The 101617-nt window shown below is 66.7% G+C and carries 87 protein-coding genes, 7 tRNA genes, 1 other RNA gene, 1 pseudogene and 1 riboswitch (1 of these 97 cut by a window edge); of the genes and pseudogenes, 45 read left to right on the forward strand and 51 right to left on the reverse strand.

What is annotated here, in order from left to right:
- From RZR99_RS03905 to RZR99_RS03915, 3 genes are all read left to right on the forward strand, one after another.
- On the forward strand, positions 1-672 hold the 3' portion of the coding sequence (locus tag RZR99_RS03905) for a carbohydrate ABC transporter permease (RefSeq protein ID WP_323118432.1). Its footprint begins 270 nt before the window's first position; 672 of the gene's 942 nt are visible here — the last part of the coding sequence; its start codon lies off the left edge, out of view; the stop codon is at positions 670-672.
- Positions 662-1519: a carbohydrate ABC transporter permease gene (locus RZR99_RS03910; RefSeq protein WP_323118433.1), complete on the forward strand. Its 858-nt coding sequence runs from the start codon at positions 662-664 to the stop codon at positions 1517-1519. Before RZR99_RS03905 ends, RZR99_RS03910 begins: the two co-directional genes overlap by 11 nt.
- A gap of 102 nt (positions 1520-1621) precedes the next feature.
- Positions 1622-2740, forward strand: coding sequence for an ABC transporter ATP-binding protein (locus tag RZR99_RS03915; protein WP_323118434.1), 1119 nt, complete (start codon positions 1622-1624; stop codon positions 2738-2740).
- 82 nt (positions 2741-2822) lie between these two features.
- Here RZR99_RS03915 and RZR99_RS03920 read toward each other — a convergent pair whose 3' ends face one another.
- From RZR99_RS03920 to trxB, 3 genes are all read right to left on the reverse strand, one after another.
- Positions 2823-3446: a trimeric intracellular cation channel family protein gene (locus tag RZR99_RS03920; protein WP_323118435.1), complete on the reverse strand. Its 624-nt coding sequence runs from the start codon at positions 3444-3446 to the stop codon at positions 2823-2825.
- Positions 3433-4212, reverse strand: a complete 780-nt coding sequence (locus tag RZR99_RS03925) for a Smr/MutS family protein (RefSeq protein ID WP_323118436.1) — start codon at positions 4210-4212, stop codon at positions 3433-3435. Before RZR99_RS03925 ends, RZR99_RS03920 begins: the two co-directional genes overlap by 14 nt.
- Before the next feature lie 159 nt (positions 4213-4371).
- Positions 4372-5334, reverse strand: a complete 963-nt coding sequence (gene trxB / locus RZR99_RS03930) for a thioredoxin-disulfide reductase (RefSeq protein ID WP_323118437.1) — start codon at positions 5332-5334, stop codon at positions 4372-4374.
- Between the two features lie 279 nt (positions 5335-5613).
- Between trxB and RZR99_RS03935 the strand changes: the two genes are divergently transcribed.
- The 3 genes from RZR99_RS03935 to RZR99_RS03945 all read left to right on the forward strand — a co-directional run bounded on the left by RZR99_RS03935 (position 5614) and on the right by RZR99_RS03945 (position 10242).
- Entirely contained in the window at positions 5614-7917 is a 2304-nt protein-coding gene (locus tag RZR99_RS03935) for a DNA translocase FtsK (protein WP_323118438.1), read from the forward strand.
- Between the two features lie 59 nt (positions 7918-7976).
- Positions 7977-8681, forward strand: a complete 705-nt coding sequence (gene lolA / locus RZR99_RS03940; RefSeq protein WP_323118439.1) for an outer membrane lipoprotein chaperone LolA — start codon at positions 7977-7979, stop codon at positions 8679-8681.
- A gap of 250 nt (positions 8682-8931) precedes the next feature.
- On the forward strand, positions 8932-10242 hold the full coding sequence (locus tag RZR99_RS03945; protein ID WP_323118440.1) for a replication-associated recombination protein A: 1311 nt from the start codon (positions 8932-8934) through the stop codon (positions 10240-10242).
- Here the strand turns inward: RZR99_RS03945 and RZR99_RS03950 are convergent.
- A complete protein-coding gene (locus RZR99_RS03950; RefSeq protein WP_323118441.1) occupies positions 10239-10502 on the reverse strand; it encodes a DUF2164 domain-containing protein in 264 nt (87 codons plus the stop codon). The two genes, RZR99_RS03945 and RZR99_RS03950, sit on opposite strands and share 4 nt — an antisense overlap.
- Before the next feature lie 189 nt (positions 10503-10691).
- Between RZR99_RS03950 and serS the strand changes: the two genes are divergently transcribed.
- From serS to RZR99_RS03965, 3 genes are all read left to right on the forward strand, one after another.
- The gene (gene serS / locus RZR99_RS03955; protein WP_323118442.1) at positions 10692-11993 is read left to right on the forward strand and encodes a serine--tRNA ligase; all 1302 of its coding nucleotides are present in this window, start codon (positions 10692-10694) and stop codon (positions 11991-11993) included.
- A 123-nt stretch (positions 11994-12116) separates the two neighbouring features.
- A tRNA-Ser gene (locus tag RZR99_RS03960) sits at positions 12117-12207 on the forward strand.
- Between the two features lie 242 nt (positions 12208-12449).
- Positions 12450-13421: a bifunctional helix-turn-helix transcriptional regulator/GNAT family N-acetyltransferase gene (locus RZR99_RS03965; protein WP_323118631.1), complete on the forward strand. Its 972-nt coding sequence runs from the start codon at positions 12450-12452 to the stop codon at positions 13419-13421.
- Between the two features lie 298 nt (positions 13422-13719).
- Here the strand turns inward: RZR99_RS03965 and RZR99_RS03970 are convergent, their stop codons facing one another.
- Positions 13720-14931, reverse strand: a complete 1212-nt coding sequence (locus tag RZR99_RS03970; RefSeq protein WP_323118443.1) for an alpha/beta hydrolase family protein — start codon at positions 14929-14931, stop codon at positions 13720-13722.
- Between the two features lie 186 nt (positions 14932-15117).
- On the opposite strand from RZR99_RS03970, the gene RZR99_RS03975 reads away from it, so the two are divergent.
- Entirely contained in the window at positions 15118-15918 is an 801-nt protein-coding gene (locus RZR99_RS03975) for a helix-turn-helix domain-containing protein (protein WP_323118444.1), read from the forward strand.
- A gap of 585 nt (positions 15919-16503) precedes the next feature.
- Here the strand turns inward: RZR99_RS03975 and RZR99_RS03980 are convergent.
- Positions 16504-17163, reverse strand: coding sequence for a TetR/AcrR family transcriptional regulator (locus RZR99_RS03980; RefSeq protein WP_323118445.1), 660 nt, complete (start codon positions 17161-17163; stop codon positions 16504-16506).
- Between the two features lie 312 nt (positions 17164-17475).
- Between RZR99_RS03980 and RZR99_RS03985 the strand changes: the two genes are divergently transcribed.
- The 10 genes from RZR99_RS03985 to RZR99_RS04030 all read left to right on the forward strand — a co-directional run bounded on the left by RZR99_RS03985 (position 17476) and on the right by RZR99_RS04030 (position 26794).
- Complete coding sequence (locus tag RZR99_RS03985; protein ID WP_323118446.1) at positions 17476-18279, forward strand: SDR family NAD(P)-dependent oxidoreductase; 804 nt, start codon at positions 17476-17478, stop codon at positions 18277-18279.
- A gap of 45 nt (positions 18280-18324) precedes the next feature.
- A complete protein-coding gene (locus RZR99_RS03990) occupies positions 18325-19446 on the forward strand; it encodes a DUF5938 domain-containing protein (RefSeq protein WP_323118447.1) in 1122 nt (373 codons plus the stop codon).
- Between the two features lie 45 nt (positions 19447-19491).
- Positions 19492-21033, forward strand: a complete 1542-nt coding sequence (locus RZR99_RS03995; RefSeq protein ID WP_323118448.1) for an AMP-binding protein — start codon at positions 19492-19494, stop codon at positions 21031-21033.
- Positions 21034-21110: 77 nt separating this feature from the next.
- Entirely contained in the window at positions 21111-21986 is an 876-nt protein-coding gene (locus RZR99_RS04000) for a transporter (protein WP_323118449.1), read from the forward strand.
- A gap of 16 nt (positions 21987-22002) precedes the next feature.
- Complete coding sequence (locus tag RZR99_RS04005; protein WP_323118450.1) at positions 22003-23184, forward strand: lipid-transfer protein; 1182 nt, start codon at positions 22003-22005, stop codon at positions 23182-23184.
- Positions 23185-23586: 402 nt separating this feature from the next.
- Entirely contained in the window at positions 23587-24234 is a 648-nt protein-coding gene (locus RZR99_RS04010) for a GNAT family N-acetyltransferase (RefSeq protein ID WP_323118451.1), read from the forward strand.
- Between the two features lie 127 nt (positions 24235-24361).
- Entirely contained in the window at positions 24362-25156 is a 795-nt protein-coding gene (gene minC / locus RZR99_RS04015; RefSeq protein ID WP_323118632.1) for a septum site-determining protein MinC, read from the forward strand.
- 59 nt (positions 25157-25215) lie between these two features.
- Positions 25216-26031, forward strand: coding sequence for a septum site-determining protein MinD (gene minD / locus RZR99_RS04020; RefSeq protein WP_323118452.1), 816 nt, complete (start codon positions 25216-25218; stop codon positions 26029-26031).
- 13 nt (positions 26032-26044) lie between these two features.
- Entirely contained in the window at positions 26045-26299 is a 255-nt protein-coding gene (minE, locus tag RZR99_RS04025) for a cell division topological specificity factor MinE (RefSeq protein WP_038714060.1), read from the forward strand.
- Between the two features lie 225 nt (positions 26300-26524).
- The gene (locus RZR99_RS04030; RefSeq protein WP_407655402.1) at positions 26525-26794 is read left to right on the forward strand and encodes a hypothetical protein; all 270 of its coding nucleotides are present in this window, start codon (positions 26525-26527) and stop codon (positions 26792-26794) included.
- 123 nt (positions 26795-26917) lie between these two features.
- Here RZR99_RS04030 and RZR99_RS04035 read toward each other — a convergent pair whose 3' ends face one another.
- Positions 26918-28450, reverse strand: coding sequence for a chloride channel protein (locus RZR99_RS04035; RefSeq protein WP_323118453.1), 1533 nt, complete (start codon positions 28448-28450; stop codon positions 26918-26920).
- Positions 28451-28627: 177 nt separating this feature from the next.
- Here RZR99_RS04035 and waaC point away from each other — a divergent pair, with 177 nt between their 5' ends.
- On the forward strand, positions 28628-29644 hold the full coding sequence (gene waaC, locus RZR99_RS04040; protein ID WP_323118454.1) for a lipopolysaccharide heptosyltransferase I: 1017 nt from the start codon (positions 28628-28630) through the stop codon (positions 29642-29644).
- 52 nt (positions 29645-29696) lie between these two features.
- Here waaC and RZR99_RS04045 read toward each other — a convergent pair whose 3' ends face one another.
- The 8 genes from RZR99_RS04045 to rph form a co-directional block, all read right to left on the reverse strand.
- Positions 29697-29876, reverse strand: coding sequence for a hypothetical protein (locus RZR99_RS04045; RefSeq protein ID WP_323118455.1), 180 nt, complete (start codon positions 29874-29876; stop codon positions 29697-29699).
- A 119-nt stretch (positions 29877-29995) separates the two neighbouring features.
- Positions 29996-31306 (reverse strand): MFS transporter, encoded by a 1311-nt coding sequence (locus tag RZR99_RS04050; RefSeq protein ID WP_323118456.1) that lies wholly within the window; start codon positions 31304-31306, stop codon positions 29996-29998.
- Positions 31307-31663: 357 nt separating this feature from the next.
- Positions 31664-32143: an energy transducer TonB family protein gene (locus RZR99_RS04055; protein WP_323118457.1), complete on the reverse strand. Its 480-nt coding sequence runs from the start codon at positions 32141-32143 to the stop codon at positions 31664-31666.
- Between the two features lie 183 nt (positions 32144-32326).
- Positions 32327-32791 (reverse strand): GNAT family N-acetyltransferase, encoded by a 465-nt coding sequence (locus tag RZR99_RS04060; protein WP_323118458.1) that lies wholly within the window; start codon positions 32789-32791, stop codon positions 32327-32329.
- 186 nt (positions 32792-32977) lie between these two features.
- A tRNA-Ser gene (locus tag RZR99_RS04065) sits at positions 32978-33065 on the reverse strand.
- Positions 33066-33114: 49 nt separating this feature from the next.
- Positions 33115-34329: a radical SAM family heme chaperone HemW gene (gene hemW / locus RZR99_RS04070; protein ID WP_323118459.1), complete on the reverse strand. Its 1215-nt coding sequence runs from the start codon at positions 34327-34329 to the stop codon at positions 33115-33117.
- Positions 34326-34952, reverse strand: coding sequence for an RdgB/HAM1 family non-canonical purine NTP pyrophosphatase (gene rdgB / locus RZR99_RS04075; protein WP_323118633.1), 627 nt, complete (start codon positions 34950-34952; stop codon positions 34326-34328). The genes hemW and rdgB overlap by 4 nt, the downstream gene beginning before the upstream one ends.
- Before the next feature lies 1 nt (position 34953).
- Positions 34954-35685 carry a ribonuclease PH gene (gene rph / locus RZR99_RS04080; RefSeq protein ID WP_323118460.1) on the reverse strand — a complete coding sequence of 244 codons (732 nt, stop codon included), beginning with the start codon at positions 35683-35685 and terminating at the stop codon, positions 34954-34956.
- A gap of 173 nt (positions 35686-35858) precedes the next feature.
- Between rph and RZR99_RS04085 the strand changes: the two genes are divergently transcribed.
- The 4 genes from RZR99_RS04085 (at position 35859) to RZR99_RS04100 (ending at position 40164) form a co-directional block, all read left to right on the forward strand.
- The gene (locus RZR99_RS04085) at positions 35859-36782 is read left to right on the forward strand and encodes a YicC/YloC family endoribonuclease (RefSeq protein WP_323118461.1); all 924 of its coding nucleotides are present in this window, start codon (positions 35859-35861) and stop codon (positions 36780-36782) included.
- 6 nt (positions 36783-36788) lie between these two features.
- A complete protein-coding gene (gene gmk / locus RZR99_RS04090) occupies positions 36789-37469 on the forward strand; it encodes a guanylate kinase (RefSeq protein ID WP_323118462.1) in 681 nt (226 codons plus the stop codon).
- Positions 37470-37528: 59 nt separating this feature from the next.
- The gene (gene rpoZ / locus RZR99_RS04095) at positions 37529-37732 is read left to right on the forward strand and encodes a DNA-directed RNA polymerase subunit omega (protein ID WP_006025620.1); all 204 of its coding nucleotides are present in this window, start codon (positions 37529-37531) and stop codon (positions 37730-37732) included.
- Between the two features lie 68 nt (positions 37733-37800).
- Entirely contained in the window at positions 37801-40164 is a 2364-nt protein-coding gene (locus tag RZR99_RS04100; protein ID WP_323118463.1) for a RelA/SpoT family protein, read from the forward strand.
- 154 nt (positions 40165-40318) lie between these two features.
- On the opposite strand, the gene RZR99_RS04105 is transcribed toward RZR99_RS04100, so the two are convergent.
- From RZR99_RS04105 to RZR99_RS04120, 4 genes are all read right to left on the reverse strand, one after another.
- A tRNA-Arg gene (locus RZR99_RS04105) sits at positions 40319-40395 on the reverse strand.
- A gap of 59 nt (positions 40396-40454) precedes the next feature.
- A tRNA-Arg gene (locus RZR99_RS04110) sits at positions 40455-40531 on the reverse strand.
- Between the two features lie 59 nt (positions 40532-40590).
- Positions 40591-40667 (reverse strand) — tRNA-Arg (locus tag RZR99_RS04115).
- A 59-nt stretch (positions 40668-40726) separates the two neighbouring features.
- A tRNA-Arg gene (locus RZR99_RS04120) sits at positions 40727-40803 on the reverse strand.
- Positions 40804-40918: 115 nt separating this feature from the next.
- Here RZR99_RS04120 and greB point away from each other — a divergent pair.
- Complete coding sequence (gene greB / locus RZR99_RS04125) at positions 40919-41479, forward strand: transcription elongation factor GreB (RefSeq protein ID WP_323118464.1); 561 nt, start codon at positions 40919-40921, stop codon at positions 41477-41479.
- Positions 41480-41571: 92 nt separating this feature from the next.
- Here greB and RZR99_RS04130 read toward each other — a convergent pair whose 3' ends face one another.
- Positions 41572-42714 carry a porin gene (locus tag RZR99_RS04130; RefSeq protein WP_323118465.1) on the reverse strand — a complete coding sequence of 381 codons (1143 nt, stop codon included), beginning with the start codon at positions 42712-42714 and terminating at the stop codon, positions 41572-41574.
- 522 nt (positions 42715-43236) lie between these two features.
- Positions 43237-43500, reverse strand: a complete 264-nt coding sequence (locus tag RZR99_RS04135) for a hypothetical protein (RefSeq protein WP_323118466.1) — start codon at positions 43498-43500, stop codon at positions 43237-43239.
- Positions 43501-43897: 397 nt separating this feature from the next.
- Between RZR99_RS04135 and RZR99_RS04140 the strand changes: the two genes are divergently transcribed.
- Together RZR99_RS04140 and RZR99_RS04145 are read left to right on the forward strand one after the other, a co-directional pair.
- A complete protein-coding gene (locus tag RZR99_RS04140; RefSeq protein WP_010105623.1) occupies positions 43898-44101 on the forward strand; it encodes a cold-shock protein in 204 nt (67 codons plus the stop codon).
- 142 nt (positions 44102-44243) lie between these two features.
- Positions 44244-45386 (forward strand): exonuclease domain-containing protein, encoded by a 1143-nt coding sequence (locus RZR99_RS04145; protein WP_323118467.1) that lies wholly within the window; start codon positions 44244-44246, stop codon positions 45384-45386.
- An 8-nt stretch (positions 45387-45394) separates the two neighbouring features.
- Here the strand turns inward: RZR99_RS04145 and RZR99_RS04150 are convergent, their stop codons facing one another.
- Both RZR99_RS04150 and RZR99_RS04155 read right to left on the reverse strand, forming a co-directional pair.
- Complete coding sequence (locus RZR99_RS04150; RefSeq protein WP_323118468.1) at positions 45395-45988, reverse strand: chorismate mutase; 594 nt, start codon at positions 45986-45988, stop codon at positions 45395-45397.
- Positions 45989-46229: 241 nt separating this feature from the next.
- Positions 46230-46376, reverse strand: a complete 147-nt coding sequence (locus RZR99_RS04155; protein WP_323118469.1) for a hypothetical protein — start codon at positions 46374-46376, stop codon at positions 46230-46232.
- Positions 46377-46580: 204 nt separating this feature from the next.
- Here RZR99_RS04155 and RZR99_RS04160 point away from each other — a divergent pair, with 204 nt between their 5' ends.
- From RZR99_RS04160 to RZR99_RS04175, 4 genes are all read left to right on the forward strand, one after another.
- Positions 46581-46967, forward strand: a complete 387-nt coding sequence (locus RZR99_RS04160) for a DUF2946 domain-containing protein (RefSeq protein WP_323118470.1) — start codon at positions 46581-46583, stop codon at positions 46965-46967.
- Between the two features lie 140 nt (positions 46968-47107).
- Positions 47108-49447 (forward strand): TonB-dependent receptor, encoded by a 2340-nt coding sequence (locus RZR99_RS04165; protein ID WP_323118471.1) that lies wholly within the window; start codon positions 47108-47110, stop codon positions 49445-49447.
- Entirely contained in the window at positions 49435-50700 is a 1266-nt protein-coding gene (locus tag RZR99_RS04170) for a sialidase family protein (RefSeq protein ID WP_323118472.1), read from the forward strand. Before RZR99_RS04165 ends, RZR99_RS04170 begins: the two co-directional genes overlap by 13 nt.
- Positions 50697-51197, forward strand: a complete 501-nt coding sequence (locus RZR99_RS04175) for a TlpA disulfide reductase family protein (RefSeq protein ID WP_323118473.1) — start codon at positions 50697-50699, stop codon at positions 51195-51197. The genes RZR99_RS04170 and RZR99_RS04175 overlap by 4 nt, the downstream gene beginning before the upstream one ends.
- On the opposite strand, the gene RZR99_RS04180 is transcribed toward RZR99_RS04175, so the two are convergent.
- Positions 51194-52309: an aldo/keto reductase gene (locus RZR99_RS04180; protein WP_323118474.1), complete on the reverse strand. Its 1116-nt coding sequence runs from the start codon at positions 52307-52309 to the stop codon at positions 51194-51196. The two genes, RZR99_RS04175 and RZR99_RS04180, sit on opposite strands and share 4 nt — an antisense overlap.
- A gap of 122 nt (positions 52310-52431) precedes the next feature.
- Here RZR99_RS04180 and RZR99_RS04185 point away from each other — a divergent pair, with 122 nt between their 5' ends.
- Complete coding sequence (locus tag RZR99_RS04185) at positions 52432-53391, forward strand: LysR family transcriptional regulator (RefSeq protein WP_323118475.1); 960 nt, start codon at positions 52432-52434, stop codon at positions 53389-53391.
- A 4-nt stretch (positions 53392-53395) separates the two neighbouring features.
- On the opposite strand, the gene RZR99_RS04190 is transcribed toward RZR99_RS04185, so the two are convergent.
- The 6 genes and pseudogenes from RZR99_RS04190 to pepN form a co-directional block, all read right to left on the reverse strand.
- Positions 53396-53650: a GlsB/YeaQ/YmgE family stress response membrane protein gene (locus RZR99_RS04190; RefSeq protein ID WP_323118476.1), complete on the reverse strand. Its 255-nt coding sequence runs from the start codon at positions 53648-53650 to the stop codon at positions 53396-53398.
- A 317-nt stretch (positions 53651-53967) separates the two neighbouring features.
- Positions 53968-55449: a glycosyl hydrolase gene (locus tag RZR99_RS04195; protein WP_323118477.1), complete on the reverse strand. Its 1482-nt coding sequence runs from the start codon at positions 55447-55449 to the stop codon at positions 53968-53970.
- A 575-nt stretch (positions 55450-56024) separates the two neighbouring features.
- Positions 56025-56100: transfer RNA gene (locus RZR99_RS04200), tRNA-Thr, on the reverse strand.
- Between the two features lie 207 nt (positions 56101-56307).
- Positions 56308-57321 (reverse strand): class 1 fructose-bisphosphatase, encoded by a 1014-nt coding sequence (locus RZR99_RS04205; RefSeq protein WP_323118478.1) that lies wholly within the window; start codon positions 57319-57321, stop codon positions 56308-56310.
- Between the two features lie 101 nt (positions 57322-57422).
- Positions 57423-58130, reverse strand: a pseudogene (locus RZR99_RS04210) (LysR substrate-binding domain-containing protein); the annotation flags it as partial.
- 133 nt (positions 58131-58263) lie between these two features.
- The gene (gene pepN / locus RZR99_RS04215) at positions 58264-60966 is read right to left on the reverse strand and encodes an aminopeptidase N (protein ID WP_323118479.1); all 2703 of its coding nucleotides are present in this window, start codon (positions 60964-60966) and stop codon (positions 58264-58266) included.
- 204 nt (positions 60967-61170) lie between these two features.
- Between pepN and RZR99_RS04220 the strand changes: the two genes are divergently transcribed.
- Positions 61171-61866, forward strand: a complete 696-nt coding sequence (locus tag RZR99_RS04220) for a DUF4136 domain-containing protein (RefSeq protein ID WP_323118480.1) — start codon at positions 61171-61173, stop codon at positions 61864-61866.
- A gap of 87 nt (positions 61867-61953) precedes the next feature.
- Here RZR99_RS04220 and RZR99_RS04225 read toward each other — a convergent pair whose 3' ends face one another.
- The 12 genes from RZR99_RS04225 to RZR99_RS04280 form a co-directional block, all read right to left on the reverse strand.
- A complete protein-coding gene (locus tag RZR99_RS04225; protein ID WP_323118481.1) occupies positions 61954-62526 on the reverse strand; it encodes a TMEM165/GDT1 family protein in 573 nt (190 codons plus the stop codon).
- A gap of 93 nt (positions 62527-62619) precedes the next feature.
- A riboswitch (yybP-ykoY riboswitch) is annotated at positions 62620-62749 on the reverse strand.
- Positions 62750-62895: 146 nt separating this feature from the next.
- Positions 62896-64239, reverse strand: coding sequence for a guanine deaminase (gene guaD, locus RZR99_RS04230; RefSeq protein ID WP_323118482.1), 1344 nt, complete (start codon positions 64237-64239; stop codon positions 62896-62898).
- 37 nt (positions 64240-64276) lie between these two features.
- On the reverse strand, positions 64277-65653 hold the full coding sequence (locus RZR99_RS04235; protein WP_323118483.1) for an NCS2 family permease: 1377 nt from the start codon (positions 65651-65653) through the stop codon (positions 64277-64279).
- Between the two features lie 79 nt (positions 65654-65732).
- Entirely contained in the window at positions 65733-66758 is a 1026-nt protein-coding gene (locus tag RZR99_RS04240; protein WP_323118484.1) for an adenosine deaminase, read from the reverse strand.
- A gap of 19 nt (positions 66759-66777) precedes the next feature.
- Positions 66778-67791, reverse strand: a complete 1014-nt coding sequence (gene xdhC / locus RZR99_RS04245; RefSeq protein WP_323118485.1) for a xanthine dehydrogenase accessory protein XdhC — start codon at positions 67789-67791, stop codon at positions 66778-66780.
- Between the two features lie 17 nt (positions 67792-67808).
- Positions 67809-70190: a xanthine dehydrogenase molybdopterin binding subunit gene (xdhB, locus tag RZR99_RS04250; protein ID WP_323118486.1), complete on the reverse strand. Its 2382-nt coding sequence runs from the start codon at positions 70188-70190 to the stop codon at positions 67809-67811.
- Complete coding sequence (xdhA, locus tag RZR99_RS04255; protein WP_323118487.1) at positions 70187-71710, reverse strand: xanthine dehydrogenase small subunit; 1524 nt, start codon at positions 71708-71710, stop codon at positions 70187-70189. The genes xdhB and xdhA overlap by 4 nt, the downstream gene beginning before the upstream one ends.
- A gap of 340 nt (positions 71711-72050) precedes the next feature.
- Entirely contained in the window at positions 72051-72563 is a 513-nt protein-coding gene (locus RZR99_RS04260) for a disulfide bond formation protein B (RefSeq protein ID WP_323118488.1), read from the reverse strand.
- A gap of 82 nt (positions 72564-72645) precedes the next feature.
- A complete protein-coding gene (locus RZR99_RS04265) occupies positions 72646-74022 on the reverse strand; it encodes an amidase (protein WP_323118489.1) in 1377 nt (458 codons plus the stop codon).
- Positions 74023-74029: 7 nt separating this feature from the next.
- Positions 74030-74716 carry a GntR family transcriptional regulator gene (locus tag RZR99_RS04270; RefSeq protein WP_323118490.1) on the reverse strand — a complete coding sequence of 229 codons (687 nt, stop codon included), beginning with the start codon at positions 74714-74716 and terminating at the stop codon, positions 74030-74032.
- Positions 74717-74790: 74 nt separating this feature from the next.
- Positions 74791-76128, reverse strand: coding sequence for an MFS transporter (locus RZR99_RS04275; protein ID WP_323118491.1), 1338 nt, complete (start codon positions 76126-76128; stop codon positions 74791-74793).
- Positions 76129-76157: 29 nt separating this feature from the next.
- Positions 76158-76850: a DUF2848 domain-containing protein gene (locus RZR99_RS04280; protein ID WP_323118492.1), complete on the reverse strand. Its 693-nt coding sequence runs from the start codon at positions 76848-76850 to the stop codon at positions 76158-76160.
- Between the two features lie 236 nt (positions 76851-77086).
- Between RZR99_RS04280 and RZR99_RS04285 the strand changes: the two genes are divergently transcribed.
- The 3 genes from RZR99_RS04285 (at position 77087) to tcuC (ending at position 80954) form a co-directional block, all read left to right on the forward strand.
- A complete protein-coding gene (locus RZR99_RS04285; RefSeq protein ID WP_323118493.1) occupies positions 77087-78361 on the forward strand; it encodes a gamma-glutamyl-gamma-aminobutyrate hydrolase family protein in 1275 nt (424 codons plus the stop codon).
- A 129-nt stretch (positions 78362-78490) separates the two neighbouring features.
- Positions 78491-79189, forward strand: coding sequence for a DUF2968 domain-containing protein (locus RZR99_RS04290; RefSeq protein ID WP_323118494.1), 699 nt, complete (start codon positions 78491-78493; stop codon positions 79187-79189).
- 466 nt (positions 79190-79655) lie between these two features.
- Positions 79656-80954, forward strand: a complete 1299-nt coding sequence (gene tcuC, locus RZR99_RS04295; RefSeq protein ID WP_323118495.1) for an MFS transporter — start codon at positions 79656-79658, stop codon at positions 80952-80954.
- A gap of 74 nt (positions 80955-81028) precedes the next feature.
- Here tcuC and RZR99_RS04300 read toward each other — a convergent pair whose 3' ends face one another.
- On the reverse strand, positions 81029-82870 hold the full coding sequence (locus RZR99_RS04300) for a tetratricopeptide repeat protein (RefSeq protein WP_323118496.1): 1842 nt from the start codon (positions 82868-82870) through the stop codon (positions 81029-81031).
- 131 nt (positions 82871-83001) lie between these two features.
- Here RZR99_RS04300 and RZR99_RS04305 point away from each other — a divergent pair, with 131 nt between their 5' ends.
- The gene (locus tag RZR99_RS04305; protein WP_323118497.1) at positions 83002-84642 is read left to right on the forward strand and encodes an FAD-dependent monooxygenase; all 1641 of its coding nucleotides are present in this window, start codon (positions 83002-83004) and stop codon (positions 84640-84642) included.
- A 103-nt stretch (positions 84643-84745) separates the two neighbouring features.
- Here RZR99_RS04305 and RZR99_RS04310 read toward each other — a convergent pair whose 3' ends face one another.
- Genes RZR99_RS04310 through RZR99_RS04325 form a run of 4 tightly spaced genes read right to left on the reverse strand, consistent with a single transcriptional unit; the run spans position 84746 to position 90019 of the window.
- Complete coding sequence (locus RZR99_RS04310) at positions 84746-85000, reverse strand: formate dehydrogenase subunit delta (RefSeq protein WP_323118498.1); 255 nt, start codon at positions 84998-85000, stop codon at positions 84746-84748.
- A 7-nt stretch (positions 85001-85007) separates the two neighbouring features.
- A complete protein-coding gene (gene fdhF, locus RZR99_RS04315) occupies positions 85008-87953 on the reverse strand; it encodes a formate dehydrogenase subunit alpha (RefSeq protein ID WP_323118499.1) in 2946 nt (981 codons plus the stop codon).
- 15 nt (positions 87954-87968) lie between these two features.
- Entirely contained in the window at positions 87969-89537 is a 1569-nt protein-coding gene (locus RZR99_RS04320; RefSeq protein ID WP_323118500.1) for a formate dehydrogenase beta subunit, read from the reverse strand.
- Positions 89534-90019 carry an NAD(P)H-dependent oxidoreductase subunit E gene (locus RZR99_RS04325; RefSeq protein WP_323118501.1) on the reverse strand — a complete coding sequence of 162 codons (486 nt, stop codon included), beginning with the start codon at positions 90017-90019 and terminating at the stop codon, positions 89534-89536. The genes RZR99_RS04320 and RZR99_RS04325 overlap by 4 nt, the downstream gene beginning before the upstream one ends.
- A 131-nt stretch (positions 90020-90150) precedes the next feature.
- On the opposite strand from RZR99_RS04325, the gene RZR99_RS04330 reads away from it, so the two are divergent.
- From RZR99_RS04330 to RZR99_RS04340, 3 genes are all read left to right on the forward strand, one after another.
- Entirely contained in the window at positions 90151-91230 is a 1080-nt protein-coding gene (locus RZR99_RS04330) for a substrate-binding domain-containing protein (RefSeq protein WP_323118502.1), read from the forward strand.
- 136 nt (positions 91231-91366) lie between these two features.
- Positions 91367-91636, forward strand: coding sequence for a hypothetical protein (locus RZR99_RS04335; protein ID WP_323118503.1), 270 nt, complete (start codon positions 91367-91369; stop codon positions 91634-91636).
- A 341-nt stretch (positions 91637-91977) separates the two neighbouring features.
- Positions 91978-92988: a hypothetical protein gene (locus RZR99_RS04340; RefSeq protein ID WP_323118504.1), complete on the forward strand. Its 1011-nt coding sequence runs from the start codon at positions 91978-91980 to the stop codon at positions 92986-92988.
- A 130-nt stretch (positions 92989-93118) separates the two neighbouring features.
- Here the strand turns inward: RZR99_RS04340 and ssrA are convergent.
- The 4 genes from ssrA to ompA all read right to left on the reverse strand — a co-directional run bounded on the left by ssrA (position 93119) and on the right by ompA (position 95771).
- Positions 93119-93488, reverse strand: a transfer-messenger RNA (tmRNA) gene (ssrA, locus tag RZR99_RS04345).
- A 19-nt stretch (positions 93489-93507) separates the two neighbouring features.
- Complete coding sequence (locus RZR99_RS04350; protein ID WP_323118505.1) at positions 93508-94224, reverse strand: HAD-IA family hydrolase; 717 nt, start codon at positions 94222-94224, stop codon at positions 93508-93510.
- A gap of 20 nt (positions 94225-94244) precedes the next feature.
- Positions 94245-94943, reverse strand: a complete 699-nt coding sequence (ubiG, locus tag RZR99_RS04355) for a bifunctional 2-polyprenyl-6-hydroxyphenol methylase/3-demethylubiquinol 3-O-methyltransferase UbiG (RefSeq protein ID WP_323118506.1) — start codon at positions 94941-94943, stop codon at positions 94245-94247.
- Between the two features lie 159 nt (positions 94944-95102).
- Positions 95103-95771, reverse strand: a complete 669-nt coding sequence (ompA, locus tag RZR99_RS04360) for an outer membrane protein OmpA (RefSeq protein WP_323118507.1) — start codon at positions 95769-95771, stop codon at positions 95103-95105.
- A 535-nt stretch (positions 95772-96306) separates the two neighbouring features.
- Between ompA and gyrA the strand changes: the two genes are divergently transcribed.
- The 4 genes from gyrA to pheA form a co-directional block, all read left to right on the forward strand.
- On the forward strand, positions 96307-98922 hold the full coding sequence (gene gyrA, locus RZR99_RS04365; RefSeq protein WP_323118508.1) for a DNA gyrase subunit A: 2616 nt from the start codon (positions 96307-96309) through the stop codon (positions 98920-98922).
- Positions 98923-99028: 106 nt separating this feature from the next.
- Positions 99029-99631 (forward strand): DUF2059 domain-containing protein, encoded by a 603-nt coding sequence (locus tag RZR99_RS04370; RefSeq protein ID WP_323118634.1) that lies wholly within the window; start codon positions 99029-99031, stop codon positions 99629-99631.
- A gap of 161 nt (positions 99632-99792) precedes the next feature.
- Positions 99793-100875, forward strand: a complete 1083-nt coding sequence (gene serC, locus RZR99_RS04375) for a 3-phosphoserine/phosphohydroxythreonine transaminase (protein WP_323118509.1) — start codon at positions 99793-99795, stop codon at positions 100873-100875.
- A gap of 39 nt (positions 100876-100914) precedes the next feature.
- A partial coding sequence (gene pheA, locus RZR99_RS04380) for a chorismate mutase (RefSeq protein WP_323118510.1) occupies positions 100915-101617 on the forward strand: 703 nt, incomplete at its 3' end.

Genomic DNA, 101617 nt, shown 5'->3' on the forward strand with positions numbered 1-101617 from the left:
CTCGGCTGGTTCGGCATCCCGTTCATCGTGGTCTGCGTCGTGCTGGGCCTCTTTCTCGCGATCCTGCTCGACCAGCGGATCCGCAACGAAGGCGCGCTGCGCGCCGTGTTCCTGTATCCGATGGCGCTGTCGTTCATCGTGACGGGCACCGCATGGCAGTGGATCCTGAATCCCGGCCTCGGCCTCGAGAAGGTGATGCACGACTGGGGCTGGGCGAGCTTCTCGTTCGGCTGGCTCGACGATCCGGACAAGGCCATCTTCTGCGTCGTGATCGCGGCGGTGTGGCAGTCGACCGGCTTCGTGATGGCGCTGTTCCTCGCCGGCCTGCGCGGCGTGGACGCCGAAATCTTCAAGGCGGCGCAGGTGGACGGCGCGACGCTGCCCACCATCTACCGCAAGATCGTGATCCCGAGCATGCGTCCGGTGTTCTTCTCGGTGCTGCTGATCCTCTGCCACATCACGATCAAGACCTTCGACCTGGTCGTCGCGCTGACGGCGGGCGGGCCGGGCACGTCGTCGTCGCTGCCGGCGATGTTCATGTACACGTTTTCGTTCAACCGCGGGCAACTGGGCCTCGGCGCGGCATCGTCGGTGATGATGCTGGCGACCGTGGTGGCGGTGCTCGTGCCGCTGATGTATCTGGAATCGAGGAGCACGCGCAATGCAGCCTAAGATGACGATCAGCCGGGCCGTCATTTATGCGGCGCTGCTCCTGTTCGCGTTGTACTTCCTGTTTCCGATCTACGTGATGCTGTCGACGTCGTTCAAGGATCTCGACCAACTGCGCACCGGCAACCTGCTCACGCCGCCGACCCACTGGAGCTTCGATCCGTGGGTGAAGGCGTGGAGCGGCGCCTGCACGGGCGTGCGCTGCGACGGCATGAAGCCGTTCTTCTTCAATTCGATCGCGATGGTGATCCCGGCCGTGCTGATCTCGTCGATCGTCGGCGCGTTCAACGGCTACGTGCTCACGCACTGGCGCTTTCGCGGCGCGGACGCGCTGTTCACGATGCTGCTGGTCGGCTGCTTCATCCCGTTCCAGGTGATCCTGCTGCCGATGGCGCGCCTGCAGGGCATGCTGGGCCTCGCGAACACGACGACCGGCCTGGTGCTGGTGCACGTCGTGTACGGGATCGCGTTCACGACGATGTTCTTCCGCAACTTCTACGTGAGCGTGCCGGCCGAGCTGGTGAAGGCCGCGCGGATCGACGGCGCCGGCTTCTTCACGATCTTCACGAAGATCCTGCTGCCGGTGTCGCTGCCGATCTTCATGGTGTGCCTGATCTGGCAGTTCACGCAGATCTGGAACGACTTCCTGTTCGGGATCGTGTTCTCCGGCGTCGATTCGATGCCGATCACGGTGGCGCTGAACAACCTCGTCAACACGTCGACGGGCGTGAAGGAATACAACGTCGACATGGCGGGCGCGATCATCGCGGCGCTGCCGACGCTGCTCGTCTACGTGGTCGCCGGCCGCTACTTCGTGCGCGGCCTGACGGCGGGCGCGGTGAAGGGATAGGCGCGACCATCCACCCGAACCGCCGCGCGCGCCTCGCCCGCGCGGCGAACCGATAGGACATGGCGTGACGCTCACGCCGCACAGAGACAGAGGATTCACAGCATGGCAAGCCTTTCCATCCGTGACGTGTACAAGACCTACCCGAATGGGGTGCCGGTTCTGAAGGGTGTCGACATCGACATCGAGGACGGCCAGTTCCTGATTCTGGTCGGCGGCTCGGGCTGCGGGAAATCGACGCTGCTGAACATGATCGCGGGCCTCGAGACCGTGACGAGCGGCGAGATCCGCATCGACGGCAACGTCGTCAACGACCTGTCGCCGAAAGACCGCGATATCGCGATGGTGTTCCAGTCGTATGCGCTCTATCCGTCGATGACGGTGCGCGAGAACATCTCGTTCGGCCTCAATATCCGCAAGGTGCCGAAGCCGGAGCAGAAGCAGATCGTCGATCGCGTGTCGTCGATGCTGCAGATCGAGCACCTGCTCGAGCGCAAGCCGGGCCAGCTGTCGGGCGGCCAGCGCCAGCGGGTGGCGATGGGCCGCGCGCTGGCGCGCGATCCCGCGCTGTTCCTGTTCGACGAGCCGCTGTCGAACCTCGACGCGAAGCTGCGGATCGAGATGCGCTCGGAAATCAAGCTGCTGCATCAGCGTCTCGGCACGACGATCGTCTACGTGACGCACGACCAGATCGAGGCCATGACGCTCGGCGACCGCATCGCGGTGATGAAGGACGGCGTCGTCCAGCAGTTCGGCGCGCCGCAGGACATCTACGATTCGCCGTCGAACCTGTTCGTCGCGGGCTTCATCGGCGCGCCGCCGATGAACTTCATCAACGGCAAGCTGGTGGAGCAAGGCAGCGGCGTCGGGCTCGAGATCGACACCGGTCCGACGCGCGGCGTGCTCAACCTGCCGTTCGACGCGAAGCGGATGAACGGGCATGTCGGCCGCGACGTGATCCTCGGGCTGCGGCCGGAGCGCATCACCGACGCGCGCAGCGCGCACAGCGGCGAAGCGTCGGGGCTGCAGCCGATCGAAGTGACGGTCGACGTGACGGAGCCGACCGGCCCGGACACGCACGTGTTCGCGCAGGTGAACGGCAAGCGCATCGTGAGCCGCGTGCACCCGGCCGCCGACCCGCGTCCGCTGCAGAACCTGACGCTGCTGTTCGACGTGTCGAAGGCCGTGGTGTTCGACCCGGCGACGGAAGCGCGGATCGCGTGACGGCGGATGCCGCGCCCGCGCGGCGCGGCAGGCTCTGACAAGACGCGAGGCGCCCCGGTGGCCCTCGCGTTTTTTATTGCGGTCAGTGCGGCAGGCGCACGTCGAGCTTGTAGGTGACGAGGCGGGCGATCAGGATGAAGCCCGTGGCGAGCAGCACGCTGTAGACCGAATCGACCTGCAGCCAGACCAGCAGCAGATAGAACCAGCAGCCGACGAACGCGCAGGTCGCGTAGGGCCGGGAATCGCGCAGGATCAGCGGGATGTCGTTGCACAGCACGTCGCGGATGATGCCGCCGAACACCCCGGTGATGACGCCCATCATGACGGCGATGAAGTAGGGCATCTCGGCGTCGAGCGCGATCGACGTGCCGGAGATGCTGAAGATGCCCAGGCCGATCGCGTCGGCGACGAGCAGCATCCGCTCCGCGGACAGCCGCGACATCATCCTCAGTACCAGCGGCGCGAACAGCGCCAGCGCGAAGATCACGATCACGTAGTTCTGGTGCTCGACCCAGTAGAACGGGCGGCGCTCCAGCATGATGTCGCGCGCGGTGCCGCCGCCGAACGCGGTCGCCAGCGCGATGAAGAACGTGCCGACCGAATCGAGCCGGTTCTTGCGCGCCTCGACGAAGCCGGAGATCGCGAAGGCCAGCGTCGCGATCGCCTCCAGCACCGCGATCGCGAGCGTCAGTCTAGGGTGCGGCACGCGGCCCCCGTTCGCCCGGGGCGGGCGACGGCTGCAGCAGCACCAGCACCGCGCCCGCGCCGCCGTCGTGGCCGCGCGCCTGGCAGAACGCGATCACTTCTTCCTTCTGCACCAGCCATGCGCGCACCTTGCCTTTCAGCACCGGCTCCTTGCCGACCGAGCCGAGCCCCTTGCCGTGGATCACGCGCAGGCAGCGCAGCCCTTTCTTGACCGCTTCGCGGATGAATTCGGCGAGTGCCTCGCGGGCCTCGTCGCGGCGCATGCCGTGCAGGTCGAGCTGCGCCTGGACGATCCATGCGCCGCTGCGCAGCTTGCGCACCACCTCGCCGCTGATGCCGGGACGGTGGTAGTAGAGCGTTTCGTCGCTGTCGAGCAGCGTCTCCGGGTCGAACTCGTCGGAGAGCGTTTCCGACAGGACGGCTTCCTCGTCGCGCCGGGTCTGCTTGGGCACGGGCGGCGGCGGCACGCGGCCGGGCGTCGCCCGTTCGGGGGGCGTGAGCGGCGTGGTCGCGCCGATCTCGCGGCGGAACAGGTCGGCATCGGCGGCGGCTTCGCGCGCGGCCTTGCGGGTTTCGACGCGCTCGCGCTCGCGGCGCTCGGCGTCGCCCTTGAGCGCGCTGCGCAGCGCGCCGAGGCCCGCGAGGCCCTGGCCGCGCAGTTCGGTGTCGGCGGGCGCCGGCGCGGGGGCTGCTCGGGCCGGCGTGGCCGGCTGGGCGGCGGCGCGCCGCTTGGCGGGATCGCTCGGATGAGGCTGGTTTTTCGCCATGATGGTTCGGGTGCTCGAAGGCGGGCGATGCGCCGGCGCGGACCGGCGTATCGCCCGCGGACGTGAAAAGGCCGCTGCGCGAGCGGCAGCGGCCTTGTCTGGACGGCGGCGGCGTGCACGCGGCGGACGCCATTGTAGCGTCCGCTCCGCGCCCGGCGCTTACTTGCGGTCGTGCAGGCTCTCGAGGTAGCGCTGTGCGTCGAGCGCGGCCATGCAGCCCGTGCCCGCGCTGGTGATCGCCTGACGGTAGATGTGATCCTGCACGTCGCCCGCGGCGAACACGCCCGCGACGCTCGTACCGGTCGCGTTGCCCGACAGGCCGCTGTTCGTGATGATGTAGCCGTCCTTCATTTCCAACTGGCCCTTGAAGATGTCGGTGTTCGGCTTGTGGCCGATCGCGACGAACAGGCCCTGCACGGCGATGTCCTCGGTCGCGCCGGTTTGCGCGTGCTTGATGCGCAGGCCGGACACGCCGGAATCGTCGCCCGTCACTTCGTCGAGCACGTGGTTCCATTTGATCTCGACCTGCCCTTCCTTTTCCTTCTCGAGCAGGCGATCGATCAGGATCGGCTCGGCGCGGAACTTGTCGCGGCGATGGATCACCGTGACCTTCTTCGCGATGCCGGTCAGGTACAGCGCCTCTTCGACGGCCGTGTTGCCGCCGCCGACCACGGCGACGTTCTGGTTCTTGTAGAAGAAACCGTCGCAGGTCGCGCAGGCGGATACGCCCTTGCCCATGAACGCCTCTTCGGACGCCAGGCCGAGGTACTGCGCGGAGGCGCCCGTCGAGATGATCAGCGCGTCGCAGGTGTACTCGCCCGAATCGCCGATCAGGCGGATCGGCTTTTCGTTCAGCTTGGCGGTGTGGATGTGATCGAACACGATTTCGGTGTTGAAGCGCTCGGCGTGCTCGAGGAAGCGCTGCATCAGTTCGGGGCCCTGCACGCCCTTCGCGTCCGCCGGCCAGTTCTCGACGTCGGTCGTGGTCATCAGTTGCCCGCCTTGCGCGATGCCCGTGATGAGCAGCGGCGACAGGTTGGCGCGGGCGGCATAGACGGCGGCCGTATAGCCGGCGGGGCCGGAACCGAGGATCAGAACTTTGGCGTGTTTGGGCGTGGACATGGGCAAGATCCGTAAAAAACGGCCGGGCGGGGCGGGGTAGCGCAGCCGGACGGCCTGGTGCGGCCGGATCGCCGGCCGCGGAATACCGCTGTAGTTGGGTATGGAATGCGCATTATAAAGGCCCGCATGCTGCACTGCCGAACGGCAGTTTCAATCGCGGCGATAGCCTTTGGGCGGGCCGGCGTTACCGTCATTTACACTTGCCGGAGCGGCGCAGCGTTTACAATAGGCCGGATCGAACGATCGGCGGCCAGCGGGCCGCCCTATCTAAACGGATTCATGGCAAAAGCTCCTTATACCGCTCAGGCGCAGGCGTTGCCGCACCGCATGTCGCGGCTGCTCACCGAGATCCGCTGGATTCTGCAGGTCGCGGTGTTCGCGTTCCTGCTGATGGCGCTCCTGAGCTACAGCCGGCGCGACCCGAGCTGGACCCACGCCGCGCAGGTCGACCACATCTCGAACTGGGCCGGGCGCGTCGGCGCGTGGACGGCGGACATCATGCTGCTGCTGTTCGGGCTGTCCGCGTACTGGCTCGTCGTGCTGCTCGCGCGCCGGATCGCGTCGAACTACCGCCGGATCACCCGCCACGACGGACTGCCCGAAGAGCCGCGCAAGCCCGCCAGCTGGCTCGCGGAGGGCTTCGCGTTCGTGTTGGTGCTGCTGGCGAGCGACGGTATCGAGGCGCTGCGGATGTGGTCGCTGAAGGTTCAGCTGCCGCGCGCGCCGGGCGGCGTCGTCGGCGAGACGGTCGCGCGCGGCATGTCGCATGCGTTCGGCTTCACGGGCGGCACGCTCGCGCTGCTGGTCGCGTTCGCGATCGGCCTGTCGCTGTATTTCCGGTTCTCGTGGCTGTCGGTGGCGGAGCGCGTCGGCGACGGGATCATCTCCGCCGTCACGCTGGCGAAGCTGCGCCGCGAGGCCGAGCGCGACCGCAAGCTCGGCGAGGCCGCCGCGGTGCGGCGCGAGGGCAAGGTCGAGGAAGAGCGGGTCAGGATCGAGGACCACGAGCCGGTGACGATTGTGCCGCCGATCGTCACGCCGGCAAAGTCCGAGCGGGTCGAGAAGGAGCGCCAGGTGCCGCTGTTCACCGACCTGCCGGGAGACTCGACGCTGCCGGCGGTCTCGCTGCTCGATCCGGCGCCGCAGACCCAGGAATCGATTCCGGCCGACACGCTCGAATTCACGTCGCGGCTGATCGAAAAGAAATTGAAGGATTTCGGCGTCGAGGTGAGTGTCGTGGCCGCCTATCCGGGCCCCGTCGTCACGCGCTACGAGATCGAGCCCGCCACGGGCGTGAAGGGCAGCCAGATCGTCAATCTCGCGAAGGATCTGGCGCGCTCGCTGTCGCTCGTGTCGGTGCGGGTCGTCGAGACGATCCCCGGCAAGAACTACATGGCGCTCGAATTGCCGAACCAGCGCCGCCAGACGGTGCGCCTGTCCGAAATTCTCGGCTCCGAGGTGTATGCGGCCGCGTCGTCGCTGCTGACCATCGGGCTCGGCAAGGATATCGGCGGCAAGCCGGTCTGCGCCGATCTCGCGAAGATGCCCCACCTGCTGGTGGCCGGCACGACCGGCTCGGGCAAGTCGGTCGGGATCAACGCGATGATCCTGTCGCTGCTGTACAAGGCGACCGCCGAGCAGGTCCGGCTGATCCTGATCGATCCGAAGATGCTCGAAATGAGTGTCTACGAAGGCATTCCGCACCTGCTTTGCCCGGTCGTCACCGATATGCGCCAGGCGGGCCACGCGCTCAACTGGACGGTGGCGGAGATGGAGCGCCGCTACAAGCTGATGAGCAAGCTCGGCGTGCGCAACCTCGCGGGCTACAACAACAAGATCGAGGATGCGCACAAGCGCGAGGACAAGATCCCGAATCCGTTCAGCCTGACGCCGGACGATCCGGAGCCGCTCGGCCGGCTGCCGCACATCGTCGTCGTGATCGACGAGTTGGCCGACCTGATGATGGTGGTCGGCAAGAAGGTCGAGGAACTGATCGCGCGGATCGCGCAGAAGGCGCGCGCGGCGGGCATTCATCTGATTCTCGCGACGCAGCGTCCGTCGGTCGACGTGATCACCGGGCTGATCAAGGCGAACGTGCCGACCCGGATCGCGTTCCAGGTGTCGTCGAAGATCGATTCGCGCACGATTCTCGACCAGATGGGCGCGGAATCGCTGCTCGGCATGGGCGACATGCTGTACCTGCCGCCGGGCAGCGGGCTGCCGGTGCGCGTGCATGGCGCGTTCGTATCGGACGACGAGGTGCATCGCGTCGTCGAAAAACTAAAGGAACACGGCGAGCCGAACTATATCGAAGGCTTGCTCGAAGGCGGCATCGCCGACGGCGATGAAGGCTCGGCGGGCGCCGGCGAAGGCGGCGGCGAGTCCGATCCGCTGTACGACCAGGCGGTCGAGGTCGTGATCAAGAATCGCCGCGCATCCATCTCGCTCGTGCAGCGCCATCTGCGGATCGGCTACAACCGCGCGGCCCGGCTGCTGGAGCAGATGGAGCAGTCGGGGCTCGTGTCGGCGATGTCGTCGAGCGGCAACCGTGAAATTCTCGCGCCGGCGCGCGACGCGGAATGAATCCGCATCCGGCCGTGCCGCAACTGCGTTGCGCCGGCCATCCAGGGAGAAAACTCAGCATGCAGCAATCGTCGTTGGCAGTTCAGTTGAAACAGGATTCGAAGCCCGGGTTCGTGCGCCGGTTCGGCGCGGTGCTCGCGGGTGCCGCGCTGATGCTGGCCGCGTCGCATGCGTTCGCGAGCGGCACCGAGCAGTTGAAGGCATTCGTCACGCAGGTGCATGCGGCGAAGGGTGAATTCACGCAGCAGATCGTCAAGGCGCCGTCGAAGGGCGCAAGCGGCGCGTTGGCCACCCAGAAGCCGAACGACAACTCGAGCGGCAGCTTCGTGTTCGCGCGCCCAGGCAAATTCATCTGGTCGTACGAGAAGCCCTATCAGCAGGTGCTGCAGGCGGACGGCGACAAGCTCTACGTCTACGACAAGGATCTGAACCAGGTCACCGAGCGCAAGCTGGCGGGCGCGCTCGGCGCGAGCCCGGCCGCGATCCTGTTCGGCAGCAACGATCTCGACAAGAACTACACGCTGCGCGATGCGGGCGAGAAGGGCGGGATCGACTGGCTCGACATGCTGCCGAAGTCCCAGGACACGCAGTTCCAGCGGATCGGGATCGGTTTCCGGAACGGTACGCTCGCGGCGATGGAATTGCACGACGTGTTCGGCAACGTCACCTTGCTGACTTTCACCAACATCCAGACGAATCCGCCGCTCAAGGCCGATCAGTTCAGGTTCGTCGTGCCGAAGGGCGCGGACGTGATCACCGGCTGAACGCCGCCGTATCGGCCGATGGCCGGGCCCGCCAGCGATGGCGGGCCCGTTTCGTTTGGCGAACGCGATGGCCGCGAGGGGCGGGCAGGCGCAGGGCGGACACGGCGGCTTTTGCGCGTTCCCCGTGCGGACCGCCCGCATCGCCAGGGCGGCGGACGGCCTCCGCCGAGCCCGTCCGCCGTGCCGCTGTCATAATGTGCGGTCCGGCGGCGCACGATGCCGCTACCGTTTTTTGTGGGAGCCGAGGTCCATGTCCGACCTGTTTCAAGTCGAGCCGCGCCGGCCGCTCGCCGAAGCGCTGCGCCCGAAGACGCTCGCCGAGGTGATTGGCCAGACGCACCTGCTGGGCGAAGGCAAGCCGCTGAGGCTGGCGTTCGAATCGGGCAGGCCGCATTCGATGATTCTGTGGGGGCCGCCGGGCGTCGGCAAGACGACGCTCGCGCGCCTCACGGCGCTCGCCTTCGATTGTGAGTTCATCGCACTGTCGGCGGTGCTGAGCGGCGTGAAGGATATCCGCGAGTCGATGGAGCAGGCGAAGGACACGCTCAACCGCACCGGCCGCCATACGATCCTGTTCGTCGACGAGATCCACCGTTTCAACAAGGGGCAGCAGGATGCGCTGCTGCCGTTCGTCGAGTCCGGTCTCGTGACGTTCATCGGCGCGACGACCGAGAATCCGAGCTTCGAGGTGAATTCGGCGCTGTTGTCGCGCGCGCAGGTGTACGTGCTCAAGTCGCTGACCGACGACGAGATGCGCCAGTTGCTGAAGCGTGCGCAGGACGTGGCGCTCGACGGCCTCGCGTTCGACGACCTCGCGGTCGACACGCTCGTGGGCTATGCGGACGGCGACGCGCGACGTTTTCTCAACCTGCTCGAACAGGCGCAGACGGCGGCGCGCTCGGCGGGCGTCGCCGCGGTCGACGCCGCGTTCGTCAGCAATGCGATGACGCTAAACGCGCGCCGCTTCGACAAGGGCGGCGACAACTTCTACGACCAGATCTCGGCGCTGCACAAGTCCGTGCGCGGCTCCAGCCCGGACGGCGCGCTGTACTGGCTGTGCCGGATGTTCGACGGCGGCGCGGATCCGACGTATCTCTCGCGCCGCATCGTGCGGATGGCGTGGGAAGACATCGGCCTCGCCGACCCGCGCGCGATGCAGGTCGCGAACGACGCGGCTCAGACCTACGAACGGCTCGGCTCGCCCGAGGGCGAACTGGCGCTCGCGCAGGCGGTGATCTATCTCGCGTGCGCGGCGAAGAGCAACGCGGGCTACAACGCATTCAACGCGGCGATGGCGTTCGTCAGGCAGGACAAGTCGCGCGAGGTGCCGGTGCACCTGCGCAACGCGCCGACCAAGCTGATGAAGGAACTGGGCTACGGCCACGCGTACCGCTACGCGCACGACGAGCCGAATGCGTATGCGGCAGGCGAATCGTATCTGCCGGACGGCATGCGCGAGCCGCGCTGGTATCAGCCGGTGCCGCGCGGGCTCGAGACCAAGATCGCCGAGAAGCTGGCATGGCTGCGCGGGCTGGACCAGGAAGCCGGCAAACAGGACTAGCGTTTCCGGTCGAATTTCCTCCAGTAGTCGAACGGTTCCTCGTGGCATTCGATGTCGAGTTCGGCGACGCGCGCATGGAGCCGTTCCTGCGCGTCGGCGACCGCGAGGTTGTAGATCACCGGCGCGATTTCCTCGACGAAGAAATTGAGCAGCGCGCCGGCCTGGATGTTGCCGATCGGTTCGTCGAGATTGGCGGTGAAGTAGCGCTGCAGCGATGCGATCGCGCGATCGCGCACGTCCTTGTCGAGTTCGATGGTCATGGGGGCTTCCGTCAGGCTTGGATTGAATGCAGGGCGACGGCCGTGCCGGCGCCGCGAGCCGACATACTGACACGAGCCGTTCGGCATGTGTTTTCTCGATATTCCCGCGCGGCGGGGCCGGCCCGTCCACCGTGGCGGGACCGCGGTGCGTTAGAATTCCGCTTTCATACAACGATTTTCTGTCCTCCCATGCTCGACATCCAGTTGCTGCGCAAAGACCTCGACGGCGTCGCGAAGCGCCTCGCCGATCGCGGCTACATCCTCGACGTCGCCGCGTTTTCCGCGCTCGAAGCGGAACGCCGGGCGATCCAGACCCGCACCGAAGAACTGCAGGCGCGCCGCAACAGCCTGTCGAAGCAGATCGGCGCGATGAAGGGGCGGGGCGAGGACACGTCGTCGGTGATGGCGGAAGTCGGCGGCATCGGCGACGAAATGAAGGCGTCGGCCGTCAAGCTCGACGAGATCCAGGCGCGCGTGGCCGAGCTGATGCTCGGCATGCCGAATCTGGCGCACGACAGCGTGCCCGTCGGCAAGGACGAGGCGGGGAATGTCGAGCTGCACCGCTGGGGCACGCCGCGGCAGTTCGACTTCGAGGTGAAGGATCACGTCGACGTCGGCACGCCGCTCGGCCTCGACTTCGAAACGGGCGCGAAGCTGTCCGGCGCGCGCTTCACGATGCTGCGCGGCCCGATCGCCCGGCTGCACCGCGCGCTCGCGCAGCTCATGATCGATACGCATACGCAGCAGCACGGCTATACCGAGACCTACACGCCGTACATCGTGAATCCCGAGATTCTGTACGGTACGGGCCAGTTGCCGAAGTTCGCGGACGACATGTTCCGCGTGGAGAAGGGCGGCGCGGAGAATACGGTCACCCAATACCTGATCTCGACGTCGGAGATTTCGCTGACCAACACCGTGCGCGATTCGATCGTCGACGCGAGCGCACTGCCGATCAAGCTGACCGCGCATTCGCCGTGCTTCCGCTCGGAAGCGGGCTCGTACGGGCGCGATACGCGCGGGATGATCCGCCAGCATCAGTTCGACAAGGTCGAGATGGTGCAGGTGGTTGCGCCGGAAACGTCGTATGACGCGCTGAACGAGATGGTGGGGCATGCGGAGGCGATCCTGCAGAAGCTCGAACTCCCGTATCGCGTGATCACGCTGTGCACGGGTGACATGGGGTTCTCCGCCAGCAAGACGTTCGATCTCGAGGTGTGGCTGCCCGCGCAGCATACCTATCGCGAGATTTCCAGCTGCTCGAATACCGAGTCGTTTCAGGCGCGCCGGATGCAGGCGCGGTATCGCAATGCGCAGGGCAAGCCCGAACTCGTGCATACGCTGAACGGGTCGGGTCTCGCGGTGGGCCGCACGCTCGTCGCGGTGCTGGAGAACTACCAGAATGCCGACGGCTCGGTGACGGTGCCGGTGGCGCTGCGTCCGTATATGGGTGGGCTCGAACGCATCGAGCGTCCGTTGCAGGCGGGCTGATCGGACGAGCGATGGAACCCGCGCCGGCCGGCCAATCCGATGAAGAAAAAACTTGGAAGTCGGTGTCGAACTGTTCTATAATCTTTGCTTCGCCGGAAACGACCTGCCGGTGATTGAAGCGCAGGAAAGGTGGCAGAGTGGTCGAATGCGCCGGACTCGAAATCCGGTGTACGGTTATACCGTACCGTGGGTTCGAATCCCACCCTTTCCGCCAGAATCACGCAAAACCCCCGTCAAGCTAATGGCTTGCGGGGGTTTTTGTTTTGCCGCTCGAAATCGATCGTCAAACGGCAGCGGGGCTCAATGACTGCCGAGTCGCCGTCGGCGCATCGCCCGGCTGTCGACCCTCTCTTCGGCGAGAGCGGGTCCTTCATCCTCATGCCGTCAAAATCCATTTTGACTAAGTTGCGCTCCGCAACTATTGTTGGTTGCGATTCGCAACTTTTCGGTCCGATCATGGATTTCATCGACGTTCCCGCTAAAACCCGCGACGCGACCATCCTGGAGCTTCGCGATTTCTCCCGAAAACTGGTCCGCGAGCTGGGCTTCATGCGCGCCACCTTGGCCGACAGCGATCTCGCGCCGTCGGCGGTTCATGCCGTTCTTGAAATCGGCATGAAGCCGGGCAGCAGCGCGAAGGATCTGGGGTATGTGCTGCGACTGGACAAATCGAATACCAGCCGGCAAGTTGCCCGCCTCGAAGCGGCCGGATTTGTGGAGCGTCGCGTGTCCAGCGACGATGCGCGAGCGTTCGAGCTGTACTTGACCGCGGAGGGAGAAAAGCTGCGCAAGAAGATCGACCGGTTCGCAACGGATCAGGTGTCGAACGCGCTGCGGCGGATGGTGCCCGCCGATCAGCAAACCTTGCTCCGCGCGCTTGCGCTGTATGCCGGGGCATTGGCGCAGGACAACGACGCCAATGCGCCCGCTTCGAAGCCGGAAACCGCATACATCGCCGAAGGCTATCAACCCGGCTGCATCGGCGACATTGCGAGCCTGCACGCGCGCTTCTATGCGGAGCATTGGGGGTTCGGGTCGTTCTTCGAGAAGAAGGTCGCAACGGAGCTTGCGGCGTTCGCGGGCGCGCTCCCGGCCGAAGGTAAGGCTTTGTGGCGCTACGTCGAGAACGGCCGCTCTCTCGCTTCTCTCGCGATCGATGGGGACAGCGCTTCAGGGGTCGCGCATTTGCGCTGGTTCATCGTGGACGATTCATTGCGCGGCTCGGGTATCGGGCGGCACCTCATGACGCGTGCAATGCGTTTCGTCGACGATCAGCGGTTTCGGCAGACGTATCTCTGGACGTTCAAGGGCCTCGATTCAGCCCGCCATCTGTATGAATCGTTCGGCTTTGCGCTTACCGGCGAATCCGAAGGAGCGCAATGGGGTGCCAAGGTCGTCGAGCAGCGCTTCAGTCGCCTCTTGGGTTAGCCGCGGGTTGCCAAGGGGGAGGGCAGGCATGCTTCGCGCGATCCGGGGCGCGCGCTACCGGGTGTCGCGCGGCATACGTCCCGGGACGCGATAGCCCGGGCCGTGACTGCGGTCGACGTCGGGCGCATGCGGTGTCCTCGAGGATTCGATGCCGTTGCGGGCGCCGCAAGGGCGTCCCAGGCCCGGGCGGTCCGGCCGCTTCTGACTGCGCGCGTATGCCGGACCTGCGCCTCGCCATGGTTTCGCGATCGGTCGGCGGCCCTGGATGACGACGCAAGCGGACCGCCGTTCACATCATTCAAGCCAAGGCCTGCGTTCGGCGCTGCACCGCGCGCTGATCGATGCCCAACTGAATCGCAAGCCAGTCGCAGAGGTATTCCTGACCCAGCGTCGGGTTGTCGATCTGGCAATGCGCCGCCCCCGTTTCCTCCGGACGGAACAGCTTGAGCTCGGCCTTGACGCCACGCCCCTTCGCATAGTCGTAGGTATCGGTTGCCGTCTTCAGGCCGAGCCAGTCTTCCGTGCCCTGCAGCACGAGGTAGGGAACCGAGATCCCGTCGATCACGCCCGAGAGGGTGAACGCCTTGGCTTTCTCGACGACGCCCTCGAGCGTGGCACAGCCGAACACCCATTTCAGGTGCCCCCAGATGAGCTTGTCCGGGGCCCCCATCCAGGTCGCAAACAGCGACGACATGTCGAACATCACCGAGTCCGACACCACCGCGACAATGCGCTTCTCAAACGAGGCGGCGCGCGCCGCATACACGCCCCCGACGCTGGCGCCATACAGCGCAATCCTGCCCGGATCGACGTCGCCGCGAGTCAGCAGGTAATCGACGCAGGCGCCCACCGGCACTTCCGTATCGGGGCGATTGACGATCTTTTGTCGCCTCAGCGTGCCGCCCTGTCCGGGCAGGTCCACCAGCAGCAGCGACATCCCGCGCGGGAGGGCGTGCTTGGGCATCTCGTGGAGAAGTTCGTCCTTGTATTCATCCAGCCCGCCGAACGCGATCACCGCCGGCGATCGGACGTCCGCGCCGGCGCACGGAATGAAATAGGCGTCGAGGTGCGCGTCGTTCCCATACGGCACCTTGACGATCTCGCCGGCGGGCGTCAGACCCGCGAGATAGCGATGCGAGCAGCGCTCGACACGGTCGAACGTGTCGATCCGGCGCGCGTCCTCATGCCCGAGATAGAACTCCGACGAGCGATAGTAGTTCGCTGCCCGAAGCCAGTTGCTGCTGGCCGTGCGAACGCATCCGCGCTCGAACGCATCGTTCGCGCGCTGTTCGCTGGCTTTCGCCAGCGCCTGCCATTCGCGGTACCAGCTCTCGGTGTTGCCGGGCGTCATCCGCGATGCCGCGCGGAAGCACTCGCTGATCAGGCTCGCCCCCTCCTGTGCGGCGCCGAGCGTGCGCGCAAACTGGAAGCTCAGTTCCGGCTGGTCCGCCCATTGCACCCAGCCCTCGGCACGATACGCGCCCTGTGTCCGATCGTCATTCCGGTTCATTATCCAATCCTCATGAAATTACGTATCTGTAAATCGGAGGGCGTGCGGCCGCCTCGGCTTCTCTCCGATCTCTCGTGCAATGCCGCGATGCCCGACGTGTCCCGGCGTTCCGTGTCGGGTGACGCTCCGATGATTTACGGATACGTAAATTAAAGGGCATGAAAACATGCTGGCGTTCAGGGCGTCGTGCTACGTCATGTCATCGCGAAGCCAATCTACGCCTGTTGCCGTGCGTGCTCAAGGCATTTATATTTTGCGATTCAAGCAATTGTATTTGCTATATATTTGCGTTACGTATCCGTAAAAATTCATCCGAAAGCCATGAAAACGAAAAGCCGCGTCGCGTCGATCTTCTCCGCGTTGCCGATCAAGCCGTCGCGGCGCGAACGCCTGCAAACCCCTGCCGACAAGATCGGCCAGCGGCTGCGTGCGCTACGCCAGTCGCGCGAACTGACGCTTGAGGCGGCCAGCCAATTGACCGGCGTGCCCGCGGCGACGTTCTCGCGCATCGAGACCAACAAGATGTCGCCGACATTCGGCATGCTGCTCAAGATCATCGAAGGCATGGGTTTCGACTGGCGGGATGTGTTGACAAGCCTGCCGCGACGCCGCAACCGGCTGAGCGTCTGCCGCTCGGAGGAGGTCGTCACCACCCGAATTGCCGGTATCCCATACGAATATTCGTTGCTGCATCACGATAGCTCGACCGGCATGACGCCGCTGCGCATGCAGGTCGACGCGCGCACGCTTGAAGAGGCGGGGGGACTGGCAGGCCACGAAGGCGAGGAGTTCTGCTATGTGCTGTCGGGGGAGCTTGAACTGCATTTCGACCATGCGGAGCCGACCGTGCTGCGCGCGGGCGAAAGCGCGATGTTCTCGTCGTCCCGGCCGCACGCGTATGTCGCGCCGTCTCCTGCCGGTGCGACGATACTGGTCGTTCTGGCCGGTTCGAATCAAGCGCCGGCGAAGGCCGGCGCGATCTCATGACTGGAGCGCGTGGATCGGCCAACGCCATTTCCGCGGCCGCTTGTGGAGATCCGGTTGCTCCGTGCCGATGGCGCGATTCGATACGCGTCGGGCTTCCGGCAGCCTGAGGACGTTACGGGAGTTAGGAGGCGGGACACGGTCCCTTGTCGCGTCCAGTGCGCTGCTGTCTACCTGCCGTCCGGTCGCCTATGACGTTGACGCGGATCGTTTTCGTTCGACGTACGCATGGCGGGCGCCGATGGCGACCGCTGCCGGAAAAGCCGGGTTAATTGGCCCGGCAGCGAGCTGTCGCGACGACGCTGATCGGCCCTCGAGACCGAACTCCATGCGCAATTCGCCGAACCCGGCATCGATCGGCGCCGGCGTGATCGCTCGGCGTTGATCGACAGATCCCGATCGAATCGATGCGAACGGGACGCTTGCGCAATCCGGCCACGGACACGGCCACGGTCGCGTCGATCTTTCCTGTCGGTCCGATCCCGATCCCTTCGGCATCACCGCGCACAGCGGACACACGGCACATGACGAGGCCAACGCCGCGCTGCTTGCGGCACGGCGACCCGTGCGGCGAACGAACCCGCCTCGCTACCTCTGCGCGCAGTGAAGCTTCGGGAAGAGCGCTCGCACTTCGTCGAGCAGATTCGGAACTGCGTTGGGGTCGTCGGACATGTGTCGAAGCAGATGCTTCTGGAACAGGCCGTCGAACAGCGCATAGGCCGCGCCCGGCGTGATCGACGGCTGGCCGCCGCCCAGTTCCGCGTAGCGCGTGACGACCCGCCAGACCATGGCTTCGAGACTGTTGTCGATTTCGTTGACGACATCGCGGAACGCATCCTCGAACAGCGCCTGGGCGCGCAAGTCGTACCAGAGGCTGTGCATCTTCGGTTCGTCGCGGATCGTTTCCGAGAGCTTGACGAGAAAGCCCGCCAGCAATTCGTCCTGCGAGCGGGCGGAGGCGGTCACGACGTCGTAGCGCGTCGCGCACTGCGCCTTGAAGTGCCGGATGCTGCAGCGAATCAGGTCGAGCTTGTCCTCGAAGTAGTAATGCAGCACCGCATGCGTGAACTCGGACTTCTGGGCGATCTCGCGCAGGCTCGTCTTTGCGTATCCGAGTTCGCCAAGCGTCTTGAGCGCGGCCTCCGCGAGTTCGAGACGCCGCGCTTCGTATTTGTCTACCGGGTCGCGCCTCGGACGCGCGAGGCGCCGTTTCTCTGCCGCGGGCGCGGTGTCGTGCTGCCTGGTCATCCTGCTGTCGTCTCCCATCGATCGGTCGTCCCGCATGGCCCCGCGTCCGTGCGCCGGCCGCCATGCGGAAAACCCATTGTGCGAAGCAGCGAAATAGCTGTCAAGGAAAAATTGGACGTCTGTACAGAAAATTCTTGACATGTGTATAAATAAAACTAACCATTCGTAAAAAATTATCTTTCCAGTTGGTTAGCTTTTGTCGGGGCCGGCAAACCGCTCCGGGAGGCGCCCGCGTTCCGTCGTGAACGCTTGCAATCCCCGGTCGCGGCTCGCTCGGCTTGTCCGGCGCAACGTTGATGCATGGAGGGAGACATGGCGAATGGAAGGCTGGACGGGCGCAAAGCCCTGGTGACGGGCGGCGCGCGCGGTATCGGCGCGGCGGTGGCGCAAGCGCTGGCGCGAGCGGGTGCTTCGGTGGTGATCGGCGACGTGCTCGCCGATCTCGCGGAGCGCACGGCGCGGGAACTCGCGCGGCCGGGACAGCACATCGGCGCGGTCGCGCTCGACGTCAGCGACGATACGCAGTGGGAGCGAGCCGTCGGCTCGGTCGTCGCCGAACTGGGCGGCTTCGACATCCTCGTCAACAACGCGGGCATCGAGATTACGTCGCTGGTTGCGGACCTGCGAGCGGAGGACCTGCGCCGGATGTGCGACGTCAACGTCGTCGGCGTGGGTCTCGGGCTCAAGCACGCGTTTCGTGCGATGCGGCCGGGCGGCGCGGCGGGCCGCGGCGGCGCGGTCGTCAACGTGTCGTCGGTGGCCGCGACGATCGCGTTTCCGGCGATCGCCGGCTATTCCGCGACCAAATCGGCGGTCGATCGCATGACCCGCGTCGCGGCGATGGAGGCGGGCAAGCTCGGCTACGGCATTCGCGTCAATTGCGTGTACCCGGGCCTGACGCCGACCGAGATGGGGATGAAGCTCGCGACCGACATCGTCGCCAACGGGCTGGCCCCGGACGTCGACAGCGCGGTGGCGGGGGTCGTCACGCAGACGCCGATCGGCCGTCTCGCGACGGTCGACGAAATCAGCGATGCGATCGTCTTCCTCTGTTCGGACGACGCGCGTTTCATCACCGGTGCCGGCGTGCCGATCGACGGCGGCATGGGCATGTGAATGCCGCGTCGGCCGCGGTTCAATTTCCAGTAAGGGAGCGATTTCATGGGTGCGAAGAAGCCAGTCGTCGTGTACGGCGTGTCGGGATACACCGGCCGTTTGGTATGCGAATACCTGCGCGAGTACAACATTCCGTTCATCGCGGCGGGGCGTGACAGGAAGCGAGTCGAGGCGGTCGTCGAACGGATTCCCGGCATCGAAACCGCGGACTACGAGATCGTCGAGGTCGAGCATTCGGTCGGCGCGCTGACGGAGCTGTTCAAGGGCGCGAAGTTCGTCAGCAACATGGTCGGCCCGTTCATCAAGTACGGCTCGGAAGTGGTCGAGGCGTGCCTCGCGGCCGGTTGCCATTACTCGGACACGACGGGCGAGCAGGACTGGGTGTTGTTCGCGAAGGAGCGCTGGAGCGACGCGTTCGCTCAGAAGGGCCTGCTGCTCGCGCCCAACATCGCCCAGATGTACACGACGGGCGAAATCGCGGCGAACCTCTGCCTCGAGACCCCCGGGCTCGATACGCTCGACATCCTGGTGCTGTGGAAGGGGTTTCCCACCTACGCATCGACGCAGACCATCTTCACGATCCTGAAGGCCACCTGGTATTACCTGGAGCAGAACAAGTACGTCGCGTGGGAGCCGACCGCGCACGTCGAGGTGCAGGTGCCGGGGCAGCACGATACGGCGATGGCCGTGCCGTGGGGCGGGACCGCGCATCCGGTGTGGTTCAAGGACGACCCGCGCGTATCGAACTGCCGCGCGGTCGGCGGCGTCATGGCGCGCGCGGTCATGGAGGGCGTGCGGCAGACGCAGCAGATGTTCGAGGAGAAGATCCGTCCGCTGCCGCCGGATCAACAGGAGGTCGCGCTTGCCGAGATCGCCAGCAGCATGCAGGCCAACATGCCGCCGCGCGAGAATCCGCGCGTCAACACGACGGTCGATTCGGTGCATGCGTCGGGGCCGCTCGGCCGCGCGCACTGCGTGATCCATGGCGTGTGCAACTACAAGCAGACCGGGCTGCTGCAGGCCTATGCGGCGTTCTCGCTGCTCCAGGCGCCGCCGCTGCGGGTCGGCTTTGCGTCGGGGTGCCAGGCGTTCGGACATCGCGCGCTGCTCGGCCAGTTGCGCAGCTTCGGTCTCGTGATGAAGCCGGTCATCACTGTCCAGGACTGACCCGATGCGCGCCATGCGCACGCCACGTTTCGCAGGGGGATCGTCATGCGTCTGACTTATTACCTCGACAAGGGCGCGTCGCTCGGCGCGGACCGGCCGTGTCTCGTCGCGGGTGACGAAGCGCTCACCTACGCGCAGGTGCAGCGGCTCACCTACCGGGTGGCCCGCGGGCTGGCCCGCGCTGGCGTGGCCAGCGGCGAGAAGGTGGCGGTGCTGTCGGGCAACGATCCGATCGCGTTTGCCTGCGTCTTCGGCATCGCGCGAGCGGGCGACATCTGGTGCCCCATCAATCCGCGCAACGAAGCCGCGGAGAACCGGTTCGTCCTCGCCGCATTCGATTGCCGCGTGCTGTTGTTCCACAGCACGTACGCGGAGATGGTGCGAAAGATGCTGCCCGAGCTGCCGGCGCTGAGCGTGGTGGTCTGTCTGGATGCGGCCCTGCCGTTCGCGCCGCATCTCGACGACTGGCTCGACGGCCTGCCGGACACGTTCTTCGCACGCGAAGCGGTCGACGACATCGCGATGCTGCCTAGCACGGGCGGCACCACCGGCGTGCCGAAGGGCGTGATGCTGACCGGCCGCAATCTCGAGGCGATGACGGCGCTCACCCTGATCAGCTATCCGTTCGAAGGCCGTCCGGTCTATCTGGCGTTCGCGCCGCTCACGCATGCGGCGGGCGTGCTGTGCCTGCCGATCATGGCGCTCGGCGGCCGGATCGTCGTGATGCGTCACGCCGACGTCGGCGCGTTTCTTGCGACGATCGAACGGGAGCGGGTCACGCATACGTTCCTGCCGCCGACGGTCATCTACATGCTGCTGGATCACCCGCAGCTGCCGTCGACCGATCTCGGTTCGCTGCAGTGCTTCTGGTACGGCGCGGCACCGATCTCGGTCGAGCGTCTGGTCGAGGCGCTCGGGAAAATCGGCCCGATGGCGCAGCTGTTCGGCCAGACGGAGGCGCCGATGATGGTGTCGACGCTGGCGCCGAAGGATCACTACCGGCCGGACGGCTCGATCGCGATCGAGCGGCTGTCGTCCGCGGGCCGGCCGACGCCGCTCGTCGAGGTCGGCATCATGGACGCCGACGGGCGCCTGCTCGCGACCGGCGAGCGTGGCGAAATCGTGGTGCGCGGCTCGCTGGTGATGGACGGCTATTACCAGAACGCCGACGCGACGGACGCGGCTTTCGCGCATGGCTGGCACCACACGGGCGACATCGGCTACCTCGACGACGACAACTTCCTCTACATCGTCGATCGCGCGAAGGACATGATCATCACCGGCGGGTTCAACGTCTACTCGATCGAGGTCGAGCAGGCGCTGCTCGCGCACGCCGACGTGCTGGATTGCGCGGTGATCGGCCTGCCGGACGATAAGTGGGGCGAGCGCGTGGTGGCCGTCGTGCAGCCGCGGGCAGGCAAACGGATCGACGTGGCGGCGCTGGCGGCGTTCGTGAAGCAGCGGGTCGGCAGCGTCAAGACGCCGAAGCAGATCGAGGTGTGGCCCGATCTTCCGCGTTCGAAGGTGGGCAAGGTATTGAAGCCGGATGTGAAGGAACGGTTGCGGAGCGATACGGCAGCCGGATGAGGAGACGCGCCGGCTGCGAGACGATCCGGGCCGGTTCGCGCCATGAAGATAGTCATGCTAAATAAAATGATGGAGACATGATGGCGAACCTGATTCGGCCGGCCTCGGTGGCCGGCGCATTGCTCGCGATCTCGACGTGCGCGTCGGCGATCGATATCTACCCTGGCGACTATACGATCCTGCCGCCGGGTACGACGCTCGCACTCGGCTACCTGGGCTATACGCCGAGCAGCACCTTCAGGCTGGACGGCGTCGGCGAAGTGCCGAACTCGAGCCTCGACCAGACCGTCGGCATCGCGCGGGTGCTGCATTACACGCAGATCGCCGGGATGCCGGTCGCGTTCCAGGCGTACCTGCCGTTCGCGAAGCTGACGGACGTGAAGGTCGGCGGCGCTTCGCAGCCGACGAACAACGGATTGGGCGACCTGACGCTCGGCGCGACCGCGTTCCTCGTGCATCGGCCGGATCCGCTGTACGGCACGACGGTCGGCTTTACCGCCTACATGTCGGTGCCGACCGGGAAATACGATTACGGGCGCGTCGGCGCGGGCGCGGGCACCGTCACCTTCACGCCGCAGCTGGGCCTGATCCAGGGCCTCGGGCGGAACCTGTTCTTCGATGGCGCGCTGGACGTTGCCGCTCAGCTGGGGCACGACTATTCCGGGTATCGCATCTCGGTGCGGCCCTCGATCGAATTGCAGACGTATCTCCGCTATCAGTTCACGCCGGCCACGTCGGTCTCCTTCGGTTACGCCGGCTTCTTCGGCGGCAAGCAGTACGTCAACGACACCTATACCGGACAGGAAACGAACTCGAGCCAGCTGCGGTTGTTCGCCAGCCACATGCTGACGCCGACCTGGCAGATTTCAGGGATGCTGGGCAAGGCGATCGCGACCGAAGGCGGTTTCAAGAACAGCTACAGCGCCCAGTTGCGCGTCATGAAGATTTTCTGAATCTACGGAGGGAAGCATGAGTCGTCGTGTCAACGTCATCGGGGTCGGGATGATCCCGTTCACGAAACCGGGCGCGAGTCTTCAGTATCACCTGATGGCGGCGGATGCCATGCGCACGGCGCTCGGCGATGCCGGCATCCGGTATGAAGAGGTCGAGCAGGTCTACGCGGGATACGTGTACGGCGATTCGACCTGCGGGCAGCGCGCCGTCTACGAAGTCGGCATGACGGGCATACCGGTCGTCAACGTCAACAACAATTGTTCGACAGGGTCGACCGCGCTCTGGCTGGCCCGGCAGGCGGTCGCGAGCGGCGCCGTGGAGTGCGTGCTGGTGCTCGGCTTCGAACAGATGGAAAAGGGCGCGCTCACGACTCGGTTCGACGATCGCGCGTCGCCGCTCGACCTGCACATCCTGGTCGCGGACAGCTTGCAGGACAAGTCGTCCGCGCCGCTTGCCGCGCGGATGTTCGGCGGAGCGGGCCGGGAGTACATCGAACGGTACGGCGCGAAGAAGGAGACGTTCGGGATGATCTCGGTGAAGGCGCGCGAACATGCCGGCCGGAATCCCTATGCGCTGTTTCGCGAGCCGCTGGATCTCGCGCAAGTGATGGGTTCCGGCGAGGTGTTCGATCCGCTGACCCGGCTGCAGTGCTGCCCGCCGACCTGCGGCGCCGGCAGCGCGGTGCTCTGCTCGGACGATTTCGCCAGGCGCCACGGACACGCGAATGCCGTCTATATCGCCGCGCAGGCGATGACGACCGATTACCGGGAAAGCTTCGAGCCCCCGTCCATGATGAAGGTGGTCGGATACGACATGTCGGCGGCGGCGGCCCGGCAGGTTTACGAATCGGCCGGCATCGGTCCGGAGGATCTCGACGTCGTCGAATTGCACGATTGCTTCACGAGCAACGAACTGATCAGCTACGAGGCGCTCGGACTGTGTCCGGAAGGCGGCGCGGAGCGATTCGTGCACGATCGCGACAACACGTATGGCGGCCGGATCGTCACCAATCCGTCGGGCGGGCTGCTGTCGAAAGGGCATCCTCTCGGCGCGACCGGATTGGCGCAATGCGCGGAATTGACCTGGCAACTGCGCGGGACGGCGGGGCCGAGGCAGGTGGAGGCGGCGCGCGTGGCGCTCCAGCACAACATCGGGTTGGGCGGCGCGTGTGTCGTCACGCTGTATCGAAGGGACTGACGGTGCCATGTCGAGGCGGCGGCTCGGTTCGAATGGATCCATGGTGTCGAAAACGCGTGGATCTCCATCCGGTTACCTGTCGGGGGCGGTCCCGAAGTTCGCCGCTCGCAGCGGAACGCTCGGTATCGCGATACTGAAGCGGGCGGGCCATGGCATCGGCATCGGCGCAATGGCATAGGGCGTCGCGGCAGCGAATTGCCGCGACGCAGCAAATACAGGTAGCCGCCCGGGGCTGAAATTCTCGAGCGGCCGCGATTGCTGCCAGGCGCGGAAATTCGACCCGGTCTTCCGGCTCGCGGACGGGCGGTCGACCCTGCAATCCCCGGGGAAGTCGGGTTCGAGATCGAGGCCCCGCCGGGGCCGGCGGCGCCCGCCGGTTTCCGCTGACGAATCGATCGGACGATGCATCCGGGCGTGCAATTAATATGCGGTAACATGCGCGCCTGTCGATCCGCTCCCGTGTTTGAAAATAACGATTTGACTCATGCCCCGCTTTCGGTTGAAGCTAACGCCTTGCTGTCCGAAGGGGGCTGTACCTGCATGAGTTCGACTTTGACCGTTCGTCGTATCGCCGCCAATCAGGGCGGCGTGTATCGCGAACTCCGCGCGTCGTCGTTGCGAGAACCCTATGCACCCGGCGAAACGCCCGGGGCGGAGCTGTCCGTCGATGCGGACGCCGCCGCGGCGATCGCCGGCCAGCGTGCGGGATCCGATCAATCCACCACGTTTTTGCTGTACACCGAAGGCCACCCCGCCGGCATGATCGGCGCGTACTTCGACAGCACGCCCGAGCACCGCGCGTTCGTCAGCGAGCTGTGGGTGGCCCATGCGGTCCGGCATCTGCGCGGCGGCGTGCTGCTGGTCGATACGGCGCGCGCATGGCTCGCCGGGCAGGGTGCGACCGAAATCTACGCGTGGATCGCCGACGAGAATCGCAGCGCGATCCGCTTCTACGAGCACATCGGATTCGGCTACACGGGCGAGCGCGCACCCATTACGCGTGTCCCGGGGGCGATGAAGTCGCTCTTCGTGTGGCGTCTCCATCTGTAACCCTTGCGCACGCGCCCGCGTGCGTTCGCGCGGGGCCTGCCGCTCCCCGCCGCGGCGCACATTCCCAAAAATAATGGCTGCGGGCCTGGACGCCTGTAAAATACGCAAAAATTTTTGCAGAACGTCCATGTCGCTTAAAAAATCGCCATTCTTCGAACTACGCAGCGGTTCGGTCGACACGTTGTTGTTCATCGTGAAAACCGCCGATCTCGATGCGCTGCGTACCGAGTTGGCCAAGCGTTTCGAGGCGACTCCCGAGTTTTTCGCCGACGATGTCGTGGCGATCGACGTGCGCCGGCTCGCGGATCACGAACGGGTGTCGCTCGCGGATCTCCGCCAGATGCTGAACGACGTGCGGATGCGCCCGGTCGGCGTGGTGGCCCAGCCCGCCCAGCACGCGTGGGCGGGCGACGGCGGCCTGCCGCTGCTGGAGGCGCGCGACAAGCGCACGCCCCCGGCGAAGGCGGGGAGCGACGAAACCGCCGCTGCAGCGGCAGACAAGACAGACGCGCCGGCCGGCCAGGCCGCGCTCTTCGCCGAAGCCCAGGTGGAACCGCCTGCGGCCGTTGCGCCCACCGCACCGTCGAGTCAGACGCTCGTCATCGACAAGCCGCTGCGGTCAGGCCAGCAGATTTACGCGAAAGGAGACCTCGTGGTGCTGGGCCCCGTCAGTTACGGTGCCGAAGTCATCGCGGAAGGCAACATCCACATCTACGCGCCGTTGCGCGGCCGCGCACTCGCGGGCGTGCACGGCAATCACGACGCGCGCATTTTCTGCACGTGTCTCGAGCCGGAACTGATTTCGATTGCGGGCATCTATCGAACTACTGAGAACCCGCTGCCGGCCGACGTGCTCGGCAAATCGGTGCAGATCCGGCTCGAACAGGAAAAATTGATGATCGAGCCGCTGCGTCTGACGTAAGCACGCGCGACGCGGCAACGGATCGATCGGACCTCATTGACGAACACAGGGTAGGGTAAATGGCAAAAATCATCGTGGTGACTTCGGGCAAGGGCGGCGTGGGCAAGACGACGACCAGCGCGAGCTTTGCTTCGGGGCTGGCGCTGCGCGGCCACAAGACGGCCGTGATCGATTTCGACGTCGGCCTGCGCAACCTCGATCTGATCATGGGCTGCGAGCGCCGCGTGGTGTACGACCTCGTCAACGTGATCCAGGGCGAGGCGAACCTGAACCAGGCGCTCATCAAGGACAAGAAGTGCGAGAACCTGTTCATCCTGCCCGCGTCGCAAACCCGCGACAAGGATGCGCTGACGCGTGAAGGCGTGGAAAAGGTCATCAACGACCTGATCGCGATGGATTTCGAATACATCATCTGCGATTCGCCGGCCGGCATCGAGTCGGGCGCGCTGCACGCGATGTACTTCGCCGACGAGGCGCTGATCGTGACGAACCCGGAAGTGTCGTCGGTGCGCGATTCGGACCGCATTCTCGGCATCCTGTCGTCGAAGACCAAGCGGGCGGTGGAAGGCGGCGAACCGATCCGCGAGCATCTGATGATCACCCGCTACAACCCGAAGCGCGTGAGCGAGGGCGAGATGCTGTCGCTCGAGGACATCAGCGAGATCCTGCGCATCAAGCTGATCGGCGTCGTGCCGGAGTCGGAGGCGGTGCTGCACGCGTCCAACCAGGGTCTGCCGGCGGTGCACCTCGAGGGCACCGACGTCGCGGAAGCGTACAAGGACATCGTCGCGCGCTTCCTCGGCGAGGACAAGCCGCTGCGCTTCACCGATTACCAGAAGCCGGGCCTGCTGCAGCGCCTCTTCGGTAACAAGTAACGGAGGCGCCGTCATGTCGATACTGTCGTTTTTGCTCGGCGAGAAGAAGAAATCCGCCTCCGTCGCCAAGGAGCGGCTGCAGCTCATCATCGCGCACGAGCGGGTGGGGGGCCGTCCGCCTGCCGATTACCTGCCGGCGCTGCAGAAGGAACTCGTGGCCGTCATCTCGAAGTACGTGAAGATTTCCAACGATGACATCCGCGTGAGTCTCGAGCGCCAGGACGATCTGGAAGTGCTCGAGGTCAAGATCGAGATTCCGCAGGCCTGACGTTTCGCTTCACCCCACCGCGCGGCGGCCGGTCCGCCGCGCGCGTCTCTTACGCCCTGTTGCACTTTCGGGGCTGCCGTAATACGGCGTCTGTCCGCCGTTGCGCGACCTCAAGCATTGAACGAATACGGGCTCGTTACGTGTTCGTTCAATCAATCCGGAGGTCGTGATGGCTATCTCTTTTCGTCATGTCGTGGTTCCGCTCGTCGTTGCGATCGCGGGTGCCTGGGCCGTTGCCGCGCCGCTGTCCGCCAGCGCGCGGCGGAGGAAATCATCGTCGTCGCGCCGAGCGCGCCGCCGCCCGTGCGTTACGAGGTCGTGCCCGCTGCGCGGATCGGCTACGTGTGGGATCACGGTCACTGGCGCTGGGAGCACGGCCGCTACGTCTGGATCGGGGGGCACTGGGAAGCCGAGCGCATCGGCATGCACTGGACGGCGGGCCATTGGACGCCGCGCGGACCGAACTGGGTTTGGGTGCGGGGCCACTGGGCCTGAGGGAGAGCGAGATGAAACGGACCTTGTTTGCGCTTGCGCTCGTCGTGATCACGCTGGCGGGCTGCGTGGTGGTGCCGGCGCGGCCGGCGTACTACCGGCCCGCGCCCGTGGTGATCTACTGAGCTAGCGGGATCCGGGCGGCGTGCCGTCCGGGACCGGTTCGGGCGCGTCGGAGGCGGTTTCCGAAGCCGCGCCGGGGCCGGCGTCCTGGGCCGCATCGGCGCTCGCCGCAGGGGCGTCGCCCGGTTCTTCCGTGCGCAGCGTGTCGAGCGGATCGGCGGGCGCCGAGCCGGCGTCTTCCGGCGTGGTGATCGCGCTGGCGACGGGCGACGCAGTGGCGGCAGCGGCCGCCGCGGACGGCGCCGCCGGCTTGAGGTAGCGTTCGGCAAGCGTTTCGTACAGCGGCGGGACGAACAGGCGCGACACGCGACTGGAAATCAGCGCGGTCGCCATCAGCGAGATCACCAGCGCATGACCATTGATCATCTCCATCACGATCACGAACGACGTGATCGGCGACTGCGTGACGGCGGCGAGATAGCCGACCATCGCGAGCGCGATCAGCACCGGCAGGTGCATATCGCTGAACACGAAATGCAGCAGGTTGCCGAAGCCCGCGCCGATCGACAGCGACGGCGCGAAGATCCCGCCCGGGATGCCCGGCAGGTACGATGCGACCATCGAGATCATCTTCAGGAACGGATAGAACGCCGACAGCTGTTCGTGCCCGTCGAGCAGCCCGCGTGCTTCCGCGTAGCCGCTGCCGAAGGTCGTCCCGCCCGAGGCCAGGCCGACGACCGCGATCACGAAGCCGCAGCCGGCCGCGAACGCGATCGGCTGCTCGCGGTAGAGCGCGAGCAGGCGCGGCGGCAGCCAGCGGCTGGTATTGAGCAGCAGCCAGCCGAACAGGCCGCCCGCGATGCCCGTCACGAGCGCGGTCAGCAGGACGGCGACGGCCAGCAGCTTCGGGAAATGCGGGCCGATATCGATCGTGCCGAAGTAGGTGTAGTTGCCGTTCAGGCCGAGCGCGATCACGCCCGCGATGATGATCGCCGTGATCAGCACGCCGCTCGCGCGCGCCGAGAAGCTGCGCGTGAGTTCCTCGATCGCGAACACGATGCCGGCGAGCGGGGTGTTGAACGCGGCCGACAGTCCGGCCGCGGCGCCGGCGAGTACCAGCTGCCGCTCGATCTGCGAGTTCGAACGCGGGTAGAAGCGGCGCAGGTTGAACATCAGCGCGGCGCCGACCTGCACGGTCGGCCCTTCGCGACCGATCGTGAAGCCGCCGAGGATGCCGAGGAACGAAATCAGGATCTTGCCGAACAGGATGCGCAGCGTGAGCAGGCGCGCGCCGAAGGCGCTGGGCCGTGCATGCAGCGTGGCGATCACCTGCGGTATCCCGCTGCCCTCGGCACCGCGGAAGTAACGCCGCGTGAGCCATACGGAAACGGCCGCGATGGCCGGCGTGAGGATGAGCGGCAGCCACACGTAACGATGCTGGAGCGTGCGGAACGTGTCGTAGCCCCAATCGATGAGCCGGGCATACATCACGGCGATGAGACCGACGGCGATCGCGCCGAGCCAGAACACGCCGTACTGGCGCCAGATGCGCTGTGTATGGCGCGTGAGGGCGGGGAACAGGGAGGGGCGTTGCATGGAGCTGCCGCAGGCAAAGACGTAATTATAGGGAGTTGAGGCGGCAGCAGCGCCCGATGCGTCAAGAATCGCAAAAACAGGGAATTTCTGATGAAATTGTAATGCTCCAGTAATGTATGTCGATCTTTGTCTATTTAGAATGTCAAACTAAATGTCCCCGGAGACTTCGATCCCTACATGAAACGTGTCCTCATTGTGAAGGTGACCTCCCTCGGCGACGTCGTCCAGACGCTGCCGGTCGTGGCGGATATTCGCCGCGCGTTTCCTGGCGTGGAGGTTGACTGGGCCGTCGACGAGTCGTGCGCCGACGTCGTCCGCTGGTGCCCGGGCGTGAGCCGGGTGCTGTGCGCGCCGCTGCGGCGTTTCAAGAAGGCGCGCAATCTGGGCGATCTGAAGGCGATCGCCGCATCGATCGGCGAATTGCGCGCGTACCGGTACGACGCGGTGATTGATCTGCACGGCGTGTACAAAAGCGCGATCATTTCGTTTCTCGCCCGCGCGCGGCGCCGCTTCGGCTACCGGAATCCGGACCTCGGCGAGGTGGGCGCGATGTTCGCCTACAGCCACCGCTTCGGGCCGCGTCCCGCCTGCGATGCCTGGCACGGAATGCGCGTGAGCGCCGGCGAAGCGCTGGGCTACGAGCCGCAGGGGCGGGCCGACCACGGGCTGGCGATGCCGCATGACGACGATCTGCCGGTCGCCGGCGTCCGGGCGGAACCGGCGCAGCCGTATGCGTTGTTTTTTCACGCCACGTCGAACGACGACAAGCGCTGGCCGACCGAGCGCTGGGCGGAGCTGGCCCGCGAGCAATTGGCGGGCGGGCTGCGGGTTTGCCTGCCGTGGGGCTCCGCGAGCGAGCATGAGGAAGCGCAGCGGATCGCGCTGCGCGCACCGGGGGCCGAAGTCCTGCCGCGCCTGTCCGTCACGGATCTGGCGCGCAGGATCGATCGCGCGGCGCTGGTGGTGGGCGTCGATACCGGTTTCGTGCACATGGCTCACGCGTTCGGGAAACCGACGGTCGCGATTTTCATCGCGACGTCGCGCCACCATTGCGGTATCGCGGGCTCACCCCAGTCGCTGTCGATCGGCGAGGAAGGCGCGGTGCCGACCGTCGACGAGGTACTGGCCGCGATCGGACGGGTGCGTCCGCATGACGACGCGACCGCCGCCCGCTACAAGGTCGCGGCGATGTAGCGCGGGCCCGCGAGCTTCGCCCCTTTTCCGGGCGGCTCGCGGCGACGGACTGCTAGGACAGCAGTGCTTCGAACGCCAGCACGGCGACGATAGCCGCCAGATTCGCGAGTACGGCCTCGAACGCCACGCCGACCCACGTCTTCGGCTTGAAGTACGTGGCGAGCAGCAGCGCGCAACCCAGCGCGAGCGCAATGATCAGCACGATATCGGAATTTTGCAGGCGGATCGTCATCGCGGGCTCCTGTCGGCTGGTGAGGCCGCCGGCGCGTGCCGGGCACGGCGCGGCGGTCCTCCACGCCTCGAGTATAGGCAGACATGAAAACGCGATGCAAGCCGGGGCGTTTCGACGCTCTAGGTCAGTTTCGCGTCGCGCGTTTCGCGCATCAGCAGCACGCCGACCAGGCTGATGGCCGCCGCGATCGATACATATCCGCCGACCCACGAGAGGCCGCCGCGCGCGGCGAGCAGTTGCGCGATATAGGGGGCGATCGATGCGCCGAGAATGCCGCCCAGGTTATAGGCGACCCCCGCGCCCGTGTAGCGGACGTTGGTTGGGAACAGTTCCGGCAGCAGCGCGCCCATCGGCGCGAACGTGACACCCATCAGGAACAGCTCGATCGTCAGGAACAGCGCGACGAGCGGCATCGACCCGCTGCCCAGCAGCGGCGCCATCGTGAAACCGGACAGCAGTGCGGCGACCGAGCCCGCGATCAGCACCGGTCGGCGGCCGTAGCGGTCGGCGGCCCATGCGGACAGCGGGGTGGCGAGCGCCATGAAGATCACCGCGAAGCACAGCAGGCCCAGGAAGGTCTGGCGCGAGAAATGCAGTGTCGAGACGCCGTACGACAGCGAGAACACCGTCGAGATGTAGAACAGCGTGTAGCAGACCACCATCGCGAGCGCGCCGAGCACCGTAGGCCGCCAATGGCGCGTGACGAGCGTCGCGATCGGCACGCGCACGCGCTCCTGGCGGTCGAGCGCGGCCTGGAACGCCGGGGTTTCGCTGATCTTCAGCCGGACATACAGGCCGACCGCGACGAGCACCGCGCTCACGAGGAACGGAATGCGCCATCCCCAGCTGCGAAACTGCTCGTCGGAGAGCGACAGCGCGAGCGCGAAGAAGAGTCCGTTCGATGCGAGGAAGCCGATCGACGGCCCGAGCTGGGGGAACATGCCGAACCAGCCGCGCTTGCCCGGCGGCGCATGTTCGGTGGCGAGCAGTGCCGCCCCGCCCCATTCGCCGCCGAGGCCGATGCCTTGCCCGAAGCGCAGCACGCACAGCAGTACCGGCGCGAGCGCGCCGATCGAGTCGTAGCCGGGGACGAGGCCGATCGCCGTGGTCGACACGCCCATCACGAGCAGCGATGCGACGAGCGTCGATTTGCGGCCGATCCGGTCGCCGAAATGGCCGAACAGGAACGAGCCGATCGGCCGGGCGATGAACGCGATGCCGAACGTGACGAAGGCGGACAGCGCCTGCGCGGTCGCCGAGCCGTGCGGAAAGAAGACCGGGCCGATCACGAGCGCGGCGGCGGTCGCATAAACATAGAAGTCGTAGAACTCGATCGCGGTGCCGATGAAGCTCGCGAACACGATCCGCTTGTGGCTGACGGTGTGCGCTGCGTCCGGGGCGGCGGCCACGGATGAGGGTGAAGAGGACATGCAAGTCTCCGGTAGTGTGGCGGCGCGGCTGCCGGCCGTTGCGATCCGCCCGGACGGGCGGCGGCCATGCCGCGTCTTTCTGTTGATTCGAACAAGACGGTCAGTCGTGAAACCGGGCGATGCGGCCGTCGGCTCGCGGTCGGCGGCGGATGCGGAACAACGGGCGCGTCGAGGCGCGCAGGGGTGCGGCGTGCTCGGCAGGCGGCCGCACGCGTGATGCGGCCGCCTGCTGTCGGTGCGTTTCGTGGCGAGCCGGGTAGGCGCGCGGGGAAAGCGTGGCCAGGCGGCCGGAAGCAGGTGCCGGAAATTATAACGACGCTTCCCGCGGCGCAGCAACGGCAGCGCGCATCCGGCGCGTCAGTCGAGGGTTTGCGCTTGAGGGGAGGCCATGCTGCGCAACTGGAATTGCCCGTTGTCGTTGAACAGCCAGCTCTCCATCATCTCGACTTCGCCGCGTCCGTCGAGCAGGTGCGCCGGGGGCGGCGGCAGCGGGGCGGCATGGCGCAGCGTCGCGAGCGCGATGCTTTCCGCTTCGTCGTCGCCGTTGCTGCGGTAGACGGCCGAGCGGGTGACCTGCCCACTGCGGTCGACGGTGAACGAGACCACCACCAGCGAGCGCAGCATCGCCTGCGGCGTGCCATGCAGGATGCGCGACGGATTGCGTTCGGCGATGCGCCGTGCGATCGACGCGCGGTACTGGTCGAGTCCGGCCTCGGGCGTCGGCGGCAGGATCAGCATGCCGGGCGGCGGCGTGATCGTGCAGCCGGCAAGCAGCGCGACGATCGACACTACGACGGCGCGGCGCGAGGGAGCGAAGGGGCGGGAAAGAGAGTTCATGAGCGGCGCTCGTCGACGAACCGGCATATCGCCGATTTCATCATAGACACGCTGGCCCGTGAACGCATCGGGACAAACGATTTATTGCGGAACGGGTATCGGCGGCAGCGGGACGGCATGGCGTTTCGAGGCGGACCTCCGACGTCGCATCGCCGCGTCTCGGCACCGTCTCGTGAACCGATGCTAGTCCTGCAGGTTCAGCTTGTAGCCTTCGTGACTGGCGACGAACCCGAGTTTTTCATAGAAGCGGTGCGCGTCCGGGCGGCTCTTGTCCGTGGTCAGTTGAACCAGATGGCAGGCGCGCGCCCGGCATTGCCCGATCGCCCAGTCGAACAACTGCTGGCCGATGCCCGTGCTGCGCAACGGCGCGGCGATCCGGACCGCTTCGATTTGCCCGCGCCACGCGCCCCGGCGGGCAATACCCGGGATGAACGACAGTTGCAGCGTGCCGACGACGGCGTCCCCGTCGATTGCGACGACGAGTTGCTGGTTCGGGTCGGCCTCGATCGCATCGAATGCCGCGAGGTATCGCGCGTCGAGCGGCAGGCCGGCGGATTCGCGCCGGCTACCGAGCGCGTCGTCGGCCAGCAGGGCGACGATGGCGGGAAGGTCGGCGCGCGAGGCAGTGCGAAAAACGATGTCGTTCATGTCGGGTGCTTGCGTCGATGACGGAGGAATGAAAGCGGGTGGAGCGAGCGTCTATTGTCATCGCACGCGGCATCGCTCGCAACGGGGCGTGGAGGCGGTGCGGATCGCACGCGACAATCGGATCGAATGGGGGAAAACGGCGAGGCGGGCGATGCGATCGCCGGTGCGGAACAGCGTAGGGAGATTTGGCGGAAGCGGTGAGATTCGAACTCACGGACAGTTGCCCGTCGCTGGTTTTCAAGACCAGTGCCTTAAACCGCTCGGCCACGCTTCCACGGCCGGCATTGTAACCGAAATGCCGTGCCTGTCATGCGCATCCGCGCTCAATCGTCGCGCAGGAAGAGTTCCTGCAGATCGTTCAGGAAGCGCTGGCCGAGCGGCGTCGGCGCGATGCGTTCGTGATCGCGCGTGATGAGACCGCGCCGTTCCGCTTCCCGCAGCGCCGGCTCGATGGTCGACATTCGCATGCCGGTGCGCTCGGCGAAGCTGTGCACCGGAAAACCCTCGACCAGCCGCAGCGTATTCAGCATGAATTCGAACGGCAGGTCGCGCGGCCCGACTTCGCGTTCTTCCTGCACCGGCGCGCCGGCCCTCGCTTGCTCGACGAAGGTGGCCGGGTGCTTGTAGCGCGCCTGACGCAGGATCCGGTTCGGAAACGACAGCTTCGTATGCGCGCCGGCGCCGATGCCGAGATAGTCGCCGAAGCGCCAGTAGTTCAGGTTGTGCTTGCACTGCCGGTGAGGCTGCGCATAGGCCGACACCTCGTAGCGGCCGTATCCGGCCGTGGCCGTGCGATCGTGGATCCATTCCTGCATGTCGGCGGACGCGTCGTCGTCGGGGACGACGGGGGGGAACTTCGCGAACAGCGTGTTCGGCTCCAGCGTCAGGTGATACAGCGACAGATGCGGCGGCGCGAACGACAGCGCGGTGTCGATATCGGCGCGGCATTCGTCGAGCGTCTGGTTCGGCAGCGCGAACATCAGGTCGAGATTGAAGTTGTCGAACGTGCGCGCCGCGACTTCCACCGCCGCGCGCGCTTGCGCGCCGTCGTGAATGCGGCCGAGCGCCTTCAGGTGCGCGCCGTTGAAGCTTTGGATGCCGACCGACAAGCGGTTCACGCCGCTGGCCCGGAATTGCGCGAACTTGGCGGCCTCGAAGGTGCCGGGATTCGCTTCGAGCGTGATCTCTGCGTCGGCGTCGACCGGCAGCAGCGCGCGCACGTCCGACAGCAGCCGGTCGAGCCCCGCCGCGGAGAGCAGGCTCGGCGTGCCCCCGCCGATGAAGACGGTATGCACCTGCCGGCCCCAGACAAGCGGCAGCGCCTGTTCGAGATCCGCGCGCAGCGCGTCGAGATAGTCGGCTTCGGGGAACGTGTCGCCGCTCCATTCGTGCGAGTTGAAGTCGCAGTACGGGCACTTGCGCACGCACCACGGGAAATGCACGTAGAGCGCGAGCGGCGGCAGCGACGACAGATGGATGCGCCCCGGCGCCGCGAAGGTCGCGACGACGCGCGCGCCGGTGTCGGCCGCGCCGCTCACGAGGCGTCTCCGAGCCGCGCGAGCAGCGTCTTGAGCGCGAGCGCCCGATGGCTCAGCGCGTTCTTGACGGCCGGTTCGAGTTCAGCCGCCGTCGCATTCAGCGCAGGAAGGCGGAAATGCGGGTCGTAGCCGAAGCCATGTTCGCCGCGCGGGGTGTCGACGATCTCGCCGTGCCAGCGGCCTTCCGCGAACAGCGGTTCGGGGTCGTCCGGATGACGCACGAGCGCGAGTACGCAGCAGTAGTACGCGCGCCGGTCGGCGATGCCCTGCAGCTGCGCGACCAGGTACGCGTTGTTGGCGGCGTCGCTCTTCTCGTGTCCGGCGCGTTGCGCATAGCGTGCCGAGTACACGCCCGGCGCGCCGCGCAGCGCGCGCACGCACAGGCCGGAATCGTCGGCGATCGCGGGCAGGCCGGTGAGCCGCGACGCGTGGCGCGCCTTCGTCAGCGCGTTCTCGATGAAGGTCTGGAACGGCTCGTCGGCTTCCGGCACGTCGAGCGCGCCTTGCGGCACGATCTCGATGCCGACCGTCGCGAACAGCGCCGCGAATTCGCGCAGCTTGCCCGGGTTGTTCGATGCGAGGACGATGCGCTTCGGCGCCGCGTCGTCGAGTGCGTTCGGCATGTCAGACACCCAGTGCATCCTTTTGCAGGCGAACCAGCGTCTCGATCCCGCCCTGGGCGAGATCGAGCAGCGTGTTCATTTCGGCGCGCGAGAACGGCGTGCCTTCCGCGGTGCCCTGCACCTCGACGAAACCGCCCGCGCCCGTCATCACGACGTTCATGTCGGTGTCGCACTTCGAATCTTCCGCGTAGTCGAGATCGAGTACGGGCGTGCCGTTGAAGACGCCGACCGAGATCGCCGCGACGTAGTCGGTGATCGGCGAGCGGGTCAGCTTGCCGGCGGCGATCAGCTTCGACACCGCGTCGTGCGCGGCAACGAATGCGCCCGTGATGCTGGCCGTGCGCGTGCCGCCGTCGGCCTGGATCACGTCGCAATCGAGATGCAGCGTGCGCGCGCCGAGCGCTTCGAGATCGAACACGGTGCGCAGCGCGCGGCCGATCAGGCGCTGAATTTCCTGAGTGCGGCCGGTCTGCTTGCCGCGCGCGGCCTCGCGGTCGCTGCGGGTGTGCGTCGCGCGCGGCAGCATGCCGTATTCCGCGGTGAGCCAGCCCTGGCCGCGGTCGCGCAGGAACTCGGGCACGCGTTCGGCGACGCTGGCCGTGCAGAGTACCTTGGTGTCGCCGAATTCGACGAGTACGGAGCCTTCCGCGTGCTTCGTGTAATGGCGCGTGATGCGCACGTCGCGCAGTTGATCGACGCGGCGGCCGCTCGGCCGGGAAAGGGAATTCGTCATGGGAACAATGCGCCGGGAGGGGAAACCATGATTTTAACGCCGAACGGCTCGCGGGCAGTCGAGGCCCGATCGCCAAAAATGGGATAATGGGCGTTTAACGCCTCGCGCCTCGTAAGCGCCGGGCGCCTCGAATCCTCCGGCCGGACAGGCCAACCCAAACGGCGAGACGAACCATGATCTACAGCATGACGGGCTATGCGAACGCAACCCGAGAACTCGTGGCGGCTTCGGGCAACGGCGCCACCAGCGTGTCGGTCGAATTGCGCACGGTGAATTCGCGCTTCCTCGACCTGAATTTCCGCATGTCCGACGATGTCCGCGTGTGCGAGCCGGCATTGCGCGAGATGCTGATGAACAAGCTGTCGCGCGGCAAGGTCGACGTGCGTATCAATCTGCAGCGCAGCGACCAGAACGCGAACGCGGGCGCGCTGAACCAGACGGCGCTGGGCCAGCTGGCCGACCTCGAACGCGCGGTGCTGGACGCGTTTCCCGGCGCCGGCCGGATGCGCGCCGGCGAAATCCTGCGCTGGCCGGGCGTGCTCGCGGAAAGCGGCGTGTCGGCCGACGCGTTGCGCGACGCGGTGCTCGCATGCGGCAAGGAAGCGATCGGCGAACTGGTGGTCGTGCGTTCGCGCGAAGGCGCGCAGCTCGCGTCGATGCTGCTCGCGAACGTCGCCGAGATGGAGGCGATCGTCGCGCGCATCACGCCGCTGGTTCCGGAACTGATCGCGAAGCACCAGCAGAAGATCGTCGAGCGGCTGCAGGAAGCGCTCGGGATTGCCGCACCGGAAGGCAGCGCGCCGGTCGTGTCGCGCGAGGAGGCCGCCGAGCGGATCCGCCAGGAAGTCACGATGTACGGGATCCGCATCGACATCGCCGAGGAGCTGTCGCGCCTGACGGCGCACCTGAACGAAACGCGTCATGTGATCGAGAAGGGCGGCCGGGTCGGCAAGCGCCTCGATTTCATGATGCAGGAACTGAACCGCGAAGCGAACACGCTCGGCTCGAAGGCCGCGGCCAAGGAACTGGCGGACGCATCGATGGCGCTCAAGCTGCTGATCGAGCAGATGCGCGAGCAAGTGCAAAACCTGGAGTAACGCAACATGACTGATTCGACTCACGCTGCCGCTGCGCACACGATGCACGCCGGTATCTATCCCGGCAATCTCTTCATGGTGATCGCGCCGTCGGGCGCGGGCAAGTCCACGCTCGTGAACGCATTGCTGGCAAAAGATTCGGACATCTGCCTATCGATCTCGTACACGACCCGCAAGCCGCGTCCGGGCGAGCAGGACGGCCAGCATTATCATTTCACGACGGTCGACGATTTTCGCGAGCGCCACGCGCGCCACGAGTTTCTCGAGAGCGCCGAAGTGCATGGCAATTACTACGGCACGTCGCGCGTGTGGATCGAGGAGCAGATGAGAAACGGCCACGACGTGCTGCTCGAAATCGATTGGCAGGGCGCGCAGCAGGTGAAGAAACAGTTCCGCAACGCGGTCGGCATCTTCATTCTGCCGCCGTCGCTCGATGCGCTCGAGGAGCGCCTGAAAAAGCGCGGCCAGGACGAGCCGAAGGTCATCACGCGGCGCCTGCTCGCGGCGGGCAGCGAGATCGCGCACGCGTCGGAAGCCGAGTATGTCGTCATCAACGAGAACTTCGACCGGGCGCTCGCCGAGCTGGAACGGATCGTCGCGGCGACGCGTTTGCGCTTCGCTTCGCAATACGCGCGTCACACCGAGCTTTTCATCGAGCTCGGCATCCACCTGCCGCACGCCGAGTAAAGGCGGCGTGCAACGCACATCAGGTAGAATAAGCAACATATTCAGAAGGAATTACCAACATGGCTCGCATTACTGTCGAAGACTGCCTGAAGCAAATCCCGAATCGCTTCGAACTGGCGCTTGCCGCCACCTACCGCGCGCGGCAGCTCGCGCAAGGCCATACGCCGAAGATCGAAAGCCGCGACAAGCCGACGGTCGTCGCGCTGCGCGAGATCGCGGCCGGCCAGGTCGGCGTCGAAATGCTGAAGAAAGTGCCGGTTTAAGGCACACTCAGATTTCGTCAAGCCATGTAATCCCCGCGCAACCGACGTGCTGACCCGAGGAGGCGAATATGAGCACCACCCCATCGTCCGCCTCCGCGGATGCCAGTCCGGCTGAAGTCACGGCCACGTCGCCCGCGCGGCAGTACATCGATGCGGTCCTCGAACAGTCGTTTCGCCATCTGTTCGGGCCGACCGCCACGCCGGAGCAGCCGCGCAAGCACGGCGTCGTTTCGATCGCGAAACTGACGACCGCGCTTGCCGACTATCTCAGTCCGGAAGAAGTCAAAGAGGTCAAGGCCGCGTTCCATTTCAGCGACGAAGCCCACCTCGGTCAATATCGCCAGAGCGGCGAACCCTACATCACCCATCCCGTTGCCGTCGCGGAAATCTGCGCGAGCTGGAAGCTCGACGCGCAGGCCGTCATGGCGGCGCTGCTGCACGACGTGATGGAGGACCAGGGGGTGACGAAGAGCGAGCTTGCCGAGCGCTTCGGTCCCAAGGTCGCCGAGCTGGTCGACGGACTGTCGAAACTCGACAAGATGGAGTTCCGCAGCCGCGAGGAAGCGCAGGCGGAGAATTTCCGCAAGATGCTGCTCGCGATGGCGCGCGACGTACGGGTGATTCTCGTGAAGCTTGCGGATCGCTTGCACAACATGCGCACGCTCGGCGCGGTGCCGATGGAAAAGCGCCGCCGCGTCGCGCGCGAGACGCTCGACATCTACGCGCCGATCGCGCACCGCCTTGGTCTGAACAATACCTATCGCGAGCTGCAGGACATGAGCTTCGCGAATTTCAATCCGCACCGGTACGCGACGCTCGAGAAGGCCGTGAAGGCGGCGCGCGGCAACCGCCGCGAAGTGATCGGCAAGATCCTCGAGGCGGCGCAGCGCACGATGACGGATGCGAAGCTCGGCGCCGAAATCACCGGCCGCGAAAAGACCATCTACAGCATCTACAAGAAGATGCGCGACAAGCAACTGTCGTTCTCGCAGGTGCTCGACGTGTACGGCTTCCGGGTGGTCGTCGAACAGCCGCTCGAGTGCTACACCTGCATCGGCGCGTTGCACGCGCTCTACAAGCCCGTACCGGGCAAGTTCAAGGATTACATCGCGATCCCGAAGGTCAACGGCTATCAGTCGCTGCATACCACGCTCGTCGGGCCGTTCGGCGCGCCGATCGAGTTTCAGGTGCGCACGCGCAAGATGCACGAGATCGCGGAAGCGGGCGTCGCGGCCCACTGGCTGTACAAGAACGGCGGCGCCGACCTGAACGATGTGCAGAAGCGCGCGCACCAGTGGTTGAAGTCGCTGCTCGACATCCAGAGCGAAGCCGGCGATTCGAGCGAATTCCTCGAACACGTGAAGATCGACCTGTTTCCGGATGCGGTCTACGTGTTTACGCCCAAGTCGAAGATCATGGCGCTGCCGCGCGGCGCAACCGCGCTCGACTTCGCCTATTCGATCCACAGCGATCTCGGCAACCAGTGCGTGGCGGTCAAGATCAACAACGAGCTGTTGCCGCTGCGCACCGAACTGAAGAGCGGCGATATCGTCGAGGTGATCACCGCGCCGTATTCGAAACCGAACCCCGCGTGGCTCGGCTTCGTGCGAACCGGCAAGGCCCGCTCGGCGATCCGCCACTACCTGAAGACGATGCGCCTGAACGAGTCGGTGCAGCTCGGCGAGCGTCTCGTCGACCAGAGCCTGAAAGGCTACGGGCTCGCGCTTGCGGATGTCACGCCGGAAGTCTGGGAAAAGCTCGTGCAGTGGACGGGCAACAAGAGCCGCCAGGAAATCTTCGCGGACATCGGCCTCGGCCGCCGTGTCGCGGCGGTGATGGCGAAGCGCATCGAAGTGCTGATGAGCGGTCGCGATGCCGACGACGATTCGCCGCGCGCCGAGCGCGCGCACCATGCGCCGCCTGTCGTGATCACCGGCACGGAGGGCATGTCGGTCCAGTTGTCGGCCTGCTGCCGGCCGATCCCCGGCGACGACATCATGGGCTACATCGGCATCGGCCTCGGGATGGCGATCCACACCACCGATTGCCGCGTCGCGCAGCGGATCCACCGCCGCGATCCGGGGCGCTGGATCGACGTCGCCTGGGCGCCGCAGCCGGGCCGCCTGTTCGACGTCGCGGTGAAGGTGCTGGTGAAGAACACCAAGGGCATCTTCGCGCGGGTGGCGGCCGACATCACGTCGGCCGACGCGAACATCGTTCATATCGCGATGGACGAGGATCTGACGCACGAATCCACGGTGCTGCGCTTCGTGATCCAGGTGAGCGACCGCGTGCACCTGGCGAACGTGATGCGCCGCGTGCGCACCAATCCGGACGTGATGCGGATCATGCGCGAGCGGTCGAGCGACGATGTGGTCCATGCGCGCCACGACGGCGGAATGAGGATCGATCGGGAGCGCCAGGACTATTGAGCGGCGCTTCGGATGGTCGATGTCCGGGAGCGGGGAAACGGTTCGGGAACGGCGGCTGGCTAGCCGCCGTTTTTGTTTGGGTGCGGAAAAGGGCGGCAAGACATGGGCGCGCACCAAAAACAAAGGGCCTTCCCGGAGGAAGGCCCTTCATAAATGGCGCGGCTGGCAGGATTCGAACCCACGACCCCTTGGTTCGTAGCCAAGTACTCTATCCAACTGAGCTACAGCCGCACGCAAAGCGGTACAACTTGAAATCAAAGGGCCTTCTCGGGAGAAGGCCCTCAAAAAAGTGGCGCGGCTGGCAGGATTCGAACCCACGACCCCTTGGTTCGTAGCCAAGTACTCTATCCAACTGAGCTACAGCCGCACGCAAAGCGGTACAACTTGAAATCAAAGGGCCTTCTCGGGAGAAGGCCCTCAAAAAAGTGGCGCGGCTGGCAGGATTCGAACCCACGACCCCTTGGTTCGTAGCCAAGTACTCTATCCAACTGAGCTACAGCCGCACGCAAAGCGGTACAACTTGAAATCAAAGGGCCTTCTCGGGAGAAGGCCCTCAAAAAAGTGGCGCGGCTGGCAGGATTCGAACCCACGACCCCTTGGTTCGTAGCCAAGTACTCTATCCAACTGAGCTACAGCCGCACGCAGAAGTGAGATTATAGCAAAGTTAAATAAAAAGGGAAGCCTCGTCGCCAATTTCTTGGATAAGGCCGATCGTGTAACCTTGCAGCATCTTCCTTGTTGTTGAAAGTGCATCATGAATAAGGCGTTTGTGAAGGAGTCGGACGGCGACGACGACGACCTCGATCACGCGCAGCCGGAGGTGCCGGCCGGCGCGAAGAACTACATCACGCCGGCGGGGCACAAGCGTCTGCGCGACGAGCTGCTGCACCTGATCGACGAGGCGCGTCCCGACGTGGTGCGCCTCGTGTCGTGGGCGGCGTCCAATGGCGACCGCTCGGAGAACGGCGACTACATCTACGGCAAGCGGCGCCTGCGTGAAATCGACCGACGTATCCGTTTCCTGACCAAGCGGCTCGATCTGGCGGAGGTCGTCGATGCCAGCCGGCAGGAGAGCGCCGACCAAGTGTTCTTCGGCGCCACCATCGACTATGCGACGCAGGATGGCGACGAGCACACGGTCACGATCGTCGGCGTCGACGAGGTCGATCTCGATTGCGGCCATGTCAGCTGGATCTCGCCGATCGCGCGCGCGCTGCTGAAGTCCCGGGTCGGCGACACGGTTACGCTTCTGACCCCGTTGGGTCCCGAGCCGATCGATGTGCTCGACGTTCGCTATCCGACGCCGGCTGCATGAGTCGTCCGGTACGCCTCGCCGTCCGCGGCGGATAAAAAAAGCGCCCCGGAGGGGCGCTTTTCGTTGGCTGGCGGCAGCCTGTTCGAACGCGATCAGAAGCGGTGACGCAGGCCCGCCGTGACGGAAATCTGCTTGTCGGTCGACGACATCGCGCCGATGCCGTTGAGGCTTGCGCCGATGCCCGTGCCGTCCGGGCTGATCTTCTGGTACTCGCCCTGCAGGTAGACGTCGGTGCGCTTCGACAGCGCATAGGCGGTCTGCAGGTTGACCTGGTTCCACTTCGGGCTCGCGCCGTTCAGCCGGCCGTCGGTGTACGTGTACGACGCGGCCAGGCTCCAGGCCGGCGTGAACGAGTAGCGACCGTTCACTTCGTAGTTGTTGAAGCGCGTGTCGCCGTTCAGACCGATGTTGCTCGACGTACCCGCCTGGCTCCCGTTGATGCCGACCGAGTTGGTCAGACGCGTCTGCGTGAACACGAAGCCGGCCACCGCGGGGCCGAACGCGTAGTTCAGGCCGGCGCCCCAGGTGCGCTGACGGGCCGCCGCGAAGGTCCACTCGCCCGTGACGGCGCCCGGCGATGCCGCGGTCTGCGCGAGGGCGCTCGGGTTGTTGTTCAACTGCAGGTAGCCGGCCGCGACATTGAAGCCGGCGTAGCTGTACGACGCACCGACGCTGTACGCGCGGTTGTTCGCGAAGTCGGTCGAATTCGAGAATCCATACAGCGCGCCGAACTTGAAGCCGCCGTAGTTGACGCTCTGATACTTGATCGAATTGTTGATCCGGATCGAGTTATTCAGGTTGTCGTTGTCAAACGGGTGGGCGAACTGCGTGCCGCCGTACTGCGTGCCCGTCAGCGACAGCGGGCCGAGATAGTCGACCACGCTGTCGTACTGGCGGCCCAGCGTCAGCGAGCCGAATTGATCTTGCGACAACCCCACGAAAGCCTGGCGGCCGAATTCGCGGCCGCTTTGCTTGAGCGTGCCGTTATTGATGCCGAAGCCGTTTTCCAACACGAAGATCGCTTTCAGGCCACCGCCGAGATCTTCCGCGCCACGCAGGCCCCAACGGCTGCCGTTGACCGAGCCGCTCGTTTCCTGCCAGGCGCTGTGGCCGTGCTGGTTGTTGGTGTAGGTGATGCCGGCGTCGATCAGGCCGTACAGCGTCACGCTGCTCTGTGCGTACGCTGCGCTGGCGAATACTCCGGAAAGGGCTGCAACGATGAGAGTCTTTTTCATTGATATATCTCCGTGCGAAACAGGATGGATGGTGATCGAACCTGCTGTTGGATTCTTCCAGGCCGGCCGTGCGAGAGAAGGGGGCCGGCTGGGATTTGTATCGGCGCGTCGACGCGCCTGTCTCCAAGCCTGTTGGAGTGTAAAGAGCACCGCCAAAAACTGCTGGATGCAGTTTAAGCAATAGCTAATTTAAGATTGCGCAATAGTTCGAGAAGTTCCTGAAACCCTTCCCGGACAAGGGGAAGCGGTGTTCCAGGAGCTATTTTGAGAATGTCGAACAAGTGTTGGCGTTGCGTTGCGGCGACAACTTCGCGATGGTTTGGTGCGAAGGGTATCGGCTAAAGATCAGATTGTTGACGCTTCGGCAATAGAGGTTTGTGCAGAGCATGGCTAATGAAAGGATGCCAAGTCGTTATACTGCACTCTCTGCTTTCCGAAGCAGACTTTTTCGTTGACGGAAAAGATCTCCAAACCTTTGTCGGCGCGACTTCCCAGTCGCGCTTTTTTTTGCCCGAGCCGCGCTTATTGTTCGTACCAGCGATGTCGGCGGCGGGGTTGCGGCGTGTCCGCTTCGTCGCGAACGGGCATCGTGGGCTGCGCCCAGTCTTCCATCACGTAGTGCCGGGCATCGAGCGGCGACGCGAGCAGGTTCTGCCAGTGATCGCCGTGCCATGACGTATCGAAGTCGGAGTCGAACGACGTCGATGCTGCAGGCGCACGATCCGGCACTTCCTTGCGGCGCGTGAAACCAAGCCGGTGGGCGAAGCGTTTGATTCCGTCCAGCATCACACTCTCCTGCGCCATCGAGGCGACCATCAGCATCGCAAAAGCGACCGCCGTCCGCAACCGGGAAAAATACCAAGCCAATCCCGCATTTCGCCCATGCCCGGTAGATCTTGCTTTCAAATATTCTGCTCGTTTGCACCCGGTAATAGTGACAGGTGTCGTTGCAAGTTATTAATCTTTCGCTGCAAGTGTACCGATTCCAGTTGTACCCACATCAATTTGCATAAGGCGACATCAAAAATTTTCTTGACTGAATTGGATCGTCCAATTTATAAAAGCAGCACTAAGCCTCAGGTGCATTCTGCACGCCGGGAACGGGGTGGGGGAGACAGGGGATTTTTAGTGACGGCATAAGGGCGCAGCCCGATTTATTTAAATTTAGTGGGGAACTAGGAATATGGATACCGGTATCGTGAAATGGTTTAACGATGCTAAGGGCTTCGGCTTTATTACGTCGGACAATGGTGGTGAGGATTTGTTTGCCCATTTCTCTGAAATCAAGATGGATGGCTTCAAAACCTTGAAAGAGAATCAACGTGTGTCGTTCGAAGTAAAAACCGGCCCGAAGGGCAAGCAAGCCGCGAATATCCAGGCGCTTTGACCGCCGGAATCGCACAGAGGGCCGTGCGAGCCCCCGCCCAGGCGGGGGCTTTGGTTTTTATGACAGGTAGAATTCGGGCTTCGGCGCCGTGAATGATCTCGGCGCATACTGCAAGAACAGGAAGCGCCGCCTTTTGCTACCCATGTCCGAATCGCAATTGTCCATTCCGGCGATCGACGCGCCGCTCGTTTTCGTCGATCTCGAAACCACCGGCGGTTCGGCCGCCGAGCATCGCATCACCGAAATCGGCGTCGTCGAAGTCAGCGCGCAGGGTGTGTCGACGTGGACCTCGCTCGTCAATCCGCAGCAATCGATCCCTCCCTTCATTCAGCAGCTCACCGGCATCAGCGATGCCATGGTGCGGACTGCGCCGACCTTCGCCGCGCTGGCGCCGACGCTGTTCGAGCGCCTCGACGGCAAGCTGTTCATCGCGCACAACGCGAGTTTCGACCGAGGGTTCCTGCGCGCCGAGTTCCAGCGGGCGGGGCTTGCGTTCAATCCCGACGTGCTGTGCACGGTGCGTTTGTCCCGGGCGCTGTTCCCGCGCGAATCGCGTCATGGGCTCGATGCGCTGATCGAGCGGTACGCTCTGGTGCCGTCCGCCCGCCATCGGGCGCTTGCCGACGCGGATCTCATCTGGCAATTCTGGCGGCGCCTGCACGACGACGTGCCGGTCGAGCGGCTGCGCGAACAGATCGCGCGCACGACTCGCCGCTACCAGCTCGCGGGCGGCCTGACCGAGGATTATCTGGAAACGGCCCCGGCTGGGCACGGCGCCTACGCGTTGTTCGGCGACGACGATGTGCCCCTTTACGTGGCGCGCAGCGTCCGGGTACGGCAGCGCCTGAGGGCGCTCCTGACCGGTGAGCGGCGGTCGGCGAAAGAACTGCGGATCGCCGAGCAGGTGCGGCGCGTCGACTGGCGCGAGACGGCCGGCGAATTGGGCGCGATGTTGGTCGAGGCCGCGTGGATCGCCGAACTGGCGCCGCAGTTCAATCGCAAGGCGGCCGGCACGGGGGCGAAACGTCGCATCGCATCGGCGCAATGGCCGTTCGACGGCCCGGTCGCGTTCGAGGAGCGTGGAACGACGAGCCTGTTTCATGTGATCGACCGTTGGTGCTACCTCGGCGCCGCGCCGTCGATCGTGCAAGCCGCCGTGCTGGCGAGCGGCGGGGCCGGCGCGGGCGAGCCGTCGTTCGAGCCGGCGACACATCGCATCCTGCAGATGCATCTGGCGCGCGGCCTGCAGTTGATCCCCCTGACGCCCGCCGTACCCGCCGCCTGAGCGCGGCCTCAGCCGACCATGCTTGCGCCGCCCGCCGAGCACACGTGCGACAGCGCGGTGTTCAGCGCGGCCGATTGGCTGGAGTCGTAACGCGTCAGCGTTTTCCAGTTAGCGATGCTGCGTGCGAGGCGAGACGGGCAATCGGGTGCGTCGCGCACCGGCGCCGCGCGCGCGAGACCCGCGAGCATCGATTGGGTCAGGCGATCGAGCTGCGGACGCGTGCTGGTCGCCAGATCGGGGGCCGCGCCTTCCGGCGGCCGGGTCGCGCGCCAGTTCGCGAACAGCGCGTTCTGCACCATCTTGCTGGCGGCGATCTGATCCTCGAAGAAAGCGCGGGCATAGGCCGGGTCGATGCCGCTTGCCGTCGCGCGCTTCTCGACGCCGGCGAGCAGTTCGGCTTCCCGCTGCGGATCCGAAATCGGCTTGTGATTGGCCCACTTCCAGCGAGCCACGGGTTCGGCGAGCGCGAGCCGCTGCGAGGCGAGCGCGACGAGATTGGTGAGCGAGGTGTCGTCGCCGTCGGCGGCGGCAAGGCGCGGGGCGGCCAGTAGCGCGAGACCCAGCGACGCGGCGGCGAGGCTCGCGCGAATCGATCGTTTCATGGAAGGGCGGACATGCCGGCGCGGGGCCGGAGAGTTAAAAACCGAAGGATAAGCGAAGACGTTGCGCAGCGACGCGGCGCAAGCGGGAGATCAACGGACGTGACCGCTCCAACCCGCCTGGCCGAGACGGCCCGGGTTTCGAACGGTGGCTTGCCGGAGCAAGAGGGCGGAAGACCGCACGGAATCGTTCGCGAACACGCGACGGTTCACAGGCCTGAATGCGCCGTATCGGAACGAGCGGTCACTTCGGCGAGCACAGCTTGTGCTGTTCGTCGAAGAACGCACGCACGTGGTCCGGCAGTTCGGCCAGAAACTCGACGGCCACGGGTTCCGGATCCGGGCTCATCACCTTCTCGGGAGGTGGGATGCGGGTCGGTTTTTCGTCCATGATCATTCTCCTTGGGGTGATTCGATTATCGATCGCTCGCTTTGATTTGCGCCAGCGTCCAATCGTTTCAATTTGTCTTTGTTGCTTAAACGGCACACGCTGTGTCTCGAGACGATCCACCGCGAGCGAGGTCCTGCGATCGCCGGCCGCCGAATCGCCGGCCGGATTCCTGTTTTATACTGCGCGCTCTTTTCTCGAGCCGCGATGAAACGTACGACGCGATGGATGAGCCTCCTCTGGCTGGCGCTGGTACTCAACGTACTGTCGCCCGTCATCGGCTACGCGCGTCTGGCCGCGTCGCCCGCGGGTCTCTTCACGCTCGAATTGTGCAGCGCAGCGGGCGCGAAGCGAGTCGTCGTCACCGGCGACACCGACCGCGACGGCGCACCGCTGTCGCACGCGAACGTCCCGCACTGCGTGTACTGCCCCGGCTTTGCCGCCAATGTCGCGCTCGGCGGCAGTGTGCCCGAGCTGCCGGTATGCGTCCGCGCGTTTGCCTACACAATCCGCATCGCGCGGCAACCTGTCTACTCGCGTCGCGGCGTCCGCATCGCCCAGCCGCGCGCCCCGCCTGACCTCACGTCGATCTGACTTCCGTGCGCTCGCGCTCTTCGGAGCCGTGCGCGTCGCCGCTCGCCGCATGGCCGCCGCATTCCGCATTCCGCGTGGATTGCTGCGGTGCACCGCGTGCGCGGCGAACAGCCGATCACGTTTATCAGGATGTCCTTTACATGCTTACCGTTTCTGCTGCGCGTCGACCGCGCCGGCAGCTCGCCGTCGCGTGCGTCGCGGCGTTCGCCGGTCCGGCCGCGTTCGCCGCGTCGAGCGACGCGCCGCTGCCGCTTACCGATCCAACGAATGACGCCGCCCATGCGTTGACCGCCTCCGGGAAAACCTTGCAAGCGGTGAGCGTGACCGCGCAGCGTCCCGCTTTCGCGCCCGACACGCCGGGCGTCGTCGAGTCGATCAGCCGCGAGCAGATCGACTCGCATACCACTGTCACGACCGAGGACGCGCTCAAGTACGCGCCGAACCTGATGGTGCGCCGGCGCTACATCGGCGACCGGAACGCCGTGTTCGCCGGCCGCGATTTCAACGAACTGCAGAGCGCCCGCGGGCTGGTCTATGCGGACGGCCTGCTGCTGTCGAACCTGCTGGGTTCGAGCTATGCGTATCCGCCGCGCTGGTCGCTGATCCAGCCGGACGACATCGCGCGGGCCGACGTGCTGTACGGCCCTTTTTCCGCGCTGTATCCGGGCAACTCGATCGGCTCGACCGTGCAGATCACGACGCGCAAGCCGACACAGCTGGAAGCGTCGCTGTCCACGCAGTTCTTCACGCAGCGCTATCACGACGGCTACGGTTTTGCCGACAGCTACGGCGGCAATCATCAGACGGCACGCGTGGCGAACCGGATCGGGCGCTTCTGGTTCGCGCTGTCGCTCGACCGGCTCGAGAACAACAGCCAGCCGATGCAGTACGCCGGCCCGAACGCCGCGTACAACCCGCGGCTCGGCGCGCCGGTGCCGGTGACGGGCGCCGTGACCGACCTCGGGCCGAACGGGCGGCCACGCACCATCGTCGGCGCGCAGACGGTCGAGCGCACCGAGCAGATCAACGAGACGCTGCGCATGGGCTATGCGCTGACCGATCACCTCGACGCGACCGTCACGCTCGGACACTGGGAGAACCACTACCGGCAGCAGGGCGCGACGTTCCTGCGCGATGCGGCGGGCAACCCCGTGTATGGCGGCAACGTGTCGATCGGCGGGCAGAACTACACGGTGGCGCCGGGCGCGTTCGCGCCGCAAAGCGGCGACCAGGAGAACTGGCTATACGCGCTCGGGCTGGAGGCGCGGCTGTCGTTCGGCTGGAAGCTGTCGGGCACCGTGTCCGCCTACGATGTGTCGCGCGACGTGCTGCGTGCGTCGTCGAGCCCGCCGCCCGCTGCCTGGCAAGGCGCGCCCGGCACGGTGTTCCACGGCGACGGCACCGGCTGGCGCACGGCCGACCTGCAGGCGGTGTCGCCCGACGTGAAGGGGCATACGTTCACGTTCGGCTATCACTTCGACACGTATTTCCTGCGCAACGCCACCTACAACACGCCGAACTGGCAGACCGCGACGGCGACGACGCTGGCGAGCGCCTACCAGGGCAACACGCGCACCCAGGCCGTGTACGCGCAGGATGCGTGGCGATTCGCGCCCGGCTGGCTTGCGACGCTCGGGCTGCGCTACGAGCGCTGGGATGCGTACAACGGCGCGCTGGGCAATGCCGGTTCGACGCTGCCTTATGCGGAGCGCGGCGCGAACGCGCTGTCGCCGAAAGTCGCGGTGCAGTGGCAGGCGACCGACGCATGGCTGTTCCGTCTGTCGTTCGCGACCGGAACGCGCTTCCCGACCGTCGCCGAGCTGTTCCAGGGCACGATCTCGAACAACGCGATCGTCAACAACAATCCGAACCTCAAACCGGAAAAGGCGATCGACTGGGACTTCACGGCCGAGCGCGACGTCGGCGTGGGCGTCGTGCGCGCGAGCTTGTTCCAGAGCGACCTGCGCAATTCGATCTACAGCCAGACGACGGTGGCGGGCGCCGCGACCTACACGAACATCTCGAACGTCGACCGGGTCCGGGTACGCGGCGTCGAACTCGCGTTTTCGGGGCAGGATGTGCTGCTGAAGGGGCTCGACGTCGACGCGAACGTGTCCGCCACCCGCGCGCAGACGCTGGCCGACGCGGCGAATCCCGGCTACGTCGGGCAGCGCTGGCCGCGTATTCCCCGGATGCGCGCGAATCTGCTCGCGTCCTATCGCTTCGACGAGCACTGGATGACGAGCATCGGCGTCCGCTATTCCGCGCGTCAGTACAACACGCTCGACAACAGCGACGTGAACCCGAACGTGTACGGCGGCACCAGCTCGTTCACGGTCGTCGACCTGAAGGCGCGCTACCGGTTCGACCGGCATTGGCTCGCGGCGGTCGGCATCGACAACGTGACCGACCGCCGCTACTACGTTTTTCACCCGTACCCTGGCCGCACCTTCTATGGAGAGTTGAAATGGCAGCTGTGAAAACATTGAGCGCGGGCCTGGCCGCGCTCGCGCTGGCGTGGGCGGCGCACGCGCACGAACCGGCCGGCGCGGCGAGCGGGGCCGATTCGCATGCCGCGCACATGAGCATGAACATGGGGGCGACGGCGCAGAAGACGCCGCTCGCGACGGGCGCCGCGTTCGACCCGAAACACCGGTTGTGGGTCGCCTGGGTCGAGGGGCAGCACGTGATGGTCGCGCATTCCGACGACGCGGGGCGCACGCTGTCCGCCCCCGTGACCGCCAATGCGCTGCCCGAGCCGATCTACACGAGCGCGGAGAATCGTCCGAAAGTCGCGGCGAGTCCCGATGGGCGGGCGATCTACCTGACCTGGTCGATGCCGCTCGACGCGCCGTATACGGGGATGGTGCGCTTTTCGCGTTCGCTCGACGGCGGCGCGACCTGGTCGGTGCCCGTGACCGTGCATCGCGACCGGCAGGCGATCACGCACCGCTTCGACATGATGACGGTCGACACGCAGGGCCGCATCTTCGTCGCTTGGATCGACAAGCGCGATCTCGTCGCGGCGAAGCAGACAGGCAAGCCGTACGATGGGGCGGCCGTGTATTACGCGGTGTCCGCCGACGGCGGCGCGACGTTCGAACCCGAGCGCAAGGTGGCCGATCACACCTGCGAATGCTGCCGGATCGGCATGACGGTCGATCCTCAGGGGCGCGTGCAGGCGGTCTGGCGCAACGTGTTCCCGGGCCAGATCCGCGATCACGCGCTGGCCGTGCTGCCCGCGTCGTCCGGCGTGCCGGTCGAGCCGGTGCGCGCGACCTTCTCGAACTGGCATGTCGAAGCCTGTCCCGAACACGGCCCCGCGATCGCGGTGACGCCCGACGGTATTCGCCATCTCGCCTGGTTCGGCGTGGTGGACGGCAAGGCCGACGTGTTCTATTCGCGGCTCGACGAGCGCGGCAAGCCGGTCGGCGCCGCGTGGGCGTTCGGCGACAACCCGGCCGCACCGGCGGAGCAGGCGTCGCATGCGGCGCTGCTCGCGCAGCGCAACACGCTGTGGCTCGCGTGGAAGGCGTTCGACGACGATACGGTGCGGATCAAGCTGCGCCGCTCGGACGACGGCGGCGCGCACTGGAGTGCGCCGCGCACGCTGGCGCAGACCTCGGGCGCGAGCGACAACCCGCAGCTGCTGAGCGACGGAGGGCGCGTGTACCTGTCGTGGCGAACGCGCAACGACGGCTATCGGCTGATCGACGTGGAGGCGGGGCAATGAAGCGGCTGACGAGGAAGCTTGCCGTGCTCGTCCCGACAGTACTGGCCGTCGCGTCGGGGGCCGCGGTGCATGCGGCCGAGCCGCAGCCGCTGCGCGCGGCGCAGGTGGCCGGGCTGCTCGCGAGCGGACACGGCGCACCGTTGCTGGTCGAGGTGTGGTCGCTCGATTGCGGGTATTGCCGCGAGAACGCCGCGCATCTGGTGGCTTGGCAGCGGCAGCATCCGCAGGTGAGGCTCGCGATGGTCGCGATGGATGCGATCGACGACAACGCATCGATGCTGACGCAGGCGCTCGCGCAGATGCAGCTGCCGGCGACGGTCGCGCAGTACGCGAATGCCGAGCCGATGCCGGAGCGTTTGCGCGCGGCGCTCGATCCCGGCTGGCGCGGTGAATTGCCGCGCACGCTGTGGATCGGCGCCGATGGTGTGCGACGCGCGCAGAGCGGCCTGCTTGCGCCTGCAACGCTCGATGCATGGCAGGCCGGCGGAGCGCGTTAGGCGTCGGACTGCGCGGCGGGTGCGGGGACGGTGACGGGCCGGTCGAATTCCGCGGGCTTGTCCGCGACTGCGACCTGGCCGTGAATCCGTGCCTGATGCCCATCGGCAAACATGTAGTACGGGAATGGCCGAGCGGGCGCGGACACCGCGTCGAGCCGGGCCGCCAGCGCCGGCTCGAGCGTGAAATCGAGCGCGCCGAGCGATTCCTGTAACTGCGACGCTCGGGTCGCGCCGACGATGATGCTTGCCACCCCGCGTTTGCGATGCAGCCAGTTCAGCGCGACCTGCGCCATCGGGCGGCCCGCTTCGTGCGCGACCTGTTCGAGCTCGGCGACGATGCGGAAATTGCGCTCGGTGAGCTTGTCGAATCCCGGCGGCGGCGCGGACGCGAGCGCGCCCAGCCGGCCGCTCCCCGTGATGCCGCCTTGCGACGGTTTGTACTTGCCGGACAGCACCCCCATCCCGAGCGGGCTCCACGGCACGAGTCCCATCCCGAGATTCGCGGACAGGTCGGCGAACTCGAGTTCGGGATGCCGCTCGATCAGCGAGTATTCGAGCTGCATCGCCGCGACGGGTTCGAAGCCGCGCCAGTCGGCGAGCGTCTGCGCGCGCGCGGCGTACCAGGCGGGCGTATCGGACAGCCCGACGTAGCGGATTTTGCCGGCGCGCACCGCATCGTCCATCGCGCGCATCACTTCGTCGACGGGCGTCATCCGGTCCCACGTATGCAGGTAGTAGAGATCGATGTAGTCGGTGCCGAGCCGCTTCAGCGAGCCGTCGAGCGCGCGCAGCAGGTTCTTGCGATGGTTGCCGCCCGCGTTCGGATTGCCCGGTTCCGCGTTGTAGCCGTACTTGGTCGCGAGCACGATGCGCTCGCGCAGGCCGCGCTCGGCGATGAAGCGGCCCACCAGCGTTTCGCTCGTGCCGCCGGTGTAGAGATCCGCGGTGTCGACGAAATTGCCGCCGGCATCCACGTACAGGTCGAACAGACGCCGCGCTTCGGCGGCATCGACGCCCCAGCCCCATTCGGTGCCGAACGTCATCGCGCCGAGCGCGAGAGGAGAAACGCGCAGGCCGGAGCGGCCGAGCAGGGCGTAGCGGTCGATCGTCATGACAGGCTCCTTTTTCCGTGAAGACGAACAGCGAACGCCCCTATCGTGCCCGCGTTCGTTGTGTGGAAAAATGGTATCTATCTAAACGTATTGTGAAGCTTGGCTTCATAATTGGAGCGTTCATGGATCCGGCCCAATTGCCCGCGCTGGTCGCGTTCGCGAATGTCGCGCGGCACGGCAGCTTTACCCGCGCGGCGGGGGAAAGCGGCGTGTCGGCGTCCGCGCTGTCGCAAACCGTGCGTGCGCTGGAAACGCAACTCGACATCCGGCTCTTTCATCGCACCACGCGGCGCGTCGCGCTCACCGAGGCCGGTGCTCAGTTCCTGGAGCGGGTGAAGCCCGCGCTGGCGCTGCTCGACGCTGCGTTCGGCGCGCTCGACGAAACCCGCGAGCATCCGAGCGGCACGCTGCGGATCAACCTGCCGCGCGTCGCTTGCGAGCTGCTGGTGTTGCCGCATCTGGCGGAATTCCGGCAGCGCTATCCGCATGTGGCGCTCGAGCTGACGCTCGACGACGGTTTCGCGGATGTCGTCGGGGAAGGCTTCGATGCGGGGATCCGTCTGGGCGAAAGCGTGGCGCAGGACATGGTGGCGGTGCCGCTGTCGCACGAGATCCGGATTGCCGTGGCGGGCTCGCCCGCGTATTTCGCACGCTGTCCGGCACCGCGCACGCCGGACGATCTGGCCGGGCACGACTGCCTGCACTACCGTTTCGCGACGAAGGGCGGGTTGTATCGATGGGAGTTCGCGCAACCGGATCAGCCGGCGCGGATCTTCGATGTGAGGACGCGCGGCAGCTTCGTCACCAACGATCTGCGCACGATGGTGAGGGCGGCGGAGGCTGGAGTGGGCCTGCTGCACGTGATCGACGGGTACATCCGCGAGCAGCTTGCCGACGGCAGGCTCGTCCGGGTGCTGGCGTCGTGGAGCCCGCGTTTTCCGGGCTTCTATCTGTACACGGCGAGTCGTGCACAGATGCCGCTCAAGCTGCGCGCGTTCATCGATTTCCTGCTGGAAAAGCGCCGCGCCGCCGAAGCGGATGAAACGAAAACCCGGCGGCCGGGAAGGGCGCGCCGGGTGTGAAGCGTCAGGCCGCCCGCTTGAATAGCCGGATGACGAACAGCAGGATCACGGCACCGATCACGGCGACGATGATCGACCCGATGAAGCCGCTGCCGATGCTGATGCCGAGCAGACCGGCAAGCCAGCCGCCGATGATCGCGCCGACGATGCCGACAATGATGTCGACGATCAGGCCGAAGCCGCCGCCCTTGACGAGCAACCCGGCGAGCCAGCCGGCGATCGCGCCGATGATGAGCCACATAATCAAGCCATGAGCCATGGTGGTCCTCTCCTTGTGAAGTTCTTCAAATGAACCGACGTCGGGCGGTTGACCGGCAACTCGAAACGAATAGGGTCCCGATCCAGAGCGTCGCCCACGCAATGTACTTCAATAGACGGGTCAGGATCGTTAAGTAATGTTATGCATCCTTATCAGGATTTACCAAACGTTTTTTGTGTATCCGTTGCGACATGCGCACTGAAATGAAAGCGTAAGGAATATCGGTCGGATGACGAAATGATGTCGTCATTTCCGCAGCCCGGCAACAGGCGCAATCCCGAATCGGAACGACGCATCGCGCGGTCCGATCGGGTGATTCACACCGGATGCGCGGCCGTGAAGTTCTTGAACGCGGCATAGGCGGCTTTCTTCGTGACGCCATCGGTGCCGACCAGACCGAACAGATTGCCCGGCATGTCGATCAGTTGGTAGAGCATCACCGATTCGAGGGTGTACTGCTGACGGAGCGCGTAATACTGGGTCAGCGCGCGCGTAACGTAGGCCACCTGCTGGTCGGACGTATCCTGGTCCGAGTTGAAGCCCCATTCGGTCAGCCAGATCGGCACGCCGAACGAGTCCGCGAGAATCTGCAGCACGTTGTGATTGCCGGCCGGGCCGGCCCGCACGATGTTGCCCGACGATTCGTACCAGTGGTACATCGTCACATCCCAGCGTACCGGTGCGGCACCGCCCCGGCCGGTCGCCGACCCGTCCGGCTGAATGCCGTTCCACAGCATCTGCAGCGCGCCGTAGGCGAGCGGGATGCCGACGTTGACGCCGCACTTGATGGTCGGATCGACCGCTCGCACACCGTCGATCATGCCGCGAATCGCGCCGCGGAAAGCCGGCCAGTAGGCCGGGTTGTAGTCGATGGGCGATGGACCGAGGCCGGTGACGAGGCCGTATGCGTCGAGTTCGTTGCCGCACTCGATATGGCTGACGAGCCCCTTCAACACGGTCGCGACCGACGTCGCCAACTGGTAGCCGACGGCATAGGCGTCGCTTTCCGGCATAGTCTGCCGCAGCGCTGCGCTCGGGTTGAGGCAGGGCAGGATCGCGACGCCGCTGCCGGCGAACGCGCCGTTGAGCGCGGCGGCGAGCGTTTGCGCCATGCCGGCGCTCGCGACGTCCGCCCGGTAGTTCGTGACGCCGAGATCGCGCAGCATCTGCAGTTGCTGCGCGGCGGGCACGCTTGCGTAGATCATCTCCGACCACGCCATGTGGCCGTTCATTCCGTAGAACAGTTTCTGCGCCGTCGGCGCCGGATTGCCGATGCGCGGGTCCGACGCGGCAACCCAGCCGCCTTGTTGATAGCGCCACCATTGGCCCGCCGTATTCTCGGCGTAGACGGCGTGGTTCCAGTAGAGCAGCAGCGTCGCGGCGGACGGGAAGTGCGTGTCCGCGCCGTTGTTCAGGACCCGGCTTTGCGACAGGGCCCATGTCTGGCCGGCGCCGTCCGTCAGCGCGACGACGGGCGGCGACGTCGTGCCGGACGCCGATTCCCCGTTTGTCGTGGCATTGCCGCCCGTCGAACCGGTACCGGTGCCCGTCGAGCCGCCATTGCCGGCGCTGTTGCCGTTTCCATTGCCGCTCGATGAACCGGCCGATGCGGCGGCGTTGCCCGAGCCGTCACCGCCGCCGCATCCGGCGAGCGTCAGCGATCCCGCGCCGGCGAGCAGGCTGGCCAGGAAGGTTCGGCGTGAACGTAGTTCGGGGGGCGCGCGTCGCGAGGTTGCGCTATCGGGTGTCTGAAGGGGCGGCTGCGGGAATTCGGAATGGGGCGAGGGGAAATGAGGCATTGTCACGAATCGATTTTTCACCGCCGGAAGTATAACGAGATAAGTTTAAAATTCCGAATTATTTATAGTCCTAATCATTTTATAAACGGAACCTCAATGACTATTATGGTTTGTTTCGTTTCGAATCGGTGAATGGCTCGTGGATTGGCGGCGGGTCGGAATGAGTTGCAACCGGCCGGTTCCGCGATGGTGCGCACCATCGGGTTGTCGGCTTGCGCGATGCGTTGCCGTTCGGCTCATGGCGATGTGTTTCGGTTTTACCGGACGCGTTGCGATCGCGATGATTTATTCCGGTTCGCCGGGCGCGTATTCAATTGGGGGTGAATGGCGGTGTCGATGGAGGGGGATTCGGCGTGACGGATAGCGATTGATGTTCGCGAATGTTGTCCGGCGGGCGGTGAAATGTAGCGTGGTGGGGGAGGCTGAGGCGTCGGCATGGCGCGTCGGGCGCGCGCGGTCGATGGTGGGGCGACCCATTGGACGAATCAAATCCGGCGTTGCCGATGCGGGATAAACCGGCGTGCAGAAATGGAAAAGGGTTGCAGCGCATACGCGCTGCAACCCTTAAATTCTGTTGGTGCCGGAGAGAGGAATCGAACCACCGACCTTCGCATTACGAATGCGCTGCTCTACCGACTGAGCTACTCCGGCAACAGAGAAATGAAATTATAGGGTGATATCTGATGGCTTGGCAATAGGCCCGGCGAAAATTTTTTGATGTCCCGCCGAGATTCACGCTAACTCTTTGATCGGACGGGATTTCTCACCTTCTTAACGTCGCGGCCAGGGCGGGGCGTCCTGTTTTCGTCAAACCGGGCGATCCTCGCTGAAGGACCGCCCGGCGCCGCCGGCCCGCCGTTATTTCGCTTCCTGGTGATAGCGGGTGACGCGCTCGACCTCGTTCTTCGAGCCGAGGATCACCGGCACGCGCTGGTGCAGGCCGGTCGGCTGGACGTCGAGAATCCGCCCTTCGCCGGTCGTCGCCGCGCCGCCCGCCTGCTCGACGATGAACGACATCGGGTTCGCTTCGTACATCAGCCGCAGCTTGCCCGGACGATCCGGCGTGCGCTTGTCGGCCGGGTACATGAAGATGCCGCCGCGGTTCAGGATACGGTGGACATCCGCGACCATCGACGCGATCCAGCGCATATTGAAATTGTCGCCGCGCGGGCCGTCCGTGCCGGCGTTCACCTCGTCGACGTAGCGCTTCACGGGGTCGTACCAGTGACGGGCGTTCGATGCGTTGATCGCGTACTCGCGGGTATCCGCCGGGATCTGCATGTTGCTCTGCGTGAGCACCCACGAGCCCACTTCGCGATCGAGCGTGAAGCAGTTCACGCCGTTGCCGGTGGTCAGCACGAACACCGTTTGCGGGCCGTACACCGCGTAGCCGGCCGCGACCTGCTCCGTGCCGGGCTGCAGGAACGATTCCTCGGTCGCCTGCTTGCCGTCCGGGCAGCGCAGCACCGAGAAGATCGTGCCGATCGACACGTTCACGTCGATGTTCGACGAGCCGTCGAGCGGATCGAACACCAGCAGGTACTCGCCGCGCGGATAGTTGGCCGGAATCGGGAAGAACGTCTCCATTTCCTCCGACGCCATCGCGGCGAGGTTGCCGCCCCATTCGTTCGCGTCGAGCAGGATCTCGTTCGACAGGATGTCGAGCTTCTTCTGTACTTCGCCTTGCACGTTTTCGCTGCCGGCGGTGCCGAGCGCGTCGCCCAGCGCACCCTTCGACACGTTGTAGCTGATCGCCTTGCAGGCGCGCGCGACCACTTCGATCAACAGGCGCAGGTCGGCGGGGAGGTTGTTGGTCGCACGCTGCTGTTCGATCAGGAATTTGGACAGCGTGGTGCGTCGGGTAATGGACATTGCGTGACTCCGGGAGGCAGAAGAATGCGGGAACAACCTGGATTTTACTCGCCGTACCCCCCCGGCGCGGGGTTTTCGCGCGGTCGGGACCGCGCGCCGCCTTACAGAAGCTCGATCTCGGGCAGCGCGATCGCGCTGGTCTCGCGCATCGTCGCGACGAAGTCGGCGGCGTAGGGCTGCGTCGAAAACGCGGGCAGCGTCGCCGCGTAGAGCTCGCCCGACAGCGTCGAGCCGTCGGCGCGGCGGACCGGGCGCGCGGTCACGTAGTGCTTGTCCGGGTAGGTGGCGACCGCCCACAGCGGCAGCGCCGCGACGCCGCGCCGGCTGACGACGAGGTGCAGGATCGCGACCGTCAGCTCCGACGTGCGCCGCTTCGGCTCGATGCCGGCGGGTTTGAGCACCTGCCGCATGATGTCGAGCATGTCGTCGGGCACGGGATAGGTGATCAGCGTCTCGTCGCGAAAATCGTCCGCGTCGAGCGCGCTCTTGCCCGCCAGCACGTGATCGTTGCCGACCAGCCCGACGATCTGGAAACGGAACAGCGGAGGGTAATCGACCGCTTCGCCGGCATCGGCCTCGGCGACGATCGCGAGATCGGCGCGGTCCTGATGCAGCAGGCCGATCGGATCGGCATGAAAGCCCGACACGATATCGAGTTCCACTTCCGGCCAGCGCAGGCGGAACGCGTCCATCGCCGGCATCAGCCAGTCGAAGCAGGTATGGCATTCGACCGCGATCCGCAGCGCGCCGCCCGTGCCTTGCGCGAGCCGCGCGATGTCGCGCTCGGCCTCCTCGATCGCGTGCGCGACATCGCGGCGGCGCGCGCCGCTGCCGAGGTGCCGGCCTGATTTCTCCTGGTCTTGTTTCGCGCGGCACTCAATGAAAAGGCCGGCATCGCAATCGCGATGCCGGCCTTTTTGTCAGTCGCGGTGTCCCGACCGCTTACGCGAGCGCTTTCTCGACGATCTCGCGCACATCGCGCGACTTCGCGCCGGCAGCCACGCGTTCGAGCGCGGCGCGCATCTGTTCGCGCAGCGTCGGCGTGAAACGGCGCCACAGTTCGAGCGAGCGGGCGAGGCGCGCCGCCACCTGCGGATTGAGCGCGTCGAGCGCGAGCACCTGTTCGGCCCAGAACGCGTAACCCGAACCGTCGGCCGCGTGGAACTGCGCGGGATTCGCCGCGCAGAAGCTGAAGATCAGCGAGCGTGCGCGATTCGGATTCTTCAGATTGAAGGCCGGGTGCGAGAACAGCTTGCGCACGATGTCGAGCGTGGGCTGCGTGGAGGTGCCGCGTCGCGTCGCCTGCATCGCGAACCACTTGTCGATCACCAGCGCTTCCTTTTCGAAGCGCCGATAGAAATCGGCCAGCGCGCGTTCCGCTTCGCCCGCCGACGCCGGGCCACCGGCCGCGGCCGACAGCAGCGTGCCGAGCGCCGCTGCGCGGTCCGTCATGTTGTTCGCGGTGTCGTACTGCGCGCCGGCGAGACGGACGGCATCGGCCGGATCGTCGAGTTCGGCGAGATAGGCGAGGGCCAGGTTCTTCAGCCCGCGATGGCCGCCCGCCTCGGGCGTCGGCGCGTAGGCGCCGGGCGTCTGGTGGCGGGCGTGGATCGTGAGCCATTCGTCGCGCAGCCCGGCGGCGAGCGCGCGGCGGACGAACTGCCGTGCGCGGTGCACGGCCGCGGGATCGGCTTCGTTCATCTGGTCGGCCAGATAGGTCTCCGACGGCAGCGTCAGCGCCAGCTCGCGGAACGCGGGCGACAGCGACGCATCGGTCAGCACGCGCCGGAAAGCGGGAACGAACGTGTCATCGAGGGCGAGCGGCTGGTTCGCGGCCGCGCGGGCGGCGAGCGTCAGCAGCGCCCGCGTCGCGAGCCGCTGACCGGCCTCCCAGCGGTTGAACGGATCGCTGTCGTGCGCGAGCAGGAAGGCCAGTTCGTCGGCGCTGTAGTCGTATTCGACGATCACCGGCGCGGAGAAATTGCGCAGCAGCGACGGCAGCGGGGCTTCGGCGACGTCGACGAACGTGAAGGTCCGCTCGGTCTGCGTGAATTCGAGTACGCGGGTGGTGCCCGAGGCGGCGGCTTCGCCGTCGAGCCGCAGCGGCAGGTCGCGGCCGTCGCGGCCGATCAGGCCGACCGCGAACGGGATCAGCAGCGGCCCCTTCTGGGTGTCGCGGGCGGCGGGCGCGGCGTCGCCGTAACCCTGTTTCAGCGTGAGCGTATAGCGTTTCGCGGCGGCGTCGTAGGCGGTCTTGACCGTCACGCGGGGCGTGCCGGCCTGGCTGTACCAGCGCTCGAACTGCGCGAGATCGCGCTGGTTCGCGTCGGCCATCGCATGGCGGAAGTCGTCGCAGGTCACCGCGTGGCCGTCGTGGCGCTGGAAGTAGAGATCCATGCCGCGGCGGAACCCGTCGCGGCCGAACAGCGTCTGGTACATCCGCACGACTTCCGAGCCTTTCTCGTAGACGGTCATCGTGTAGAAGTTATTGATCTCGACATAGCTCTCGGGCCGCACCGGGTGCGCCATCGGACCCGCGTCCTCGGCGAACTGCAACTGGCGCAGCACGCGTACGTCCTCGATCCGCTTGACCGCGCGCGCGGCGGTGTCGTCGCCGTCGCCCGCCGCCATGTCGGCGGAGAATTCCTGATCCCGGAACACCGTCAGGCCTTCCTTCAGGCTCAGTTGGAACCAGTCGCGGCAGGTGACGCGGTTGCCGGTCCAGTTGTGGAAGTACTCGTGGCCGACGACCGACTCGATGTTCGCGAAATCGACGTCGGTGGCCGTTTCCGGATTTGCGAGCACGTACTTGGTGTTGAAGATGTTGAGACCCTTGTTCTCCATCGCGCCCATGTTGAAATCGCCGACGGCGACGATCATGAAGCGGTCGAGATCGAGTTCGAGGCCGAAGCGCTTCTCATCCCAGCGGATCGAGTGGATCAGCGAATCCATCGCGTGGCGGGTCTTGTCGAGATCGTGCGGCTCGACCCACACCTGCAGCAGCTTCTCCTTGCCGGAGCCGGACCTGATCGTTTCCTCGATCGCGACGAGTTTGCCCGCGACCAGCGCGAACAGGTAGCTCGGCTTGCGGAACGGGTCTTCCCATTTCGCGTAGTGGCGGCCGTCGGGCAGATCGCCCTGGTCGATCAGGTTGCCGTTCGACAGCAGCACCGGGTACGCCTGCCGGTCGGCGCGCAGCGTGACCGTGTAGGTGGCCATCACGTCGGGGCGGTCGAGGAAGTAGGTGATGCGGCGAAAGCCCTCCGCCTCGCACTGCGTGAAGAAATTACCGCTCGATACGTACAGGCCCGACAGCGTCGTGTTCCGGTCGGGGGCGCACGCGCTGTCGAGCGTCAGCTCGAATGCGTCGGGCACGTTCTCGACCGTCAACCCATGCTCGTGCGCACGCACGGCGGCGTAGGGCGCGCCGTCCAGCCGCGCGCCGACGAATTCGAGCGCCTCGCCCCTCAGCTCGAGATGCGGCGCGTGGGCGGCGGCCGGGTTGCGGCGCACCCGCATCGTATTGCGGACGAGCGTGCGCTCGGGCGCGAGGTCGAATTCGAGTGCGACGGTATCGATCAGGAACGCGGGCGGCGTGTAGTCGGCGCGGCGGATCACGGCGGAGGTAGCGGCGGTATCGGACATGTTGATCGTGGGCGATGAGAGTTGGCATGGCCCCTTCGCGCTCGTGGCACGAAGCGGCGAACGGCCATTGTACAAAGCCTTGGCGCTTTGCGCGGGACGAACTTTTTACCGTTCCGGACGGTCTGCGTATTAACGGCGTGGTAGTTGTCGGCGCCGGGCGTCGTATGATCGCGATGCCGCATCCATCGATACAAGAGGACGAACATGAAGCGCAATCGATTCACCCGCGGCGCGGCGTGGCTGGCGGGGGCCTGCCTCGCGCTGCTGGCGGGCTGCACGACCTACGTCAACACCCAGGTCACCGCCTTTTCCGACTGGAGCGGCAGCGATGCCACCCGCACCTACGCGTTCGCCCGCGCCGCCGACCAGCAGAACAGCCTCGAGCAGGCCACCTACGAGCAGATCGTCGCGAACGAACTGTCGATGTACGCGTTCAGGCGCGTGCCGGACAAGGAAGCCCGCTACCTGGTCGGGCTGACCTACGGCATCAAGGGCGACCGCGTGACGGTGCCGCAGCCGGTCTATTACGATCCGTGGTTCGCGCCGGGTCCGTACTGGCGCGGCGGCCCGTGGGGACCGTTCGGCCCGTGGGGGCCGTATCCGCCGGCCTACGTGAACCAGACCTACCAGATCTTCGACCGCACGCTCGACATCCGGATCACCGATCGCGCGACGGGCAAGGAGGTCTATAACGTGTCGGCCCGCAACTCGGGCGAAGGGTCGTCGCTGCTGCGGGCAATGCCGTATCTCGTGCGCGCCGCGCTCGCCGATTTCCCGCTCGGCAACGGCATCGTGCATTCGGTGCGGCTGCCGGTCGACAAAGGCGGCGTGCAGGCGGCGCCGGGCGCCAACGAGCGGGCGGTGCCGGCCGCGCCGGCTTCCGGCGCCGCGCCGAAGTAATGCCGCTGTAAGCCGGGCGCCGGCCGCCCGGCTACCGCCCGCGTTGCCGCGGGCGCCTGCCCGGCCGCGTCGCGGCCGGGTTCACGATCAGACCCCTACCCCGAACAGCGCGAGCGCGCCCAGCACGACGAACATCACGGCGGCGATGCCATGCACGACGCGCGTCGGCAGCCGGTGCGCGAAGCGGTCGCCCAGCACGATCGCCGGCACGTTCGCGAGCATCATCCCGAAGGTCGTGCCCGCGACCACTCCGACGTAATCCTGGAAGCGCGCGGCCAGCGCGACGGTGGCGAGCTGCGTCTTGTCGCCCATTTCCGCGAGGAAGAACGCGACGAAGGTCGCGCCGAACACGCCGAGCTTCGAGCGGTTCGCGTTGGCTTCGTCGGCGTCGAGCTTGTCCGGCACGAGAATCCACAGACCCATCCCGATGAACGACGCGGCGAGCGCCCAGCGCATCACCGACGGCGTGACGTACGCGCCGAGCCATTCGCCGAGCGCGCCCGCGCACGCGTGATTGATCAGGGTCGCGGCTAGCACGCCGAGGATGATCGGAATCGGCTTGCGGTAGCGGGCCGCGAGCACCAGGGAAAGCAGTTGGGTTTTGTCGCCGATTTCGGCAAGCGCGACGGCGCCGGTGGAGATCAGGAAGGCTTGATTCACGGGGGAGAATATCCTCGGGCCTGGTTGCATGCGAGCGACGATCCGCCGCGCGCCGGGCCCATTTGCGGCGCGCAGTGAATCATCGGTCTCGCCAGGCCAACTATGTTTGCTGCGTCCGCCATGGCCGCGATGGCCAAGTCTGTTGACGGACGCCCCCGTCATCGATGCGGTGCGCCGTACTGGCGCCGATCGAGCGAAGCGGCTACTCCCCAATGAGGAGCGGATTCTAACACGCGATTTTTAGCGCTGGAAAGCGGGACTGTCGATGTAGAAACGGCGCCCCGGAGCGGGGCGCCGTCGAGGGCGCGGGGGAACGGAAGGGGGCAACGCAGCGGCGCCGCCCCGGCCCCCGCGCAGCGATCCCGTCGTTCAGGCGGGCACGGCGCTTGCCTGCGCCTGGCGATGCGCGCCGCGCGCGGTATCGCGCTGGTGGGCGCAGCGGCCTGCCGCATAGGTGCGATACACCGCGCGGTCGTCGCCGAGCAGCGCGAGCGCGAACAGCAGCGCCTCCAGCGATTCGGCATGCGCGGTGCGGCGCGCGAGCAGCGGCGTCGCGGCCGGATCGAGCACGACGAAGTCGGCTTCCGAGCGCGGCGCGAGCGTGCCGACGAGGTCGCCGAGGTCGAGCGCCTGCGCCGCGCCCGCCGTCGCGAGCCAGAACATCCGGGTCGCCGTCAGGTGATGACCGGACAGCCGGGCGACCTTGTGCGCTTCGTTCATCGTCTGCAGCATCGAGAACGACGTGCCGCCGCCGACATCGGTCGCGAGCGTGACCGGCACGCCGTATTCGCCCGCCTTGTCGAAATCGAACAGGCCGCTGCCGAGGAAGAAGTTCGACGTCGGGCAATGCGCGACCGTCGTGCCCGTCTGCGCCATCCGGCGCCGATCCTCGTCGTCGAGATAGATGCAGTGGCCGTACACCGCGCGGCGCCTGAGCATCCCGTAGTGATCGTAGATGTCGAGATAGCTGCGATGGCCCGGGAACAGCGCCGCCGCCCATTTCACCTCGTCGGTGTTTTCCGCGACGTGGCTCTGCAGGAAGACATCCGGATGCTTGCGCGCCAGCTCGCCGCAGGCTTCGAGCTGGGCTTCCGTCGAGGTCGGCGCGAAGCGCGGCGTCAGCGCGTACATCTGCCGGCCGTGGCCATGCCAGCGGTCGATCAGCGCGGCGCTGTCGTCGTAGCCCGATTGCGCGGTGTCGCGCAGGAACTCGGGGCAGTTGCGGTCCATCAGCACCTTGCCCGCGATCATCCGCAGGTTGCGCGCGTCGCTCGCGGCGAAGAGCGCGTCGGCCGACGGCTTGTGGACGGTGCAGTAGACGAGCGCCGTCGTCGTGCCGCAGGCCAGCAGCTCGTCGACGAAGAACTCGGCGACGTCGTGCGCATGCGCGGGGTCGTCGAACTGCCGCTCGGTCGGGAACGTGTACTTGTCGAGCCACGGCAGCAGGCCGGGCGCGGGCGACGCGATCATGTCGGTCTGCGGATAGTGGATGTGCGTGTCGATGAAGCCCGGCACGATCAGCTTGTCGCGCAGCTCGGTCAGCGCGGCGTCCGGCGCGAGCCGGCCGGCCAGCGCCGCGTACGCGCCCGCCGCGACGACCCGGCCGTCCTCGACGATCAGCAGCCCGTCCTCCTCGAACACGGCCGCGTCGGCGGATTGCGCGGGGTCGCCGCTGAAGGTCAGCAGGCGGGCGCGGAAAGCGGATTGAGTCATGATGGAAATCCTGCGTGGTGAGCGTGAGAGCGGGGGATCAGAGCTGGGCGAGCAGCAGCGCGGACAGCGCGGCGACCACCCACATCGCCGGCTTGATGTCGCGCCGGCGGCCGGTGAACAGCTTCAGCACGACGAACGCGAGAAAACCGTAGGCGATGCCGTCGGTGATCGAATAGGTCAGCGGAATCAGGATCATCGCGATGAACGCGGGAATCGCCTCGTCGAAGCGATGCCACTCGATCTTCGTGATCGAATCCATCATGAACACGCCGACCAGGACCAGCGCGGGCGCCGTCGCGATCGCGGGCACCAGCGACAGCAGCGGCGACAGGAACAGGAACGGCAGGAAGCAGAGCCCCGCGACGACCGCGACGAGACCGGTGCGGCCCCCCGCCGAGATCCCGGCGGCGGACTCGATGTAGGCGTTCGCCGGGCTCGTGCCGAGCGGCGCCGACACCAGCGCCGAGAACGCGTCGACCATCATCGACTGGCGGATGTTGCGCGGATTGCCGTCCTTGTCGAGCAGGTTGCCGGCATCGGAAATCGCCATGAAGGTCGACAGCGCATCGAAGAACGCGGTGAACAGCATCACGAAGATGAACGGCCAGTAAATCACTTTTAGCGCGCCGAGCAGGTCGAGCTGGCCGATGCCGGAGAAGTCGGGCGCGGCGAACAGGCCGCTCCAGTTGACGAGCGTCGTGGTCGCGATCGCGGCCGGCCAGTAGGCGGTGCCGTCGCCCCAGAGGCGGCCGATCGGAATCGCGAGCAGCGTCGTCGCGACGATGCCGATCATCAGCGCGCCCGTCACGCGGCGCACGACCAGCACGGTCGTCACCGCGAGGCCGATCAGGAACGTGACGATCACCGGGTTCAGCGACGTCGAATGGACGATCGTGACCGGATCGCCGACGATGAATTTCGCGTTGACGAGCCCGATCAGGCTGATGAACAGACCGATGCCGCACGATACCGCGTGCCGCAGGTTGGGCGGGATCGCATCGACGACGAGCTTGCGCGCGTTGAACGCGGCCAGCACCGCGAAAATCACGCCGGCCCAGAACACGCAGCCGAGCGCGGTCTGCCAGGGCATCTTGCCGCCGTGCACCATCACGAACGCGAAGAGCGCGTTCATTCCCATGCCGGGCGCGACGAGCACGGGGTTGCGCGCGAACAGGCCCATCGCGCAGCTGCCGAGGAAGCTGACGATCACCGTGGCGGTGAGCGCTGCCGAGAACGGTACGCCGGCCTGCGACAGGATGCCCGGATTGACGACGATGATGTACATCGCCGTGAGGAACGTCGTGATGCCGGCGACGACCTCGGTGCGCAATCGCGAGCCGGCCGCGCGGACGCCGAAATAGCGCTCGAGCGCGGAGCCGGAGGCTGGCGCGGCGGCGCCGTTAGACATGTCCATCGGTAAAGCTCTCCTCAATCTGTGCTGGTGTGGGGATGGTGATGCGCACTCGGGTGCGGCTTGCGGGTCTCCACGCGATTCAAGCGGCATGCCAGTAGGAATCGAGCTTCGCGATCAGCGCCGCCCGTTCGTCCGGCGTCACGAACGACGCGTCGAAGCCGTTCCGGATGACGGTGTAGACCTCGGCGTCGTTCAGTTGCAGCGCGTCGACCGTCGCGAAGTAGTTTTCATTGACGTAACCGCCGAAGTAGGCGGGATCGTCCGAGTTGATCGTCACGGCGACGCCGCGCTCGAGCAGCGCTTTCAGCGTGTGCTTCGCCATATCGTCGAACACGCACAGCTTCAGGTTCGACAGCGGGCACACGGTCAGCGCGATCCGCGCGTCGGCCAGACGCGCGACCAGCGCGGCATCCTCGATGCTGCGCACGCCGTGATCGACCCGATCCACCTTCAGCAGGTCGAGTGCCTCGTAGACGTAAGCGGGGGGACCTTCCTCGCCGGCATGTGCGACCCGCTTCAGGCCGAGCGCGCGCGCCTTCGCGAACACGCGCTCGAATTTCGACGGCGGATTGCCGCGCTCCGACGAGTCGAGGCCCACGCCGACGAGACGATGCCGGTATTGCTCGAACAGGGGCAGCGCTTCGTCCAGGGTGGCGAGCGCGTCTTCCTCGGATAGATGGCGCAGGAAACACAGGATCAGCTTGCTCGACAGCCCGCGCGTTTGCGCGTCGGCGAGCGCGCGCTCGATGCCGGCCACCACGGTGGCGATCGGCACGCCGCGCTCGGTGTGCGTCTGCGGATCGAAGAACAGTTCGGTATGCGTGACGTTGTCGGCCAGTGCGCGCTCGACATAGGCCGCCGTCATGTCGTGGAAATCCTGCTCGGTGAGCAGCACGCTCGCGCCCGCGTAATAGATGTCGAGGAACGATTGCAGATCGGTGAACGCGTAGGCCGCGCGCAGCGCGTCGATCGAATCGTAGGCGAGCTTCACGCCGTTGCGCTGCGCGAGCTTGAAGATCAGCTCCGGCTCGAGCGAGCCCTCGATGTGGATGTGCAGCTCGGGCTTGGGCGCGCGGGCGATTTTTTCTTTGAAGGTCGGGGTCATGGCGTTTTTCTTGGTCGGTTCAGAAAATGGGTGCGGCGGGTTTGCCGTGGGCGGCGGCATGCGTTTCGACAGCCTGCAGGATCTGCGCGGCGGCCGAGATCGCGATGACTTCGGGCGTCTTGTCGACGATGCCGTCGACGCCGATCGGGCAATGCATCCGCGCGACCTGCAGCGGATCGATGCCGCGTGCGGCGAGGCGATGCTCGAACTGCATGCGTTTCGATTTCGAGCCGATCATGCCGAAGTATGCATAGTCGCCGCGCCGCAGGATGCGCTCGGCCAGCTCGAGGTCGCGCGCATGGTTGTGCGTCATCACGACGAAGTAGGTGTGCGGGCCGGCATCGTCGACCGCTTCGTCGGGCGCGTCGTTCGCGTCGATCGTCAGGTTGTCGATGCCGGCGAGCGCGGCGGGCGGCGGAAACTGCGCGTCGCGCTCGTCGATCCAGCGCACCCGGCACGGCAGCGTGGCCAGCACGCGCACGAGCGCCGCGCCGACGTGGCCCGCGCCGAACAGCACCACCTGGAACTCGTGCGGCGCGATGGTCTCGGTCAGCAGCGGCGCGCCGCCGCTGTCCCACAGCAGGCAATCGGCGTACGCGGCGCTGGGCTCGGGTTCGCTCAGCATCACCGCATCCGGCGAGGGGCCGAATGATACGCTACGCACGGTCGCGTCGCCCGCCGCGACGCGTTTCGCGAGCGACGTGATCCAGCCGAGATCGCCGATGTCGAGCCGCTCCAGGCCGAGCACGACCGCGCCGCCGCAGCATTGGCCGAGGCTCGGGCCAAGCGCGAGCCGCTCCAGCCGGCGCGCGTGCGGCGTATGCGCGCCTTCCTTCAGCAACTGCCGCGCGAATTCGATCGCTTTCCATTCGAGATGGCCGCCGCCGATCGTATAGCGGGCGGTGTCGCGCGTGACGAGCATCTTGGTGCCCGCTTCGCGCGGCGCGGAGCCTTCGACGCGCGCGACCGTCACGAGGACGGCCGCGTCGCCGCGGGCCAGCAGGTGTTGCAGGTCGGTCAGCCAGGTGTCCATCCGGCGGGTCTCCAGGGTCAGGCCGTGACGGAGGATTGAGGGGGCGCGCCCGGCGCGGTTTCGCGCAGCGCATCGAGCGCGGCGAGGATCGCTTCCGGGGTCGCGGGGGCGCGCAGCGGCGGCGGGCGATCGGCGCCGGGGGCGGCGGCGCCGATCGCATCGCGCAGCGCGAGGAATACCGAAAACGCCAGCAGCAGCGGCGGTTCGCCGACCGCTTTCGAGCGGAACACGGTGGGCTCCGCGTTGCGGTTGTCGTAGAGCGCGACGTTGAAGACGGCGGGGGTGTCGTTGACGGCGGGAATCTTGTAGGTCGACGGCGCGTGCGTCATCAGCCGGCCGTCGGCGTTCCACACCAGCTCTTCGGTCGTGAGCCAGCCCATCCCCTGGATGAAGCCGCCCTCGATCTGGCCGATGTCGATGGCCGGGTTGATCGACTGGCCGGCATCGTGCAGCAGGTCCGCGCGCAGCAGCTTCCATTCGCCGGTCAGCGTATCGATCACGACTTCGGCGACGGCCGCGCCGTACGCGAAGTAGTAGAACGGATGGCCGGTGAGCGTCGCGGCGTTCCAGTGGACTTTCGGCGTCGCATAGAAACCGTCCGACCACAGCTGCGCGCGCGCGAGATACGCGGCATCGACGAGCGCGGCGAACGGCATCGACGCTTCGCCGGCCCCCCACGCCGCGCCGCGCTCGAAGCGGATCGCGTCGGCCGTGCCGCCGAGTTCGCGCGCGGCGATCGCGGCGAGCCGGGCGCGGATCGTCAGCGCGGCGGCTTGCGCGGCCTTGCCGTTCAGATCGCTGCCGGTCGACGCGGCGGTCGCGGAGGTGTTGGCGACCTTCGACGTATCGGCGGCCGTCGCGCGCACCCGGTCGAGCCCGATGCCGAACACGCCCGCGACGATCTGCGCGACCTTCGTGTTGAGCCCCTGGCCCATTTCGGTGCCGCCGTGATTGACGAGCACCGAGCCGTCCCGATAGACGTGCACGAGCGCGCCGGCCTGATTCAGGAAGGGCACGTTGAACGAGATGCCGAACTTGACCGGGGTGAACGCGATGCCGCGCTTGAGCACCGGGCTCGCCGCGTTGAAGCCGGCCAGCGCCGCGCGGCGCGCGCGGTAGTCGCTCGAGTCGAGCAGCGCGTCGGTCAGCGGCGCCAGGATGTTGTCCTCGACGCGCTGGCCGTAAGGGGTGACGTCGCGTGCGCCGGTGCCGTAGTAGTTCGCGCGGCGCACGTCGAGCGGATCGCATCGCAGCCGGCGTGCGATGTCGTCGATCAGCACTTCGGTCACGAGCGCGCCCTGCGGGCCTCCGAAGCCCCGAAACGCGGTGTTCGACTGCGTGTGGGTCTTGCAGCAGTAGGCGGCGATGTCGACGTCCGACAGGTAATACGCGTTGTCGACGTGGCAGACCGCCCGGGTCGCCACCGCGCCCGACAGGTCGGCGGAAAAACCGGCGCGCAGCGCGATCTCGATACGCGCGCCGACGATCCGGCCGCGGTCGTCGTAGCCCGCTTCGTAGCGATACACGGCGTCGTGTCGCTTGCCGGTGATCATGAAATCGTCGTCGCGATCCGCGCGCAGCTTGACCGGGCGGCGCAGCGTGTGCGCGGCGAGCGCGGCCACGCACGCGAACAGCGCCGATTGCGATTCCTTGCCGCCGAAGCCGCCGCCCATCCGCCGGCATTCGCAGACGACCCGATGCGCGGGCCAGCCGAGCATGTGCGCGACCACCTGCTGCATTTCGCTCGGGTGCTGCGTCGAACTGTAGACGAGCAGGGCGTCGCCTTCCTGCGGCACCGCGTACGCGATCTGTCCTTCGAGATAGAACTGCTCCTGGCCGCCGACTTCGAAACTGCCCGCGATCCGGTGCGGCGCGGCGGCGATCGCGGCGGCCGGCGCGCCGCGCACCAGATGCAGCGGCGGCAGCACGTAGGCGCTCCGGGCATGCGCGTCGGCCGCCGTCAGCACCGCGTCGAGCGGCGCGTAGCGGATCGCGTCGCCGTTTCGCGCGAGCGCGGCGGCGCGGCGCGCGGCGTCGCGGCTATCGGCGATCACCGCGAAGATCGGTTGGCCCGCGTATAGCACTTCTCCGTCGGCCAGGATCGGATCGTCGTGCAGCACGGGGCCGCAGTTGTTGTCGGCCGGGATGTCGGCGGCCGTCAGCACGGCGACCACGCCCGGCGCGCGGCGCACTGCGTCCAGGTCGATCGACACGAGCCGCGCATGCGCGTGCGGCGACAGTCCGAGCGCCGCGTGCAGCGTGCCGGCCAGTTCCGGCAGATCGTCGGTGTAGCGCGCTTCGCCGCTGACGTGCAGCGCCGCCGATTCGTGCGGCAGCGGCGCGCCGGGTGCGGCGTCGGCGGGATGGCTGCGCATGAAAGCGTCCGTCTGCTGGTTCATGTCGGCTCCCGGTCGTTCGCGGCGACGGCTGCATGCGCGAACACGTTCAGCTCGGCGAGCGCGAGCGGCGCGGCGTCGCGCGTTTCCAGATGGAAGCGCCAGAGCAGGTTGCGTGCGACCCGGGTCCGGTAGGCGGCGCTTGCCCGCAGATCGGTGAGCGGCTGATAGTCGGCTTCGAGCGCGTCCATCGCGCGGCGCGCGGCCGGGTCGTCCCAGCGCGCGCCGACGAGCGCGGCTTCGGCTTGCGCGGCGCGGCGCGGGATCGCGGCCATCCCGCCGAACGCGATGCGCGCCGTGGCGATCGTGCCGTCGGCCGTCAGTTCGAGCGCGAAGGCCGCGCACACGGCGGAGATGTCCTGGTCGTAGCGCTTCGACACCTTGTAGGTACGAAAGCGCAGGTGCGCGGCCGGCCGCGGCACGCGAATCGCGGTTACGAACTCGCCCGGCTCGAGCGCATTCTTCTGATAGCCGAGATAGAACCGGTCGAGCGGCAGCGAGCGCGTGCGTGCGCCGCGCCGCAGTTCGACCGACGCGCCGAGCGCGAGCAGCGCCGGCATCGAATCGCCGATCGGCGAGCCGTTCGCGACATTGCCGGCGAGCGTGCCCGCCTGGCGGATCGGCAGCGACGCGAAGCGAGTCCATAGTTCGGCCAGCTCCGGGTAATCGGCGGCGAGCGCGGCATACGCGCGCTCCAGCGAGACGGCCGCGCCAATCGTGAGCGCGGCGGCATCGACGTCGAGCGCCTGCAGTTCGGCGACGTTGCCGAGATACAGCAGGTCGCCGAGCGTGCGCAACTGCTTCGTGACCCACAGTCCGACGTCGGTGCCGCCGGCGACGATACGGGCTTGCGGATGCGCGTCATACAGCGCGGCGAATGCGTCGAGCGAGCGCGGCGCATGAAAACGCGCGGCCGGCGCGGCGGCCGGTTGGTAGTCGAAGGTGGTGTCGCGCCGCAGCGTGCGCAGCACCGCCGCGACGGCCGCCCGGTCGAGCAGGCGGCGCGGGTAGCGTCCTTCGTCGAACATCCGCTGGGCCGCGTCGACGATCGGCCGGTAGCCGGTGCAGCGGCACAGATTGCCGGACAGCGCCGTCGCGATCTCGTCGCGGCCGGGCGGTCCCGCGTGGGCGGGATGATTCTCGTAGAGCACCCACATCGACATCACGAAGCCGGGCGTGCAGAACCCGCATTGCGAGCCGTGGCAGTCGACCATCGCCTGCTGCGCCGGATGCAGCGCGCCGTCGGCGTCGCGCAGATCCTCGACCGTGAACAGCGCGCGGCCGTCCAGCGTGGGCAGGAACTGGATGCACGCGTTGACCGCCTGCAGCCCGAGCGCGCCGTCCGCGCCGAGCGTGCCGACCCCCACCGTGCAGGCGCCGCAGTCGCCCTCGGCGCACCCTTCCTTGGTGCCCGCGCAGCGCGCGTCTTCCCGCAGGTACTCGAGTACCGTGCGGGTGGCGCCCGCATGCCGTACTTCACGGACGGCACCGCGGTGATAGAAGCGGATGGGTTGCGTTGTCATGGTCAATCCACGGGACATTGCGGATCAGGCGCGCGTTACGCAGGGTCGAGTGTCCGCCGGCCTCGCGCACGTAGATCGCCATCCGGAAATCAAGATAGCACCGCGAAGGCCCGGCGGTATTTTCCGGCGATGATGCGGGCTATTCGGTCGCCATCATGACAATCGTAGGATTCGCCCCGTCCGAGGAAGTTGCGAAGCGGGGGGCGATCGGCGCGAGGCGCGCCGCGCGGGGCGGAGCGGCGAACGAGACGGGATCGGCCGGAGAGCGTGGCCCGCAGCGGAATACGGGCCACAACAGCTTAGGTGTTTACGCGCAACGGCGCATGGCGCCGCTACGCCGTCACGCGGCGATCCGGCGCCGGTTGCGCCACAGGCTGGCCGCGACGAGCACGAAGATCAGCGCGAAGCCGATCAGCGACCAGCCGGGCAGCAGGATGCCGAGAATCGGCGGATAGACGGTTTCGCACAGCCCCGCGACCTTGAACATGCCGGGCAGCCAGTGAGCGAGCGGCAGGCTGTCGATGATCGGCTGCAGCGTGTCGAACCCGCAGTTGAAGCTCGGGCTCAGTTGCACCGACAGATGGCGGATCGCGGTACCCGCGCCGGCTGCCGCCGCCAGCACGGTGAGCACCTCCAGCACCGCGATGCCGCGCCAGCTCTTCATGCCCGCGCCGAGGAACGCGAAGATCGCGATCAGCAGGAAGAAATAGCGTTGAAGGATGCACAGCGGGCAGGGATCCTCGTTCTTGACGAACTGCAGGTAGAGCGCGCCGGCCAGCAGCGCGAGGCAGACGAGGCCGAGCAGCACCAACAGGCGCCGTTCACGGCGCAGCGAGAGCGTGAAGTCGTTCATCGGGGGCGGAGTTCCTTCGGTCGGTCGAGAAATTGAATCGTCGGATTTTAGCGCGAACCCCGCGTATTTCCCCGGCGCCGGATCAGCGAATCGCGTTGAGCACGGCTTCGGCCGCCTGGCCGATCGACAGCAGCGCGTCGTCGCGGTGCGGCGCGGCCGCGAGCATCAGGCCGACCGGCGCCGCATCGCGCGCATGACAGGGCAGCGACAGCGCGCACGCGTCGAGGAAGTTGAACGCGCTCGGGTTGCGCAGGATCAGCGCGTTGGTGCGGGTGAACGCCTCGTCGTCCCGCTCCAGCTCGGCGATGCGCGGCGGGACGATCGGCACGGTCGGCGCGACGAGCGCGTCGAAACGCTGCCAGACCGTGTGCGCGGCTTCGTCGAGGAGCGCTGCGCGCGCGGCGACGAGATCCAGATAGTCGGCGGCGCTGGCCGGCTCGCCTTTCAGGATCCGTACGAGCACGCGCGGATCGTAGGCGTCGCGGTGCTGCGCGAGCAGCGGGCGGTGCCACGCGTAGGCCTCGATCGGCGAGAAGCCGAAGCGGTTGATGTCCGGCAGCCGGTCGAGTGCGCCGAAGCGCACGTCGGAGACGATCGCGCCGGCCGCTTCCAGATGCTTGAGCGCGGTGTCGAGCGCGGCGGCCACCTCGGCATCGACGCCGTCCGTCACATAGTGGGTCAGCACGCCGAGCCGCACGCCTTCGAGCGGGCGGGGCGCCGGCACGCGGGGCTCGAGGCCGGCGAGCATCCGGTCGACGAGCGCGCAGCACGCGACCGACACGCCGATCGGGCCGAACGAATCGAGCGTCGTCGACAGCGGGATGCCGCCCTGGGTCGGGATCCGGCTCGTGGTCGGCTTGAAGCCCGTCAGGCCGCACAGCGCGGCGGGAATCCGGATCGAGCCGCCGGTGTCGGTGCCGAGCGCGACGGCCGCCATCCCGTCGGCGACGGACGCCGCCGCCCCCGAGGACGATCCGCCCGCGATCCGCTCGTCGCCCGCGACGCCGCGCCGGTACGGCGAGCTGGGCGTGCCGTAGTGCGGGTTGAGTCCGAGCCCCGAGAACGCGAATTCGCTCATGTTGGTGCGGCCGACGAGCACGGCGCCCGCGCGTTTGAGCCGGGCGACCGCGACGGCATCGGCGGTCGCGGGCGGCGCGCCGTCCAGCACGCGCGAACCGGCGCGGGTCACCTGGCCCGCGACGTCGAACAGGTCTTTCACCGACACCGGGATGCCCGCGAGCGGCGACAGCACGGTGCCGGCCGCGCGCAGCCGGTCATGGGCGTCGGCCGCCGCGCGGGCGCCCGGCGCGTCGACTTCGGTGAAGACGACCGCGCCCTGGCCGGTGGGATCGGCGATCCGTTCCAGCGCGGCTTCGACGAGGGCGCGGCTCGTCGCGCGGCCGGCGGCGAGGTCGGCGGCAAGCTGGGCGAGCGGCGGAAACGGAGCGAAGGTGGTCATGATGGCGTCAGGCCCGGATGTGTTGGAGAAGGGTCGAGCGGAACGCCTCGATATGGCGCTCCACCGAGCGGCGCGCGCCGGCTTCGTCGCGCGCGCGCAGCAGGTCGAAGAGTTCGGCGTGTTCGCGCTGTACGTCGGCGAGATGGTGCGGCTCGGACAGCGTGATGAACCAGAAGCGCAGCGAGCGCTCGTGCAGCCCGCGCAGGATCTCGGCGAGCACCGGATTGCGCGCGGCGGCGGAGATCGCGAGATGGAACGCCCGATCGATGTCCATCATTGCCTCGATATCGTGCGCGGCGACGGCGGTCTGCGTTTCGTCGAGCAGCGCGGCCATGTGCGCGTAGTCGGCGGCCTGCGCATGGCGCGCGGCCAGTTCGACGCAGCGGCCTTCGTTGATCACGCGCACGTCGATGATCGCGAGCACGTCGTCGAGCGATACCGGCCGCACCATCACGCCCTTGCGCGGCATCACGGTCAGCATCCCCTCGAGTACCAGCCGGTGCACCGCCTGGTGAACGGGCGTGCGGCCGATGCCGGTGCGAGCGATCAGATCGGCTTCGTTGAGCGCTTCGCCCGGCCGCAGCCGCATCGTGATGATGTCGCGCTGGATCAATGCGTAAGCCTGGTCGGCAAGGCTTTCCGTCTGCCGCGCACGAGGGCGCGACGGGCTGTGCGGCGAGGCTGGGGACGTCATGGTGCGCGCGGCGGTGGAGTTGCTGCGCATTGTAGATCAGGCCCGCGCCGCTCGCCGGCCGGGAGACGCGCGGCTCATGCGCGGGCCGACGCCGGTTGCGCGCGGCGTGTGTCCGCGCGCGGCATCGTCAGCGTGACGAGCCCGCCCGCGACCAGTGCCGCCGCGATCAGCAGCAGGCCGGGCGTGACGCTGTGCGTCGCGTCCTTGATCACGCCGAGCGCGTACGGGCTGACGTAGCCCGCCAGGTTCGCGATCGAGTTGATCACCGCGATGCCCGCGACCGCGGCCGTGCCCTGCAGATAGGTGGTCGCCATCGACCAGAAGATGCCGAAGCCCGACAGGATGCCGATGTAGGCGACCGCGAGGCCCGCGACCGCCAGCGCGATCGAGTGGGTGAGCGCGGCGCTCGCGACGAGGCCCGCCGCGCCGGTGAAGCACGACAGCGCGTAGTGCCAGCGCCGCTCGCCCGTCAGGTCCGACGAGCGGCCGACGATGACCATGCCGATTCCGGCCGCCAGATAGGGAATGGCCGTGACGAAGCCGTTCGCGACCAGATCGTCGACGCCGAGATCCTTGACGATCTGCGGCAGCCAGAACGAGAAGCCGGCGTTGCCCGTGACCAGGCAGAAGTAGATCAGCGTCAGCAACCAGAATCGGCCCGAGCGCAATGCGGCGCGCAAATCGTGCTCGCCGCCCGTGCCGGCGGCTGCCGCGCGGTCGTGCGCGAGGCGGGCGAGGATCGCGTGCTTTTCGTCGTCGCTCAGCCAAGCGGCGTCGGCGGGCGAATTGCGCAGCACCGCGAGCGCCCAGCAGCCGGTCAGGATCGACGGAATGCCTTCTATCACGAACATCCATTGCCAGCCGCGCAGGCCGTGGGCGTCGTGCAGCGCCGACATCAGATAGCCGGACAGCGGCGCGCCGATGATGCCCGCGACCGGAATGGCCGCCATGAACACCGCGACCATCCGCGCGCGGCGGTCGGCGGGAAACCAGAACGTCAGATACAGCACGACGCCCGGCACCAGCCCCGCTTCGGCGACGCCCAGCAGGAAGCGCAGCACGTAGAACGCGCCTTCGCTCTTCACGAACATCATCGCGCACGACAGCGCGCCCCACAGCATCGTGATGCGCGCGATCGTCGCGCGGGCGCCGAAGCGCCTGAGCAGCAGGTTGCTCGGTACCTCGAAGATGAAATAGCCGAAGAAGAAAATACCCGCGCCGAGGCCGTACGCGGCATTGGACAGGCCGAGATCGGCGGTGAACTGCAGCTTCGCGTAGCCGATGTTGACGCGGTCGAGGTACGACAGCACGTAGACGAGAAACAGGAACGGCATGATGCGCCACGTGATCTTCCCGAGCGCGCGCGCTTCGTGGACGGACGCGGCGGACGAGGGCGGCGGGGAGACGGGCATGGTCGGACTCTCGGCGGAAGCGGATGGGCTCAATCGGCGATCGCCAGCACGCGTACGCGGTACGCGTGGCGCAGCGAGCGGCCGAGCACGGGATCGTGCAGTTCGAGATCGAACGCGTCGCCGTCGGCCATCGCGGCGAGCGGGCCTTCGACGGCCAGCGTGCCGCAATACAGCGCGGCGCCTTCCGGCAGCGCCGGCTGGCGCGGCGAGCGCGCGAACAGTTCGGCGGGGGCGAGCAGCGACGCGACGCTGCCGGACTGATAGCGCCGCCGTACGCCGTTCTGCGTGATGTGGGCGCGCAATTCGAGCCGGTCCCAATGCGCGGCGACGTCGGCGAAGTGCCACGCGTCGCGGGCGACGGGCTTCGGGCAGACCTGCTTCGACACGGTCACGCCATAGGCTTCGACCGCGCGATCGGTGTGGTCCGAGCCGACCGTCACGAGCATCCCCGCCGCGGTATTCAGCAGCACGCATTCGGCCTCGCCGCCCGAGGTCTCGCCGGTCACGTCGATGTGTTCCGCCTGGGTCAGCAGCATCGCGCCCAGCCGGTAGAAGCACGGCGTCGAGGTCGGGCGGCGCACGCCCAGCGCCGCCAGTTCGGCGATGTGATGCTCGATCGCGGCGGCATCGCGGCCGGCCCAGCCGGCGATCGTCAGGTCGTCGAGCTGGACGCCGACGGAGTGGGGAGCGGGATCGGGGACGGTGAAGGACAACGACGGCATGAGCTTCCTGGGATGGACGAGGATCGGATGGGTAGAAATATTAGTGTGATATATCAGTTGAGTAAAGCGTGTCAAAAAAAGCGCCGGGGCGAGGCTGCCAAAGCGCTCGGTGCGGTGCATTGGGCGTTACCCTGCAACAATATTGACGAAAATCTGTCGATTTGCCGCTAATCCTGTACTGAAGGATAATGAATCCTCGTTTATTACTCGCGTGACCGACGCGCCAGACCACCGTCATGAGTGAAAAAACGCCCGCGGGCGCCGGCCCCTCCGGTTCTTCGTCGTCTTCGTTGTCCATCTCGTCCGGCGGCGGACACGCCGATCCGGCGGATTCGTCCCCTCCGCCGGCCCCTTCGGCTCCCGTTGCATCCCCACCCGCACCAGCCGCACCCGCGTCCGACTCGCCGCCGCCGGCTGTCCACGTCAGCGCGTTCGCCGCGCAGGTGGCGGCCGCGCAGGATGTCGGCGATCCGGGCGTCGCGCCCGCGGGCCCGGCAACCGAGCCCGGCGCGCCGGGGGCGGCGCGAGCGGCGGCCGGCGCGAAGCCCGGCTCGCCGCCGCCCGGCTTCGGCGCGGCGCCCGACTTCGAGACGGCGCGTCCGCCGCCGCCGAGCGCGCAGCCGCCCGGGCCGCCCGCCTACCTGAAGCAGAGCGATACGCCGTGGTCGGTGTTCGGCAGGATCATCGCGGCGCGCGCGCGGCGGTTGTTCGACCGGGCCGGGCAGCGGATCACGCAGCGCACGCTGCGGATCGGCGTGTCGGCGCGGATCTTCCATCCGGAAGTGGGCGCCCCCGGGCTGCGCGGCAAGACGCTGCAGTATCTGGAAGAGTCGATCGCGCACTGGGTGATGTCGCGCGACGTGCTGGTCTTCATGATTCCCACCGTCGGCCATCAGGGGATGCTGCACCCGAGCAACATCCGGCTGCGCGATTATGCGAAGCACCTCGACGGGCTGCTGCTGCAGGGCGGCGCGGACGTGTCGCCGCAAACCTACGCGGCGTCCGATGCGCATCCCGAATGGCCCGGCGACCGGGTGCGCGACATGTACGAGCTGGAGCTGCTGCATGAGTTCGTCGAGTCGGGCAAGCCGGTGCTCGGCGTGTGCCGGGGCTGCCAGCTGATCAACGTCGCGTTCGGCGGCTCGCTGTACCAGGACATCGCCACCGACGTGCCGACCGCCGGCGCGCATGTGAGCGAGCACTACGACCAGCACCGCCACTCGATCCGCTTCCCCGACGGTTCGACCTTCTCGAACATGTTCCCGGGTCGCCACGACGCGATCGTCAACTCGATCCATCACCAGGCGATCCGCGATCTCGGCCGCGATCTGAACATCGAGGCGGTGTCGGCGGAAGACGGCATCATCGAGGGGATCCGTTATCGTCGCGCGCCGTTCGTCGTCGGCGTGCAATGGCATCCGGAGTTTCATCGCGCGGGCGGGGCGGAACTGCTCGACTGCACGCCGCTGCTGGATACGTTCCTGCGTGCGGCGCGCGAAACGCGGCTGTAAGCAGACCGGCCGCGCGGCCGGAATCGGAACCACCCGAAAGTTCGGCGATTCGAGCGTTCGGACAATCGGCGGTGGGCGAATCCGGCGATAATCCGCACTTGCTCAATTTCCGTGCGGAGTCTTTGCCCGATGTCGTCAAGCCTGTTCAGAATCCGCTGGCCGGTGCTGTTCGTTGCGGCGTGCGCGTGGGCGCAAGCGAGCGCGGCGTGGGCCGACGAGCCGGCGGCGCCGGTCGCGGGCACCCGGCCCGCCGTCACCGCGCTCACGCCCGACGCCGCCGCGTCCGCACCCGCGTCCGGGGCGGCCGGCGAGGATGTCCAGAGCACCGTTGCCGAACTGATGCAGATGCTGCACGACGGCAAGATCGTGGAAATGCGGACGACCTATAACGGCAGCTACGGGGCGAGCCTGATGTTCTATCCCGCCGAGATGACTTATTACGTCGCGCTGTTCCAGGACAAGCATTTCTGGCGGGTGATCAAGTCGCAGGAAAAGCCGCGCGCCGAGATGATCTACGCGAATTTTTCCGAACAGACGGCGCAGCTGGCCGACGTCGAGATTCGCCGCACCGAGCTGGTGGCGCAAAAGGCGTTCCTCGAGCGGGTGATCGCGCTGTCCGAGGAGCACGCGAGGCGCCTGCAGGCGGATCTGAGCGTGGCGCGCGCGCAGCAGGCGCAAGTCGCCGAGCATCAGCAGTCCGCGCAGAGCGAGGCGCGCGCGCTGGATGTGCAACAGCGGGCGGCGCAGGCGCAGTTGCGCGATCTGCAGCGCCAGGTCCAGCAGTTGCAGCAGCAGACGGAATCGGGGGGGGCGGTGCCTGTCAGGTAGGCCCGGCGATTTTCTCGAGAGAAACGGCTCCGCGCATTCCGCGCCGGGCCGTTTTTGTTTTCGGGCGGAGCGTCGATCAGACCAGTCGGATGCTTGCCGGCCGGCCGGCGCGATCGTGCATTGCAGCGAAGTTGTGCCGGATCGCGTCTTTATGCCGCTGTTTATTGCGCATTTTCCGCCGCCGGCGGGGTAACCGTGCGGTTCACGCCGCCCGGGTCTCCGGCGCCCGGGCGGCGTGAAAGCGGCTTGGGCGCGACGGATGTCATCATTTCCCCCGATTCCCCGCGCGCGTTTTTCGCGCGACACTCTGACGCAGTTGCTCGCCGATCGCAGTAAGATGGCGGGCGCTGTGCGGTGCATCATCGGCCTGCACCGCCCCTCGCCGCGCAAGCGGCGGGGCTAGACCACAATGTTACGAACCCTGCGGTCGGCTTTGGAGCCGCAGAGGCGCCTTATCGAGAGAGACATGTCAACAGCGTCCCACGCCCCCCAGCAGGATGAATCGAAAGCCAGGACCGTGTTCCGCGTCGTCAGCGGCAACTTCCTGGAAATGTACGACTTCATGGTTTATGGCTACTACGCTTCCGCGATCGCCAAAACCTATTTCCCGACCGGCGACTCGTTCGCGTCGCTGATGCTGTCGCTATCCGTATTCGGCGCGGGCTTCCTGATGCGCCCGGTCGGCGCGATCGTGCTCGGCGCTTACATCGACCACCACGGCCGTCGCAAGGGCCTGATTCTGACGCTCGGGCTGATGGCGCTCGGCACGCTCACTGTCGCGACGATACCGGGCTATGCGACGATCGGCGTCCTCGCGCCGATCCTCGTGCTGCTGGGGCGTCTGCTGCAGGGTTTCTCGGCCGGGGTCGAGCTGGGCGGCGTATCGGTGTACCTGTCCGAAATCGCGACCAAGGGCAACAAGGGCTTCTACACGTCGTGGCAGTCCGGCAGCCAGCAGGTGGCCGTCGTGTTCGCCGCGCTGGTGGGCGTGCTGCTGAACAAGGCGCTGCCCGTCGAACAGATGACGTCGTGGGGCTGGCGCATCCCGTTCCTGATCGGCTGCCTGATCGTGCCGTTCCTGTTCCTGATCCGCCGCTCGCTCAAGGAAACCGACGAGTTCCTCGCGAGGAAGCATCGTCCGAGCATGGGCGAGATCATGAAATCGATGGTCGACAACTGGGGCATCGTGGTCGCGGGCATGGGCATGGTGATCATGACCACGGTGTCGTTCTACATGATTACCGCGTACACGCCGACCTTCGGCAAGGAAGTGCTGCACCTGTCGTCGATCGACGCGCTGGTCGTGACCGTCTGCGTCGGGATCTCGAACCTGATCTGGCTGCCGCTGTCCGGTGCCGTGTCGGACCGCATCGGCCGCCGGCCGGTGCTGATCACCTTCACGGTGCTGACGCTGCTCACCGCCTACCCGGCCGTGCAGTGGCTGGTCGCCGAGCCGTCGTTCATCCGCCTGCTGTCCGTCGAGCTGTGGCTGTCGTTCCTCTACGCGTCGTACAACGGCGGAATGGTGGTAGCGCTGACCGAGGTGATGCCGCCCGATGTGCGCACCGCGGGTTTCTCGCTAGCCTACAGCCTCGCGACGACGATCGGCGGCTTCACGCCGGCGATCTCGACGCTGCTGATCCACGAAACCGGCAACAAGGCGGCCCCCGGCCTGTGGCTGGGCGTGGCGGCGATCTGCGGGCTGATCGCGACGCTGGTGTTGTATCGCACGCCGGAAGCACGCAATCAGTACAAGACCGCGTAAGCGGGAACGTCCGCCGGCGTAGTTCGGCGACCAGAAAACGGAGCGCCGGGCGCTCCGTTTTTTTATGGCGGCCGCTACGCGCGCCGCACCGCGTCGGCGACCGCTTCGACGACGGACGGCCAGTCGCCCGGCGCGGGCTGCCGGTGCAGATGCGCGCGCGGGTACCAGGGGCTGTCGCCGTCGGCGAACCAGCGCCAGTCGGCCGCGAACGGCAGCATCAGCCAGAGCGGTTTGCCGAGCGCGCCCGCGAGATGAGCCACCGCGGTGTCGATCGACACGACGCCGTCGAGCCGGTCGATCAGCGCGGCGGTCGCGGCGAAGTCGGTCAGGCCGTCGACATGATGAATGCGTGCCGCGTGCGGGTGCGCATCGAGCGCGGCACGCTCGTCGCCGGGGACCCCGGGGTGCAGCACGACCCAGTCGACGCCGGGCAACGCGAACAGCGGATCGAGCATCGCGAGCGGCAGCGAGCGGTTTTCCTGCGCTTGCTGGCGCCCGGACCACGCAATCCCGTACTTGCGCTTCGACTGTCCGCCGAGCGAGCCGCGAAAGCGGCGGCGGGCCGCATCCGGGACGGCGAGATACGGCGTGCGCGACGGCAGGTCGCCGGCTTCGAGCCCAAGCGCGAACGGCAGGCTCAACAGCGAGCACATCAGGTCGGCGGCGGGCAGCCTGGCCGCGTCGAGCGCGACGACCTTGATTCGCCATGCGGCGGCCATCGGCTCGATGAGCGGCAGCAGGGCGGGCTGGACCTGCAGGATCAGATGCGCGCAGCGAGCGCGGGCGAGCGGCACGAGCCGCACGAACTGCAGCGTGTCGCCGAAACCCTGCTCGGCGCAGACCAGCAGCGTGCGTCCGGCGATCGGCTCGCCCTGCCAGCGCGGCAGCGGCGCCGGCCGGGCGCCCGGCAACCGATGGCGCGCCTCGTACGCGGGCAGGCCGCGCGCGAAGTCGCGCAGCGTGAGCAGCGTGACCGCGCGATGCATTTGCGTGAGGGGGTGATCGGGCGCGAGACGCAACGCCTGGTCGAACGCGCGCAACGCCATCTCGTGCGCGCCGAGCGCATGGTGCGCGGTGCCGAGATTGAGCCAGGCGAGCTGGAACGACGGATCGAGTCCGACCGCGCGCTCATAGTGAGGCCGCGCTTCGCGGTGCCGGCCGAGCGCCGCGAGCGCGTTGCCGAGCCCGTACAGCGCGAGCGGAAACTGCGGGACCAGCGCGAGGGCCGCCTCGAACGCGGGGATCGCGTCGGCATGCCGGCCGATCGCGTCGAGCGTGTTGCCGAGATTGAAGTGCGCGGCGACGAAGCGCGGCTCGGCGGCGATCGCCGCGTGAAAATGCGTGACCGCTTCATCCGAGCGGCCGATCGCGCCGAGCGCCATGCCGAGATTGTTGTGCGCGCCCGCGTGTCCGGGGCGCAGCGCGAGCGCGCGGTGAAACGACGCGAGCGCTTCGTCGTGCCGCCCGAGTGCATTGAGTGCGTTGCCGAGGTTGTTATGGATCGACGCGTCGCCCGGCGTGAGCCGCAGCGCGCGCTCGAACGCGTCGACCGCGTCCGCGTGGCGCTCCTGCGCCGCATAGGCGTTGCCGAGGTTGTAGTGCGCGAGCGGGAATTCGGGCGCGAGCGTCAAGGCGTTGCGGAACCGGTCGATCGCGTCGTCGAGCCGGCCGAGCGCTTTCAGCGCATTGCCGAGGTTCAACTGCAGCGCGGCATCGTTCGGGCGCAACTCGACCGCGCGGCCGACCAGCTCGGCAGCTTCCGCATGATGTCCCTGCTGATGGCGCAGCACGCCGAACAGGTGCAGCGCGTCGGCATCGGCGGGGTTGGCGGCGAGCGCCGCGCGATAACCTTGCTCGGCATCGGCCAGCCGGCCCGCGCGGTGTGCCGCGAATGCGCGGTCGAAAACGGATTCCATGACGCTGACGAAGCCAGAAACCGAGCATTTTCCCACAGCCGGGCGGGGCGCCGCCGATTCCGGCCGCCGGCCTCTGGATGACGCCGGGGCGGCGGCGTAGACTGGGCACGTTGCGTGTCGCCGAGGTGTTCATGGTTGCCGTTCCGCTCGATCTTGCCCCCGTCCTGATTGTCGGCGCCGGCCCCACGGGCCTGGCCGCGGCGATGAGCGTCGCGCGAGCGCGCCTGCCGGTGCGCATCGTCGACCAGGCGCCGCAGCCCGCGCGCTATTCCCGCGCGATCGGCATCCAGGCGCGCACGCTCGAATTGCTCGAACAGCACCGGATCGTGGAGCCGTTCCTGTCGCTCGGACATCGCGCGCGGCTCGCCAACCTGTATTCGAACGCGCAGCGGATCGCGCAGCTCGATTTCGATCCGCTGCAAACTCGTTATCCGTACCTGCTGTTTCTCGACCAGACCGTGACCGAGCGGTTGCTGGCCGAGCATCTCGCGACGCTCGGCGTCGAGGTGGAGCGCGGCGTGGCCCTCACGCGCTGCCGGCAGGAGCGCGACACGGTCGACGTCGTGCTGCGGCATGGCGACGGCCGCGAAGAAGCGCTGCAGCCGTCCTACGTGATCGCGGCGGACGGCGCGCACAGCACGATTCGCCACATGCTCGATGTCGGCTTCGCCGGCCGCTCGTTCGAACAGACCTTCCTGCTCGCCGACATGGCCGCCGACACCGACTGGCCCGACGACGAGATCCACCTGTTCACCACCGGCGAGGGGATTGCCGGGCTGTTTCCGATGGGCGGCGGCCGCTACCGCCTGGTCGCCGACCGTCCGCCGCACAACGGCGCGTTGAACGAAGCGGACGGACCGTCGCTCGACCTGTGCCGGGAGGTGGTGCGCGCGCGCGTGCAGCCTGCGCCGGCGCTTTCGGACCTCGCGTGGTCGTCGTATTTCCACTTGCACAGCCGGATGGTCGAGCGCCTGCGCCACGGGCGGGTGTTCTTCGCCGGCGACGCGGCGCACGTCCACAGCCCGGCGGGCGCGCAAGGCATGAATACCGGCATCCAGGAGGCGCTCAACCTGGGCTGGAAGCTTGCCCGCGTGCTGGCGGGCGGCGCGCCGCAGCGGTTGCTCGACAGCTATCACGCGGAGCGTTATCCGATCGAGCGCGACGTGCTGCGCCAGACCAGCTTCCTCACGCACGTAGTCGAAGCGGATCGCGGTCCGCTCAAGCTGCTGCGCGATCACGTGGTGCCGGTGCTGGCGTCGCTCGGGCCGATGCGGGATGCGGTGCGGCGGACCGTGAGCGAGCTGGCGATCCAGTATCGCAAGAGTCCGCTCACGCTCGAGCGCGTGCTCGACGGCGGCCCGCGCGCCGGCGAGCGGGCGCCCGATGCGCTGATGCGGATACTGGACGGACCGCTCGGGGATGCGCCGGGCGTCGCGCGCCTGTTCGACCTGCACGATCCGGCGCATTTCACGCTCCTGCTGCTGGAGGCGCCGGGCATCGACGGCGAGACGCCGGAAGGCGACCGCGACAGTCTCGCGCTGGCGGCCGCGCTGGCGCGGATCATGCCGGGCGCCGTGCGCGTCTGGCGCGTCACGGATATCGACGGCGACGGCGGCCCGTTGCTGATCGATTCCTACGGGCGCACCCGGCCGGCGTTCTATCTGCTGCGGCCGGACGGTTACGTGGCGGCGCGCGGCCGCCCGACGTCGGACGAGAGCGGCTTGCTGCGGCATTGCGAAGCGTGGTTCTCCGGCATGCAACTGCGCGCATGACGAGCGGGCCGGCGCACGGCGGCGCACGGCATGCGCCGATGCCGGCGGGCCGGGCGTGCCGCGCGTCGGATATCGCGCGCCGCGCAAGCACGCTCCGCCGCAATCAGGCGGCGGGTGCCGCCGCCGGTTCGAGCGTCGCGCGGCTGGCGACCAGCGCCTCTTGCACGATCGGTGCGAGATCACGCGACGCGTCGCCGTGCGGGTCGTCGAGCGCGGCGAACAGCGCGCGGCGCATCCGGGGCTCCCAGAAGCGGCGGATGTGATCGGCGATGCCGGCGAGCGCTTCGTCGTGGTCCGGCATCGACGCGAAGAACGTGCCGATCTGGTTCGCCATGCCGATCAGGTGATCGCGGTTCATCGTGGCCTCACTTGGCCGCAACGGCCGGCGGCGTTTCACGGCGCCGCAGCAGGTCGAGCTGCTCGGCGTTGAAGCGGGTGTACTGGCGCTGCCATTCGGACGGCTGCGCGACCGGCAGCACCTGCACGGCCGTCACCTTGTACTCGGGGCAGTTGGTCGCCCAGTCCGAACTGTCGGTCGTGATCACGTTCGCGCCCGATTCCGGGAAATGGAAGGTCGTGTAGACGACCCCCGGCTGCATGCGTTCGGTCACGAGCGCGCGCAGCACCGTCTGCCCGGCGCGCGATTCGATGCCGACCCAGTCGTCCGTTCGGATGCCGCGTTCTTCCGCGTCATGCGGATGGATCTCGAGCCGGTCCTCGTCGTGCCAGTGGACGTTCTCGGTGCGGCGCGTCTGCGCGCCCACGTTGTATTGCGACAGGATGCGTCCGGTGGTGAGAATCAGCGGGTAGCGCGGGGTCACTTTCTCCGGCGACGCGATGAACTGCGTGATGACGAACTTTCCCTTGCCGCGCACGAACGCGTCGATGTGCATCGTCGGCGTGCCTTCCGGCGCGGCGTCGTTGCACGGCCACTGGATGCTGCCGAGCGTGTCGAGCTTCGGGTAGGACACGCCGGAGAAGGTCGGAGTGAGTCGCGCGATCTCGTCCATGATCTCGGACGGATGCCCGTAGTCCATCGGATAGCCGAGCGCGCGCGACAGCAGCAGCGTGACCTCCCAGTCCGCATACCCGGCGAGCGGCGGCATGACCCGGCGCACGCGCGAGATCCGGCGTTCCGCGTTGGTGAACGTGCCGTCCTTTTCGAGGAAGGTCGAACCCGGCAGGAAGACGTGCGCATACTTGGCCGTCTCGTTCAGGAAAATGTCCTGGACGACGATGCACTCCATCGACGACAGCGCGGCCGCGACGTGCTGCGTGTTCGGGTCGGACTGCACGATGTCCTCGCCCTGGCAGTACAGCCCCTTGAAGCTGCCGTCGAGCGCGGCCTCGAACATGTTCGGGATCCGCAGTCCCGGCTCCGGCTGCAGCGTGGCCGACCAGGCCGCCTCGAACTGGGCGCGCACGCTCGCGTCGCTGATGTGGCGATAGCCCGGCAGCTCGTGCGGGAAGGAGCCCATGTCGCAGGAGCCCTGCACGTTGTTCTGGCCGCGCAGCGGATTCACGCCGACGCCTTCGCGGCCCAGGTTGCCGGTCGCCATCGCCAGATTCGCGATGCCCATCACCATCGTCGAGCCTTGCGCGTGCTCGGTCACGCCGAGTCCGTAATAGATCGCGGCGTTGCCGCCCGTCGCGTAGAGACGCGCGGCGGCACGAACCTCGTGCGCCGGCACGCCGGTGATCGCGGCGCTCGCTTCGGGCGAATTGTCCGCTTGCGCGACGAACGCGCGCCATTGCTCGAATGCGCGCGGTTCGCAGCGCGCGGCGATGAACGCCTCGTCGAGCAGCCCTTCCGTGACGACGACATGGGCGAGCGCATTGATCAGCGCGACGTTGGTGCCCGGCCGCAATTGCAGATGGTGAACGGCCTTCACGTGGGCGCCGTCGACGAGATCGATGCGGCGCGGGTCGACGACGATCAGTTTCGCGCCTTCGCGGATGCGCCGCTTCAGGCGCGAACCGAATACCGGGTGCCCGTCGGTCGGATTCGCGCCGATCACGACGACGACGTCGGCCGCGCCGACCGATGCGAAGGTCTGCGTCCCCGCCGATTCGCCGAGCGTGGTCTTGAGCCCGTAGCCCGTCGGCGAGTGGCAGACGCGCGCGCAGGTGTCGACGTTGTTGTTGCCGAATGCCGCGCGCACCAGCTTCTGCACGAGGTAGGTTTCCTCGTTGGTGCAGCGCGAGGATGTGATGCCGCCGATCGAATCGCGGCCGTACCGGTCCTGCAGCCGGCGGAACTGCGCGGCCGCGTAGCCGATCGCCTCGTTCCAGCTGACTTCGCGCCACGGATCGGTGATCTTCGCGCGGATCATCGGCTTCGTGATGCGATCCTTGTGTGTCGCGTAGCCCCACGCGAAGCGGCCTTTCACGCACGCATGGCCCTCGTTCGCGAGGCCGTTCTTGTGCGGCGTCATCCTGACGACCTGGCTGCCCTTCATCTCCGCCTTGAACGAACAGCCGACGCCGCAGTACGCGCAGGTTGTCACGACCGCGTGCTCGGGCTGGCCGAGCTGCGCGACGCTCTTTTCCTGCAGCGTCGCGGTCGGGCACGCGACGACGCATGCGCCGCACGACACGCATTCCGACGCCATGAACGATTCGCTCTCGCCTGCGGCGACGCGCGATTCGAAGCCGCGCGCGGTGATCGTCAGCGCGAACGTGCCCTGGGTTTCCTCGCAGGCGCGCACGCAGCGATTGCAGACGATGCACTTCGACGGATCGTAGCTGAAGTACGGATTCGATTCGTCCTTCTGCTCCCGCAGATGGTTCGCGCCGTCGAAACCGTAGCGGACCTCGCGCAGCCCGACCACGCCCGCCATGTCCTGCAGTTCGCAGTCGCCGTTGGCGGGGCAGGTGAGGCAGTCGAGCGGGTGGTCGGAGATGTAGAGCTCCATCACGTTGCGGCGCAGCCCCTGCAGCCGCTCGCTTTGCGTGCGTACCTTCATGCCGGCTTCGGCGGGGGTCGTGCACGAGGCCGGATAGCCGCGCCGGCCCTCGATTTCGACGAGGCACAGCCGGCACGAGCCGAACGGCTCAAGCGAATCGGTCGCGCACAGCTTCGGCACGTTGACGCCGGCTTCGATCGCCGCGCGCATCACCGACGTGCCGGCAGGCACCGTCACCGAGCGGCCGTCGATGTCGAGCGTCACGTCGGTGTCGGCGTGGCGCAGCGGCGTGCCGTAGTCGGTGTCGTCGAACGGATCGGCGCGGCGCGCCTGCGCGGCGCTTTTGCACGCGCACTGGCCGGAGCCGCAGCCGCCTTGGCGGGTTTCGTTTGCAGGGGAGGACATGCGGGGCTCCTTCTGTCAGGCCGCGGCCTGCGCCGGCGTGGCGGCGGGGGTGGCCAGACCGAAATCTTCGGGGAAGTGATCGAGCGCGGACAGCACGGGATAGGGCGTCATGCCGCCCATCGCGCACAGCGAGCCGGACATCATCGTGTCGCACAGGTCGCGCAGCAGGGTCACCTGCCTGACCGACGTGTCGCCGGCGCGGATCTTTGCGATGGTCTCGACGCCGCGCGTCGAGCCGATTCGGCACGGCGTGCATTTGCCGCACGATTCGAGCGCGCAGAAGTGCATCGCGTATTCGGCCAGCTCGGCAAGATTCGACGTGTCGTCGTGCAGCACGATGCCGCCGTGGCCGACCACCGCGCCGACCGCCGCGTAGGCTTCGTAGTCGAGCGGAATGTCCCACTGGCTCTCGGGCAGATAGGTGCCGAGCGGGCCGCCGACCTGCGCGGCGCGCGCGGGGCGCCCGCTCGCGGTGCCGCCGCCGAACTCGAACAGCAACTCGCGCAGCGTCACGCCGAACGCCAGTTCGACGAGCCCGCCTTGCTTGACGTTGCCCGCGAGCTGGAACGGCAGGGTGCCGCGCGAGCGGCCCATCCCGTAATCGCGGTAGAACGCCGCGCCGCGCGCGAAGATCACCGGCGCGGTGGCGAGCGTGATCACGTTGTTGATCACGGTCGGCTGGCCGAACAGGCCGGCGAGCGCGGGCAGCGGCGGCTTCGCGCGGACCACGCCGCGCTTGCCTTCGAGCGATTCGAGCAGCGCCGTTTCCTCGCCGCAGACGTAGGCGCCGGCGCCTTTCGCGACGTGCAGCTCGAACGCGTGCGAGGAGCCGAGCACGCTCGCGCCGAGCCAGCCCGCTTCCCGGGCGCGCGCGATCGCGGCGTCGAGCGTCGCGATCGCGTGCGGGTATTCGCTGCGGACGTAGATGTAGCCGAGCGTCGCGCCCGTCGCGACGCCGGCGATGATCATCCCTTCGATCAGGCAGTACGGGTCGCTTTCCATGATGAGGCGATCGGAGAAGGTGCCGGAATCGCCTTCGTCCGCATTGCAGACGATGTATTTCTGCCGAGCGGCCGCCTGGCGGACGGTACGCCACTTGATGCCGGCGGGGAATGCGGCGCCGCCGCGGCCGCGCAAACCCGACTCGATCAACTGTTCGCAGGCGGCGGCGCCGTCGAGCGCGAGGACGTTCTTCAGGCCGGCCAGGCCGTCGTGCGCGAGATAGTCGTCGATCGACAGCGGATCGGTGAGACCGATGCGCGCGAAGGTCAGTCGCTGCTGGCGCTGCAGGTACGGCAGCGCGTCGACCGGGCCGACGCCGGCGGGATGCGCGCCGCCGGCGAGCCAGCCGGCGTCGAACAGGCCGGGCACGTCGGCGGCGGACAGATTCGCGTAGCCGATCCGCCCTGCAGCCGTGCCGATCTCGACGAGCGGTTCGAGCCACAGCAGGCCGCGCGAGCCGTTGCGCACCAGGTCGATGGCCAAACCGCGACGGGCCGCCTCGGCGGCGATCGCCTGCGCGAGCGCATCGGCACCAAGCGCGAGCGCGGCGGAGTCGCGCGGGACGTAAACGCGGGTATTCATGCGGGCTCCTGCGTGCGGAGGGCGTCGGCGTAGAGCGCATCGAAGCGCTCGGGCGACACGCGTGCGTGCAGCGTGCCGTTGATCGTCAGCGACGGCGATTGTGCGCACAGTCCGAGACAGTAGACCGATTCGAGTGCGACCTCGCCTCCGGGCGCGCTGTCGTGAGCGGCGTCGATGCGGCAGCCGGTGCGGACTTGCGCATGGTCGACGAGCGCTTCGCCGCCCATGCTGCGGCAGGCCTCGGCCCGGCAAACCTGGATCGCCACGCGAGCGGGCGGCACCGTACGGAAATGATGGTAGTAAGTCAACACACCGTGGACTTCGGCGCGTGATAGGTTGAGTGCCTTGGCGAGCGGACCGACGCAAGCGGCTGGGACGAAGCCGGCCTCGTCCTGGATCGCGTGCAGGATGGCGACGAGCGAAGCGCCGGGCCGCGCATGCTTCCGCACGAGCGCCTCGGGTACGGCGGGGGACGGGGACATCCAGTGTGCTCCTCCAAAGTCATATATGCGCCGCCAATTCATATAGTGCGCAAATCAACTCTGTTGTGATCGATTTCTATCGAAGATAAGCCGATAGAATCACGGTCGCAATAGGAAATGAGGTTGCATAAATGATTCGAGTCGAATGCGACGCACATTTGCTTGTGCGCGACAGCGAAGGCCGCTCGGCCAGCCTGACCGACGTCGCGCCGCTGCTGGAACTCGTCGCGACGACGGGGAGCATCGCGCAGGCCGCCGGGGTCAAGGGGCTGTCCTATCGTCACGCTTGGGGGCTGCTGCGCGCGCTGGAGGCGTGCGTCGGCGGTGCGCTGATCGAAACCGCGCGCGGCAGGGGCACGTCGCTGTCCGAACTGGGGCAGGCCGTGGTCGATGCGCAACGGCTTGCGGGAGAGCGTCTGGACGGCAATCTGCGCGCGCTCGCCGCCGAGGTGGCGAGCGGGCTCAACCGGCGTCTCGCTCGGCACGACGGCGCGTTGCGGATTCACGCGTCGCACGGCTATGCGGTGGCGGCGCTCGTGTCTGCGCTGGTGGAAGCCCGTGCGCAGGTGGACATCAAGTACCGCGAGAGCGTCGAGGCCGTCAAGGCGCTGGCGCGCGGCGAGTGCGACCTGGCGGGTTTTCATCTGCCCCGCGGGGCGTTCCGCGCCGCTTGCGCGCAAATCTACCGGCCGTGGCTCGATGACGGTCATCACGTGCTGATCCACCTGACGCGCCGCAAGCAAGGGCTGTTCGTGCCGCGCGGTAATCCGAAACGGGTCGCCGGGCTCGCCGACCTGGCGCGCGACGATATCCGCTTCGTCAACCGGCAGCCCGGCTCGGGCACGCGGATGCTGCTCGAACTCGCGTTGCGCGAGATCGGCGTCGATCCCGCCGGGATCAACGGTTACGCGTCGGCGGAACTCACGCACTCGGCGATCGCCGCGTTCGTCGCGAGCGGAATGGCCGATCTCGGGTTTGGCGTCGAACCTGCCGCGCACCATTTCGGACTCGATTTCATCCCGGTGGTCGACGAGGACTATTATTTCGCATGTGAACGATCGCGGCTCGACGCCGCGCCACTGGCCGGCGCGTTCGCGTTGCTGCGCGACGCCGCCTACCGCGCGAGCGTCGCTCGGCTGGACGGCTACGATCCCGCCGCATGCGGCACCCTGGTGAGCGTCGCCGACGGGCTGGCGGGCGCGGCATACTGACGCGGCGCGCGGGCCCGCCGCTGTCACGTGCGGTAACGGGCGGGCCTGCAGCAACGCTGCAAGACCCGCGCGTTTGCGCTACGCTCCTTGCTTTACTCTCGTTCCTGCCAGCACGCCGTCACGGCGTTTGAATTTCATGAAACCAGTTATCCGTTTCGCCGCCGCCGTCCTGACGGCCGGTACGCTCGCCGCCGTTGCCACGCTCGCTTTCGCGCAGAATTCGCCGGGCGTGCCGGGCGGCATCCTGAACGATCAGTTCCGCCTCAACGAACATCCGCAGATGCAGTTCGCCGCCTCGGCGCCGTCGCAGAAGTACCAGAGCGGCAAGAAGTCGGCGCTGCGCAAGAAGGGCGACATGGGCGATCCGAACGGCTGCAACCTGAAATGTCCGCAGGACACTCAATAAGCGTGGTCCGTTCGATCGGCTTTCCTTCCTGAATTCCGCCTTGCCGTGGCGGCGCATCGCGCAGGCACCGGATCGTCTCTCCCGTTCCGCGCGCGCGGCCTACCAAGGCTGGTAGTTGTCGTGCCGCGCCGGGCCGCGTGAAATCTCCCAGGCTATTCGAACCGGCCGTAGCGCCGGGCGAGATTTCGTTTTCCCCAGCTATACCCCTGTCCGTTTCGCATGCGTGACGCATCACGCGCGCGTCGACGGCGGGGCCCTGTCTCCGGCGTCGAAAAGAGAGTCGAACCATGGATTTTGCAATGCAGCGGGCCGTACGATCGTCCTGTGCCCGAGAAGGCGGTGTGGGCGACGGCGACGAGCGCGGCCGCCGTTTCGAGCGCGATGTCGTCCGAGAGGGGCTCACGCTCGGCGGCCTGCGGCCGATCGACGACGCGCGCCGTTCGCTCGGCGCCTATGATCGTGCGGCGCTCGCCGTGCTCGAGCGTCATCGCGAACTGACGGTCCAGGCGGCCTGCGAGGATGCATCGCTGACGCTGTATGTGAATACGCTGGGACGCTTGCACGTCCGCCCGTCGGCGGCGCCCAGGATCGCGTATACGCACGACGATACGTGGCTGGATCTGGGCCATGTCGCCGCGGATGCCGAGGTGCTGGAGGAGATCGACGCGCGTTTCGCGGCGTGGTTGCGTCGCGACGTGGCGTGCGCTGCCCAGGTTCGGGCGACGATGAACCGGGCCTACGCGAGCGGGGAATTGCCGCGCGTGCTGAATGGCGCGCGTGCCTGCATCAAGCAGATCGAGCCGATGTGCTTCTACGTCGAGGATCGTCTGCACGCGCTGGCGGACCGCTATGAACGGGTAATCGGCGGGGTGCGCGGCACGATTTGCCTGACGTCGCTGAGCGAGCGCGGCTATCCGGACTGGAGCGATGACGACCGGTTGATCGTCGCGGCGCTGTATGCGTTGAAGGTTGCCGGGCGGGCGGCCGGGTTCGCCGCCTTCAACGGTTCGGTGTTGAGCGCGAGTGCGTTGATTGCCCGCTTGCATGCGCTTGCGGACGAGTGCCGGTCCGGCGGCGTGCTCGGCCTGCGCGAGCCGGTCGACCTGTTCGAGTGGGCGGGGCTGATTCGCGAACAGGCGCTGCTCGCGGCCGGCAAGCTCTGGCTGCGCTATCGCTGGGCGGACGGGTTGGAGTTCAGCCGTGGCGGGCTGCCGTCACGGGATGGCGAGGGGTCGTCCGCTCCGAGCGACCCGGCACGCGCGTCGCCTCCGGTAGCGTGGCTGCGGCGAGTGAGGCGGCGCGTCGGTGCGCTGGCGGGGGCGCTGCGCGAGCGGCGGCGACGGTTGTCGTAACCGTCGCGGGCACGGGCGATTGCCGATGCGATCGAACGGGCTGCGTCTCCGGCGCAAAAAAACGAAACCCCGGCGTCGTGGGACGACCGGGGCTCGGTGTTTCCTTGTCGCGCAAGGAAGCGCGGGAATGTGGTGGAGGCGGCGGGAATCGAACCCGCGTCCAGTAGCGCTCTACGACCAGTTCTACATGTTTAGTTCTGTCATTTGATTTAACCGAAGCGACGCGGACGAACACGCTGCGCTACGGCGATTCACTGAATTTTCGACCCGGATGTCGTGACGCCACCAAGGCTTAACTGACGTAAATGACCTCTGGCGGTATTGCTACCGGTCTTGCGACGCTAGCCCGTCAGTGAACTAGGCAGAGGACGGCGGCCCTTAGGCTGCCAGTGCGAACGTATCGTCGTTTGCAGTTACGTTTTTCCCATTGATTAACGAGGTGACGGGTCCTCGACATGCCCTAGCCGCTTCGCAACCCCTGTCGAAACCAGGTCGCCCCCGCAGACTTGAGATCGACAATTATAGCGCAACCGCGCGCAGAAGCTGCTGCAATTCGCCGGTGGTCGCGGCCAGATGCTGCGCCTGCCAGTCGGCGGGCGCGGCGCCGTCGCCGCAATAGCCGTAGGCGGCCGCGACGGTCGCCATGCCGGCGGCGCTGCCGGCCTGAATATCGCGCAGGTCGTCGCCGACGTAGACGATCCGGGCCGGCTCGATGTCCAGCTGCCGAGCGGCATGCAGCAGCGGCGCCGGGTGCGGTTTGGCGTGCGGCGTGGTGTCGCCGCTGACTACGCAACCGGCGCGTGCGTCGAGACCGAGCAAGGCGACGAGGGGATCGGTCAGCCGCGCGGCCTTGTTGGTCACGATGCCCCAGCGCACGCCGCGGGCGTCGAGGTCGGCGAGGAGCAGGTCGATGCCGGGGAACAGGGTCGTTTGCACGCACAGATCGGTGGCGTAGTTCGCCAGGAATTCGTCGCGCATCGCGTCGTACTCCGGCGTTCCGGGGCCGATGCCGAATGCGCCGCCGATCAAGCCGCGTGCACCCGCCGAGGCGAGCGGGCGGAGCGTCGCGAGCGGGGTTTCCGGCAGACCGCGCGCGCGCTGCATTTTGGTGACCGCTGCCGCGAGATCGGGCGCGGTGTCGGCCAGCGTGCCGTCGAGGTCGAACAGCACGGCTTCGCAGGCGTCGAGGCGGGGTTCGGCGGCAAGCGGGGCGGAATAGGACGGGGATGAGCTCATGAGCGTGGGAATGGCCGGGATCAGCCGTGGCGACGGCAAGCGACCAGGTAATTGATGTCGGTATCGTTCGACAGCGCGAAGCGTTTGCCGATCGGGTGGTACGTGATGCCCTTGATCTCGACCGTGTGCAGCTCGGTGGCGCGCACGAACCCGGCGAGCTCTGACGGACGGATGAAGCGCGCGTAATCGTGGGTGCCCTTCGGCAGCAACTGGGCGATGTATTCGGCGCCGATCACCGCAAACAGATAGGACTTGACGTTGCGGTTCAGCGTCGAGAAGAACACCCAGCCGCCTGGCTTCACGAGCGCCGCGCAGGCGGCGACCACGTTGGCGGGCGAGGGGACGTGCTCGAGCATTTCCATGCAGGTGACGACGTCGTAGCTGTCCGGTTCCCGGGCCGCGAGCGCTTCGGCGGCGATTGCCTCGTAATCGACCGTCACGCCGCTTTCGAGGCTGTGCAGATCCGCGACGCCGAGCGCTTCGGTCGACAGGTCGATGCCCTTGACCTGGGCGCCGAGTCCGGCCATCGATTCCGACAGGATGCCGCCGCCGCAACCGATGTCGAGTACGCGCTTGCCGGCCAGATGCGCATGGGCGTCGATCCAGCCCAGGCGGACCGGGTTGAGGTCGTGCAGCGGCTTGAACTCGGCGTGCGGGTCCCACCACTTGTGGGCGAGGTCGCTGAATTTCTGGAGTTCGTGGGGATCGGCGTTGGTCATGTCGGCAAGCGGGATACGGAAAGGAGGCGGGGAGTGCCCGTCAGTCAAGCCCCGAGTATATAAGCGGGCGGAAAGGGCTGCCACGAGGAAGGCGGAAACCCTCCCGCAAATGAAAAAGCCCCGCCGGAGCGGGGCTTTGAAACTGCGGCATCCGAACCCTTACTGGGGGATCGTTTGCTTTTGCACTTGTTGCGTGCCAACCACTTCGACTTCCACGCGGCGATCCGGTGCGAGGCAGGCGATGAGTTGCTTGCGATTCTTCTGGTTGCAGCCGGTCGTGACCGGGTTGCGCTTGCCCTTGCCTTCCGTGTAGATACGGTTGGACTCGATGCCCTTGCTCACCAGGTACGACTTCACTGCCTGCGCACGGCGCAGCGACAGACGGTCGTTGTACTTGTCCGAACCGATGCGGTCCGTGTAGCCCGTTGCGACGACCACTTCCAGGTTCATGCCCTGGATCTTCGCGGCCAGTTCGTCCAGCTTCTGCTTGCCGAGCGGCTTCAGCGTAGCCTTGTCGAAGTCGAACAGCGCGTCAGCTTGATACGTGATCTTCTGGCTGGTGATGGCCGGAGCAACCGGAACGACCGGTGCCGGTGCCGGTGCCTGGGCGACCAGTGCGCCATCGCACTTGGCGTTGGCGGTGGCCGGCGTCCAGAACGCATCGCGCCAGCAGAGCTCGTTCGTGCCGTTCATCCACACCCATTCGCCCGTGCCGTTGACCCAGTTGTCGTTCACGGCCTGGCGCGACGCCGGCACCGACTGTGCCGAAGCGGATGCAGCCATCACTGCGGTAGCTGCAATGAACGCGAGCTTTGAAAGTTTATTCATATTTCTCCTCTCGAATTTGAGATTACCGCAGGTTTACTGCGAGCCTGTTGACGATGACAAGTCATACATTGCTCGAAGTATAACATTGGTGCGGCACAAAAAACGCGGGGCCGCTCTGTGTAGACTTCGAGCAGCGTCTAACTTTCAGTGCGTTGGCATTTTGCCATATCGTTCCCTTCCCACGAAAAAAAATCCTCCCCACCCTAAGATCGGTCTACTGAATGTGGTGCATGTGCAACACCGGTTAGTCGCATGTTTCAAGAATTGTCAAGTGTTGCGCAAAAGAATTGCGCGCTATGCGACGGTGCGATATTTCAATGCGCGACGGCCGAAGTCGGTAACGGCGGTCCGGATGTATACGTCTGCCGCCCATGCCCGGATGACGGACGCCGGTCTGTTTCCCGCCTTAGTTATATAGAGGGGGTGGGGCGGTAGGGCGGTTTGGCCGCATGTTAGAATCGCACGTTACGTTGCGTTTAAGCAGCGCCTACGCGAAAGGCGGCCCCGTCTTCGCTCCGAAACGATACACGGATACATGGATCAATTCGCCAAAGAGACCCTGCCCACCTCCCTCGAGGAGGAAATGCGCAAGTCGTATCTCGATTACGCCATGAGCGTGATCGTCGGACGTGCCCTTCCGGATGTCCGCGATGGCTTGAAGCCTGTGCACCGGCGTGTGTTGTTCGCAATGCACGAACTCAACAACGACTGGAACCGCGCGTACAAGAAGTCGGCGCGTATCGTCGGCGACGTGATCGGTAAGTACCACCCTCACGGCGACACCGCCGTCTACGACACCATCGTCCGGATGGCGCAGGATTTCTCGCTGCGCTACATGCTGGTCGACGGCCAGGGCAACTTCGGCTCGGTCGACGGCGACAACGCCGCGGCCATGCGGTACACCGAAATCCGCATGGCCAAGATCGGCCACGAGTTGCTGGCGGACATCGACAAGGAAACCGTCGACTTCGGCCCGAACTACGACGGCAGCGAGATGCAGCCGCTGATCCTGCCGTCGCGAATCCCGAACCTGCTGATCAACGGCTCGTCGGGGATCGCGGTGGGGATGGCGACTAACATTCCGCCGCACAACCTGAACGAAGTCGTCGACGCGTGCCTGCACCTGCTGAACAACCCGCAGGCGACCATCGACGAACTGATCGAAATCATTCCCGCTCCCGATTTCCCGACCGCCGGCATCATCTACGGCGTCGCGGGCGTGCGCGACGGCTATCGCACCGGCCGCGGCCGCGTCGTGATGCGCGCGACCACCCATTTCGAGGAAATCGACCGCGGCCAGCGGATGGCGATCATCGTCGACGAGTTGCCGTACCAGGTGAACAAGCGTTCGCTCCTGGAGCGGATCGCGGAGCTCGTCAACGAGAAGAAGCTCGAAGGCATCTCCGACATCCGCGACGAATCCGACAAGAGCGGCATGCGCGTCGTGATCGAGCTCAAGCGCGGCGAAGTGCCCGAGGTGGTGCTGAACAACCTGTACAAGGCGACCCAGCTCCAGGACACGTTCGGCATGAACATGGTCGCGCTGGTCGACAACCAGCCGAAGCTGCTGAACCTGAAGGAAATCCTGCAGTGCTTCCTGTCGCATCGGCGCGAAGTGTTGACGCGGCGCACCATCTACGAACTGCGCAAGGCGCGCGAGCGCGGCCACGTGCTCGAAGGTCTCGCGGTGGCGCTTGCCAACATCGAGGAATTCATCGCGATCATCCGGGCGGCGCCGACGCCGCCGATCGCGAAGCAGGAATTGATGTCGAAGGTCTGGGATTCGTCGCTCGTGCGCGAGATGCTGGTTCGCGCGGAGTCCGAGAATGCCGCCGCGGGCGGGCGCTTGGCCTACCGCCCGGATAACCTGAGCCCCGCGTTCGGGATGCAGGGCGACGGCCTGTACCGGCTGTCGGACACGCAGGCGCAGGAAATTCTGCAGATGCGCCTGCAGCGCCTCACGGGTCTCGAGCAGGACAAGATCATCGGCGAGTATCGCGAAGTGATGGCGCAGATCGCCGATCTGCTGGACATCCTCTCGCGCCCCGAGCGGATCACGGTGATGATCAGCGAGGAGCTGGCGGCGGTGCGAAGCGAGTTCGGCGACGCCCGCCGTTCGCGGATCGAGCTGAACGCCACCGAACTGAACACCGAAGACCTGATCACGCCGCAGGACATGGTGGTGACGATGTCGCATGCCGGCTACGTGAAGTCGCAGCCGCTGTCCGAGTACCGCGCGCAGAAGCGCGGCGGCCGAGGCAAGCAGGCGACGTCGATGAAGGAAGACGACTGGATCGAGACGCTGTTCATCGCGAATACGCACGACTACATCCTGTGCTTCTCGAATCGCGGTCGCGTGTACTGGGTCAAGGTCTACGAGGTACCGCAAGGTTCCCGTAACTCGCGCGGCAGGCCGATCGTCAACATGTTCCCGCTGCAGGACGGCGAGAAGATCAACGTCGTGCTGCCGGTGAAGGAATTCTCCGCGGACAAGTACGTCTTCATGACGACCGCGCTCGGCACGGTCAAGAAGACCCCGCTCGAGGCGTTCAGCCGGCCGCTGAAGAAGGGCATCATCGCGGTGGGCCTCGACGACGGCGATTACTTGATCGGCGCGGCGATCACCGACGGCGAGCACGACGTGATGCTGTTCTCGGATTCCGGCAAGGCGGTGCGTTTCGACGAGAACGACGTTCGCCCGATGGGCCGCGAGGCGCGCGGCGTGCGCGGCATGCAGCTCGAGGACGGGCAGCAGGTGATCGCGATGCTGGTGGCGGGCAGCGAGGAGCAGTCGGTGCTGACCGCGACCGAGAACGGCTACGGCAAGCGCACGCCGATCACCGAATACACGCGTCACGGCCGCGGGACGAAGGGAATGATCGCAATCCAGACGTCGGAGCGGAACGGCCGGGTAGTCGCCGCGACGCTTGTCGATCCGGAGGATCAGATCATGCTGATCACGACTGCGGGCGTGCTGATTCGCACCCGCGTGTCGGAGATTCGCGAGATGGGACGCGCGACGCAAGGTGTTACACTCATCAGTCTCGATGAAGGCACCAAGCTCTCCGGTCTCCAGCAGATCGCCGAGGCGGATGCCGACGCGGAAACCGAAGGCGACGTCGACGAAGCGGCAGAGGGCGACGACGCCTGAATCAGGTTGTGACTGTCGAGCCGCCGCGAACGCGGCGCACTGGCGCGAAAACGCGGCGTGGCGGAGTCGACATATAAACTGTTCATATTTCCATGAGGGAGTGATGATGCAAAAACAATTCAAGCAACTGGTCCTGCTGGCAGCCATGGTGCCGACGTTCGCAATGGCGCAATCGCTGTCGAATCAGGCGCCGGCTGCTGCTCCGGCAGCTGCTGCACCGATCGACGCCGACAAGAAGGCCGCGATCAAGGATCTGCTCGACGCCATCGACGCACCGAAGCTCGTGTCGGCAATCGCCAACAGCGCCGAGATGCAGTCGAAGCAACTCGTCCCGGCGATCCTGTCGGACGCGCTGTCGGAAAACAAGACGCTGAACGACAAGCAGAAGCAGGCTGCCGTTCCGACGCTGCAGAAGAACGCCGTGCCGAAGCTCGTGGACAACGCAGGCAAGGTGTTCGAGACGCCGTCGTTCAGCGGCGACGCGATGCAAGCACAGTACGACGCTTATGCGAAGTACTACAGCACCTCGGAAATCAAGGATCTGACGACGTTCTACAAGAGCGCGACGGGCCGCAAGTTCATCCAGGTGCAGGATCAGGTTGGCCGCGATGTCGTGAACGGCCTGATGCAGAAGTACATGCCGCAAGCGATCAAGGCAACCCGCGACCAAGCCGACAAGGAAGTCGCGGCAGTCAAGCCGGGCAAGTAAGCGCGTCGTAGTCGGCCGGGGCGCCTCGCGGCGCCCGGGTTTGGCGGGTTCGATACGACAGTGCGATAATGGCCGTTTGCGCGAGAGCGCAAACGGCCATTCTTTTTCTGGCGCGGTTTTCAGCCGGTTCGCGCCGGCCGCGTTCCTCCGAGGTTTTCACGATGCGCGTCTTTAATTTCTCCGCCGGCCCCGCCGCGCTGCCCGAAGAAGTGCTGCAGCAGGCGGCCGACGAAATGCTCGACTGGAACGGCAGCGGCATGAGCGTGATGGAAATGAGCCATCGCGGCCGCGAATTCATGTCGATCCATGAAGCGGCGCTCGCCGATCTGCGCGCGTTGCTCGAAGTCCCCGCGAATTACCGCATCCTGTTCCTGCAGGGTGGGGGCCTCGCCGAAAACGCGATCGTGCCGATGAACCTGCTCGGCGCGCGCGAGACGGCCGATTTCGTGGTGACCGGCTCGTGGTCGCAGAAATCGTTCAAGGAAGCGCAGAAATACTGTACGCCGCATCTCGCCGCCTCCGGCCAGACCGCGGACGGCTTTACCCGCGTGCCGGCGTTCTCCGAGTGGCGTCTGTCGGATGATCCGGCCTATGTGCATCTGTGTTCGAACGAGACGATCGACGGCGTCGAGGCGTTCGATCTGCCCGAGCTCGGCGACGTGCCGCTCGTCGCGGACGTGTCGTCGCACATCCTGTCGCGGCCGCTCGACGTTGCCAAGTACGGCGCGATGTTCGGCGGCGCGCAGAAGAACATCGGCATGGCGGGCGTCACGCTCGTGATCGTCCGCGAGGATCTGCTCGACCGCGCGCTGCCGGTCTGTCCGACGGCGTTCGAATGGAAGACGGTCGCCGCGAACAATTCGCTGTACAACACGCCGCCCACCTACGCGATCTACATCGCGGGCCTGGTGTTCAAGTGGCTGAAGGCGCAGGGCGGGCTGAAGGCGATCGAGGCGCGCAACGTCGAGAAGTCGACGTTGCTGTACGACACGATCGACGCCAGCGCCTTCTATCGAAACAAGGTCGAGCGCTCGGCGCGTTCGCGGATGAACGTGCCGTTCTTTCTCGCCGATGAATCGCGCAACGAAGACTTCCTTGCCGGCGCTAAGGAGCGCGGGCTGCTGCAGCTGAAGGGCCACAAGTCCGTCGGCGGCATGCGGGCGTCGATCTATAACGCGGTGCCGTTCGCGGGCGTGCAGGCGCTCGTCGACTACATGAAGGATTTCGAAGCGCGCAACGCCTGATTCATACGGCGCGCCGCTCATCAGCACGGCTTATTACGCATGGACGACGAACTCAATTCCCGCTTGAAACCTCTGCGCGAGCGCATCGATGCGATCGACACGCAACTGATCGCGCTGCTGAACCAGCGCGCGGCGGTTGCGCTCGAAGTCGGCGAGGTAAAGAAGCATTTCAACGCACCGGTGTTCCGCCCGGAGCGCGAACAGCAAGTGATCACGCGCCTGCAGGACATGAGCGCGGGGCCGCTCGCGAGCGAGCATATCGGCGCGATCTGGCGCGAGATCATGGCGGCCAGCCGCGATCTCGAACAGACGATCCACGTCGCGTTTCTCGGACCGGTCGGCACGTATAGCGAGCAGGCGATGTTCGACTACTTCGGTCAATCGATCGAAGGCTTGCCGTGTCCGTCGATCGACGAGGTGTTCCGGTCGGTCGAGGCGGGCGGCGCGGCATTCGGTGTCGCGCCGGTCGAGAATTCGGCGGAAGGGGCGGTGTCGCGCACGCTCGATCTGCTGCTGCATACGCAGTTGCTGATCGGCGGCGAACTGTCGCTGCCGATTCACCATAACCTGCTGACGCAAACCGGCAGCCTGGACGGCGTGAAGCGGGTTTGCGCGCATGCGCAGGCACTCGCGCAATGCCAGCACTGGCTCTCGGCGAACGCACCGCATCTGGAGCGGCAGGCCGTTTCGAGCAATGCCGAGGCGGCGCGGCTCGCGGCCGACGACGCGACGGTGGCCGCGC

It is taken from the genome of Burkholderia alba (genome assembly GCF_034721475.1).
GTDB lineage: Bacteria > Pseudomonadota > Gammaproteobacteria > Burkholderiales > Burkholderiaceae > Burkholderia > Burkholderia alba.

Coding starts and splice junctions, on each gene's coding strand:
- RZR99_RS03910 (WP_323118433.1), top strand. CDS start 662: ATGCAGCCTAAGATGACGATCAGCCGGGCCGTCATTTATGCGGCGCTG.
- RZR99_RS03915 (WP_323118434.1), top strand. CDS start 1,622: ATGGCAAGCCTTTCCATCCGTGACGTGTACAAGACCTACCCGAATGGG.
- RZR99_RS03925 (WP_323118436.1), bottom strand. CDS start 4,212: ATGGCGAAAAACCAGCCTCATCCGAGCGATCCCGCCAAGCGGCGCGCC.
- trxB (WP_323118437.1), bottom strand. CDS start 5,334: ATGTCCACGCCCAAACACGCCAAAGTTCTGATCCTCGGTTCCGGCCCC.
- RZR99_RS03935 (WP_323118438.1), top strand. CDS start 5,614: ATGGCAAAAGCTCCTTATACCGCTCAGGCGCAGGCGTTGCCGCACCGC.
- lolA (WP_323118439.1), top strand. CDS start 7,977: ATGCAGCAATCGTCGTTGGCAGTTCAGTTGAAACAGGATTCGAAGCCC.
- RZR99_RS03945 (WP_323118440.1), top strand. CDS start 8,932: ATGTCCGACCTGTTTCAAGTCGAGCCGCGCCGGCCGCTCGCCGAAGCG.
- RZR99_RS03950 (WP_323118441.1), bottom strand. CDS start 10,502: ATGACCATCGAACTCGACAAGGACGTGCGCGATCGCGCGATCGCATCG.
- serS (WP_323118442.1), top strand. CDS start 10,692: ATGCTCGACATCCAGTTGCTGCGCAAAGACCTCGACGGCGTCGCGAAG.
- RZR99_RS03965 (WP_323118631.1), top strand. CDS start 12,450: ATGGATTTCATCGACGTTCCCGCTAAAACCCGCGACGCGACCATCCTG.
- RZR99_RS03970 (WP_323118443.1), bottom strand. CDS start 14,931: ATGAACCGGAATGACGATCGGACACAGGGCGCGTATCGTGCCGAGGGC.
- RZR99_RS03980 (WP_323118445.1), bottom strand. CDS start 17,163: ATGACCAGGCAGCACGACACCGCGCCCGCGGCAGAGAAACGGCGCCTC.
- RZR99_RS03985 (WP_323118446.1), top strand. CDS start 17,476: ATGGCGAATGGAAGGCTGGACGGGCGCAAAGCCCTGGTGACGGGCGGC.
- RZR99_RS03990 (WP_323118447.1), top strand. CDS start 18,325: ATGGGTGCGAAGAAGCCAGTCGTCGTGTACGGCGTGTCGGGATACACC.
- RZR99_RS03995 (WP_323118448.1), top strand. CDS start 19,492: ATGCGTCTGACTTATTACCTCGACAAGGGCGCGTCGCTCGGCGCGGAC.
- RZR99_RS04000 (WP_323118449.1), top strand. CDS start 21,111: ATGATGGCGAACCTGATTCGGCCGGCCTCGGTGGCCGGCGCATTGCTC.
- RZR99_RS04005 (WP_323118450.1), top strand. CDS start 22,003: ATGAGTCGTCGTGTCAACGTCATCGGGGTCGGGATGATCCCGTTCACG.
- RZR99_RS04010 (WP_323118451.1), top strand. CDS start 23,587: ATGCATCCGGGCGTGCAATTAATATGCGGTAACATGCGCGCCTGTCGA.
- minC (WP_323118632.1), top strand. CDS start 24,362: ATGTCGCTTAAAAAATCGCCATTCTTCGAACTACGCAGCGGTTCGGTC.
- minD (WP_323118452.1), top strand. CDS start 25,216: ATGGCAAAAATCATCGTGGTGACTTCGGGCAAGGGCGGCGTGGGCAAG.
- minE (WP_038714060.1), top strand. CDS start 26,045: ATGTCGATACTGTCGTTTTTGCTCGGCGAGAAGAAGAAATCCGCCTCC.
- RZR99_RS04035 (WP_323118453.1), bottom strand. CDS start 28,450: ATGCAACGCCCCTCCCTGTTCCCCGCCCTCACGCGCCATACACAGCGC.
- waaC (WP_323118454.1), top strand. CDS start 28,628: ATGAAACGTGTCCTCATTGTGAAGGTGACCTCCCTCGGCGACGTCGTC.
- RZR99_RS04045 (WP_323118455.1), bottom strand. CDS start 29,876: ATGACGATCCGCCTGCAAAATTCCGATATCGTGCTGATCATTGCGCTC.
- RZR99_RS04050 (WP_323118456.1), bottom strand. CDS start 31,306: ATGTCCTCTTCACCCTCATCCGTGGCCGCCGCCCCGGACGCAGCGCAC.
- RZR99_RS04055 (WP_323118457.1), bottom strand. CDS start 32,143: ATGAACTCTCTTTCCCGCCCCTTCGCTCCCTCGCGCCGCGCCGTCGTA.
- RZR99_RS04060 (WP_323118458.1), bottom strand. CDS start 32,791: ATGAACGACATCGTTTTTCGCACTGCCTCGCGCGCCGACCTTCCCGCC.
- rdgB (WP_323118633.1), bottom strand. CDS start 34,952: ATGCCGAACGCACTCGACGACGCGGCGCCGAAGCGCATCGTCCTCGCA.
- rph (WP_323118460.1), bottom strand. CDS start 35,685: ATGACGAATTCCCTTTCCCGGCCGAGCGGCCGCCGCGTCGATCAACTG.
- RZR99_RS04085 (WP_323118461.1), top strand. CDS start 35,859: ATGATCTACAGCATGACGGGCTATGCGAACGCAACCCGAGAACTCGTG.
- gmk (WP_323118462.1), top strand. CDS start 36,789: ATGACTGATTCGACTCACGCTGCCGCTGCGCACACGATGCACGCCGGT.
- rpoZ (WP_006025620.1), top strand. CDS start 37,529: ATGGCTCGCATTACTGTCGAAGACTGCCTGAAGCAAATCCCGAATCGC.
- RZR99_RS04100 (WP_323118463.1), top strand. CDS start 37,801: ATGAGCACCACCCCATCGTCCGCCTCCGCGGATGCCAGTCCGGCTGAA.
- greB (WP_323118464.1), top strand. CDS start 40,919: ATGAATAAGGCGTTTGTGAAGGAGTCGGACGGCGACGACGACGACCTC.
- RZR99_RS04130 (WP_323118465.1), bottom strand. CDS start 42,714: ATGAAAAAGACTCTCATCGTTGCAGCCCTTTCCGGAGTATTCGCCAGC.
- RZR99_RS04135 (WP_323118466.1), bottom strand. CDS start 43,500: ATGCTGGACGGAATCAAACGCTTCGCCCACCGGCTTGGTTTCACGCGC.
- RZR99_RS04140 (WP_010105623.1), top strand. CDS start 43,898: ATGGATACCGGTATCGTGAAATGGTTTAACGATGCTAAGGGCTTCGGC.
- RZR99_RS04145 (WP_323118467.1), top strand. CDS start 44,244: ATGTCCGAATCGCAATTGTCCATTCCGGCGATCGACGCGCCGCTCGTT.
- RZR99_RS04150 (WP_323118468.1), bottom strand. CDS start 45,988: ATGAAACGATCGATTCGCGCGAGCCTCGCCGCCGCGTCGCTGGGTCTC.
- RZR99_RS04155 (WP_323118469.1), bottom strand. CDS start 46,376: ATGGACGAAAAACCGACCCGCATCCCACCTCCCGAGAAGGTGATGAGC.
- RZR99_RS04160 (WP_323118470.1), top strand. CDS start 46,581: ATGAAACGTACGACGCGATGGATGAGCCTCCTCTGGCTGGCGCTGGTA.
- RZR99_RS04165 (WP_323118471.1), top strand. CDS start 47,108: ATGCTTACCGTTTCTGCTGCGCGTCGACCGCGCCGGCAGCTCGCCGTC.
- RZR99_RS04170 (WP_323118472.1), top strand. CDS start 49,435: ATGGCAGCTGTGAAAACATTGAGCGCGGGCCTGGCCGCGCTCGCGCTG.
- RZR99_RS04175 (WP_323118473.1), top strand. CDS start 50,697: ATGAAGCGGCTGACGAGGAAGCTTGCCGTGCTCGTCCCGACAGTACTG.
- RZR99_RS04180 (WP_323118474.1), bottom strand. CDS start 52,309: ATGACGATCGACCGCTACGCCCTGCTCGGCCGCTCCGGCCTGCGCGTT.
- RZR99_RS04185 (WP_323118475.1), top strand. CDS start 52,432: ATGGATCCGGCCCAATTGCCCGCGCTGGTCGCGTTCGCGAATGTCGCG.
- RZR99_RS04190 (WP_323118476.1), bottom strand. CDS start 53,650: ATGGCTCATGGCTTGATTATGTGGCTCATCATCGGCGCGATCGCCGGC.
- RZR99_RS04195 (WP_323118477.1), bottom strand. CDS start 55,449: ATGCCTCATTTCCCCTCGCCCCATTCCGAATTCCCGCAGCCGCCCCTT.
- RZR99_RS04205 (WP_323118478.1), bottom strand. CDS start 57,321: ATGTCCATTACCCGACGCACCACGCTGTCCAAATTCCTGATCGAACAG.
- pepN (WP_323118479.1), bottom strand. CDS start 60,966: ATGTCCGATACCGCCGCTACCTCCGCCGTGATCCGCCGCGCCGACTAC.
- RZR99_RS04220 (WP_323118480.1), top strand. CDS start 61,171: ATGAAGCGCAATCGATTCACCCGCGGCGCGGCGTGGCTGGCGGGGGCC.
- guaD (WP_323118482.1), bottom strand. CDS start 64,239: ATGACTCAATCCGCTTTCCGCGCCCGCCTGCTGACCTTCAGCGGCGAC.
- RZR99_RS04235 (WP_323118483.1), bottom strand. CDS start 65,653: ATGGACATGTCTAACGGCGCCGCCGCGCCAGCCTCCGGCTCCGCGCTC.
- RZR99_RS04240 (WP_323118484.1), bottom strand. CDS start 66,758: ATGACCCCGACCTTCAAAGAAAAAATCGCCCGCGCGCCCAAGCCCGAG.
- xdhC (WP_323118485.1), bottom strand. CDS start 67,791: ATGGACACCTGGCTGACCGACCTGCAACACCTGCTGGCCCGCGGCGAC.
- xdhB (WP_323118486.1), bottom strand. CDS start 70,190: ATGAACCAGCAGACGGACGCTTTCATGCGCAGCCATCCCGCCGACGCC.
- xdhA (WP_323118487.1), bottom strand. CDS start 71,710: ATGACAACGCAACCCATCCGCTTCTATCACCGCGGTGCCGTCCGTGAA.
- RZR99_RS04260 (WP_323118488.1), bottom strand. CDS start 72,563: ATGAACGACTTCACGCTCTCGCTGCGCCGTGAACGGCGCCTGTTGGTG.
- RZR99_RS04265 (WP_323118489.1), bottom strand. CDS start 74,022: ATGACCACCTTCGCTCCGTTTCCGCCGCTCGCCCAGCTTGCCGCCGAC.
- RZR99_RS04270 (WP_323118490.1), bottom strand. CDS start 74,716: ATGACGTCCCCAGCCTCGCCGCACAGCCCGTCGCGCCCTCGTGCGCGG.
- RZR99_RS04275 (WP_323118491.1), bottom strand. CDS start 76,128: ATGCCCGTCTCCCCGCCGCCCTCGTCCGCCGCGTCCGTCCACGAAGCG.
- RZR99_RS04280 (WP_323118492.1), bottom strand. CDS start 76,850: ATGCCGTCGTTGTCCTTCACCGTCCCCGATCCCGCTCCCCACTCCGTC.
- RZR99_RS04285 (WP_323118493.1), top strand. CDS start 77,087: ATGAGTGAAAAAACGCCCGCGGGCGCCGGCCCCTCCGGTTCTTCGTCG.
- RZR99_RS04290 (WP_323118494.1), top strand. CDS start 78,491: ATGTCGTCAAGCCTGTTCAGAATCCGCTGGCCGGTGCTGTTCGTTGCG.
- tcuC (WP_323118495.1), top strand. CDS start 79,656: ATGTCAACAGCGTCCCACGCCCCCCAGCAGGATGAATCGAAAGCCAGG.
- RZR99_RS04300 (WP_323118496.1), bottom strand. CDS start 82,870: ATGGAATCCGTTTTCGACCGCGCATTCGCGGCACACCGCGCGGGCCGG.
- RZR99_RS04305 (WP_323118497.1), top strand. CDS start 83,002: ATGGTTGCCGTTCCGCTCGATCTTGCCCCCGTCCTGATTGTCGGCGCC.
- RZR99_RS04310 (WP_323118498.1), bottom strand. CDS start 85,000: ATGAACCGCGATCACCTGATCGGCATGGCGAACCAGATCGGCACGTTC.
- fdhF (WP_323118499.1), bottom strand. CDS start 87,953: ATGTCCTCCCCTGCAAACGAAACCCGCCAAGGCGGCTGCGGCTCCGGC.
- RZR99_RS04320 (WP_323118500.1), bottom strand. CDS start 89,537: ATGAATACCCGCGTTTACGTCCCGCGCGACTCCGCCGCGCTCGCGCTT.
- RZR99_RS04325 (WP_323118501.1), bottom strand. CDS start 90,019: ATGTCCCCGTCCCCCGCCGTACCCGAGGCGCTCGTGCGGAAGCATGCG.
- RZR99_RS04330 (WP_323118502.1), top strand. CDS start 90,151: ATGATTCGAGTCGAATGCGACGCACATTTGCTTGTGCGCGACAGCGAA.
- RZR99_RS04335 (WP_323118503.1), top strand. CDS start 91,367: ATGAAACCAGTTATCCGTTTCGCCGCCGCCGTCCTGACGGCCGGTACG.
- RZR99_RS04350 (WP_323118505.1), bottom strand. CDS start 94,224: ATGAGCTCATCCCCGTCCTATTCCGCCCCGCTTGCCGCCGAACCCCGC.
- ubiG (WP_323118506.1), bottom strand. CDS start 94,943: ATGACCAACGCCGATCCCCACGAACTCCAGAAATTCAGCGACCTCGCC.
- ompA (WP_323118507.1), bottom strand. CDS start 95,771: ATGAATAAACTTTCAAAGCTCGCGTTCATTGCAGCTACCGCAGTGATG.
- gyrA (WP_323118508.1), top strand. CDS start 96,307: ATGGATCAATTCGCCAAAGAGACCCTGCCCACCTCCCTCGAGGAGGAA.
- RZR99_RS04370 (WP_323118634.1), top strand. CDS start 99,029: ATGCAAAAACAATTCAAGCAACTGGTCCTGCTGGCAGCCATGGTGCCG.
- serC (WP_323118509.1), top strand. CDS start 99,793: ATGCGCGTCTTTAATTTCTCCGCCGGCCCCGCCGCGCTGCCCGAAGAA.